Source organism: Paraburkholderia sp. CI2 (genome assembly GCF_014201055.1).
Lineage (GTDB): Bacteria > Pseudomonadota > Gammaproteobacteria > Burkholderiales > Burkholderiaceae > Paraburkholderia > Paraburkholderia tuberum.
On sequence record NZ_JACHDL010000028.1, the window covers coordinates 1 to 103,598 of the forward strand.

A 103,598-nucleotide genomic window follows, 5' to 3' on the forward strand; every position below is an offset into this window, starting at 1 on the left:
TCGACCCATGCCTTTAAACTGATGGCTTCAATCAACGATCAACTATCAGGAATATCCGCTTCCAGTTCCCGCTCTCCAGGCTCATTTCGGTATTGAGCATTGTCCAACGGCAAATGAACCTGAGGCCCACAGGGTTCGTATCGACGATTCTCCGATAGGCGGCGAGTCCGTCACAGGAGGCGATTATCGACGGATGATCGTCGATTTGAACGAAACCACGATCCGCACCCGACTTGGAAAATTCTGATTGCCATGGCCGAAAAAAAGGCCGCCTTGCTGGGCGGGCTCGCATATTCCTATTGCACCGAGAGTTACCGAAAGCTAATGCGCGGCTTCGCCGCCATAATGCCGATCCGGAATCCTTCCTTGCCCTTGCTGACCACCGCATACGGAATCGCGCCGCGCGCGCGGCATAGCTGGATGATGGCCGAGCCGACACCGCCGGACGCGCCGGTAATCAGCACCGTTTCGCCGTGCTTGACGGCCGCGCGTTCGATCATCTGCTCGCCGGTGTGATAAGCGCACCAGAACGTGGCGAGTTCGGCGTCGGAATAGGTGCAGTCGACCCGATGCGCGTTTTCCGCGGGCACGGCCGTGTATTCGGCGTAGCCGCCGTCGCGGCCGTGGCCGATGTAGTCGATATCGGCGAGGCTGTCGTCGTCGCGGTTGTAAATCGACGCGTCGACGATCACGCGCTCGCCGATACGCGCGTCGCTGACGCCGCGACTCACCGCGACCACGCGTCCGACGATATCCGCGCCCTGAATGTGCGGAAACGTCAGCGTCGAGCGGCCGCGTCGCCACGTCGACACCGCTTGCGGATCGTCGTCGGTGCCGTAGGCGCCCTGGCGTACCCACACGTCGGTATTGTTGAGACCGCATGCGGTGACGTCGATCAGTACCTCGCCAGCCGCGCACGAGGGCACCGGCACGTCGTCGCGATAGACGAGTTTGTCGAGGCCGCCGTGCGCGGTCAGCACGACGGCCTTCATCGTTTTCGGAAGCATGTTTCCCCTTTCGTTGAAACGGGCGGTCGTGCTTCGCGAGTTCACGCGGGCACGACGCCCGCGCGATCACGGTTTGACGAACAGCTTGCGTGGCGTCCTGCAAAAGGTCTCGACGCCGGTCCGCGTAATCAGAATGCTCTCGGTGATTTCGAGGCTCCAGTCGTCGAGCCACAGGCCCGGCATGAAGTGAAACGTCATGCCGGGTTCGAGGACGGTCTTGTCCCCAGGGCGCAGGCTCATCGTGCGCTCGCCCCAGTCCGGCGGATAGCTCGCGCCGATCGGATAGCCGCAGCGGCTGTTCTTCTCGATGCCGTATTTATGCAGCACCGCGAAAAATGCATTGGCGATGTCCTCGCAGGTATTGCCCGGTTTCGCCGCGGCGAGCCCGGCTTCGATCCCTTCGACCACCGCGCGTTCGCCTTCGATGAAATGCTTCGGCGGCTTGCCGAGGTAGACGGTGCGCGACTGCGGGCAGTGATAACGCTTGAAGCAGCCGGCAATTTCGAAGAACGTGCCGGCGTCCTTCGCGAACGGCGTGTCGTCCCAGGTCAGATGCGGGGCGGCCGCGTCGGCGCCGGTCGGCAGCAGCGGCACGATCGCCGGATAGTCGCCGCCATAACCGTCGATGCCGGTAATGCCTGCCGAGTAGATCTCCGCGACGAGGTCATTCTTGCGCATGCCCGGCTCGATTCGCTCGACGATGTGCGCGTGCATCTTCTCGACGATGCGCGCGGCCACGCGCATGTACTCGATCTCGCGCGGCGATTTGACCGCGCGTTGCCAGTTGACGAGGCCGGTTGCGTCCTGCCACTTCGCATCGGCCAAATGCGCGACGAGCGAGCGATAAGCGGCGGCGCTGAAATAGTAGTTGTCCATTTCGACGCCGATCTTCGCGTTGGCCCAGCCGCGTGCGGCGATCACGTCGCGCGCGAGGTAGTCCATCGGATGACGCGCGGTGGATTGCACGTAATGATCCGGATAGCCGACGATCTGATCGTGCTGCATAAAGACGGTGCGCTTGGCACCGTTCGCGTCCTGACCGCGGCCGAACCAGACCGGCTCGCCATCCAGCGCGAGCAGCACGCACTGATGCACGTAAAACGACCAGCCGTCATAGCCGGTGAGCCAGGCCATATTGGTCGGGTCCGACACGATCAATAGTTCGATGCCGGCCGCTTGCATGGCCTTGCGCGTCTTGGCAAGACGCGCGGCGTACTCGTCGCGTTCGAACGGCAGGCGCACGACGGGCGCCTCAATTCGCGATTCGTGTAGCGTCGTATCTGACATCTTCCCCTCTCTCTGAGCGTGACGTCGTTGCGGAAAGTGGCGCCCGGTGCAAGTGAACGGGGCGTCCACGTGTATCTCTCGCCGCAGTCTAATGCCGCGAAAAAACGCCGCTGAATGTGCTAGTTCAATGTTCGTGACGTTATCGACAGACGGTGGATGTTTGTTGCAGTGCACGCTGCGCCGCCCTTGTCCGCGCGTAAAAAGAATTGTTCTAGAGCAATCTGGATCGCAAATATGGCTGCGTATTCTGGTTCGCACTACATGTACGACGAACGGGATCGAATCGATATGAACACCGCGCGAGTCACCGATTTGCTGAGCGCTTCAGGCATCGCCCCGGCGAGTCATTCATCCGGGCGCACGGCCGCGCCCGCGAACATGCCGGTGCACCGACACGAAAGCCCGGCGAGCAAGCCATTGATCCGGCTCGACCGGATCACGAAACGATATGGCGCGCTGACCGTGCTCGACGAACTGTCGCTCGGCGTGATGCCCGGCGAGAAGCTCGCGCTAATCGGTCCGTCGGGATCAGGCAAGACGACGATCCTGCGCATCCTGATGACGCTGGAGACGATCGATGGCGGCCATATCGAAGTGGACGGCGAACAGCTGTTCCATATGCCGCGCGGCGGCCAGATGGTGCCTGCGAACGAACGGCATCTGCAGAAGATGCGCGAGAAGATCGGCATGGTGTTTCAGCACTTCAATCTGTTTCCGCACAAGAGCGTGCTCGACAACGTGACGCTCGCGCCGATGCTGACGAAGGGCGAGAGCCGTGAATCGGCGGAGAGGCGCGCGCTCGACCTTTGCGGCGAGAACGAGGCGAGGCCACAGCAGGGTCATTTGATGACGCTGCCGTCGCTGATGCGCTGAGAACGCTGCGCGACGCCAATCATGTTGTTTTTCCCGAACGCGCGCGACGCGTCGCCGACGCACGCGTACGGATTACCGCATCCGTTGCAGGCTTTATGGAAAACCCCGATGCCTGCATCGTCCTAGAACATCGTTGCAGGCGCGGGTCGCCGGTATCGTGGATTCGGGCGACATTGCCTGTGTCGCATAGAGACACCCCAGGAGAAGACATGCACTACGTACATTCATGGAACGCGCAGAGCGCGCAACCGCAGGCGCGCAGCTTGCTGCGACGCGCAATCGCGGCGTCGGCACTCGGAAACGCGACCGAGTGGTTCGACTACGGTATTTACGCCTACGGCCTGAGCTATATTTCGGCCGCGTTGTTTCCCGGCAGCACCGCGCAGGCCACGTTGTTCGCGCTCGCGACGTTCGCCATTTCGTTTCTCGTGCGTCCGCTAGGAGGATTGTTCTGGGGGCCGCTCGGCGATCGCCTCGGCCGCAAGCACGTACTCGCGTTGACGATCATCCTGATGTCGGTCGCAACGCTGCTGGTCGGACTCGTGCCGACTTACGCGAGCATCGGCTGGTGGGCACCGGTTATCCTCGTCGTTCTGCGGATGATCCAGGGCTTTTCGACGGGCGGCGAATATGGCGGCGCGGCGACTTTCATGGCCGAATACGCGCCGGACAATAAGCGCGGCTTTTGTGGCAGCTTCCTCGAATTCGCGACGCTGTCGGGCTTCTCGCTCGGTGCGTTTCTGATGCTCGGTTGCTCCGTCGTGCTCGGCAACACGGCAATGCATGCGTGGGGATGGCGTCTGCCGTTTCTGATTGCAGCGCCGCTCGGCCTGATCGGTTTCTATCTGCGCTCCAGGCTCGAAGACACGCCGGTCTTTCGCGAGCTCGAACAAACGATGCACAAGGAGCAGCATAGCTGCGTCACGCTGAAGGCATTGCTGCGCGACTATTGGAAACCGCTGATCCAACTCGGTGGACTCGTGGTTGCTTTGAATGTCGTCAACTACGTGCTGCTCGCCTATATGCCGACTTTCATGCAGAAGCAGCTCGGCATGAGCGACAACATGTCCCTGCTCGTGCCGCTGATCGGCATGCTCGCGATGATGGTGTTTCTGCCGTTCGCGGGCACGTTCTCGGATCGCGTGGGACGCAAGAACGTCTGGTGGTTTTCGCTGATTGGCCTGTTCGTCGCGGCGATTCCGATGTTCCTGCTGATGAAGCTCGGCGTGGCGGGCGCGTTCATCGGCTTTGCGGTGCTCGGGCTGTTGTACGTGCCGCAACTGGCCAGCATCTCGGCGATGTTCCCCGCGATGTTTCCGACCCAGGTCCGTTACGCGGGGATGGCGATTGCGTATAACGTGTCGACGTCGATTTTCGGCGGCACGGCGCCGATGGCGAACGAATGGCTGGTCGCGCATACGGGCAATGCGCTGGTGCCCGCTTATTACATGATGGCCGCGTGCGTCGTGGGGGCGATTGCGTTGATCTACGTGCCTGAAACGCGCGGGTGTTCGTTGCGCGGGCAAGGCATTCCGGGGAAGCAGGAAGTGATTGGTTGAAGTGACATGGCGTGGCCAACCGCGTATCGATGCAGTTCGGCCACGCGTGTTTGATTGAGCGTTTATTTCAGCTGGCTTTGCGCGAGCCTCGACTTCAGCAGTTCGTATTTCTCCCGCGACGTATCAGCGAACGCCGCCTCACGACTCGAACGCGTATCGTCGAATGGAATCGGCTCGGCAAACTGGCTGACCGTCAGATCCCATCTGCTGCCGTCGATCAGATTGTAGAAGTGCGTGCCCCCCGACGTACGCGTCGTCAGAATCTCGCCACCGAAATAGTCCTGCATGATCAGAGACGTCACGCTGCAATGATTCTGCGCGGGATTCGTCGACGACCACGCGTGCGCGGGGCTCGACGTATCGCCGGCCCATACGCGTGCAAGCACGCGGTATAGATCGATGGGCGTCGCAAAGGGCTTCGATACGGCAGGCGGCTGTGCTTCCTGTGTCATGGCGGCAATCCTTCGTTCGATGAGCGGATAAGGTCGTGGAAAACAAAAAGCCCCGTCGTTGCCGGCGGGGCTTTCTGGCGCATGTCGTTGCGAATGATGTCTAGCGGCGTATGCGTATGCGAGTCCCCACAGGCAGTCCCACGCGGGCATGCGCATGATGATGCTTTGCAGTCGGGCGGTACTTGAGGGCTTGCATGGTGAGCGAGTGTGCCTTCGATTGCGCGACGCGTCAACGAATCATCGATGACTGCGTCGCGCTGACCGTGCTTACGACTTCGCGCCGCTCAGGATCGCGAGGCTCGGGCAGTAGTGCGTCGCGCTCAGATACGCGGCCTGCTGCGAGCGCACGCCTGCGCTGCTCGACGTCGGCGGATCGATGAATACCTGCGCGTTGTTCGATCCCGCCGGTGCCGTCAGCGTCATCGTCACTTTCCACCAGTTGCCGGATTTCACCGCGCTCAGCGCCGTCGCTTGCCCCGCGCCCCACGTGCCGCGCACGATCGCGCCGGTGTTGGTGTTCAGCACCCAGCCGAACTCGGTGCCGCTCGGGTCGTCGGTCTGGATCGAGCCGCCGGGGAACACCGTCGCGTTGGTGGTGGCGAGCACGTAGTCGGTGAACGTGTACGACTGGCCGCCCTGCACACGGATCACTTCGTGAATGTTCGACACGGCCGAACCGTTCGTGCTCGTGACCGTCGCGGCGCCGCGATCGACGCCGGAGATGTCGGTGGCGGGCACGGCGGTGCCGCCGCTCGACTGGAACCACGCATCCGGCGTCGCGAGATTGAGCGGCGAGTTGATCAGGTTGTTCGCGTAACAGGCCGACGCGGCCGCGTTGGTCGGCGGCCCGTAGAAGCTCGCGATGCTCGCCTGGATCGCGTTGTCGGTCGTATCGGACGTCGCCTTCGTGATGATCGCGCCTTCGAAGAACTGGATCGGCGCGGCGCTACCGTCGCCGCCTTCGCCGAGCGACAGACCGCCTTGCCATTGGCCGTTGAATGCGTGACCGGCGTCGTTGCCGAAGTTTAGCGCTTCAGGCGGCGTCTGATCGTACAGCGACGTCAACACGCTTTGGGAAGCGGAGCCGCCTTTGACCGCGAACAGATTCGACGCGGTGACCGGCGAATACTTCGACAGCACCGTCACGAACTTCTCCTTCGCCGGCTGCTGCGGACCATACAGATAGACGCCGGCTTCGGCATCGACGCCCGGCCAGTTGGTATCGAGCGCATTGCACACCGGATCCTTCACGTTGGACGGCTGGATCGAGTCGCCGTCGCAATAGCCGAACACGGCCGCGTTGCCGTTCGAGAACGCGAGTGCGAACATTTCGCCTTCCACTTCGCCGTGAGAATAGGTGCTCGGATTCGCGCTGTTCTCCATGTTGCCGTAGGTGCCGCAGCAGGTCGACGACTGGCTGTAGTGCGCGCCGGCCACCATGTACTCGGCGATTTCGCTATCGCCGATCGACTGGTTCACCGTGCCGAAACGTTTGCGATAGGCCTGGCCGGCCAAGGTGCCGAGAGCAGGAATCTGCACGCCGTTCGTCGTAACGAGAGCGAGTTTGGCCGGCGTGCCGGTAAGCGCGGGCAAGTCGTTGCCGATCGTCAGTTGCTGCGTCGGCGCCTGCGCTGTCAAGGCGGTCGGCGGTTGCGCCAACTGCACGGTCAAGGCGCCGGAGGTGCCGGGCAGCGTGATCGTCGCGAAGCCGTTGAGGACCGGCACGGTGGTCGTTGTGCTGCCGTTCTGTACGGTGAGCGATTCCGTGCCGTCCTGGTTCAGCGTCAGCGTCGCGGGGACATTACCGAACGCGCCGTTTTTCAGCGGCGCAACGAGATCGATCTGATCGTAGATGTAGGTGACCGAGCAGGTGGTGTTGTTACAGAAGGATTGCGTGCTCTGCACATTCGCCGAGCCGACCAGCGAACGGTCACCGCCTTTCAGCGTGCTGTTGGTGTACGGATAGACATCGAGCGTCGTGTTGTCGGACGCGCGTTGAATCTGGAACAGCGGGCCCGTGTAGTTCTTCGTCAGCAGTCGGGTCACGCTGTGCGCGGCGGAGCAGGGCGTGTTGGCCGTGGCGGCAACGTCGCAGGGCAGTGGAATAGCCGTCGTCGCGTTGTTGTCCGCCGATGCATTCGAATTCGATTGCGATGCATTGCTGATCGGCGCCGCGTTCGAGGTGGCCGCGTTCGCCACCGGCGATGTCGACGCGCCGCTATTGTCGCCATTGCATGCGGCGAGTCCGACGGCCATCGCCAGCCAGACCGCCACTAATCCCATTCTTCTGGACATCATGACCCCTCCTGTTGAACCGCTGATCGGTTGAAAACACTTAGTTGATCTGGATAAAGAATCGAGACAGCCCGTAGGCCGGCGCCGAACGTCCGGCAGGTAATAATATTAATCAATAATATTGATTTGACGGCATGGGGTAATCCCCATGCGAACTGAATGAAAATGAAAGAATCCGAACTGCTCGCGGCATGCGCATTCCGCATAAACTAGAGTCTTTATTGGATTATTACTAATATTTTGTGCGGCGCGGCATGCTGCATGCCGGTCTGCGCGAGGGTGTGAAGCGAAGTGGATAGAAAGGATCGTGACGCGCGTCGAATCAGGCGTTCGACCGCGGATGGCTTGCGCCAATGTGCTTCAACGCAATTCAATCGCCGGACAGAACCGTGTCCTCGACTTCGTAGCGCTCATTGCCAACTGAAATCAGATTGATGCCGGCATGCTTGCGCGTCAGCGTGTCGCCGGGCATCGGCCGATCGCTCGCGGACGCGGCCGTGCCGACTACCCGGCCGTCGACGCCGAAGAAAATCGCCCGTGTGGCGCCATCGGGCCAGTAGACCACGACCGTAGTCGATCGATCGCTGTGATGCACGACGCCGAACTTGCACATCGTTTTGGTCTGTCCGTTGCCACGCTCGCACGGCAAAGTGCCGCTCGCGCTGATAGGCGATTCCTTCACGGGCCCGTGGCCGTTATGCGAGCCGGCCTGAGCGCTTTCAGTCGAAATCGAAATCAGCGTTACGCCATCCGCTTCGCCGACCACGCGCGCGTGCCGCTGATGCCTGGCGATCGCGCGCACGGCGGCGCCGTCGCGCGAGCCCGGACAGCCGACCAGCATCGCCATATGGTCGAGATAGTTCACGGTCGCGGCCGACTCGCCGAGCCGCCGGCATGTATCGCCCGAGTGCGGATAGCCATCGCCGAGCACGACGAACGACGCGGGCCATTCGAACGGTTTCTCGATGCCAGCGGCCTGCGCGGAAGTCGAAGCGCCGGCGGCACCGAAAGCCATCGCCGCAATCGCCGCGTACGGCGCCGAAGCAAAAGACCGGGTCGTGCGTCGCATCGAAGTTCTCCTCGGCTTGCTCACGTTCGAGCCGCGCCGGCCGCCAACGCCGCCTGCGCCCGTTGCAGCCACTCGCGATTATGCTCGCGCGCGTGGCGCGGCCAATGTTTGGCGTCCTGCACGATTTCCGCATAGAGCGCGCCGGCGCGGCGGCGGTCCGCATCTTCCGGTTGCGCGGCGAGCCAGTCGGCGAACAGGCAGCGCGGCGCGACGTCGGTCGCGCAGGTCAGCGCCTGTTCGAATGCCGCGCGTGCGCCCGGCGCATGCCGCGCGGCCAGCGTGCGCGCGTTCAGCAGCGCCGGCTCGCCCTGGTTGCGTGCCCGCGGATTGACCGAGAACAGGTTCGCCAACGTCGCATCCGCGGCCGTGTAGTCGCCGAGCGCGAACTGCGAGCGCGCGAGACCGAGCAGCAGCGCAGGATCGTTTGCAAATGGGCCGTTCGCCGCGGTCTGGAAATGTTCGAGCGCTTCGCGCGGATTGCCGGCCGCGAGCAAGGCCTCGCCGAGCCGCATCCGATGCTGCACGGTCGGCGCGCGGTCGAAAGCGGCGCGCGCTTCACGCAGCGCGCGATTCGGATCGACGAATTGCGTGATCGCCTGCGTGGCCACCCGCGCGCCGCGCGAGTGGCGCAGATCCGGCAGATAGATCGCGAAGAAGTACACGACACTGCCGAGCAGCGGAAAAGCAAACAGAATGAATAGCCAGTAGATGCCCTGGTTATTGCGCATCGCGTGGACGGCGAAAAAGATCGCGATGAAAACGTGAAGACCAATTCCAAAAAAGTAGGGCATATCGATTCAACCTTCGAGCATGAGGAAAAGCGCGCCGCGAGCCCGTCTTTGGCGTAACCGGGCCCTAATGCAGCGAACCGACCCGCAGATACGCGAATAGAAGCGACAACGCCACGACGATCACGCCGGTGGCAACGACGAGACGGTTGGCCAACAGTCGGCGCATCGCAAGTCTCCTAGACGAAACTGTAGCGTTCGGAATGGTAGCGGATGCGCGGCACTTTCATTTCGCCGAGCGCCGTTTCGATCGCATCCATCATGGAGTCCGGGCCGCAGATGAAATACTCGTGATCGGCGAACTCGGGCGGTAGATGTCGCCGGAACATCGCGGCGTCGATGCGCCCGACTTCCCCGCTCCAGCCTTCGGGCGGGTCCGACAGCACATAGACGATGCGCAGATCGAGCCGCGCTTTCAGCGCATCGAGCTCCTCGCGGAAAGTCAGCGAGTCCCAAGTCTTGCCGCTGTACAGTAGCACGAGCGGACGTTGGTCGCCGCGATCGGCGAGCGTGCGGATCATGCTCATCATCGGCGTGATGCCGATACCGCCCGCGATCAGCACGTGCATGTCGGTCGGATGCCCGATCGTGAACGCGCCATACGGTCCGTCCAGATACACACGCCGACCTGTTTCGATCGTCTTCACCTGGCTCGTGAAATCGCCGAGATTGCGGATCGTCATTTCGACACGGCCGTTCGCGGCCTCGGCACTCGACGAGAACGAAAAAGGATGTCCGGTGATCCTGAACGGGCTGCCCCACACGTTGAGCCAGCCGAACTGGCCGGGCTTGAAGCGAAAGCCAGCGTGGCCGTCGGGCTGCATCACGAGCGTCGTCGTGTCGCCGCGTTCGGCGCGCACTTCCGCGATCCGGTACGGACGTCTGATCATGAAGAGCGGCTTGAACAGACGCACGTACAGCAGCAGCGCTACCCAGAATGCTGTCATGCAGATCCACAGCGTGCGCTTGAACGGATCGGTCAGGTAGAAGCCCCAGCCGATCATATGCAGCACGCCGCCGAAGATCGCGACGAGCGCGAGCCCGATATGCGACAGATGCCACAGCTCGTAACGAATCTTCAATTGCTTGCGCCATAACGCGGTGATCACCAGCACGATCACCGAGCCGATCGACAGGAACGCGAACCACGCACCCCACGGTACCTCGAGCAGCGAGTCGGGCATCGCGACCTTGTCCGAGCGGATCGCGAACAGGATCAGCGGATGCACGACGACCAGGCTGACCGCGAGCAGCGACACGCGTCGATGGAAATGATAGATAACGTCCTCGCCCCACGGCTCGGTCACGTGACGAAAGCGCGCGGTGAGGCCGAATTGCAGGCCCATCATCGCGAGTCCGGAATAGCCGAGCGCTACCGAGAATTCGGTGCCGAAGTTGCGCGCGGGCGGGAGCGTGCCTGTCAGCAGCGCAAACAGCGGCGCGAGAATGAACAGTAGATAGATGACCGACCAGACGGCCTTGTGCACGAGATCTCGAAACTGCATCGGTGCTTCTCCATGCCGGGTGCGGCGGTCCCGCTCGCGCTCAGTCCGCGTTCAGACGCAGGTGGTGAGCAGCAGCGCGGGCCCGAACGTGATCACGGTCGCGACCAGCGCCGCGATCAGGGTCCAGACGACGACGGTATGCATGAACGAGCTGATGCGTTCGGGACCAGGGTCGCGGGTCGCGGCGCGATAGCGCCATAGCCAGCCGATCGCGGTCAGATGCAGCAGCAGAATGATCGCGAGACTCGCGCGCAGCGGGCCGGTGGGCCACGCGAACGCGCAGCCGATCGCGTGCAGCGCATACAGGATCACGAACGCGAGACACCAGATCGTGAAGCCGACGGCGAGCCACCACAACCGCCGCGGCGAAAGCGGACGCGCATTCATGGTCTGGCTCCCAGCACGGCGACGAGGCTCGGCAGCGCGAGCACGAGTCCAAGCGCGATGATGCCCGTCGCCAGCGTGTAATCGACCCACAGGCGGGTAAGACGCAGATCGGTCAGGCGTCGCGCGGAAACGAAGCCAGCGCCGACGCGCAGCACGTTGCTGATGAGGAACAACAACCCGACGCCCGCGTGAATTGCGATGTACGTGAGCAGCGCCGCGGCCGTCGCGCCGAGCGCATGCTCGCGCGGATTCGGTGTCACACCGTTGATCAGCATTACGCAGGCGATGAGCGCGACGATCAGCGCGATCGCGCTCAGCCCGATCGTGCCGTGCGGTTTGCGCTCGGCGGCGGCCGCGCGCAACGAGCCACGCGTGGCGGCCGCGGCCACCGCGAGCGCGACGGCCGCGACCAGCGCGAGCCCGCGGTTCGGATGCGGCGTCACGGCTGCCGGCCAGTTCGGCGCGGCAATCCACAGGTAGAACGTGCCGAAGATCAGCGAGGTGAACAGCGTGCTGTTCGCGATCAGCGCGCAGATCATCGAAAGCCATGACGGCGAACCGGCGACCTCGGTATGCGGCGGCACGCTGACGCCTCGGCCGACCGGCAGCGCGCCGTAATCGCGCGCGTGCCCCGCGCTCTGGCCCGCGTAGATGAAGAGGCCAAACGTCACGAATGCGAATGCGACCGACAGCAGATAGAACTTGAACAGCATAGCGAGCACCGCCGCGGCGGTCATGAGCGCGGTGACGAGCGGCAGATACGTCGAGTTCGGCAGCACGATCAGCTGTTCGGGCTCGCCCGATGTCATATGCACGCCTAGCGTCTCCTGCCAGCCGTTGCGCGTGAAACCGAGGTAACCCTCGCCGCGCGCCAGAGAGGTCGCTAGCTGGCCCGGGGGCACCTGTTCGGTTTCGGCGTCCATGTGCGGGATCGACGCGAATGCGTACGGCGCGGGCGGAATCGGCATCGCCCATTCGAGCGTGGTCGATTGCCACGGGTTACGTCGCACGCGTTGGCCGAAACGCAATTGCACGACGATGTCGATCACGACGAGCGCGAAGCCGATCGTCATCACGAAGCTGCCCACCGACGACAGCAGATTGAGCCAGTTCCAGCCTTCGTCGCCGCTATAGGTGAAGACGCGCCGCGGCATGCCTAGCAGGCCGGTCAGGTGCATCAGGAAGAACGTCATGTTGAAGCCGATGAACACGAGCCAGAACGCCGGCACCGAAAGGTTATGCACGGCGGTGCGCCCGGTCAGCAGCGGCAACCAGTAATAGAACGCCGCGAGCATCGGAAACGCGAGCGCGCCGGCCACCACGTAGTGCATGTGCGCGACGACGAAGTAGGTGTCGTGCGCCTGCCAGTCGAACGGCACGATCGCGAGCATCACGCCGGTCAGCCCGCCGCACGTGAACACGAAGAAGAAGCCGAAGATGTACAGCATCGGCACGTCCCAGCGCGGGCGGCCGTGCGACAGCGTGGCGAGCCACGCGAAGAACTGGATCGCGGTGGGCACCGCGACGATCGCCGAGCCCGCCGAGAAGAACGCGAGGGCCAGATGCGGAATGCCCACCGTAAACATGTGGTGCACCCAGATGCCGAAGCTCAGGAACGCGAGCGCGATGATCGCGACGACGATCGTGCGATAGCCGACGAGCTTGCGGCGCGCGAACACGGGGATCATCGTCGACAGCACGCCGGCCATCGGCAGGAAGATGATGTACACGTCCGGGTGGCCGAACAGCCAGAACAGATGCTGCCACAGCAGCGGATCGCCGCCGCGCGTCGGATCGAAGAACGGCAGGTTGAACGCGCGCTCCACCTCGAGCAGCATCGAGGCGAGAATCAGCGGCGGAAACGCGACGATCATCATCATCGCGGTGACGAGGATGTACCACGCGAAGATCGGCATGCGATCGATCGACATGCCCGGCGCGCGTATCTTGAGGATCGAGACGGTGAGTTCCACCGCGAGCGAAAGCGCTGAAATCTCCACGAACGTGATGCCAAGCAGCCACACGTCGGCGTTCAGTCCGGGCGTGTACACGTTCGAGCTGAGCGGCGTGTACATGAACCAGCCGCCGTCCGGCGCGGAGTGCAGGATCAGCGACACGGTCAGGATCGTGCCGCCGAACAGATAGCACCAGTACCCGTACGCGGTCAGCCGTGGAAACGCGAGGTCGCGCGCGCCGATCAACTTCGGCACCAGGTAGACCGCGAAGCTTTCCACCATCGGGATCGCAAACAGGAACAGCATCATCGACCCATGCATCGTGAAGACCTGGTTGTAGGTTTCCACGTCCATGAAGGCCGCATGCGGCGTCGCAAGCTGCACGCGCGTGAGCATGCCGAGAATCCCCGCGATCGCGAAGAACACGAAAGACGTGATCATGATGCGCAAGCCGAGGACGGTATGGTTGACCGAGGTAAGTCTCTGCACGCCTGGCCCGGTGGCCCAGATCGCGGCAAGCTGGCGATGCAGCCGCAGCGCGGTGATGCCCTGTGATGGCGGCTCGACGGGCACACTCATTTCTTCACCTCCCCGTTGGCGGCGGCGTTTTTGACAGCAGCCGGAAAATCTTCCGGACGATCGACGATCACGGTGAAGTGCATCCCCGCATGACCGATGCCGCAAAACTGGTTGCATTGTCCGGCGTACTCGCCGGGCTGATCGGCCTGGATACGCAGCAGGTTGTGGTGGCCAGGGACCGCGTCGATCTTGCCCGCGAAGCGTGGAATCCAGAACGCGTGCACGACGTCCATGCTGGTCACGACGATATCGACCGGCGTACCCGCTGGCAGATGCAGCACGTTCCCGGTTTCGACGTTGCCGAGTTCCGGATAGCGGAAGGTCCAGCGCCATTGCTGCGCGATCGCCTCGATGCGCGCGGGCGCATGCGCGCGCAGCGGCAGCAGCAATTCGCCCGCGTACAGCGCGTAGCAGATCAACGGGATCAGGATCACTGCCGGCAGCACGAGACCGCCGAGCACGATCCAGCGCGCGGGCGACACGTGCGAGCCCCAGCCGGGCCGGAAGACCGTCATCAGAAACAGTACGAGCACCATCGCGAACAGGATCGCGGCGCCCGCCAGCATCACCCACCACAGCCCGGCGATCGATGCGGCGGCCGGACCCGATGGCTCGAGCGTCGAGAGCGGCCCGGTGCAGCCGGACAACGCGGCGAGCGATCCGGCTTGGACGGCCAGGCGCAAGCAGCTATGATGGTTTGCACCACCAGGCATCCGATGCGAGGACACACCATCATGGCAAACAAAGGCAATGCTGGAAACGAGACGCGAAGCGAAGTGATGCTCGAGCTGTTGCGGCTCGACAAGGGGTCGGTGGTGGCGCTCGTCGGTCATCCGATTCACGTGATGATGGTGCATTTCCCGATCGCGTTCGTCGTCGCGACGTTGGGCGTCGACGTAATCTACTGGTGGACGGGCGACCCGTTCTGGATTCGCGCCGGCTTGTGGGCCGCCGGCTTCGCGTTCTGGAGCGGCGTGGCTGCGAGCGTGGTCGGTACCGCCGAGCTGCTGCTGGTGCGCGGTATCCGCCTGAAGGAAGCGAGCTGGTCGCATGCCGTCGCCGCGATGACGCTCGTCGCGCTCGCGGGTGCGAACTGGGGCGTGCGCCTTTATTACCCCGATGAGATCCTGCCGCATGGGCTCGTGCTGTCGGTGCTCAGCTCGGTGATGACGGGCTTCGCCGGCTGGCATGGGGGCAAGCTCGTGTTCGATCATGGCGTCGGAATTCTCGTTTCGCCGAAGGAGTGATGCAGCCAGCGGCCAAGTCCGCCGGGCTCGAACAGATGCGGTGCCAGCAGGTTCGAGTCGATGTGAGGCTTGGCCAGCACGATCCAGATGATCGCGACGATCACGATCAGATAAGCGATGGTCAGCGCGATCGCCGAGGCACGGCTGAAGCTGCCGTCGGGCAGATACAGATCGTGCAGTACGAGGCCGGCCAGCACATGCAGCATCGCCATGATGCCGACGAACACCATCTTCGCGGTGAACCATTCGACGAAGGTGGCCTGCAGAAAAATCAGCGCGCTGCCGCTCGCAATCGCGACGAAAGCGGCGGGCGAGGTCAACTCCACGAACACGAGACGCGTGATGCGGTGCAGCCGGTCGAGTTCGGTGCCCGCCGCGAGCCCGCGGCGCTGCCAGAACAGATACGGCAGCACGATCAAACCGCCCGACCAGACGGCGATCGCGGCCAGATGAATGAACTTCAGCAGGGTCGTCACAGCGCGGGCTCTCTGACGCGCAGGCTTGACCAGACGAGCGAAAGTCCTGCCGCGAGATAAGGGATCATCGCCAGTACCCACATCAACAGTCCGGCGAGTTGCTGGTCGGCGAGCGGGGTGAGCCCCCACGCGGCGGTGGTCGCGAAGTGCGCGACGTAGAGCGGCACCGGCGCGAACACGATCAACGCGCCGAGCAATCCCATATGGCCGATCGTCGCGACGAGCGCCATCAGCGCGGGGCCGGTCGGCAGCGACGGCGAGAAGATGCTGCGCCACATGAGCCATGCACTGCCAAGCAAAGTGATCTGCATCAGCCAGTAGCCGGGTACGGTCGACAGTCCCCATGCATACGGCCCCGGCGCATGCCACAGCCAGATGATCACCGCATGCGCGGCGACTACCGGCACGAGCGGCGGATGCGCGAGGCGCGGCAGCGGAAACGCGAGTGCGAGCAGCGGCGCGACGGCGGCGATCAGAATGATGTGATGGGTGACGCGTGCGGAGAACAATGCCGAGGATAACGCGCAGAGCGGCGACACGAACACGAGGGCCATCAATGCGACGGCGCCCCATCCCGCCCGTGCATTCGCCGAGCGGTTGCTGGCCACGAACCATGCGAGCGCCGCGAGCGCGACGAGCAATGGCGGATCCGTATTCCAGCGCAGCCACAAGCTTTCAGGGACAGCCGCGGGACCACAGTAGGCGACAGGAAAATATGGCATGGGCGATGTCTTCAACGAGTCCAGGTGCTTCTTTAATCCACGCAAGCAAACGCGTGACAGATAACGCCTTCGAATTGTCGGGACGGCTCACGATCCAACTGATCGCCCATGTACTCTAGCGCAAATAAACTGCTTAGGGACAGCTATCTGAATCCTGTAAGTTTTTGCGTGACAGAATGTTTTCAATTTGTCACTCGAGGCGTTTGCCGGCGGAATAAAAGCCGGTGTAATGGCGGCGGTAAGATTGCAATGGTGCGGCGCAATACTTCAGGCTGACCTGCCCGGCGTACTATGATGAAATCATGTGACGGAGGCCCGCCATGTTTCATGATCCCATCCGAATTCCCGCAATGATCGAATTGACATTGCTTGCGATCGTGCTGATCGTTGTCAGCATCGTACGCGCGAGGCGGCAAAGGGAGCGGGCGCGGAATCGGGCCATGGCGGAGCAGCGAAGCTCTGATAAAACGCGAATGTAATATTCGCGTTTACTGCATCTTTTAAGACTTTCGTATTCAGCTATTTTGCTGGTCTTTGTTACTTCTATCGATGGCTTTTCGGCGTGGCGACAGCCGCGCCGGTCGACTTTATAGCGGTGGACGCTCCAGTTGGACCCACTGCTGCACGCTGGCGCGTTGCCATTGTTGCGTGGCGTACTCCATGAGCTTGTGCGGAACGGAATCGCCATTCAGCACGAGGCGATTGAGCATCAATGCGAGGTCCGTATCGGCGATGCACCACTTGCCGAACAGATTTGGCGAATTGGCCGGAAGCAATGCATCGGCGGCGGCGAAGAGTTTTTGTGCCGCTTCTTGTGCGCTGGCGGAAAGCGGGCCGCCGCGCGATCCGTAGAAAATGACTTCGGTGGAGCGCTCCTCGCGAACCGGCAGCAGATCGCTGCGCAGCCAGGCCTGCAGCTGGCGCGCTCGCGCGCGCAGACGCCGATCTTGAGGATAGACCGGGGTGTCCGGAAAAGTCTCTTCGAGGTACTCGGTGATCGCCGACGACTCGGATAACGCAAAGTCTTCGTGTATCAGGGTCGGCACGCGCCGCGTCAATGAGCGGGCCGCATAGTCGGTGGCGTGATTCGCCTTGTTCGCGAGATCGACGGTCGAAAGGTCGAACGGCAAGCGCTTCTCGCGAAGCGTCACGAAGACGGACATCGCGTAGGGGCTGGCGAATTGGGCGTCGGTGTAGAGGTGGAAGGGCGGGTGTGCCACAGGGGCTCCGTTTTCGTTAGTCATCGATGTCGAGCTTCGAATACCAGCTGCTCGTCGCGCGCCGTGCAGCCTTTCACCAGTGCGGATTGGCCATCTCGCAGGCGAGCAGGCAGCCTAACGCCGACACGGTGCCGACCGCGCCGAGACCAAATCCTACGGCAAGGTTCTCCGCCGTCGTTGCGCAACCCTGCAGCAGCGTTATCGACGTCAGCAGCGACGCGAGAAAAAGACGATACCGAACTCGCGAAGAAGATGTGCGTCGTGGTGACATGATATGTTCGCCGTGAAGGGCGCTCTTTCAGCGCATCAGCGTACGAGCATAGCGGCCCATCATTCGTCGCATTCACCCGAGTAGCGGGCGACGAGCGTCAGACCTTACGAGCTCTTGCGAGGCGCCGGGCCGCGCTCGAATCGGTCGCCGGGCAGCGATACGGGGAGAACGCCTCGTCGGTTTTTCGACCGGTATTGCAACTGCAGAACAAAATCACGCGAGGGGCTTCAAAAAAATAATCAGGCTGATACAATGGCGCCCCTCTGCCCAGGTGGCGAAATTGGTAGACGCACTATCTTGAGGGGGTAGCGCCGAAAGGCGTGTGGGTTCAAATCCCGCCCTGGGCACCATTTCGAGTCGTCGATTCGAATCTTCAAGCGCTTCGCGCTTTCTTCAGGCAACGGCGGCCGTATCAGACCATCGCGTTGTCTCCGCTTCTGCGCTCAGAACTCGTTCCGATAGGCAAATAGCCCCGGAAGCCCGCCGCTCATCACGAATAGAATTTTCTGTCCGGCACTGTACTTCCCGTTGCTCACGTTTTCCACAAGACCCGCAAATGCTTTGCCGCTATACACGGGATCGAGCAACAGACCTTCCGTCGATGCCATCAGCCGAACAGCCGCGCGCATGTTATCGGTTGGAATGCCATAGCCGGGTCCGAGCTGCGCTTCGTCGATCGAGATGGCGTCATCACTCACGCTTAGGCCCGGATCGATCAGCCTGACCGTCTGATTCGCCTTATCCAAAGTAACCGTGCGCGCGTGGCCAGCATTCCCATACACCGTGAATGCGGCAACACGCGACGGATCCAGGCCCAGCGCAACAAAACCCGCGACCAGCCCCGCATGCATGCCGCCGCTTCCATTCGGCACCACGACGCGATCGAAGGCCACGTTTTGCGCTTGCGATTGCGCGACGATTTCAGCTGCGCAGTCCGCGTAGCCGAGACAACCGACCGGGCTCGAACCGCCCAACGGACACACATAGACGTTACGGCCCTGCGCTCGCAACTCGTTCGCGCGTTCCTCGGCGAATTGCAATGCGTTGGCCGTGCCGGGAAGATCATGCACGCGTGCATCGAATAGCGCATCGAGCAGCACGTTGCCGTTCTCCATGTAGTCGTGGTCGAAACGTGGCACGGTTCTCGTCAGCACCAGCTCGCATCGAAGTCCGACGCGAGCCGCCGCGGCCGCCGTGAGGCGCGCATGATTCGATTGCCGCGCGCCGACGGTAACGATGGTGTCCGCGCCGCGCGCGAGCGCTTCGCCAATCAGGAATTCGAGCTTGCGCAGCTTGTTGCCGCCGCCACCTAGTCCCGTCAGATCTTCTCTTTTGACGTAGATGTCCGCCCCGCCGAGGCGAGCGCTCAGACGCGCAAGGTGCTGAATTGGCGTCGGGCCTTCGAGAAGCGCATGGCGCGGAAACTTTGATAAATCGAGGCGGTGCGATGAGGCGGAGTTCATGGTCGTGTGCGCGCGATTGAGTTGAAAGAGCCGTTTCCATTCATTTGACTGACGCAAAGTTCTCTTTGACTCGAGTGCTCAATGCGTCAACGTCCGTATCCCAGCCAGTAATTTATCAACTTCGGCGTCGGTGGTCAGATAGCTGACCGATGCGCGCGCGATCTGTGTCAGCCCTCTGCTGTTCATATCGAACGGCGTGTACGCGACGCCATTCGAGCCGATCGTGATGCCCTGTGCCGCCAACGCGCCTCGCACCGACAAGGCATCGAGTCCGGCGACGTTGAACGACACCAGACCGGATCGCTCGACACCCTGGTCGAGCACCCACACGCCCTCCATCGCGGCCAACCGCTCGCGCAATGTCTGCGCGGTCCGATCGATCTGCGCGCGGATGTTGTCGATGCCGATTTCCAGCGCTTCGTCCAATGCATTCGCCAATCCGCAATGCAGTGCAAGCGACGCTTCCGACGATTCGAAACGCACGGCATCGTCGCGCAGTACAGGGTCGCCGTTGGCGTCGAGCGGCGCGGAATACGTGTCGACGAAGGCCGGCGTCAAGCGGGGCAGAAAATCCCGCCGGACGTATAGCAGCCCGGTGCCGCGCGGTCCACGCAGTGCCTTGCGGCCCGCGCCGGCCAGCACATCGCAGCCGACTTCGACGACGTCGATCGGAAGCTGTCCGACTGCTTGCGCCGCATCGATGAAATACGGAATGCCGTGACGGCGTGCTATCTGCCCAATCGCGGCGGCCGGATTGATCAGTCCGCCATTGGCCGGCAGCCACGTCAGCGCAATCAGTCGGACCCGGTCGTCGAGCAGCGCTTCGAGCGCGCGAGGATCGACCCTGCCGCTCTCATCGGAAGGAATCGTCTCTATCGATGCGCCCGCGCGCTGCGCCAGAAGACGCATCGTCGCGAGATTGCCGCCCCATTCGTGCCGCGCAACGAGGATGCGTTGCCCCTCGCGCCACGGACCCAATGCCGCGAAAGCAGCGCCCCAGCCCGGCGAGTTGCCCGTCGTCAACGCGATCTCGGCGGGCTGAGCGTTCAGCAGTCGCGCGGCGAGCGTGCGCGCCCGTTCGGTCTGTTCGCGGGCAGCCGCGCCCGCTTCCATGGGTCCCATCGAGGCTTCGCGCAACAGATGCGCGTGAATCGCTTCGAGCGTGGCGGCCGACGGCAGCGACGCGCCCGCATGATTGAAGTGCGTGGTACTGCGCACACCGGGTGTGCGGGCACGTATTGCGTCGATGACAGCGGGCGACAGCGGAGAAGACATGGCGGCTCCGAGTGTATGAGTTGAATTCAGACGTTCTTCAAGGCGACAACCGCTTCGACTTCGACGGCGACCCCTGCCGGCAGCGACGCAACACCCACCGCGCTGCGCGCGTGACGGCCGGCGTCACCGAAGATCTGCACGATCACGTCCGACGCGCCATTGGCAACCGTGCTTTGAGCACTGAATGCCGGCGTGCTCGCGATGAACACGTTCAGGCGCACGATGCGTGCCACGCGCTCGAGCCGGTCGCCCGTCGCCGCGACGATCTGCGCGACGACACCAACCCTTACCCTCCAGCATCATTCCTGCCACGCTTCTCCTTCCGGATACCAGTACCTGTCCAGCGTCCCTTCCAGCATCTCGATGCTATACCCGGCCCTTTGCGGCGGCATATAGTGCCCGTTGCGGATCGCGACGGGATCCACGAAATGCTCGTGCAAATGATCGACGTATTCGAGCACGCGATTCTCGAGCGACGCCGACACGCAGATATAGTCGAACAGCGAAATATGCTGCACGTACTCGCACAAGCCGACACCACCCGCATGCGGGCACACCGGCACACCGAACTTCGCGGCCATCAGCAGTACGACGATCACTTCGTTGAGTCCGCCGAGCCGGCAACTGTCGATCTGGCAGAAGTCGATGGCTTGCGCCTGCAGCAGTTGCTTGAACATCACGCGATTGTGGCAATGCTCGCCGGTTGCGACGCCAATCGAACCGAGCCGCCGGCGAATCGCCGCATGACCGAGGATGTCGTCGGGACTCGTGGGCTCCTCGATCCACCACGGGTCGAACTCGGCGAGACGGCGCATGTTCGCGATCGCCTCATCGACGTCCCACACCTGGTTCGCGTCCATCATCAGCTTCCGGTTCTCGCCGATCTCTTCGCGCAGAATGCGCGCGCGCCGTACGTCTTCCTCCAGATCGCCGCCGACCTTCTGCTTGAAATGCGTCCATCCCTGCGCGACGCCTTCGCGCGCGAGACGGCGAATCTTGTCGTCGTCGTAACCGAGCCAGCCCGCCGATGTCGTATAGGCCGGATAGCCGTGCGCGAGCATTTCCTTTTCACGCTCGCCCTTGGTCTTCGCATGACGATGCAGCATCGCGAGTGCTTCGTGCGGCGTGATTGCATCAGTCACGTAGCGAAAGTCGAGGCAGCGCACGAGTTCTTCCGGGCTCATGTCGACCAGCAGCTTCCAGACCGGCTTGCCGACGGATTTCGCCCACAGGTCCCACACCGCGTTGACGACCGCCGCGGTGGCAAGATGAATCGCACCTTTGTCCGGGCCGATCCAGCGCAGTTGGCTATCCGAAGTAAATGCGCGCCAGAAAGGGCCCATATTCGCGGCGATATCTTCGAGCTTCTTGCCGACGATCAACGGCGTGAGTGCATTCACGGCGGTCACGCAGATTTCATTGCCGCGGCCAATCGTGAACGTGAGGCCGTGGCCGGTGAGATTCGGCGTGTCGGTTTCGAGCGTGACGTAAGTGGCGGAGTAGTCCGGCGCGGCATTCATCGCGTCGGAGCCGTCCAGCGAACGTGAGGTGGGGAACCGGATGTCCCGAACGGACAGCCTTGTGATCGTTGTCATCTGCGCACCCTCCGGGGCTGTGGCTATCGGTTGTCGTCTGCGGACGCAGACGGATCGGTTTCGTGCGCACGTTCTCTGTGTGCGCGTTCCTGCTGCGCATACGGGTAAGCCCGGAGTTGCCAGATACCAGGCATCCCCAGGTATTTCCAGGCATTTGTACGCGTTGACAACACGGCATTCACTTTCTAGCATGCTAGCATGTCTTCTCGAAATCAAGGCCTTCGTGAATTCCTCGACCGAACTTGAGAATGCCGCCGGGGACCCGTATGTCGCACTGCAAAAAGTCGGCGGCGGCGAGCGCGGCAGCTTGACCGACGCGGTCGAGGCGGCGTTGCGAGAAGCGATCGTTACGTTGGCGTTGGAACCCGGCATGATGATCGACAAGATGGCCGTGTGCAAACGGATGGGCGTGTCGCGCTTTCCGGTGTCATCCGCATTGGCGAGGCTTGCGCATGCGGGTCTCGTCGAGGTTTTGCCGCAACGCGGCACGCGCGTCAAACCGATCGCGCTTGACGACATCCGCCAGCATCTGTTCATCCGCAGCGCACTGGAAGTCGAGACGGTGCGTGGGGTCGCGCTGATGCACGACACGGCGACGCTCGACGCATTGGCAAGCAATCTCGATCAGCAGCGCAGTCTGGCTGGAAGTGGCGAACGTCTGGCGTTTCACGCGCTCGATCTGGCTTTCCATGAAATCCTGCTCGACGCGGTGAAGCTGCCGCGCGTGAAGGAGATCGTCGCGGTGTCGCGCAATGCGCTGGACCGCGCGAGACAATTGCTCGCGAGTCCAGAACGGCTCACGCATACGCTGGAAGAGCACGAGAGCATCTTCAAGGCCCTTTGCGCCGGCGACGGCGATGCGGCCGCGAAAGCGATGCACGATCATCTCGACCAGGTCGTCGCCGAATTGCACCGGTCCGCAAAAGAGCGGCCCGACCTGTTCGCGCCTTGAATGAAAGCTGGAATGAAAGCCGTTGTTCAAGCCGTAAAAAGCTCCACGGTAAAAACGTTGGTGATATAGGCAGCCGTCAACAGATCAGCACATGAACCCACTCATTTCCGTCAGCAATCTTTGCAAGAGCTTTCCGGGCGTAAGAGCGCTTCATGACGTCCGGTTCGAACTCATGGCCGGCGAGGTCCATGCGCTGATGGGCGAGAACGGCGCGGGCAAGTCGACGCTGATGAAAATTCTCGCCGGCGTCTACACGCGCGATTCCGGCGAAATTCTCTTCGACGGCAAGCCCGTCGATTTTCAAGGTCCGCGCGACGCGCAAGCTGTCGGCATCGGCATCATTCATCAGGAACTGCAACTGATGAATCATCTGAGCATCGCGCAGAACATCTTTATCGGCCGTGAGCCGCGCAAGGGTCTGGGTCTCTTTCTCGATGAAGACAAACTGAATGCACAGGCAAGCGAGATCCTCGCCCGCATGCACGTGAAACTCGATCCGCGCACGATGGTCGGCACGTTGACCGTCGCGAGTCAGCAGATGGTCGAGATCGCGAAAGCACTGTCTTTCGATTCGCGCGTGCTGATCATGGACGAACCCACGTCCGCGCTCAACGATGCCGAGATCGCCGAGCTGTTCCGGATCATCCGTCAATTGAGAGAGCGCGGCGTCGGCATCGTCTATATCTCGCACAAGATGGACGAGTTGAAGCAGATCACCGATCGCGTGACCGTGATGCGCGACGGTGAGTATGTGGCCACCGTACCGACCGAGGGCACCGGCGTCGAGACGATCATCGGCATGATGGTCGGACGCACGCTGGGCGACGTGACGCCGGTCGAGAGCGCGCCGGTGAAAGGCGAACTCGCGCTCGAAGTGAGAAATCTCGTCGCGGGTCCGCTCGTGCGCGACGTCAGTTTCGAATTGCGCAAGGGCGAAATACTCGGTTTCGCAGGCTTGATGGGCGCGGGCCGCACGGAGGTCGCGCGCGCGGTGTTCGGCGCCGATCCGGTCGAATCGGGCGAGATACTCGTGAAAGGCGTGAAGGCGTCGATCAAGAGGCCCAGTGATGCGGTCAAGCGCGGCATCGGCTACCTGTCCGAAGATCGCAAGCGCTTCGGTCTCGCTACGGGAATGGATGTCGAATCGAACATCGTGATGGCCGATCTCGGCAAGTTCCTGTCAATCAATATGTTTTTGCGCCGCGGGCAGATTCGCAAAAGAGCGCAGCACTTCATCAAGCTGCTTGCGATTCGCACGCCTTCGGCGACGCAGCAGGTGCGGCTCCTGTCGGGCGGCAATCAACAGAAGATCGTGATCGCGAAATGGCTCGAGCGCGATTGCGACGTACTGTTCTTCGATGAACCGACGCGCGGCATCGACGTCGGCGCGAAAAGCGAAATCTACAAGCTGCTGCGCTCGCTGGCGGCGCAAGGCAAGGCGATCGTGATGATCTCCTCCGAGCTGCCGGAAGTTCTGCGCATGAGCGACCGCATCGTCGTGATGTGCGAAGGCCGCATTACCGGCGAGCTGTCCGCCAGCGAAGCGACGCAGGAGCGCATCATGCATCTCGCGACGCTGCGCGAAACCCTGAAAACGGTACAAGCCTGAAGAGGTCTACGACATGACATTGCGAACGGATACGGCGGCGCTGGACGACGAAAGGCGCACTTCCGGGCTGAAAGCGCGAATTTTCGCGCCGACCGCCGTGCAAAAGATGCTCGCGTTCGCGAGCCTCATCCTGCTGCTGGTGTTCTTCAGTTTCGCGTCGCCGTCCTTCATGCAGATGGACAACATCCTCGGCATTTTTCAGGCGACAGCTGTGAACGGCGTGCTGGCGATTGCCGCCACGTTCGTGATCATTACGGGCGGCATCGATCTGTCGGTCGGTACGTTGATGACATTTACCGCCGTGATTTGCGGAGTGTTTCTCACGTACTGGCATCTGCCGATGTGGATGGGCGTGCTCGCGGCACTCGCGACGGGCGCGGTATGCGGCACGGTATCGGGCACGCTGACCGCCAAAATGAAGATCCCGCCATTCATCGCGACGCTCGGCATGATGATGCTGCTCAAAGGTCTTTCACTCGTCGTGTCGGCGGACAAGCCGATCTATTTCACCGATACCGAGAACTTCTACCGTATTTCCCAGGATTCGCTGATCGGCTATTTCCTGCCGAGCGTGCCGATTCCGAATGCGGTACTGATCCTGTTCGTTCTCGCGATCGTCAGTTCTATTACGCTCAATCGCACCGCGCTCGGCCGCTATACGTTCGCACTCGGCAGCAATGAAGAAGCGGTGCGGCTCTCGGGCGTCAATGTCGATCGCTGGAAGATCGCGATTTACGGCGTGGGCGGCGCTATCTGCGGCATCGCGGGTCTGCTGATCGCGTCGCGGCTCAATTCGGCGCAGCCGGCGCTCGGTCAAGGCTACGAGCTCGATGCGATCGCGGCGGTCGTGATCGGCGGCACGTCGTTGAGCGGCGGTTCGGGAACGATACTCGGCACCATCATCGGCGCTTTCATCATGAGCGTGCTGACCAACGGACTGCGCATCATGTCGGTCGCGCAGGAGTGGCAGATCGTCGTGACCGGTTTGATCATCATTCTGGCGGTGTATGCGGACATCCTGCGGCGCAGCCGGAGAAGTTGACGCAGGAGCAAGGCAGCAGCAAATAAGCAGGGAACGCAGGAGCACGAGAGAGAGGGCACGTGAAGGCTTTCTCGAAAGCTCGATAGCGGCTTGATAGCCCAACCATTGGAGGAGGCCCCATGTTGAAGAGAAGACTGATCGGTATTGTGGTCGGTGTCGGTGCGCTCGTCGGCGGAAGTAGTCTCGCGTATGCGGACGAGCCGTATATTCCGCTTATTTCGAAAGGCTTCCAGCATCAGTTCTGGCAAGCCGTCAAATCGGGCGCCGAGCAGTCCGCGAAAGCGAACAACGTCAGGATCACGTTCGAGGGACCGGAAACGGAAGCGATGGTCGATAAGCAGATCGACATGCTGTCGGCCGCGCTCGCGAAGAAGCCGCAGGCGCTCGGCATCGCGGCGCTCGACAGTAAGGCGGCCATCCCCTTGCTCAAGCGCGCCCAGAACGACAAGATTCCGGTGATTGCATTCGACTCGGGCGTCGACAGCGATATTCCGTTGACGACCTGCTCGACGGACAACGTCGCCGCCGCCGCGCTCGCCGCCGACAAGATGGCCGCGCTGATCGGCAATTCCGGCGAAGTCGGCGTGATCGTGCACGACCAGACGAGCCGCACCGGTGTCGATCGCCGCGACGGTTTCGTCAATCAGATCAAGTCGAAGCATCCGAACATCAAGATCGTGTCCGTGCAATACGGCGCCGGCGATCACCTGAAGTCCGCGGAAATCGCCAAGACCATGATCCAGGCGAATCCGAACCTGAAAGGTATCTTCGGTGCAAACGAAGGTTCCGCGGAAGGCGCGGCGATCGGCGTCAAGGAATCGGGCAAGAAACTCGTGCTGATCGGCTTCGACTCCGGCAAGGAGCAGAAGGAGAACATCATGTCGGGCTTGATGGCCGGCGCGATTACGCAGAATCCGGTCGGTATCGGCAAATGCACGGTCGACTCAGCGGTCAAGGCGCTGCACGGCGAGAAGCTGCCGAAGAAGATCGACACCGGTTTTTACTGGTACGACAAGACCAACATGAACGATCCGAAGATCGCAGCCGTGCTGTACGACTAAGCGAGGCCGGCGATCGCGACTCGGGAAGCCGAGGCTGCGACAATCATCAAAGAGGGAGAGCCACGATCTTCCTCTTTTTTATTGCCGTTCCGCAACTTCTGAATCGCGCTATACCGAGCGGTCCGTTGCGCCGCAACAACATGTAATCCGAACGCTCGTACTCCGTCGAGCAAGTCGTGATTCGCGCTCATGCAGTGCTTTTGATCCACGGCTGCCGGTCATTTCACGCCATTGCATGCATTAATCTGATACTTTATGTTTATATAATCGCTGCACGAGCCGTCCATTCGCATGCCGATTCGGACCCACCCACCGTCGAATGCGCAGGTCATGGCTTTTACCGAACCAAGGTCTCCATTTTTCAAGTGGGTCGTGTCCTCGGCCCAGAAACTGAGTCCGGACAACCGGCAGATCCTGCTTGCCAACCTGTTCACGCGAACCGCATCGATCGTCTTCGCGTCGATTTGCGAAATCAGCGTTTGCGCAACCGCGTATTATCTTTATCCGATTCCTCTATATGCCGCGTGGGGTATTGCGGTCGTCGCATTGCTGATCGCGCGGCTCACGCTGATCTGGTTATGCCGCACGCGGGCAGCCCTTGGGCTGCCCACGCCGACTTCCGCGTTTATTTTCGCGAGTCTGTTGTGGAGCGCGTTATTCGGGTTTGGCACATTCCTGTGCAATATCAGCGGAAGTCCCACGCTTTTTCTGCTTGGAAACGTCTGTGCGGTCGGTGTGATCGGCGGATTGTCCGGACGCAATGCGGGCACGCCGCGGCTTGCCTTATTGCAGATCGTTTTTATTCTCGGCTTTCTGAGTGTCGGCGCGGCGATGTCGCCGGGCAATGGCAAGCTCGTGCTGCTATTTCAGGCTCCGTTTTGCGCGGCCGGCTTCTTCACGGTCGCGCTGCGCAGTAATCGCGACACCGTTGCGTTGCTGCTCGCGCGGGAAAACAGTCATCGCCTCGCGCGCCAGGATAGCCTCACCGGTTTGCCGAATCGCGCGCGTATCAACGAGCTGCTGATCGAACGCACCGGCGAGAGTTCGACCCGGCAGGGCGAGGCGTTCGCGGTGCTGCTGATCGACCTCGACGGCTTCAAGGCGATCAACGACAGTCTCGGTCATGCCGCCGGCGACCAGATTCTGCAGGAAGCGGCCTCCCGTTTGCGCGATCTGCTGCCGAGCGGCGACCACGTTGGCCGCCTGGCGGGCGACGAGTTCGTCGCGATTTCGGACGACGCCGGGCAGCTTCGCGACGTGCGCGTGCTGGCCGATCGCATCGTCAGAACGCTGGCGCGGCCGTTCGTGTTGAGCGAAGCGCTCGTGCATATCGGCGCGAGCGTCGGCATCGCGCTCTATCCCGAACATGCGAAAACGGGTCCGCAATTGCTGATCTGCGCGGACCGCGCGTTGTACGGCGTCAAGCGCAGCGGCAAGAGCGCGTTCGCGATTTTCGATGCCGAGAAGCACGTATCCGACGAAAGCCTGAGCCTGCTGCGCAGCGACCTCGAAGGCGCGCTGAAGTCGTTCAATGGTTTGCGCATGGAGTATCAGCCGATCATCGATCTGCATACCGGCGCGGTAGCGGGCCGCGAGGCGCTGATTCGCTGGGCCCATCCGACGCGCGGCGAGTTGTCGCCGTCCGCGTTCATTCCGACCGCGGAGCGCACCGGCCTGATCCTCGCATTGGGTGAATGGGTGCTGCTGCAATCGTGCATGGCGGCGTCGGCGTGGCGCGACAAGGTGATCGTCGCGGTCAATGTATCGCCGGTGCAGTTGCGCGAGGAATCGTTCGCATCGACGGTGACGGCAATACTTCGGAAAACGAGGCTGCCGCCGACGCGGCTCAATCTCGAGGTCACGGAAACGGCACTGCTGAACGACGACGAAGTGACTCGCCGCAATATCACCAGATTGCGCGCATTGGGTATCGGGCTGGCGCTCGACGACTTCGGCACCGGCTTTTCGACGATGTCCACGCTCGTGCGCTTCTCGTTCGACAAGCTGAAGATCGACAGTTCGTTCGTCCGCGAGTCCGTGCATCGGCGCGAATCGGCGGCCGTGGTGCGCGGCATCGTCGCGCTGGCGCGCGAGATCGGCATGCCGACCACGGCCGAGGGCATCGAAACCCAGGAGCAGCTCAATTTCGTGCGCGTATGCGGTTGCACGCATGCGCAGGGTTATCTGCTCGGTAAGCCGATGTGCAACGAAGAAATCGAGCAGTGCGAAGCGGTGCTCGACGCGCGTGTCGCCGACAAGGCCGCGCCTGCGGACTTTTGATATCCGTTACCGATGCGATCGAGGTCGTGATGTCGTCTCCCTTGCAATTTCAACTGCGATTCACCGCGTCGATGGAACTCGCCAACTCGCTGCGCGCGGACCCTTCGTGCGCAGCGCATCCAGCGCTTCGTGCCATTTTGCAAACGCATCACGCAACGCTCAAATGCCAGTTCGATGCATTCGCCGACTACGTGAGCGAAGCGGAGAGAATGGGCATCGAGAACTACCCGCTTTATCAATGGACACGGCAAACCATCGAGAACCCGGAGAAGAAAGCGAAGTACCTGCAGTCGTTCACGCTCCATGTGAATGGCGACGAAGTGTATGACAAGGACGTCGCCGATTCTCTCGAGGCCGGCTTGTCGAAGCTGATCGACGCGAACGGTATTGTTCGCGTGTCACGGTACGACACGAATCCCGGGAACAATCCGCAGCCGCCCGCGCGCGTGTGAGGCAGCAGTTTAAATTTCACTCCGAAAGCTTCGTCGTTAAGCGATGTAACATTTGACGACATGCCATAAAGTTCGTGAGACGATGCAGCTTCACTTATTTTTGTGGGAGTGCGACATGGGACTTCTGGACGAAGTGGGCAAGATTGCCGGTGCGGTTGCCGCCGTTGAAGCCGCGGAGAAAGTCGATCCCGAAGCGGGTCTGCTGACCAAAGGCGTGGCCGCTATCGCCGGTTTCGAAGGCGCTGGAAAGCTGGAATCGCTGGTGGAAAAGAAAGAAGAAGAGAAGCAGGACGACGCCGACAACGCTCAAGCCGCGGACGATACAAGCTCCCAGACCTGAACGGACGTCAAGCGGATTGCCGGTTGCATGCGCGCGATCGAATCACGCGCTGCACCGGCAATCTGTTTTTATAAACCTTTCGATATCGAACCCTCCTTCCGCTATTCGCCCGATGTTTCATCGGGCTGTCATCGCCGTCCGGCTACGATCGTCCGTCACTTTCCGTCCGCGCTCGCCCCGCGGGGCGTTGTTTTGCGCTGGCATTCTTCCACCTGAACAACCATACCGGACATGTCGAACAGAAAAATCGTCAAGACAACGCCTGCCGATGAGCACGGCGCATCGATCGTCTCGCGTCGCGGCTTTCTGAAGTTCGCCGGCGCATCGAGTCTCGCGACGGCGGCGGGCGCGCTCGCATCGACCGCGCGCGGCGCCAATAGCGGCACACCCGATGGCACACCCGAACAGATCCATCTGACCTGGGGCAGCGACCCGACGAGCGAAATTACCGTGTCGTGGTCGTCGCTCGCGCCCGCGGTCAATCCGCAGGTGCGCATAAGCGGCGCCAATAACGGGGACCACGCGAAACATACGGTGCACGCGGTGCAAAGCACGTACACCGACGGCATCAACGGCGAGGTCGTATTCAACTATCACGCGCGCGTGCGCGAGTTGAAGGCCGACACGAGCTATCAGTACGAAGTGACGGCCGATAACGACGGCAATGCAGCGCAACCCTTCACCGCGAGTTTTCGTACCGCACCGCGCGGCCGCGCGCCGTTTCGCTGGACGAGCTACGGCGATCTCGCGACGCCGAATACGAACTGGGTGCTGTCGTCGCCGCAAAGCCGCTTCGCGGTGGCGGCCGTCGAGCGCTTTCGGCCGCTCTTCCATCTGCTCAACGGTGACCTCTGCTATGCGAATCTGAATCCGACGCAGCAGCCCGAGGTGTGGCGCGACTTCGGCAACAACGCGCAGACGTCGGCGTCGAACCGGCCGTGGATGCCGTGTCCCGGCAATCACGAACTCGAATTCAACAACGGCGAGCAGGGCCTTGCGTCGTATCTGTCGCGCTACGCGCTGCCCGATAATCACACGCGTTTCCCGGGCCGTTGGTACAGCTTCCGCGTCGGCTCGGTGCTGTTCATTTCGCTCGATGCGGACGACGTCGTCTATCAGGATGCCGCCGCTTTCGTCGCCGGGCCCGCGCCGCTGACGCCGGTCGCGAGTACCGGCAATCCGCCGATTCCGGCGGGCACGTCGCTGTACGTGCGCGGCTATAGCAATGGCGAGCAGACACGCTGGCTCGAAAAAGTGCTGCAGCATGCGTCGCACGATAACGACGTGGACTGGATCATCGTGCAGATGCATCAGGACGCACTCAGCTCGTCGAAGACCGGCAACGGTTCCGACAAGGGCATTCGCGAAGCGTGGCTGCCGCTGTTCGATCGCTATGGCGTGGACCTCGTGCTGTGCGGTCACGATCACGACTACGAGCGCAGCTATCCGGTGCGCGGTTGCAATCACAACAAGGGCGCCGACATCGCGACGGGGCGCCCGGTCGATACGTTGCAGCCCAAGCCGATCATGTCGGCGGTATCGGCGGGTGCATCGACGTTCGATACGAGCCACGGCACGATCCACCTGATTCTCGGCGGAGGCGGCACGAGCGCGCCGCTCGACGTGTATGGCGTCGATGCTGGCACAGGCCTGCCGCAGGCGCGCATCTTCACGAAGCCGAATCGCCCGGTGCCGTCGACGACCGCGGGCACGTTCGTGCGCGCGAGCGCCGACGCGGTCGAAGACGCAATCTGGTCCGCCCAACGCGACACCGGCACCGGCTACGGCATCGCGGTGTTCGACTACGATCCGGGGCAGCCCGGCGGCGACACCACGATCACGATGAACTACTACCACGCGCCGGGCGCGGATCAGATGCCGACACCGGAATACGATCTGTTCGAGACGATCGAATTGAAGAAGAAGCGGCGCGGGTAGAAGGATAGATTTGATTCACTGATCGGCATTCAATTTTCAGGGGCCGCTCATCACGAGCGGCCCTTGTTTTTTCACGGTCACCGCAAAAACAACGCCCCATTCATTTTGTTACACGTCTTACCGCCACGGACTGTCGAGGTTACAAAGCCCTTTCCGAAGCCCCGCTATACTCGGCGCCGTCTCACTAAAACAAAGACCCGATATGTCGAAGAAAATCATCCAGATGGTTGCCGTGGCTGCATTGAGCGCCGCGGCGTCGTTGCCGGCACTCGCCGGTGATATGAACAACATGCTCGGTGGCGCGCTCGGCGGCGTCGCTGGCGCGGCAGTCGGCGGCGCGGTGGGCGGCAGCACCGGCGCGGTGATCGGCGGCGCGGTGGGCGGCGGGGCGGGCGGCGCGGTCACGTCGAATCGTCGCGAACGTACCGGCGCGATCATTGGCGGCGCGCTCGGTGGCGGGGCGGGCACCGCGGCCGGCAACGCGATGGGCGGCCGCACCGGCGGCCTGGTCGGCGCCGCGCTCGGCGGCGGCGCGGGTTCGGCGCTCGGCGGCAACATCTCGCGCTCGAACTCGTATGCCAACGACTACTCCCGCGGCCACCAATCGGGCAAGCACCATCACAAGCATCGTCGTTACGACTGAGACGGCTTGACATCGACAGGGCCGGTCCGCGTCCGCATCACGGACGAACGCGGCAGCCCTCGTCCATCACGCATGCAGAACCAGTTTCTGAATACGCCAGTTCAGCAACTCGGCAACGAATAATACGTTTTCCGAAGGACACGCCATCTCGTGAATCCAGCCGAACTGCTTCGGCTGTTTGCCCGCTTTGCCTAGTACGCCGAGCACTTTGCCGTCGAGCGTCATCTTGTAGATGCGGCCCGGAAACGCGTCGGCGCTATAGAGCACCTGATTCGGTCCCGGCGAGATGCAGATCGCCCAGGGCGAGCCCGGCGCGAACGTGCCCGCGGCGAGGTCCGCTTCGCTCGGCATGTTGCCGATCGCGGGGCGCGCGTCCGGCGGCACCGGTACGTCGATCGTGAACTGGCGCAGGAACGTGCCCTCGGTATCGAACACCTGGATGCGCCGGTTGCTGCGATCGGCCACATAAACGTGGTCGTGCGCATCGACCGCGATGCTATGCGGCGTATGGAACTGCCCCGGTCCCGTGCCGCGATCGCCCCATGACTTCAGCCAGTTGCCGTCGCGATCGACCTTCGCGACGCGCGAGTTGATGTATCCGTCGCTGATATAGGTGTAGCCCGCCTTGTCCCACGCGACGTCGGTCACCTGGCGAAAGCGTCCGGGTTCGGAGGGCAGCGGCGGATTCGGATGCTTGAGCGGCGCGGTCTCCTCGTCCGATGCTTCCTGCTTGCGGCCGAACACCATCGCGACGCGTCCTTCCGGCGTGAACTTGATTACCATGTCCGAGCCCTTGTCGGTGACCCAGATGTTGTCGTGCCGGTCCACCTTCACCGTGTGCGCGAACGACCACGCATACAGGTTGTGGCCGATCTCGCGCACGAAGCGTCCATCGGGCGCGAACTCGAGCAATTGCGCGGCGGCCGCGCCATAGGCGGGGCCGCTGGTGTTGCCGCGCGACAGCACGAAGATATGGCCATGCGAATTGAGCGCGACGCCCGAGCATTCGCCGAAGTACCTGTCGTTCGGCAAACGTACGGGGTTGGCAATCGAGTCGTAAGCAATCGTGGGCACGGCGGGTGTGTCCGCGGCGAACGCGGACGGCATGGCGAGTCCGGCGGCGCTACCCGCAAGCAGGCTCATGAAAGTCCGTCGGCTCATCGCCCGGTGGTCGGGACCGCCGCAGCATGCACAAAACGACTCGTATCGCTCGCTCATTCGTTGTCTCCTTTGGTCCATCGCTTGAAGTGTGCAAAGGCAAGCCTAGTGCACAAAACGTTTAATGGCTAAATCGTTTTGGCGATGCTGAAAGAGACACTTCCCGTTATGCGCGATCATGTGCTAGTGGTGGCAGATGCTGTCCAGGTCGCGGCGCGCGGCGGCGCGGTACCGCTCGGCATCGCGAGCCAGCCCGCTTTGCTACTATGTAAGACCGCGACTGCTTAGGTCCGCTTTAGTCCCGCGTTGGTCCATCACACAAGGAGATTCGAATGAGCAAAGGTTATTGGGTGTCGTCGTACCGCAAGACGAACGATCCGCAGAAACTGGCCGCATACGCGCAACTGGCCCCGGCCGCGGTGGCGGCGGCGGGCGGCAAGTTCCTCGTGCGAGGCGTGGCGGACGAGGCGCGCGAGCAGGGCCTCAAGGAGCGCACGGTCGTGATCGAGTTCCCGACGTACGAGGCGGCCGTCGCCGCTTACGAAAGCGAGGAGTACAAGAAGGCGCTGGCCGCATTGGGCGATGGCGTCGAACGCGATCTGCGCATCGTGCGCGGCACCGACTGACGCACGACCCGCAAGCGAACACTGCGCGGCACGCGCCGCGCAGTCACTCACTTCACCGCGCCGAGCGCGAGCCCCTTCACCATATAACGCTGCAACCACGCAAACACGATCGAAACCGGCAACGTCGCGCACAAGGTCGCGGCCATCACCAGATGCCATTCGACCACGTACTTGCCCGCGACCATATCGGTCACCTGCACGGTCAGCGTCTTGTTTTCCGGCGAGCGGATCAGCGTATAGACGATCGCGAACTCGTTCCACGCATTGATGAACGTGAAGATGGCGGTCACGACGATCGCCGGCACCGCGAGCGGCAGAAACACCTTGAACACCGCGCGCGCGCGGCTGCAGCCTTCGAGCCACGCGGATTCCTCGAGATCCTGCGGCACGGTCTGAAAGTACGACGACAGCATCCACACCGCGAACGCGATATTGAACGCCGCGTACGACACGATCACGCCGATCCTCGAATCGACCAGGTTGCCGTCGCCCCACGGAATCATCGCCGCGAGCCGGAACAGGCCGACCACCAGCAGGATCGGCGACAGCATCTGCGTGACGAGCAGGAACTGCCGATACAGGCCGCGTCCGCGAAACGGGAAGCGCGCGAGCGCGTAAGCGGCGGGCAGGCTCACCGCGAGTGCGAGCGCGGTGGACAGGAAACTGATGATCGTGCTGTTGCGCAGCGCGACGCCGAAGTTGGCCGCGTCCCACATGTCGATGAAATTGCGCCACTGCCACTGCACCGGCAGCCAGCGCGCCGGATAGACGAAGATCTCCGAGGCCGGTTTGACCGCGGTGAAGAACATCACCGCGAACGGAAACAGGATGACGATCACGAGCGGCGTCAGCGCGATCCAGCACCACAGCGAGCGTTTCGTCTTCGCGCTCAGACTCATGACGGCACTCCTTCTTTCGCGCGTTGCAAACGCAGATAAGCGATCGAGAACACGAACAGCATCACGAGCATGATCAGCGAAACGGCGGCCGCTTCGCCGGGCCGTCCGAGCCGGAAGCCGAGTTCGTACAGGTAGGTGACGAGGATGTGCGTGCTGTTGTCGGGGCCGCCTTGCGTCATCACCCAGATGATCGGAAACGAGTTGAACACGTAGATCACGTTCAGCAGGATCGCCATGTTGATGAACGGGCGCAGCAGCGGCATCGTCAATTGACGGAACTGCTGCCAGGCGCTCGCGCCGTCGATACGCGCGGCTTCGTAGATATCGCTTGGCACCGAAGACAGGCCGCCAAGAAAAATCGTCACCGTGAACGGAATCGACACCAGAATGCCGACCGCGATTTCGACGGGGAACGCGAGCTCGGGCGTCGCGAGCCAGTGAATCGGCCCGCCGATCAGGCCGAGCCGCTGCAGCGTGACATTGACCATGCCGTAGTCGTCGTTGAAGGCCCAGCGCCAGACGACGGCGGTCATCGTCAAAGAGACGGACCACGGCAGCATCACGATCGTGCGCGCCACGCCGCGACCGTGAAAATCCTGGTTCAGAATCAGTGCGACAGGTACCGAGATCAGCACCGTGCCGCCCACCACGCACACGGTCCAGATGATCGTGCGGCGTACCGAAGCGAGAAACACCGGGTCCTCAAACACGTTGATGAAGTTCTGCGCGCCGGTGAAGTCGCGGATCGCGCCGAAGCGCGATACCTCATGCAGCGATTGCCACACGATGTTGAAAATCGGATAGCTGATGATGAACAGCGCGAGCACGAGGCTCGGCGCAATCAGCAACCAGGGCGCCTGCGCGCGCGAAGAAACGGAACGGCTCATGCGTGCTCGATCGTAAGACGCGCCCGCTCTCTGGCGGCGGGCACGACGGAATGGGCCGGAGGGTGCATCGTGCTGCATAGGCTCGAATGTGGGAGTGGCGCGGCGCAACGCGCGGCGCTTGAGCTACGGCGCCGCGCGTCCCCTGTTCGTCTCGTTACTGTCAAAAGCCGCGTATCAGTGACCGAGCGACTTGTTCGCCTGCGCAGCGGCCGCATTCAACGCTTCTGCCGGTTGCGCCTTGTTCAGGTAGATCGCCTGCATCGCGTCGGTCACGGCCTTCGCGGTGTCTTCCCAGCCGGTCACGGTCGGCGCGAAGTGAGCGGTGGGCAGCAACGCGATGAATGCCTTGACGTCCGGATCGTTGAACGCCGGGTCGGTCGCTTCTGCCTTCGTGGTCGGCAGGAAGCCTTCGGTCGTCGTGAACTCGACGCGCGGTTCCTTCGTGAACAGATAGTCGAGGAACTTCCATGCGGTCTTCTTCACCTTCGAGTTCTTGAACATCACGATCGAGTCGGTGACCGCGTAGGTGGCGTGCGTCGTGCCCATCGGCAGCGGATCGATGCCGTACTTCAGGTTCGGCGCTTCCTTCTTGATCTGCTTGGCGAGGAACGGCGCGGAGATCACCATCGCGACGCGGCCCTGCTTGAACAGGTTCTGCACGTCCTCGCGGCTATAGCCGGTGACGCCCGGTTGCGTGAGGCCCTGGTCGATCATCTGCTTGTACATCGTCGCGGCCTTCACGCCCGCCGGCGAATTGAACGCGGCCTTGCCGTCCTTGCCGACCACGTCGCCGCCCATCGTCCACAGCGCGTAGTAAAAGTAGACGTCGGTTTCGATTTCCTTGCCTTGCAGACCGAAGCCGGCGATGCCTTGCGCCTTCAACTTCTTCGATGCATCGATCACTTCATTCCAGGTCTTCGGGCCGTCGGGGTAGCCGACCTTCGCGAGCAGATCCTTGTTGTAGTACAGCGCGCGCGCGGAAGCGGCGATCGGCAGGCCGTAGGTCTTGCCGTTGATCTGGCCAGGCGCGAGGAACGGACCGATGAAGCGGGCCTTGAAGTTCGCGTCCATATAACCGTCGAGCGGCTCGGCGACGTCGTCCTTCACGAAGTCGAGCAGCCAGCGCGTGCCGACGATCGCGAGGTCCGCGTTGGCGCCGCCGGAGATGTCCGTTTGCAGCTTCTGTTGCAGCGTGTCCCAGTTCACGTCTTCGATCTTGATGGTCGTGCCGGGGTTGGCCTTCTCGAAGTTGCGGGCCATTTTCTCGAAGTACGGCGCGGTCGCGTCGCTGTAGTGAGCGACCGTCACGCGGACCGTCTCGGCATGGGCCGAGACGGCGATACCTGCAAACGCGAGCGCCACGGCGACTTTGCCTAGCGCGAGGGAAGCACGGGCATGCAACGACATTTTTCTCTCTCCTGTGGGTGGTTTGCTGCCGTCGCCGGCCGCCTTGGGTAAATTGTTTGAAAAAATCCTACATGACGCAAAATAGCTTGTCACGTAGGGTCTGCGATATTTTTTCTCGGGCTGTTTTGTGCCTAAGATACTGTAAAGCATGGGGTATTCTGCACTGCGCGACGGGATTGGAAACCCACTCTTCGGGATGACAGCAGTCGTCGCGAGCCGGATATGTAGGAAATTTACAGCGTTGCGCGTAGCGCGAGCCGGGTGGCGGACGGCGCCGGCAAGACGGCCGAAACGGCCAGGCCAACGAGCGAGGAACACATGGATCGTGTCGTATTGGTAACGGGCGCATGCGGCGGTATCGGCAGCGTGTTATGCGAGCGCTTCGTCGAGGCGGGTGACACCGTGCTCGCGCTCGACATCGACGCGACCGCGCTGCAATCGTTGAGCGCGCGACTCGGCGCGCAACGGGGCGCGCAACAGGGCGCGCAACAGGGCGCAGACAAGGTCGTGCCGGTCGCGGTCGATCTCGGCGACGCCGCTGCGGTGCAGCACGCGGTGGCCGCGGCGGTCGCGCAGCGTGGACCGGTCGACGTGCTGGTCGCGAACGCGGGCGCGGCGCTCGGCGCGTCGCTCGCGACCACCGACGCCGCAAGCTGGCAGCGCGACATCCATCTGAATCTGAACGGCACGTATCACACGGTGGAGGCGGTGCGCGCGTCGATGATCGAACGGCAGCGCGGCGCGCTCGTGCTGATCGGCTCGGTGAACGGTCTCGCCGCGCTCGGTCATCCGGCATATAGCGCCGCGAAGGCCGGCCTGATCAGCTACACGAAGGCGCTCGCGATCGAGCTGGGCCGCTTTGGCATTCGCGCGAACATCGTGTGTCCGGGCACTGTGAAGACGCAGGCGTGGCAGGCGCGTGTCGAGAAGAATCCGCAGGTGTTCGAGGAACTGAAGAAGTGGTACCCGTTGCGCGACTTCGCGACGCCCGACGACATCGCCGATGCGGTGCTGTTCCTCGCATCGCCGCAAGCGCGCGTGATCACCGGCGTCGCGTTGCCGGTCGACGGCGGCTTGATGGCGGGCAACCGCCTGATGGCGCAGGAGCTGACGCTCGAGTCGTTCTGAGCCGCGCGCGGCGCGTGCACTACGGCACCGGCAATACAACATCGGCAATACAACATCGGCAATACAACATCGGCAATACAACACACAGCAAGACAATGAGGACAGCATGGCAGCAGTGCAACTGAGCGGCATCTTCAAACGCTATGGCGACACCCAGGTCGTGCACGGCATCGATCTCGACATCGACGACGGCGAGTTCGTCGTGCTGGTCGGTCCGTCGGGCTGCGGCAAGAGCACGCTGATGCGGATGGTGGCCGGGCTCGAGGAAATCAGCGGCGGCGATCTGATGATCGGCGGCACCCGCGCGAATACGCTCGCGCCGCAGCAGCGCAACATCTCGATGGTGTTCCAGAGCTACGCGCTGTATCCGCATCTGTCGGTGTATGAAAACATCGCGTTCGGTCCGAGAATCCGCAAGGAATCCTCGGAGAAATTCAAGCCGCGCATCGATGCGGCCGCGAAGATGCTGAACCTCAGTGACTATCTGGACCGCTTGCCGCGCGCATTGTCGGGCGGTCAGCGGCAACGCGTGGCGATGGGCCGCGCGGTGGTGCGCGAGCCGTCGCTGTTCCTGTTCGACGAACCGCTGTCGAATCTCGACGCAAAGCTGCGCGTGCAGATGCGCACCGAAATCAAGGCCCTGCATCAGCGCTTGAAGAACACGGTGATCTACGTCACCCACGACCAGATCGAAGCGATGACGATGGCCGATCGCATCGTCGTGATGAACGCGGGACGTATCGAGCAGATCGGCCGTCCGCTCGAACTCTATGACCGGCCGGCGAATCTGTTCGTCGCGAGCTTCCTCGGCTCGCCGTCGATGAATTTCGCCGAGGGCGTGATCGTCAATCGCACGCAGGGTGCGGGCCTCGCATTGAAGCTCGCGGACGGCAGCGAGGTCGCGCTCGAACGCACGCCTGCGTCGGCCGTGGTCGGTGCGAAGGCCACGCTCGGCGTGCGGCCCGAGCACGTCGAGATCACGACGCAGATACCGGATGCCGCGCTCGACGTCGAAGTGATCGAGCCAACTGGCGCCGAAACGCACTTGTACGGGAAAATAGGCGGCGCTTCGTGGTGCGTGACCACGCGCGAGCGCTCGAAGATCGAGCCCGGTCAGCGTGTCGCGCTGCGTCTGCCGGCCGAACACATCCATCTGTTCGATACGGAGAGTGGGCGCAGGCTGGTCTGAACCGCGTGTGGCTTGAACTTTGATCAGGCCGGTTGAAGCCGAACAAGCTGCGAGCGACGCGGATCCATATGAAACAGCCCCTAAGGAACACCGGGTGTCCGCACCGAACTTGATTCCCCACATCCGCAGCGCACTCGCGAGTCTGCGGCCCGCCGAGCGCAAGGTCGCCGACATGGTGCTCGCCGACGTCGACTTCGCGATGCGCGCGAGCATCACCGAACTCGCGCAGCGCGCCGACGTGTCCGAGCCTTCCGTCACGCGTTTTTGCCGCGCGATCGGTGCGCACGGTCTGCGCGACTTCAAGATGCAGCTCGCGCAGAGCGTCGCGGGCGGGCTGCCGTATGCATCGACCGCGGTCGCGCGCGACGACGACGTGCAGACCTTGATGGACAAGGTCGGCGAAGCGGCGATCGACGGCATCACGCATGCGCGCGGCGCGCTCGATCCTGCCGTGGTCGAAAGCGCGATCGCGGCGCTTTCGAGCGCCCGGCGGGTGTTTTTCTTCGGCGTGGGCTCAGGCTCGGGGCTCGTCGCGCAGGACGCGGCGCTGCGTTTTTTGCGGATCGACATCGCGGCGGCCGCGTTTACCGATGGTCATTTGCAGCGCCTATATGCGGGTCTGATGGAGCCGGGCGACGTCGCGTTTGCGATCTCGCATTCGGGGCGCAGCGTCGAAGTGAATGAAAGCATCCAGATCGCGAAGGAGCGCGGCGCGACGACGATCGCGCTGACCAACGTCGGCTCGCGACTCGCATGGCTCGTCGATATTCCGCTGCTGCTGCGCGTGGCGAGCCCGATCGATCCGAACACGCCGGGCGTGTCGCGGCTCGTGCATCTGTGCATCATGGATGCGCTCGCGATCGGCGTCGCGCTGAAGGCCGGGCCCGAGACGCTGGAAAAGATGCGCCACGCAAAGGCGCGGCTCGCGCCGCATGAGCCGGAAGGGGCGGGCGGGTAAGGCGCGCACATTCCGCGACTTTCGTCGTCGCTCCAGGTAGAATCGGCTCGCAGCGTTCCCGTTTACGTCCGTCCGCCCATGTCCTCCCGTTCTGCCGACACCGCATCGCACGCCCCATCAACGACCACCGCCGAACGTGTGCCGACCCTGCTGCTGGCCGCCGCGCTATCGCTCGGCAGCGCGACAGCGCTCGGCTTCGCGCGCTTCGCGTACGCGCTGCTGTTGCCGTCGATGAAACTCGACCTCGGCTGGAGCTTCGCGCAGGCCGGCGCGATGAACACCGCCAACGCGCTCGGCTATCTGCTCGGCGCGCTCGTGTTTCCGCGCCTCGCGCGCCGCTGGTCGGCCGGCGCGCTGTTCGCGGCCGGTTGCGTGCTGACCGCGCTGCTGATGGCCGGCAGCGGCCTCACCGCCAGCACGCATGCGCTGCTGACGCTGCGCGTGATCACCGGTGCGAGCAGCGCGGCGATCTTCATCGGCGGCGGCGTGCTTGCGGCGCGGCTCGCGTCGGCGCGACCGCGCGACGCGGGACTCGTGCTCGGTCTGTATTACGGCGGTACCGGCTGGGGGATCGTCGCGTCGTCGGTGCTGGTGCCGGTGACGATCCTTGATGCCGCCCACGGCTGGCAATTCGCGTGGTTCGCGCTCGCGGCGGCCTGCGCGGTGTTCGCCGCGGTCGCGATCGGCGCGTCGCGCAGAATCGAGCGCGCGTACTCGAGCGCGGCGGCTGCGGCGCATGCGGCCGGCGCCACCCCTGCCCCGGGCTGGCCGCACTTCGCGGCCGCGCTCGCGGCCTACGGGCTGTTCGGCGTCGGCTATATCGGCTACATGACGTTCATCGTCGCGCTGCTGCGCAACGCCGGCATGAGCGCGGCGGTCGTCACCGGTTTCTATCTACTGCTCGGCGCGGCGACCGTGGTGTCGGCGCGGATCTGGTCGACGCTGCTCGATCGCATGCGCGGGGGCCAGGCGCTCGCCCTGCTCAACGCGCTGCTGGCGATCGCGACGCTGCTGCCCGCGCTCTTCACGCAGCCGTGGGTCGCGTTCGTTTCGGGCGCGCTGTTCGGTGCGACGTTCCTGTCGGCGGTCGCGTCGACAACCGCGTTTGTGCGCCACAATCTGCCCGCGAGCCACTGGGCGAAGGGCATCAGCGCCTTCACGATCGTGTTCGCGTTCGGGCAGATCGTCGGGCCGGTCGTGATCGGCTGGGTGTCGGATGGCGCCGGGCTCGCGCGCGGGCTCGTGTATTCGGCGCTGCTGCTGGCGGCCGGCGCGGTACTCGCGGCGTGTCAGAAGGCGTTGCGCGCGCCGTGAGTCGCTTTATGCGTGCTTCGTATTCAGCGATAGGTCCAGCACCGATGCGCGACGAACGTGAGCGGCGGCACCACGCACACGACTAGCGCGATGCCGAGCGCGGGCGGCCCGCCCGCAAGCTGTGTCAGGTGCGATACGAGCGCGGTCGACGTCAGGCCGCCCAGCGACACGACCACGAACCGCCCAGCGTTCAGCAACGCAGGCAGCGCAGAAAAACTCCAGAACGTGTTCAACAGATAAGAGGCCGCCGTCGCCCAGGTGAACGCGATCGCGTTGGCCCACGGCGGCGACATGCCGGCGTCCGCGATCAGCGTCAGCGCAGTGCATACATGCAGGCCGGTCGTAATGACGCCGCTCGCGCCAAAGCGCATCAGCCTGACCCGTTCGACCGGCGTCATCGCGACGCTCCCTTGCGCTTGCGCAGGATCGCGAACAGCGATACGCCATAAGGCAGCGGCGCATGCGCGAGCCAGTGGCGCTCGGCGCTGAAGATGCGGTACAGCGCCGCGTTGAGCAGCCACGGCGGAATCGCGTCGCCGCTCGAATGTTTGCGACGCAGCAGCCGGTCGGCCCAGCGCGCGGCCACCGCGACCGGATACAGCAGCGTGTTGAAATAGCTGATGCGTTCGACTTCGTAGCCGGCCACGGCCGCGCAGCGCGTCAGCGAGCCGCGGCTATAGCGGCGGTAGTGGTGCAGGAAAACATCGTGAGCACTCCAGAGACTTTGTCCGGCCGGCACCGTCACGATGATGCGGCCTCCCGGCGTCAGCAGGTCGCGCATGCGCGCGAGCGAGCCGGCGTCGTCGGCGATATGTTCGAGGCAGTCGAAGAAACAGATCAGGTCGAAGCGTTCGCCGTTGAACGGCACGTCGTCGGGGCAGTGGCCCGCGCGGATGTCGAACTGGTTGCCGGTCTTGCGCGCGCTCAGCGCCCGAGCGGTCGGGTCCATCTCGAGGCCGCTGACGGCGCCGAAGCCGGCCAGCATGTCGAGGTTGCCGCCGGTGCCGGAGCCCACTTCGAGCACGCGTGCGCGACGCGGTAACGCGAGCCGTTCGAGCAGCGTGCGCAGCACGTCGCGCCGCGCGCGAAACCACCAGTGCCCGGCTTCGGTCTCGGCCATTTCGAGGTAGGCATCGGGAGACATGGTGGACTCCTCCGCTTTCAGTGGCCGACTACGCGAAACCGCGGCGCGGCACGCCTGCGTGTCAGTTCGACGCGCGCCACGTGCGCCGCGCGCGCATCCTGACGCACGCCCGGCAACATGCTGACCTTGCTCTTCGCCTGATAGCGACGCCGCACCAGATAAACGGGCCGTTCCTTCGACTCGTAGTAAATGCGGCCGACGTATTCGCCGATCACGCCGATGCCGATCAGCTCGATGCCGCCCATGAACAGCATCACCGAGATCGTGGACGCGTAACCGGGCACCGGATTGCCCGACCACAGCGTGCGGCCGATCACGAACCCGCCGTAGACGAACGCGAGTGTCGCGATCGACAGTCCGATATAAGTCCAGCTGCGCAACGGTACCGTGCTGAAGCTCGTGATGCCTTCGAGGGCGAAGTTCCACAGCCGCCAGCCGGAGAACTTCGAGTGACCGGCACTGCGCGGCTCGCGTTCGTATTCGACGATCACGGTGCGGTAGCCGACCCACGCGAACAGGCCTTTCATGAAGCGACGGCGCTCCGGCAGGCTGCGCAGCGCGTTGACCACCTGCCGATCGATCAGCCTGAAGTCGCCGACATTCTCCGGCAGCTTCACTTCGGACAGCGCATTGTGCACGCGATAGTAGAGCGCGGCCGCCGTGCGTTTGGCGAACGTATCGCACAGGCGGTTCGTGCGTTTGGCCGCAACCACTTCGGCGCCCGCGCGCCAATGCTCGACCATCACCGGGATCAGGCTCGGCGGGTCCTGCAGGTCCGCGTCGATCGGAATCACCGCATCGCCGAACGCTTCGTCGATGCCGGCCGTCAGCGCCGCTTCCTTGCCGAAGTTGCGCGTCAGGTCGATCACGCGGATGCGCCGGTCGCGGCCGCTCTGCGCGATCAGCCGAGCGAGCGTCGCGTCGCTGCTGCCATCGTTGATGCAGACGATCTCGAAGCGCGTGCCGTCGATCGATTCCAGCACCGGCACGACCGCCGCGAAGAAGCGTTCCACCGCGTCCTGCTCGTTGTAGAACGGCACGACGAGTGAGATCAGTGGCGTGGTTGTATGAGTTGGCATGACGCTTCCCCGTTTATCGAATGATTCGAACCGCGTGCGAATAGGCGAGGGTGGTGCGCTCGCCGCGTTCTTCGTCCATCACGCGCACGCGGCGCACGACCATCAGCAGCACCAGCAGCAGAACGATCGGGCCGATCTGCGGCAACTCGGCCGTGCGGTTGAAGAGTTCATAGACCGGCAGCAGCCACGCGAGCGCAATCACACTCTGCTCGCCGCGCAGCCAGCCTTCGCCGATGCCGAGCGCGGTCAGGCAGGCCGTCGCAATGCCGAGCCACGCCAGTTCGTAGTGCCACACGTAGGGGTTCGTCAGCAGCGTGGCGACGACGAGGCTTGCCGCGCGCAGCCGCGTGTCGCGCGTGTTTCGCCACACCTGCCATGCGGCTGCCGCGGCGACGAGTCCGACGCAGGCCTGGGCCGCAAAGGCCGCGGCGATCGGCGCACCGCCCTCGCGCAGCACCGCGAACGCGGTCGGCGACGCGAGCCAGTAGCCGCGGCATTGCTCGAGCAGCGTCTCACGCGCAATGCCGGTGTTGACGAAGAAGAGCCGCACCGATTGCACGCCGCATATCAGCACGCTGAACGCGCCGAACAGCGCCGCGCTGAACGCGGCGGCCGCCAGCGTGCGCCATGCGCGTGCGGCAATCAGCACGAGCGGAAACAGCACGGCCATCTGCGGCTTGATCGCGAGCAGACCGAGGCACAGCCCCGCGCGTACCGGATGCCGCCGGAGCCAATGCAGCGTGAGCGCGGCGATGCCGGCGGTCAGCAGCGAGTTCTGGCCGAAGATGGCTGGCACGAACACGCACGGCGAGGCCGCGACGACCAACCATGCGAAGCGCGAGCCCCTGAAGCTGTCGGCAAGGCCCGACACGCGCAGCGTGCCCGCGCTGAGCAGCACGATGCCGCCGCCGACGAACACGAAGTACATGACGAGCTGCGGTAACAGCGCGAGCGGCGCGATCAGCACGAGGAACGTCGGCGGATAAAGCCAGGGCATCACGCTGTCGTGGCTCACGTTCGTGAATAGCGCGCGCTGTAGCTTGTCGAACGACGCATGGTCATAGATCTGCATGGCCGAACCGTGCAGCAGTCCATACGAGGCCGACCAGAAAATCGAAAAATCCTCACCGGGACGCGTGAGCCGCGGGTCGGTGAAGCCGTGGCTCGCATAGGCCCACAACGCGATGATCCCCACGTACAGCACGCACATCCCACAGCAGTAGAAGACGATGCGCTCGGGCGTAAGCCAGCCGTGAATCTCGCTGTCGCCGCTGCGCATGCGTAGTTGTGATGCGTACATGATCCCCGCCCCCCGCGTGATCCGGATCGGGTCTATCGACCCGCCGTTCGTTCTGTTTATAGGTTCCGTCTTGTATGTGTCGGCGCGTGACATCGAATTAAAAACCGTGTCGTTGCGCTGAACCGGTCAGCTCATTGTTGGCGGAAATTGATGCGACTTTCAAGCTCGCGTTTTCCTGGCCGCGCGCCGTGCACTGCCGACTCCGCCAAATAGCGGGCCAAACGGCCAGTCTTATGTGCGCCAACGCACCAAGCCGTCTCGCCGATGAGACGCTTTGGACCGGCGCGCCCTTCGGGAACGGCGATTTTTCGATGGAATTTCATTTTTACCGGACTAGGGAAAGTCCTGGGAAAAAAATGCCGAGCCTTGCCCGGCGGGGCATTACGCGATCCGCGAAGTGTTCGGCGGGTCAGGCAAAACGTTGCGCATTCGGACATTTCGGACGCGAATACGGCGGGAGGCTGGAGGCCAGTCGGCTCGAACCCGCGTCATTACGCTGTTTTCGCAAAGCTGGTCCCGTCCTTGCGATAGGGAGTGCGCGGAAGTCGACGGCACGATGCTGCGGACCTGAACAGGCAGCACACCATGGCGAGAGAGAGGGAGCCAACGTCGACTGACTAGCGGGTGCCGGCCTCGAGCCGACGCCAAGAAAAAAATCACGAAAGACGGGGGATGTATGCACAACAAGATCACGCGACTGCGCGGCGATACCAGGCCCGTGTGCCGCGCACATCGTGCGGCCATGCTGCGCCAGCGGCACGCGGCCGCGATGCTGCGGCTCGCCCGGCAGCTGCCGCTTCACTTTCCCCGTTTCCTCCAGTTCGTGTCGCCCAGCGTTGCGACCATGCGGATCAAACACCGCGCGACGCTGATCGGGCGGCGAAACTAGCCAGCAGCTTCCCGCATTTCCCTGCAGTACCCGCAGTCCCATCGCCCACGCCAATCTTGGTAACGGGTTCCATTAGTTAGTCTTCCAGAGGAGTCGAATCATGAAGAACATCATCGCTGCCGCAGCCCGTTTCGTTCGTGACGAAGACGGCGTGACCGCCATCGAATATGGGCTGCTCGCCGGCCTGATCGCGCTGTTGATCATCACCGGCGTGACCACGCTCGGCCAGCATCTGCAGACGATTTTCAACAACCTCGCTGACTCGGTCTGAGTCAGCGAGTCGACGGACGAACCTCGCGATTCGTCCGTCCCCTTCCCACTGGAAAAAGGAGGTCTGTCATGAAGAACCTGATTGCTCGCGCAGCACGTTTCATTCACGACGAGGACGGTGTGACCGCCATCGAATACGGCCTGCTCGCCGGCCTGATTGCACTGCTGATCATCGGCGGCGTGACCACGCTCGGCACCAACCTCAGCGCGATCTTCAACAATCTCGCTGACTCGGTCTGACGCGGCTCAATCATCCTTGACGAGGTCATCATGACGCTGCCACCTCTGCCGCCACATCCTGTACCGCTGTGCGTGATCGTGCTGGCGATCGTGGCCGCGAGCACGGACATAAGCGCGCGGCGCATTCCGAATCGCCTGATCTCACTCGGACTCGCCGTCGCGCTTGCCGTGCAGATGTCGATTCAGGGGCCGCTCGCCGGCGCGCTCGACTGGTTGATCGGGGCGGCGTGCGGCCTCGCTTTGCTGTTGCCGTTCTATCTGCTGGGCGGCATGGCCGCCGGCGACGTGAAGCTGCTGATGATGATCGGCGCGTGGGTCGGACCCGCGCTGACCTGGCGGATCGCGGTTGCCACTTTTCTGCTCGGCGGGCTCTGGTCTCTGCTGATCGTGCTGCGCCGCGGCCGCTTCGCGCGCGTGCTCGCGAATCTGCGGCAACTGCTCGGCGGCCTCGTCGTCGCGCCGCTCGGACAGCCAAACCTGATCGATGCGCGGTCCGGATCGGTCGGGTCGATTCCCTACGGCGTCGCGATCGCGGCCGGAACCCTCGGAATGCTGTTCGCGGCCGCGCTATAGCCGGACGTTTCCACTGAACGATGCGGGAGTGTTGCCATGAAAAACAGTCGGGCTTTAGTGATGCTGACGATCGCCGTGCTGGCGGGCCTCGCGGCCGTGAGTTTCGCGTCGCGCTGGCTGCTGCAGACCTCGTCGGGCGCGGTGACGTCGGTTGCGGTGGCGTCGTCGGAAATCAGCCTCGGCCAGCCGCTGAACCAGAACCTGATCCACCTGGTCAGTTGGCCGACTTCGAGCGTGCCGCCCGGTGCGTTCGCCGACGGCAAGGCGCTCGACGGGCGCGTGCTGCTGACGAGTCTCGCGCCCGGCGAGCCGGTGCTCGAATCGAAGCTCGCGCCGCAGGGCACGAAGGGTGGCTTGTCAGCGGTGATTGGTGAAGGCAATCGCGCGATCACCGTGCGCGTGAACGACGTGGTCGGCGTCGCGGGCTTCGCGCTGCCGGGCAACTACGTCGACGTGATCGTCAATACGCAGCAGACGAACAAGACCGACACGCCGCAAAGCATCTCGAAGATCGTGCTCGAAAAGATCCTCGTGCTAGCGGTCGCGCAGCAGGTCAGCCGCGATGACACCGCGCCGAAAGTGGTCAACGCGGTGACGCTCGAGGTGACGCCCGAGCAGGCCGAGAAGCTCGACCTCGCGCGCAGCGTCGGCACGCTGTCGCTGGTGCTGCGCAATCAGGTGGACAAGCAGACCCCGAGCACCGGCGGCGCGACCAAGCTGACCTTGCTCGACGTGCCGGCTTCGGCGCCGGCGGCGCCCGAGGTGCATCCGGTGCGCACCCACTATGCGGCGCGTCCGGCGCCCAGGCGCGATTGCGTCGGCGTGCTGTCGGGGGTGACGGGCAGCGTCGAATGTTTCTAGCGCGGTCGCGGCGCGCGGGTTCGCGCGAGTTCACGTCAGGCGCCACGACCTGAATCAGAAGGCCATCAAAAGACGTCTCGGTTCACACCTATCGAGCGACGGGGGCAGCAACATGAAAACACAACAACGGTTCTCATCCGGTGGCGGCAAGCATTGCCGCTCGCTCGGCGGCACGGTGCTCGCCGCCGCGCTATGCGCCGGATTGACGGCCGCACACGACAGCGCGGCACAAACGATGGCCGCCGCGCAAATGCCGCCGGGCTGGGGTGCGCAGACAGCGCCGCTGCCGGTCGGCCGGGGCGCCGTGCCGATGCTGGTCAGCAACACGCCGATGCCGACCGGCGCGACGAGCGGCAGGGTGGTCGCCCCCGCGCAGCTGACCGGGCCGAACTGCACCGGCGAGATTCGCGACGAATCGAGCGTGTCGGTGGCAGTCGGCAAGTCGATTCTGGTGCCGCTCGTCGAGGCCGCGCGCAACCGCACGCTCGGCAATCCGGTCGTCGCGCAGGCGACGCTCGTGTCGCAGCGCACGCTGTACGTGGTCGGCATGAGCGTCGGCACCACGAACATGATCGTGCAGGGCCGCAGCGGCGCATGCCAGATCATCGACGTGAGCGTCGGCGTCGATGCCGAAGGGCTGCAACGCACACTCGCGCAATTGCTGCCGAACGAGCGCGGCATTCGCGTGTCGAGCGCGGCCGGCAATCTCGTGCTCGCGGGCCGCGTGTCGAGCGGGCAGGCTGCGCAGCAGGCGATGACCATCGCCGGCGCTTACGCAGGCGCGCAGCCCACCCAGCAAGACCAGGCGAGCACCGCGAGCTTTGGTAACGGCGGCACGATCTCGCAGCAAAGCTCGAGTGTTAGCAAGGGTTCCGAAGTCATCAACATGATGACGGTCGATTCGCCGCAGCAAGTGATGCTCGAAGTAAAGGTCGCCGAGGTGTCGAAGACGTTGCTCAATCAGTTGGGCGCGGCGGTCAACATCCAGGGCGGCTTCGGTTCGTGGACCGGTGCGCTCGTGAGCAGCCTGCTCGCCGGTGTCAGCAGTGGTATCGCGGTGAGCAAGGCGAACAACAGGCCGTTCAATATCGCCGTCGACGCGCAGAAGAGCGACAGCCTCAGCAAGATTCTCGCGGAGCCGAACCTCGTCACGCTGAGCGGCCAGGAAGCGTCGTTCCTCGCGGGCGGCCGGGTCTTCATTCCGGTGTCGCAAAGCAACGGCTCGGGCGGCTCGACGATCACGCTGCAGGAAGAAGAGTTCGGCGTCGGCCTCAAATTCACGCCGACCGTGCTCGCGGGTAGTCGCGTGAATCTGAAGGTCGCGCCGGAAGTATCGGAACTGTCGCCGACCGGCGTCACCGTGTCGGCGAGCGGCACGAGCAACACCTCGGTGCTGCCGCTGATCACGACGCGGCGCGCGTCGACGACGGTGCAGATGAACGACGGCGAGAGCTTCGCGATCGGCGGGTTGATCCAGAACAACATCACCGGCTCGCTGAAGGCGCTGCCCGGCATCGGCGAAGTGCCGGTGCTCGGTGCGCTGTTTCGCAGCACGTCGTTCCAGCAGGATCGCACGGAGCTGATCTTCATCGTCACCGTGCATCTGGTGAAGCCGCTGCCGGCGGGCGACTATCCGCTGCCGACCGATAGCTTCACCGGTGTATCCGACGGCACGGTCTACGCGACCGGCAACATGGAAGGCCGCCGGCCCGCAGCGCAGGCAGCGGGCGCCGCGAACCCGAATGCGCCGCAGATGCCCGCGCAACCGCAAACGCAACCCGCGTTGCCCGCACCGGTTCCGACGCCGGCACCGACCGAAGGCTCGACCGCGCCCGCCGCGCTGCTGCCGCGTGACACCCAGGCGGACCGGCCGGCACCGTCGGCGGCGGTGCCGCCACCGGACAAGACGACAGCAACGGCAGCGTCGGCAGCGCAAGCGCACACCAACGCCGAACCCGCACTCGCCAAAGCCGACGCCGTGAGCCCGGGCTATTCGACGATCAAGGCCGCCCAGCCCAACCCATAACGCGCCGCGAAGGAGACTCTCATGAAACCCGAACATCTTCTGATCCCGCGCCGCGCGGCGTTGCTGCTGATGCTGGGCGGCTCGTTGAGCGGCTGCATGTCGAGCTCGCCGATCTGGGACGCACACGTCGGCGACGCCGTGCGCACCGTGACGCAGATGCAGATCATCGATCCGCATGCGGGCGAGCACACGCCATCCACACCGGGCGTCGACGGCAAGGCCGCGGTCGCCGCCCAGCAGCAGTACGACAAGTCGTTCCAGACGCCGGTCACGACGTTCAATCCGTTCGTGATGGGTATCGGCAGCAGCGGCGGCAGTCAGTGATGGCGAACGCGGCGCATGGGGCGGACGCGCCGTCCGCCGGTTAATTCGACAGCTCGGTTGGGAACATCATGATCAACATCCTGGCTCTCTCTGAAGACGGCGCACGGCTCGCGCAGATCGCGCATCTGAGCGGCGAAGCCGGCGACTACCGGATCACGCGCGCGATGGGCACGCCGTCGCTGCTCGGCGAACGCGGCGACACGCTCGACGCGTTCGACGTGCTGATCGTCGACGCCGCGTCGCTAAAGGATGCGGAGCTCGGGGTGGTGGAGCGCCTGCATCGCGAGCATGGGCGGCTCACCTGCATCCTGCTGATTCCCGACGCATCGCCGCAGACGCTGATCGCCGCGATGCGCGCGGGCTTTCGCGACGTGCTGAACTGGCCGCTCGATTCGCGCCAGTTCGGCGACGCGCTGCAGCGCGCGCAGGCGCAGAGCCTGCAAGGCGGCACGCGCGATACGCGGATTCTGTCGTTCATGTCGTGCAAGGGCGGCGCCGGCACCAGCTTCATCGCCGCGAACGTCGCGCATGCGATCGCGACTCTGCCGCAGAAAAAGCGCGTTTTGCTGATCGATCTGAACCAGCAGTTCGCCGATGCCGCGTTTCTGGTCTCCGACCAGACGCCGCCGTCGACACTGCCGCAAATCTGCGCGCAGATCGAACGCATGGATGCCGCGTTCTTCGACACGAGCCTCGTGCACGTGAGCGACAGCTTCCATATTCTCGCCGGCGCGGGCGACCCGGTGAAGGCGGCCGAGATCAAGGAAGACCGTCTCGAGTGGTTGCTCGGCGTCGCCGCGCCGCATTACGACTTCGTGCTGTTCGATCTCGGCCAGACGCTGAACCAGCTGTCGATGCTCGCGCTCGATCGCAGCGACCAGATTCATCTCGTGCTGCAGGCGAGCATGCCGCACGTGCGGGCCGGCCGCCGGCTGCAGGAGATTCTCTGCTCGCTCGGCTACGCGCAGGAGCAGATGCGGCTGATCCTGAACCGCTATACACGGCACGGCGAGCGGCCGCGCGCGGCGCTCGAATCCGTGCTCGGAATGAGCGCGTATCAGGTGATCCCCGAGGATGCCGAAACGGTGACCGATGCGATGAACCAGGGACTGCCGGTGTCGAAGACGGCGCGCGGCAGCGGGGTTGCGCGCAGCCTGCAGGCGCTCGCCGAAAACATCGCGGCACGCGCGACCCAACCGGGGCGTTCGCGCGCGAAGGGCGAGTCGCTGTTCGGGCGGCTGCTGGGCCGCCAGCCGTCGCCGAAACTCGAAACGCTTTAACCGTGCTGCAACGCTACACGATCAGAACAGGGGAACGTCATGTCGCTTCGTGAGCAGATTTCCGCGCAACGCGTGCAGCCGCTGGGCGAACGCCAGGACCCGGCGGGCGCCGGCATGTTGCGCGGCGCCTACCAGAAACTGAAACGCGAGATTCATCAGGCGGTGCTCGAACGCGTCGAGCTCGAACGGCTGTCGCGCCTGCCGCCCGAGCAGGTCCGCCAGGAGATCGCGACGCTGATCGGGCGCATTCTCGAAGATCAGAAGGCGCCCGCCAACGATCTCGAACGCCGGCAACTCGTCGGCGACGTGCACGACGAAATGTTCGGCTTCGGTCCGCTCGAAGTGCTGCTGCGCGACCCGACCGTGTCCGACATTCTGGTGAATACGCATCGTCATACGTACGTCGAGCGCCGTGGCCGTCTCGAAGCGACCGATGTGACCTTCTACGACGACGCGCATCTGATGAAGGTCATCGAGAAGATCGTCTCCGGCGTCGGCCGCCATATCGACGAATCGAGCCCGATGGTCGACGCGCGCTTGCCGGACGGCTCGCGCGTGAACGCGATCATCCGGCCCTGTGCGATCGATGGTCCGTTGCTGTCGATCCGCCGTTTCGCCACCAATCCGTTGCAGGTTGCCGACCTGATCGAATTGCAGAGCCTGACGCCGCCGATGGCCGAAGTGCTCGATGCGCTCGCGCGCGCGAAGGTGAACATCCTCGTGTCGGGCGGCACGGGCAGCGGCAAGACCACGCTGCTGAACGTGCTGTCGGGCTTCATTCCGGGCGACGAGCGCATCGTCACGATCGAGGACGCGGCCGAACTGCAACTGCGCCAGCAACACGTGCTGCGGCTGGAGACGCGTTCGCCGAACATCGAGGGACGCGGCGAGATCACGCAGCGCACGCTGGTGCGCAACGCGCTGCGGATGCGGCCCGACCGCATCATTCTCGGCGAGGTGCGCGGCGCCGAAGCGCTCGACATGCTGAACGCGATGAACACCGGCCACGAAGGCTCGCTGTCGACGATCCACGCGAACACACCGCGCGATGCGCTGACGCGCCTTGAAAACATGATGACGCTCGGCGGCCTGGCGCTGCCGACGCGCACGATGCGCCAGCAGATTTCGTCGGCGATTTCGGTGGTCGTGCAAGCCACGCGTCTGACCGATGGCCGCCGCAAGATCGTCAGCATTTCGGAGCTGACCGGCATGGAGGGCGACATGATCAACATGCAGGAGATCTTCGTGTTCCGCCGCTCCGGCGTCGATACGAAGGGCAACGTGCGCGGCCATTATTGCGCGACCGGCGTGCGGCCCAAATTCGCCGAGCGCTTGCAGGCATTCGGCGTGGCGCCCTCGGAGCAGGTCTACGATCCGGCGCGTCGCTTCGAAACGACATGACGAGTATGGGCAACGCGCACCGACCGCTCGCCCGGTGTTTCAGGAGACTTGCATGAGCCCGATTTTCTACGCGTCGATCATTCTGCTGTTCGCGGCCGTGGTGCTCGCGACGAGCGGCGTCTACGAGTATTGGAACAGCCGGCACGGCCCGGTCGCGCGCCGCGTCGATTCGCGGATTCGCGCGGTATCCGCCGGCGGCGCGTTGAGCAGGCAGCGTCTTTCGATTCTGAAGACGCGCACGATGGCCGACTCGGCAGTGCTCACGCGGCTGCTGCTGCGCATGCCGCGCGTGCACGCGCTCGATCTGTTTCTGCAGCAGTCGGGGCTATCGTGGTCGGTCGGGCGACTCGTCGGCATCTGCGCGGTGTGGCCGCCGTTCGTGCTGATGGCGGGCGCGAGCCTCGCGATGCCGTGGGTCTTCATCGCGGGCGCCGCGGCGCTGTCCGCATTGCTGCCGCTCGCCTACGTGCAGCGGCGGCGCAACCGGCGCATCCGTCAACTCGAACGGCAACTGCCGGACGTTTGCGACATGCTGTCGCGCGCGTTGCGTTCGGGCCATGCGTTCACCGGCGCGATCGATATGGTCGGCACCGAGTTCGCCGAGCCGATGAGCGGCGAGTTCCGCATCGTGTTCGACGAGATCAACTACGGCGTGTCGATCAGCGAGGCGCTGACGAATCTCGCGACGCGCGTGCCGATTCGCGATCTGCGTTACTTCGTGATCGCCGTCGTGATCCAGCGCGAGACGGGCGGCAATCTCGCCGAAGTGCTCGACGGCATCACCGCGCTGATCCGCGACCGCTTCAAGCTATTCGACAAGGTTCGCGTGCTCGCCGCCGAAGGCAAGATGTCCGCGTGGGTGCTCGGCCTGCTGCCGTTCGGCGTCGGCGCCGCGATGATGGCGATCAACCCCGGGTTCCTGAACGTTCTGTGGCAGGACCCGGCGGGCGTCAAGATGATCGCGGTGGCGAGCGTGGCCATGCTGTTCGGCATTCTGTGGATGCGGCACATCGTGAAGATTCGCGTCTGAGCGGGCGAGAGGTCATCGGAGAAGGACCATGCAAACACTGAACATCACGCAGATTCTGTTGCTTGCCGGCGTATTCGCGATCGTTTTCGCGGCCGCGTTCGGCGCGATGCATCTAAGCACGCCGCGCGACATGAGCCGCCGTATCGAGCAGGCGGGCGGCGCGAATGCCGTCCCGGCGCCGGAGCAACTCGCCGCCGCCGCGCAGACGCCGTGGTACGAAAAACTCGTCGAGATTTCGCAGCCGATCTCGAAGCTGTCGGTGCCGAAGGACGGCTGGGAGCAATCCGCACTGCGCCTGCAATTGATGACCGCCGGCTGGCGCTCGGCCAACGCCGCGCCGATCTATCTGGCGGCGAAGACCGCGCTCGCGCTGACGTTGCCGCTCGTGGCGATGCTCGCGCTGTACGGCTCGTCGTTCGCGAATTCGCTGCTCGAACGCGCGATCGTGCTGGTCGTGCTGGCCGCGCTCGGCTACTACCTGCCGAACGTCGTGCTGTCGCGCCGCATCGCAGCGCGCAAGCGCGGCATCGTCGAGGACTTTCCCGATGCGCTCGATCTGCTGACCGTGTGTGTCGAAGCGGGTCTGGGCCTCGATGCGTCGCTGATGAAAGTCGGCGAGGAAATCCGCCTTCGCAGCGCGGTGGTCGCGAGCGAGCTCGAACTGATGCTGCTCGAAATGCGTTCAGGTTTCTCGAAGGAAAAGGCGCTGCGCAATTTTTCGCTGCGCACCGGTGTGGAAGACATCGACTCGTTCAGCGCGATGCTGATCCAGGCCGAGCGCTTCGGCACCAGCATCGGCGCGTCGCTGCGTGTGCTGTCCGATACGCTGCGCACGCGGCGCCGGATGCGCGCCGAGGAGCGGGCCGCGAAGATCGCGCTGAAGTTGCTGTTTCCGTTGATGTTCTGCATTTTTCCGGCGCTGCTCGTCGTGCTGATGGGGCCCGCGATGATTCATATCTATCGCGATCTGCTGCCGAGCATGGCGGGTGGTGCATGACCATGCACTTCGTCGCGGGTGGATCGACATGTGGAATGAACGGAGGGAGCCGGTGAAATGCACGAGACAACGTGGCGCGGCAGCGGTGCTGATTGCGCAAACCGCGAGCTGAAGCGCGCAGGACCTGTTATGGATTGTCGCGCGTCTCGGCCGTGCGTCTGCCCTGGAAGACCGGCAGCCGCCAGCCGTAGCGCAGCGACGCGAGCCGCACCAACACGCAAGCCAACGTCGCGAACCACGGCGTCCACCAGTCCGTCCAGCCCGCGTACGAAAAACCGACCTGCACCGCCGCACCGAACAGCGCGGCCGACGCATAGATCTCGCGCTCGAGAATCGCGGGCACGCGCGAGAGCACGACGTCGCGCATCACGCCGCCGCCCACCGCGCTGACGACGCCGAGCAGAATCGCGAGTTCGGCATTGTGGCCGTACGTGAGCGCTTTCTGCGCGCCCGACACCGCGAACAGACCGAGCCCGATCGCGTCGAAGAACAGCACCGGCTGACGCAGCCGGCGCACCTGCGGATACGCGAGAATCGTCACCGCCGACGCGGCGAGCGCGGTGGCCAGATAGCGCCAGTTCGACAGCCCCGCAGGCGGGATCGCGCCGATGCACAGGTCGCGCACGATGCCGCCGCCGCACGCGACCATGAAGGCGATCACGACGATGCCGAACAGGTCGAGCCGTCGTTGACGCGCGGCGACCGCGCCGCTGATCGCGAACACGAAGGTGCCGATCAGATCGAGAATGGTATAGACGGCGTTTGAATTCACTGAGTCGTTTCGTGTTGGTCGAGCCACGCACCGGCCGCGCACAACATGGCTTCGAGACCCGTGCGCAGGGTCGGGTCGAGCACCGGTGCGAACTTCGGAGAGTGATTGCTCGGAATCTCGTTGAGTTTTTTCGCGGCGAGCGCTTTGCGGAACACCTCGGGGTCTGTGCCGCCGACGAACCAGAACGAGTACGGCACGTTCCATTCGCGGCCGAACACGCTGAAGTCTTCGCTCGCGGCGGCCGGCGGCGATTCGTACGCGCGCTCGCCGAACTGCGCCTCGAACGCGTTGCGCACACGCTCGGTGGTCGCGGCGTCGTTGATCGTCAGCGGATAGCTCGATAGCGTCGTGAATTCGGGTTCGCGCGGCGCGTTCGACGCCGCGCACTCGGCGCAGCAGATGCGGCGGATCGCGCCGAGCATGTACTCGCGCACGTCTTCGTCGTAGGTGCGCATGTTGAGCTTCAGCGTCGCGTCGTCGGGGATGATGTTCTCTTTCGTGCCGGCTTGCAGCGAACCGATGGTCAGCACGGCGCTGTCGCTCGGCGCGATTTCGCGCGACACGATGGTTTGCAGACGCAAGGTCGTCGACGCTGCCATGATCACGGGATCAATCGACGTCTGCGGCTGCGAGCCGTGCGCGCCGCGGCCGAACAGCTTCACCTTGATGCTGTCACCGGCCGACAGGATCGTGCCGCTGCGATAGCCGACCGTGCCCGCCGCGCCGACCATCACGTGCTGGCCGAGAATCACGTCGGGCTTCGGGAAGCGCATGGTCATGCCGTCGTCGAGCATGCTGCGTGCGCCGCGGCCGACTTCCTCGCCGGGCTGGAACACGGCCATCAGCGTGCCGCGCCATGCGTCGCGATGCCCTGCCATCAGACGCGCGACGCCGAGCAGCCACGTGACGTGCATGTCGTGGCCGCACGAATGCGCGACGCCGACTTCGAGCCCGTCTTCGTCTTTCGCCCTCACCGTGCTCGCATAGGGCAGGCCGGTCGCTTCGGCCATCGGCAGCGCGTCCATGTCGGCGCGCAGCATCACGGTGGGACCGTCGCCGTTGCGCAGCAGCGCGACGACGCCTGTCACGCCGACGTTGCGAGTCACGTCGTAACCCAGCTTTTCCACGTAGTCGGCGACGATGCCCGCTGTGCGCACCTCCTGCATCGACAGCTCGGGGTGCGCGTGCAGATCTTTGTAGATCACTTCGAGTTCAGGCAGCAACGCGTCGATCGCGGTCGCCATCGTTTCGATCAGCTTCGACATGGAGGGCTCCTTGTTAGCGTGAGCGCAAGGGAAAGCGGCGCAATGCGGATCGTCCGTCAGGATCTCGCAGGCGGCGCGCTTGCGGACTCGCTTTCGAGCAGGCTGTGCGAAAGCTTGCGGAGCAGACGCTCGAGCGTCTTGCGCTCGTTCTCGCTGAGCGCCTTCGCGAGCTCGACCTCGAGTTCGGTGCCGACCGTTTCGGATGCCTGCGCAACTTCGAGGCCTTGCGCCGTGGCGCGCAACGCGATGCTACGGCGGTCAGACGCATGCATGCCGCGCGCGATCAGTCCGCGCGTTTCAAGCTCGGCGAGGACCTTGGAAAGCAGCGTCTTTTCGATCAGCGCGCGTTGCGAAACGGACTTGGGGGTGATGTCGGGCTCCGCGCAGACGAGGCGCAGCACGCGCAGCGCACGCACGTCGAGATCCCAGCGCTCGCGGTAGACCAGGTTCGCGCGGTTGATCAGCAACGCGCTGGTCAGGTCGAGCCTGAAAGTGAGGAAGTCCGAGTACAAGAAATTGCTCCGCTGTCGACCGTCATACGCAGTGCAGGCATTATAGGCAAGTAGTTGAAATTTTCAAATACTTGCACGGCGCGGACGGCCTGCGCAGTCAAAGCTGTTTGCAATAGAACGTCGTGGCGCACAACGCCCCGTCGGGCATCAGCGCGTAATTCGGCACGCTGCCGACGCGTTGCCATCCGGCGCGCTGATAAAGCCGTTCGGCATCGCCGCCGGTCACGGTGTCGAGCACGAGAACCGATTTCTTCTCTTCCCGCGCGATGCGATCGAGTTCGCGCATCAGAGCGTGCGCGACGCCGCGCCGGCGTGCTTTTCTGTGCACGAGCATCTTCGCTACGTCGGCGCGATGTGGCTGATTTTCGGGTTGCGCGGTAATCAGCTGCACGGTGCCCACGATATCGCCGCTGTGATCTTCGGCGATCAGCAATACGCGCTCGCCACGCGCGACGCTCTCCACGACGTTGCGCCAGAACGCGAGCGCCGTGTTACGCGAGATCGGCAGCATGAAGCTGACCGATGCTCCGCCTTCCACGCAGTCGATCAGCACGTCGGCGAGCGCTTCGACGCAGGCCGAAGCTTCGTTCGCGCCCACGCGCCGTATGGTCACGTTATCGCTCATCCGTTTCTCCGTTCGTTGACTGGCGATGTGGTCAGCGCGACGAGATAGCGCGCGCGTTTGCGAGTGGGGTTACGGAACACGATCGGGCTGTCGAGCCGCATCGCCAGGCAGTCGCCGGTCTTGAGCCGCCAGCTGGTGTCGCCGACCATGATTTCCATCGACCCGTCGAGCATCCACACCTGTTGATGAATGTCCGCGTCGCGCGCGCCGGTTTCGTAACTGACGCGCTGACCGGCGGGAAAGTTGACCTCGACCAACTGGATCGCCGAGCGCGCGGTCGGCGACAGATGACGTCGCACATACCCCGAGCTCGGATCAATCCACACCGCCTGCTCGGTTGCGCGACTGACCGGCGATGGCTCGGCAGCCGGCGCGCCATCCTGCTCGAATAGCGACGCGAGCGGCACGTTCAACGCGGTCGCGAGTTTGTCGAGCACGGTCGCGGTAGGGCTGCTCTGAGCGCGCTCGATCAGCGAGATATTCGAGCGGCTGACTTTGCTGCGCTCGGCCAGCGCATCGAGCGACCAATTTTGAGCGTCGCGCAGTTCTTTGATCCGGCGCGCGATCTGGGCGTTGATGTCCATGTAATCCAGTTTAAGGGATGCAGTTTCCAGTAAACTAGACGGCGGCTTTTTTGTTGTCAATGCGCAAATGCCCACTCACCAATTTGAATAAAAACCCGCACAAAATTGCCGACTCTTTATTCGCTTTGATTCGCTAACTTTCAATTAGCCTGTGTCGGAAAAGCCTTACGCCCCATTACGCATAAAATTACACGTATTGGTATAAATACCGATGCTGTAGTCAGACTACATTCCTACATTACTCACCACGAAGAGTCGCTACAGCCCATCCAGTTGCGCCGATTCTTCTTCCCACAGGCAAACGTTTGCAGTCATCGCTGCATGCCTGTTTTCGCGTCCGTTTTCCATCCCCCGACGCGCTCCGTTGCCCCAGAAAAGCACAATTTCGGAGAGACACCTATGCAGAAGAAACTATGGCCGGCCGTCGCGATAGCGGCGGCCGTGAGCGCCGCTGCGCCCGCCGCTGCGCACGCGGACATCCCCACTCCTGGTCTCGACTTCGCGCCCATGTCGACGGTGCTGAACGCGTTCGCGTCGGCCGCGGCGCATCGGCGCGCGGAAACGCTCGTCAACAAGATGACGATCGACGAAAAGCTGCAGTTCATTCACTCGCAGTACGCGATGTCCGCCGTGCCGGGCGGCGGCGCGGGCTACATTCAGGGCGTGCCGCGTCTCGGCATTCCCGACCTGAACATGGTCGACTCGGCCACGGGTTCGGGCAGCACCAACCAGCCATCGACGACCTTCCCGGCGACGCTCGCGGTAGCGGCGAGCTGGGACCGCGCGCTGTCGTGGAACTTCGGCAAGCAGATCGCGATCCAGTTGCGTCAGCAGGGCTTCGGCATGGGGCTCGGCGGTGGCACCAACCTCGCGCGTGAGCCACGCGGTGGCCGGCTCTTCGAGTATCTCGGCGAAGATCCGGTGCTTGCCGGCGAGATGCTCGCCGAGCGCACCGACGGCACGCAAAGCCAGAAGGTCATCGCGACGATCAAGCACTACATGGGCAACGAGCAGGAACATAACCGCGGCGGCGGCAATAGCCAGATCGACGAGCGCACGATGCGCGAACTCTATCTGCTGCCGTTCGAAATCGCCGCGCGCCGCGCCCAGCCCGGCAGCGTGATGTGCAGCTACAACGAGGTCAACGGCATCCAGGCCTGCGAGAACCCGCACATTCTCAACGACGTGCTGAAGAACGACTGGCACTTCGAAGGTCAGGTGCAGTCGGACTGGGGCGCGACGCATAGCACGGCACCGGCGATCAATGCCGGTCTCGACGAGGAGGAAGACGTCGGTTCGACCGTCTATCTGACGCCCACGCTGGTCAAACAGGCGATCGCGAACGGCTCGGTGTCGACCGCGCGCCTCGACGACATGGTCGAGCGCAAGCTGTATGTGATGATCCGCACGGGCGTGATGGACGATCCGCCGAAGGGTGGCGCGACCATCGACTTCTCGGCCGCGAGAGCCTTCACGCAGTCGGTCGAAGAGCAGTCGATGGTACTGCTGAAGAACGCCAGCAATCAGTTGCCGCTCGCCGCTGGTTCGCTGTCGCGTATCGCGGTGATCGGCGGCCATGCCGACGCGGCGGTGCTGACGGGCGGCGGTTCAGGCAACACGCGCGATCCGGTGACGGGCGCGTTCGCCGGTTGCGGCGGCTTGACGTTCGGCACGGAGACGGGCTGCAGCTGGTGGACCAACCCGTGGCTGAAGCTGAACACGCCGATCGTGTCGGCGATCAAGGCGCTCGCGCCGCAGGCCACCGTGACCTTCGCCGGCAACAGCGATCAGCAGTCGCCGTTTGCCGCCTACACGCAGCAGCAGATCACCCAGGCGGCCACGCTGGCGGCCAACTCCGACGTCGCGATCGTCGTGGTCGCGCAGCCGGCCGGTGAGGATATCGGCGATCTGCCGAGCCTCGGCCTCGCGAATCCGACCAACCAGGATGCACTCGTCGAAGCGGTTGCGGCGGCCAATCCGCACACGATCGTCGTCGTCGAAAGCGGCAACCCGGTGCTGATGCCGTGGAAGGATAGCGTGTCGGCGATCATCGAAGCATGGTATCCGGGCGAAGGCGGCGGCAATGCGATTGCGAACGTGCTGTTCGGCAAGGTCAATCCTTCCGGCAAGCTGCCCGTCACGTTCCCGGTGCGCGACCAGGATACGCCGACGTGGGGCACGAATGGCGCGTTTGCGGCGAACCCGGTGTACGCCGAGAAGCTCGATATGGGCTATCGCTGGTACGACTCGCAGAACATCACGCCGATGTTCGAGTTTGGCTATGGCCTGTCGTACACGCACTTCGCATACTCGGGTCTGTCGGTTCAGCATCTGCCGGGCGGCCTGATCGACGTGTCGTTCAACGTGCGTAACGATGGTCGCGTCGCCGGTGCGGAAGTGCCGCAGGTGTACCTCGGCGTGCCGTATCAGGGTGAACCGCCGCGGCGTCTCGTCGGCTGGGACAAGGTGGGTCTGAACCCGGGCGAATCGCGTCGTGTGCACGTCGTCGTGACGCAGCGCATGCAGAGCGTGTGGGATACGACGAGCAACCGTTGGCTCTATGTGCCGGGCAGCTCGGTGTACGTCGGCGCATCGTCGCGCGACATCCGTCTGCAGGGGCAGGGCTAAATAGTGTGACGGTGTAGCGAATGCGGGCGCGCCAGGTTGCGCGCCCGCCTGTATTGTTGTTTACGCTTTCAGCGTGTTCTTGTAGAACTTTCCATCCTTCATCACGATGCGCAGGTTCTGCTCCGGCTTCGCGATCAGGTCGAGATTCTCGAGCGGATTGCCGTCGACGAGCAGCAGATCGGCGTACGCACCTTCCTCGAGTACACCGAGCTTGCGCGGGTACGGATTGCGGTGCCCGGACAGCGCGAGTAGCTGGCCATTGGTGCCCGTTGCGATGCCCAATGCTTCGGCTGCGCTATACCACGCCTTCATATGCGTGAGCATCGTGCCTTGCCGTGCGGCCACGGCCTGCGAAAAGATCAGGTCCGTGCCGAACGCGACCTTGATGCCATGCTTGCGCGCGAGCTTGAAAACCCTGTCGGTGCCCGCGATCACCTGAAGAAATTTTTCGCGGATCGGTGGGGCGAGCGGACCCGCGTCGTCTTCGTTGACGAACGGCTGCGTGCTCAACCACGTGCCGTTCTTCGCCATCAACGCCGCAGTCCTGTCGTCCATCAGATGACCGTGCTCGATGCACTGCACGCCTGCCGCAACGGAGCGCTGAACCGCTTCGGACGTGTACGCATGCGAGAGGATATAGGTGCCCCAGTCGGCCGCTGTTTCGACGGCCGCGCGCAACTGCTTTTCGGTAAACGTGAGCATGTCGAGCGGGCTGCGCGGCGTCGATACCCCGCCGGCTCCGACCAGCTTGATCTGCGTCGCGCCCTGAATGAACTGCTCGCGCACCCGCAAGCGGACTTCGTCTTCGCTGTCGGCGATCGCGAAGCCACCGTCCCGTTCCAGTTGGGTGACCTGGTTGCCGGCGCGCGGCAGATCGCTCAGCGCACGAAAATCGCCGTGACCCCCGGTGGTCGTGATCATCGCGCCGGACGGATAGATTCGCGGCCCGGAAATCAAGCCGCTATCGATTGCCTGCTTCAGCGCGAATGACGGGCCGCCCGCGTCGCGTATCGTTGTGAAGCCGCGCAGTAGCGTACGTTCGGCTTCAGCGCTTGCCGCAAGATGGACGAAAGCAATGTCGGATTGAAGGATGACCTGAATCGGCACTGCCGCGAGCAGCGCGTGCCAGTGCATGTCGATCATGCCGGGCATCATCACCTTGCCACCGCAATCGACGAGCGTTTTGCCGTCGATCGAAGCCGGTTGACCCCGACCCAACTGGCTGATGCTGTCACCCTCGACAACCATATAGAGGCCGTCACGCAACGTCGACGATTTGCCGTCGAACAAGCGGAAGTTCGTGAACAGCACCGGCTTGTCCGGCGGTGCTGGCGGTTGGGTGGTTTGAGCATTGCCAAGTCCGGGCAGAACCAGGCTCAGCATCGAAGCGGCGAGACCGGTGACGAAGCCGCGCCGCGACAGATCGGCACTGATACGGCGGTTGGCATACTGCGCTTGAGACTTGTCACAAAGACATGAAAACGACGGACCGACTGTTTTATCGCCGATGTACTTTCCTGAAGGCATAGCTCACCCGTAACGTAGATCACCGCGCATCGAAAGCCGCCATCTGACTACATTTCACACCTGGCGACGCGAAAGTCAAGCCCGCACAGATTATCGCCTACGAACGAGGATGGCAAATTCCGCGTCGCTTGATACAAGCATTGAAATTGCATCTATTTCTCGATTACGCGGTTGCAGCATGTAATTGGAAAAATATGCTTGCGACGGGTGAAAAGAACGGGCTATGCTCACGCCACGTATTCTGTATGTGAATCCCCCGAAATAAGGCACGATTCCCTACCCTGCTTGGGGGAGAGATGTGCCAAACAAACGTCCCAATAAAGCGGATGCATCGGCTATTACAAACGTATTTTCTATCATCGCGATTATCGAGCGAGGCGATCGGTCATTCTTTTAACGCCGCTGCAATTAGAAACTCAACTATTTCACAATTTCGCCGCCACTCCATGAATGCCGGGATCGGAAAAATCGCATTCAGTCTTTTTTAATCTTTTTCACGGAGAAACAGAAATGATCGATGTGTCAAAGCCGCGTATGCTCAAGGTGCTGGCGGGGGCTGGCTTGTCGCTGTTTGCGGTCACGGCGATGGCCGACGATACGCTCGGTTTGTCGGAAAGCCTGTTCTCCATCGGCGCGCCGGAAGTGACGCAGGCGCCTGGCGCGAGCGCGAGCCCGTGGCGCTTTGCGGTTGGCGCAGGGGTCGTGAACATGCCGAAATTTCCGGGCGCGAGTGGCACGAAATGGGAGGTGGTGCCGTCGGTGAGCGTGAATTACGACCGCTTCTTTATCGGCGCGAATCCAGACGCGGGCTCGGTGCTATCGCTGGGCGCATATCTGTATCGTGATAGTAACTGGCGCGTCGGCGCGGCGTTGACCTACGATTTCATCGAACCGCGCAGCGAGTCCGACGACTCGCGGCTGCACGGACTCGGCGACGTCAAACGCACCGCGCACGCGGAGCTGTTCGGTGTTTATACGTGGGAGTTCGTCACGGCACGCGCGAGCGTTTTGACCGATGTTGCCGGCAACGATCGCGGCACCGTCGCGACTTTCGATCTGTTGGGACGCTATCAACCCATTGCGCAACTGACGCTCAGCGCAGGCCCGGGCCTGACGTGGGGAAGCGACAAGTACAACGAAACCTATTTTGGCGTGAATTCCGAGCAGAGCGCGCGCTCGGGATTGCCGACCTACTCGGCCAGTTCCGGTTTGAACCAGTTGCGCTTCTCAGTCAACGGGGTTTACCGGATCGCGACGCGTTGGAACGTTGGCGCGAGCGTGTCGTTCGCGTGGCTGCGCGGCGACGCGACCGACAGCCCCATCACCGAAAAGACGAGTCAGATTACGTACGGCCTTTTCGCCAATTACCTCTTTTAGTCGTCCGCCAAAAACGAAGGCCCGCTGCACCCGATCGCGTGGGTGCAGCGGGCTTTCCCGTTCTACGAGTCAGCAAGCGCTTCGTCAATTCTTCTGCGCGAGCAGCGCCTGAATCCTGGCTTCGGTCTGCGCATAGGCGCCTTCTCCAAAGTGCGTGTAGACGATATGACCTTGCTTGTCGATCAGATAGAACGCGGGCCAGTACTGGTTGTTATAGGCATTCCAGGTCGCGTACTGGTTGTCCTGCGCAACCGGATAGCTGATACCGAACCGTTTCAGCGCGGTCTTCACGTTGCCGGTGTCGCGTTCGAACGGATATTCCGGCGTATGCACGCCGATCACCGTGAGCCCCTGATCCTTGTACTTCTGGTTCCAGCTTTTTACGTAAGGCAGCGTGTTGGCGCAATTGATGCAGCTATAGGTCCAGAAGTCGACGAGTACCACTTTGCCGCGCAATTGCTGCAATTTGAGCGGCTCGCTATTGAGCCATTGCGTGATGCCTGTGAGCTCGGGTGCGGGCGAGCCGCTTTCCTGTGGCGCGGCGATGGCGACCGTACTCGTCGCGATCAACGCGCAGGCGGCAAACGCGGTGGACAGTGCGAAGGTTTTCAAGCGGGTAGTCATGTCAAAGTCCTTTGAGTGAGGGGAAAAGACCGGCGAGCCGCGCGTACAGCAGCACGTCGTACTGCAAATAGATGGCGAGGGCGGTCAGCATCACCAGTACGCCGAATACCTGTTGCAGGCGCTCCGCGTGACGTGAGATCACACGTACATGACGCGTCACGTAATGGCCGCCGTAGATGATCGCGAGCATCGGAACCGCCGCGCCGATCGCATACAGCGTGAGCAGCAGAGCCGACCAACCGAGATCCTGAGCCTTCACGACGAGCACCAGAATCGACGCGAGCACGGGGCCGGCGCAGGGCGTCCATACCGCGCCGAGCGACATGCCGAGCACGAAGCCGCCCGCGTTGCCGCTGCCGGGTTGCGTACCTGGCGCAATGGCCGCGCCGATGCGCTCGAGCGGCCCTTGCAGTTGCGCGACGAGCCAGTCGTAAGGTCGCGGCCAGATACGCAGAAGCCCGGACAGTGCGAGCAACGCAATGCCGGTATTGCGCAGTACCTGTTGCGCGACGTGCACGGTGCTCGACACCGCGCCCAATAGCAGCGCGAAAGACGCGAAAGTCAGAATGAAGCCGGCGACGATGAACAGTGGCCGCGTGCGGCTCGGTCGTTCGACGGAAGTGCCGAGCAGGATCGGCATCACCGGCAGCACGCAGGGAGAGGCAATCGTCAGCAGCCCGGCGAGCAGGGCGAGCGGAGTTTCGAGAGTACTGTGCATGATGGGCGTTCCGTTGGCTGGGATGGCCGTATTGGAACGCCCGCACGTATCTGGTTTATGTCGGGGTCAGGCGCGCTTGCAATGTAGTGTGTCTGCGTATGGCGCGGATACATTGCGACACAAATCGGTTGAGGAACCGATGCGCGCGGGGGGCGAGGCGGCGGTAGCCGAACGCTGGCTCAGCGCGCCCTGCGCTTACGCACCGCGGTTCCGGTCGTGGCTGCGACGCTATTTGCGCTGGACGTGGAGAACATCGGCATACGCTCCTCGATCCAGCGCAGCAATTCGAGAGGTCCCGGTGCGAGCGGCCGGCCGGTCTTGACGAGCACACGCGCCTGCGCGCCGGAAAACAGCGGATGCGCGATCGGTATCGTCGTCAATTCGCCGCTTGCGATTTCGCGGTAGGCAGCGAATTCGCCGATCAGCGTCATGAAGTTGTCGACCGTGACGAAGCGCTTCAATGCGCTCAGTGAGTTGGTGGTCAGCGTCGCGGGAATCGACACGTTTTCGGCGAGTTCCGTCATCTTGACGACATGACCGATCCCAAAGGTGGGTGGCATCAACGCGAGCGGCCACGCGCGCAGGTCGTCGAGCGTCGCGGGTCGCTTGCGCTTCGCGAGCGGATGGTCGCTTCTTAGCAACAACACGACCGGCTGCGGCGAACTCGCGCGATGCTCGAGGCGCGCATGAGGCGGCGGATTGTACGCAAGCCCAATATGCGCACGACTTTCGGCGACTTCTTCCTGGATCGCGTCGACCGCGAGCATATCGAGGCCGATTTCGAGTTCTGGATATTGGACGCAGAATGGCGCGAGCACATCGTCGACCAGCGAATCGACGAAGCCTTCGCTGACCGCGAGCCGGATCTGCCCTCGCTGCAGGCCTTTCAACGCATGCAATTGATCTTCGAGCTTCTCCTGCTGCGAACGGTAGCCGCGCCAGAATTCGAGCAGATGCGTGGCCGCTTCGGTCGGCCTGACTCCGCGCGGCTGCCGCTCGAACAGCACCGCGCCGAGTTCGTCCTCGAGCAGCTTGATCTGCCGCGTGATCACGGAGGGTGACGTATTGATGCTTTCGGCGGCGCCGCGGATGGTGCCGTGCGTGAGCACCTCGTTGAAGTAGCGAAGGCGTTGCTGGTTGATCTCGCGCATGTGATTTGTCGATTGCAATTAATGTGTTGCCTACAAGGCAACGATATGTGAACTTAGTTGCTCTTGCTGATGAAGGCTTGCGCTGTCACTATCTATCTCAAGCGTTGCGACAGCGGTAAGCCAGTGGTTCAGTCGTCAAGGCATCTCGTCTCGTTCGATTCGTTTCAGATTGCCATTGAAGTCCGCTCTGCCTGCACGGCGCTCGCATGCGGCTGTGCGATATCGCGCGCGAGCGGACCCGATCAATTCCGTATCAAAGCCTTTGCTTGAAGGAGAACAACCATGTCGGATCAGATCAATAGCCGCCGCCGCTTTCTCGGAACGGCGGTTGCCGGTATCAGCCTGCTCGAATTGGGACTGGGCGGACTCGCGCATGCGCAATCGGCCGACGCGGCCGGCAATGCGAAAGCGGGCGCGCGCGTGGCGTCGTTCGAGAACATTCGCTCGATCAATGCGGGCACGCTGAACGTCAGCTACGCGGAAGCGGGCCCGCAGAACGGACCGGTGGTCATTCTGCTGCATGGCTGGCCTTACGACATCTACAGCTTCGCCGAAGTGACGCCGTTGCTGACGGCGGCCGGGTATCGCGTGATCGTGCCTTACCTGCGCGGCTACGGCGGCACGCGTTTTCTGTCGGCGGATACGCCGCGCAACGGTCAACAGGCGGTGGTCGCAGTCGACATCATCAACCTGATGGACGCGCTGAAAATCGACAAGGCCGTGCTCGGCGGCTTCGACTGGGGCGCGCGCACGGTGAACATCGTCGCCGCGCTGTGGCCGCAACGCGTGAAGGCGATGGTGTCGGTGAGCGGCTATCTGATCGGCAGCCAGGACGCGAACCGCGCGCCGTTGCCGCCGAAGGCCGAGCTCGCGTGGTGGTATCAGTTCTATTTCGCCACGGAGCGCGGCCGCGCGGGCTATGAAGCGAACCGTCATGACTTCAACAAGCTGATCTGGCATACCGCCTCGCCGAAATGGAACTTCGACGACGCCACGTTCGAGCGCTCCGCCGAATCGTTCAATAACCCGGACCATGTTGCCGTGGTGATTCACAACTATCGCTGGCGTCTGGGACTCGCGCAGGGCGAGCCGCAATACGACGAACTCGAAAAGCGCCTCGCCTCCGGACCGACGATCGCGGTGCCGACCATCACACTCGAAGGCGATGCGAACGGCGCCGCGCATCCCGAGCCCGCAGCATACGCGAAGAAGTTTACCGGCAAGTATCAGCACCGCAATATCAGCGGCGGCATCGGCCATAACCTGCCGCAGGAAGCGCCGAAAGCCTTTGCGGATGCGATTCTCGACGTCACCCGCCTTTGATGGAGCCGGCGCGCGCCGGCTTCTTCTGAACGGAACCCCAGCAGTCGAACGTACGGCTGCTGGGGTTTTTTCATGAGCGGGCCATTTGCAACCCACCTGCGACCCGCACGACGCATGCGACGCCGGCCCTGCACGGCAGGTTCGGAAGTGGGTCTTTGTATCGCAATGTATCAACGGCATACGCGGACAAACACGCTTGCAGAAATGGGGGGTGACGAAAACATTGCAGATACGTTGGAGCGTTCTAATGTCTTCACGCAAGGTTGATTCACAACGTTGCGTGTGAATCAGGCGGGACGTCACAGTGTATCTGCGTTGATGGCTTCGCGTCCCGCTCAATCCTTATCCCTGATGGTTCGATACCCGGAGAAGACTCATGAAACTCGTTCAATCGCTGATCGTCGCCGCACTCGTCGCCGTTCCCGTCGTTTCGTTCGCGCAATCGCAGCCGCAACAGGCACTCACACGTGCCGAAGTCCGCGCGCAACTGGTCCAGTTGGAAAAGGCCGGCTACAACCCGGCCAGCGACAACACGCAATACCCGCGGAACATCGAAGCGGCAGAAGCGCGCGTCAGCGCCGGCAACGGCGCTACCGCCTACGGCGGTGTCGCAAATGGCAGCTCGGCTTCCAGCTCGCATGTGCCGATGAAGCATGCGGCCGCGAATGGCGCCAACGACGGCTCGAACGTCGTCGGCCTCGGCGCGATCTACGCGCACTCCTGATTCGTCGATCCCTGAATGTTTTGATACCCGGAGAAGACTCATGAAACTCGTTCAATCGCTGATCGTCGCCGCACTCGTCGCCGTTCCCGTCGTTTCGTTCGCGCAATCGCAGCCGCAACAGGGGCTCACACGTGCCGAAGTCCGCGCGGAACTGGTCCAGTTGGAAAAGGCCGGCTACAACCCGGCCAGCGACAACACGCAATACCCGCAGAACATCGGAGCGGCCGAGGCGCGCATCAGTGCGGGCCATGACGCGGCCGCCTACGGTGGCGTCGCGAACGGCAGTTCCGCTTCGGGCTCGCACGTGCCGATGAAGCATGCGGCGGCGGATCGCGCGTACGACGGCTCCCACATCGTCGGCCTCGGTTCCATCTACGCGCATTCGTGACCGATGCAAATGAGCAGGCCGTCCGCGTGCATCGGCTCACGTCGACGCGCGGACTCCTTGTTTAACTCAACCTGTCGAGACAAAAACGATGACCACGCTGCTGAAAAAAATTCTGGGTTCCGTTCTGTTGCTGGGCGGACTGTTCGCGTTGCAGGCCACGGAGTCCGCTCAGGCGGCGCCGTCCGATGACCTGAAGGGCAAGAACGTCGTTCTCGTACACGGCGCTTTCGCTGACGGGTCCAGCTGGGACAAAGTGATCCCATTGCTCGAAGCGCGCGGCCTGCACGTGGTGGCCGTGCAGAATCCGCTGAGCTCGCTCGCCGACGACGTGGCGGCAACCCGGCGCGTGATCGCGCAGCAGAACGGGCCTGTGATTCTGGTCGGCCATTCATGGGGCGGCGTGGTGGTCAGCGAGGCCGGCAACGACGACAAGGTGAAGAGCCTCGTGTACGTCGCGGCATTTGCGCCGGACAACAGTCAGTCCATTGCCGACATCACGAAGGACCAACCCGCGCCAGTCTGGGCGAGCGAATTGCGCAAGGACTCGGCGGGTTATCTGACGCTATCGACCCAGGCGGTGCTGGACGACTTCGCGCAGGATCTGCCGCTGTCGCAGAAGCGCCTGATCGCGGCGACCCAGCAGCCTTGGGCCGCCGGCTGTATCGACGACAAGGTGACGAACGCCGCGTGGCATGGCAAGCCGTCGTACTTCGTGGTGTCGGGCCGCGACCGCATGATCGATCCGTCCTTGCAACTGGAGATGGCGAAACACATCGACGCGAAGATCACGCGCGTCGCCACGAGCCATGTCGCGATGCTGAGCCAGCCGCAGGCCGTGGCCGACGCGATCATCGCCGCCTCGCGGGCCGCGCATTGAAGCGCGCGCAGTCTTGTCAATCAGATTGCGATTGACGGAATGCTCTTCATGCAGCGCAGCGCGAACATCGAGCGGCTATGGCGAATGCCTGCGATCTTGTTTTTGCTGATCGAGCAATGCGACATAGCCGCGGATATACCCTTCGTTTTCGAGGCTTCAGACAATGGAGATACGGCACGTTTGCGGCTTCACCGGTTCTGTCCCATCAGTACCTCGTCGAATGAAGCGCCTTGGTCGGCCAATCATCAGCACTTTTTGCTGGGCAGTACTTTTGCGCTGATATTCGCGTTGGGCGTGGCATCGGCGGCAATCTTCCCGCACCGTCTGCGTACGGTTCTACAGCGGCCGACGCGGCTGCGCATCGCGAACCGTCTGATGGGGAGCTTGCTGGTAGGGAAGGGCACGCTGATGGCGGCGGTACGCTGACCATGAAACGATCCGCATACCGCCGCCGCGGGAACAACGTCATCCTTATCGTCTGTACCGCGCGATATCAATGGAAAATGAGGTACAGGATGATCAGTACGATCACTGGAACGCCGAGCAGCCAGCCAAGTAGGTAAGGCATGATGTCATCTCCTTTCGTATTGAAGTTCGAATACGCAGGAGTTTCAGCAGGTAGCGTGCCTGGCTCGAAGATGTCGATCTATTCGAGCAATCGAACGACGGCAACCCCGATGGTCCGCGTATCGCGGCTTTAGCCATTGTTCGAAAAGCCGAGCGTCATGTCGGCGAATTTGCCGTCCTTCTGTTCGCGAGCACGATATCGATGCCATAGCCGATTCCCGAACTTGCGCCGGTAACCAGCGTGACCTGATTGGCCAGTAACTTTTCCATCGAGTGCTCCGGCAACGACGAAAAAGCGAAGCCGCCACCTACCGGCACGCGACATCGCGCGGATAGACGGCGGCCCGCCTCATGTTCCAGTCCACTACGCGTGGTCTATATCACACCGGCAACCAGCAGAACGATCACCACGATCAGTACGATGCCGAGTCCACCGGTCGGACCATAGCCCCACGATCGGCTGTGTGGCCACGCTGGAAATGCGCCGATCAGCAGCAGAATCAGCACGATCAGAAGAATGGTTCCTAGCATGTTATGACCTCCGCCTGGTTGAGAGACCTGCTTTATCTACGTTGGCCACAAGGCCGCAGGGTAATCCCTAGGGAGCAAACCTTGTGCCCAAGGTCGATCCTCTAATCAGATCACCGGGACGGCGCGCGGCGCGTGCGGAGATTCTCGAGCCAATTGAAACGGCACCCGTCGCGCTCAAAACCTGAGCCGGGTGCCGTTTTTCCAATTGCGGACACGTCGCGCGTCCTATAGATAGGTTCCGCTGATGCGGCCTTCGAAGATCGCGGTGTTGATGTCCCAATCGTCGACGGTACCCGTGCCGCCACCGTCCACCTTGACGACTACCGAGCGGCCGCCGCGCAGCGTCTTCATCTGTTCGGCGCTCAGCGTTTTCTCGTCGGATGGCTCGCCCGCGCCGGGCGGCAGGTCTTTGATGATCACAGTGGCTTTCATGGCATTTCTCCTTGACGTGGAAAGGCGAGCACAGTGCGGCGCCCGCATCGATTTCTGCAAGGCCTATGCCAATGTGAGGGAACGTGCGCCGCAACATGGAGCGGGGGCCGCGATGCGAAGCCTGGCAAGGTTCCGCGCGATAGCCGCGTTGAATCGCACTGAACACGATCGCGATTGCGCGTCGATGTGTTTGCGCGCGTCCCACGAGTCACGAGCGAATGGTTGGGGCGCAGCGCAGCGTCGCGCGTGGCGAACTCAGGCGTCCAACACTCAATCGCAAGCGCAAACAGAAACGGCACGCGCCATATGCGCGTGCCGTGATGGTGAAACGCCCCGGCGAGGAATGCTAGCGGCGCTGGCGTCTACGCGGCGAGGCTGCTTCCGCGATACGCAGATGCGCGGCCGGAAAGCCCGGCGGGTACTCGACGACTCGCATCGCGGCCGGCACCAGCGGCGCGGCGAGACTCGAGCGCGCGCCGACACGGGCGCCGCCGACGATCGCGGCCATCGCCTCGCGGTCCAGTTCGACGCTTTCGGTCAGATCCTTGATGCTCAGCTTGGCCATGATGGCTCCAGAAAGACGCTCCGGCGGCCAGACCCGTTCGGGTGCCGGCCGCCGTGCTCGGAATGTGTTCGGCGTGTCATTCGTTGTATTGAGGTCTCAACGCACTATCAGTATAGGAAATCCATTCGCGGCGCGCATGGCCGTGGTGTTGCCGCGGCAGTGAAGGAACCCCCAGTCCCCCGCTGCTGCCCCGGCTTACACGGCGGAGTAATTGGCGCCCGACAGGATAGGGTCGACTTTCAGCTTCAGCGGCAGCACGACGCCTGGGCCGATCGAACCGATGTCATTGAGCGCTGCGACGTTGACGATTTGCTGCTGATCCAGTTTCTGAGTGACGTTGACGTTGACGTTGACGTTGGCGATGCCGGCAAGGCTGCCGAGACCACCAAGGCCCGAGGGCATGGGCACGTTGCTGCCGGTGCCGCCGGCGATCCCGGACATGGCCCGGCGGTCGAGTTCGCGCGTGCCGGACAGATCGCGAATCATGAGGGATGACATGGCGTTTCTCCAAAGACGTACGGAAAGCGGACATGAATGGCTCGCGGCGAAGCGGCCCGCGGCTGCGGGCGCCTCGCCGCACCACGCACTATTAGCGGTTGCTGTTGCTCGAATCGATATACGGCGAGAAGTCCGACGTGATGCCGCTGGCGAGCGCAACATCGTTGCCGTTGGCGTTCTGGAAGTTCAGTTCGTTACTGATCAGTTGCGTGGTGGTGCTGTTCTTGACGCTGGTCGGCGCATAGACCGGGGCGAAGCTGTAGTACTTGCTCGGGCCGAAGCCGCCGCGTACGGCTTGCATGGCTTTGCTGTCGAGTTGTTCGGTGACGGACAGGTCTTTGATCATCAGCGTTTTCATGGTGAGTCTCCTGAAAGAAGTTTTCGCAGTGTTGCGAGTGGTTTCGAGCAATTCGTTTGCTCGGACATCACTAACGCACAGGCTGTGCCAGTATTAATCAAGGATCCTGAGGAAATCGGCGAAGCCTTGTCGGATAAGGGTTTTGCGCGTGGATGGACCACCGTGCCGGTCAGCTCGAAGCACGCTGACGCGCTCGGAGCGGTGGCCGCCGTCCGACATCGCGGCGGACCCTGTTGGATGGCGCACGACATTGCGCGAGCCAGCACGCGGCGCGGCGCGCGGCTCATGCCTGGTTTGCGAAAGCGCGGACCGGGAGCTAGTATCGAAACGGCACATGTAACTGGATACGACAGGTTTTCTATCGACCCGCGTGGCGTCGGTCGCATGCGACACGGTCCAGCGGCAACGGTGGTGCTTCGCACAAATGGCTAGCCTTGCGCGTGTGATTCTCGACTTCCAGAGCGGCGAGCTGTCGCGTGACGAGTTCGTCGCGCAGCTCGACAGCGCGTTGGCGACCGAGCAACTCGGTCCGACGCGGCTGCTGGAGATGCTGTACGCCGCGCATCATCGGTCGCCGTTGCCCGACGATCTCTACCTGGAAGTGCGGCGGCGCATCGAGCTGCTGCGCGTGTCGAACGTCGCGGCGGGTGGCGAGGAAACCGGCATCCAGACCACGGTCGATCTACCGTCGCTGCGTTCGTCGAGCGCTGGCAGTGCGGGCGCCGCGAGTACTGCCGGCAGCGCCGCGCACGAGACCATCAAAGGCATCGGCGATACGCTGAACAACCGCTTCGTGCTCGAGGAGTGCCTCGGCGTGGGCGGCATGGGCACCGTGTACAAGGCGCTCGATCTGCGCAAGCTCGAAGCGTCGGATCGCAAGCCCTATCTCGCGATCAAGGTGCTGAACGTCCAGTTTCGCGGCAATCCGAATTCGCTGGTCGCGCTGCAGCGCGAGGCGCGCAAGGCGCAGGTACTCGCGCATCGCAACATCATCACCGTCTACGACTTCGACCGCGACGGGCCGATCGTCTATCTGACGATGGAGTACCTGAGCGGCAAACCCTTGAGCCAGCTGCTGCGCACGCCGGGCTATCAGGGCATGCCGGTGCGGGCCGCGCTGCCGATCGTGCGCGGCATGTGCGCGGCGCTCGCGTACGCGCACGAGCGCGGCTTCGTCCATTGCGATTTCAAACCCGCGAACGTGTTTTTGACCACGAATGCCGAAGTGAAAGTGATCGACTTCGGCATCGCGCGCGTATTCCAGCGGCCTGAAGAGGAGAGCGACGCGACGGTGTTCGATCCCGGCAGTCTGGGCGCGTTGACGCCGGCCTATGCGAGCCCGGAGATGATCGAGCATCGCGAGCCGGACCCGCGCGACGATATCTACGCGCTTGGCTGCATCACGTACGAGCTGTTGACGGGACATCATCCGTTCGATCGCCTGTCGGCCACGCAGGCGCGCAATGCCGATTTCAAGCCGCAGCGTCCGGCGAATCTCGATGCGCGACAGTGGCGCGCGTTGCGTGCCGCGTTGTCGTTCGATCGCAATACGCGGATACCGAGCGTCGTGCGCTTTATCGCCGAGTTCGACAATGAAGCGCGCGCGGAGAAGTCCGGGACGCTCGCGTGGGTCGGGCTCGCTGGCCTCGCCATCGTGTGCGCGGTCACCGTGGGCGTGTTCGCTTTTCGCTCGGGGTCCAGCCGGCAGCACGCCGCACAAACCGAGGCGGCGCGATCGCAGGGCGATCAGGTCGATCGGGCGGCTGGGGCGTCCGCTGTCGCGCCTGCAACGAATGTCGCGCAGACAACGCCTCCTCCGGCGCCCGCGCCGAAGCCCGCGTTGACGCTCGCCGCGATCACGCCCACGCTTGCCCAGGTGCCGTGTTCGGCTTTATCGGGCGCGGTGCAGGACCACGCACTGACGGTACGCGGTTTCCTGTCGCAGCGATACGGTGCCGCGCATCTGAAGGAGACGTTGGCGGCGCTGCCTGGCGTCGATACGGTTTCGCTAGACGTGCGGCCGCTCGCCGACGATAAATGCGACTTCGTCAAAACGCTCGCGCCGTTTCTGGTGCGCAACTGGCAGGCGGGGCGCGTGGCGTCGCTGCAGATGCGTCCGCCAAGCGGTTTTCTCACCGAGAACGACTCGCTGGTGGTCGACCTGAAAGCCCCGCCGTTCGATTCCTTTGCGACCGTCGACTACTACCAGCTAGATGGCCACGTCGTGCACATGGTGCCCAGTCGTCTGTGGCCGGACAATCAGATGCAGGCGAACGGCGGTCCGTACACGATCGGCAGCAATGCGGGCGATTGGACCGTATCGAAGCCGTTCGGCTCGGAAATGGTGGTGCTGGTGGTGACGCCGGTGCCGCTGTTCGACAAGCTGCGCCCGGAAAGCGAAGCGCGCGCCGATTATCTGCGCGCGCTCGAGACCCGGCTCAAGCAGATTGGCGGTCAATACGGGCAGGATCGCCTGTTGGCGGACTTCGCCCCGATTACGACCAGACCCGCGACGCGATGATCCGTCAGGGAGCCAATCGACACGGCTTTTAGTGCAGATCCTTGACGACGCGAAAACCGTTCTGCGATTGGCGCACGCCCGCGCTGTATTTGAAGCGCGTCGCGCTGAGCATGTAGTCGCCGCCTTCGCGCCATGAGCCGCCGCGAATCGCGCGCATCTCGCAGCCGGGCGAGTCCCACGCGTGGCCATCGACGGGCGCGCCCTGATAGGTGTTGTGCCAGCAGTCGGCGGTCCATTCCCAGACGCCGCCGTTCATGTCGTACAGACCCAGCGGATTCGCGGCGAACGAGCCGACGTTTTCCGGGCCTTCCTTGTGCCACGGGTCGCCGCAGTCCTTGCAATTGGCGTTGCCCTTGCGCATCTGCTCGCCCCACCAGTACGCGGTCGTGGTGCCGGCGCGGTCCGCGTATTCCCATTCGGCTTCGGTCGGCAGACGGTACGGTTTGCCGGTCGTTTTGGCGAGCCACTTGACGTACTGCTGCGCGTCGTCCCAACTGAGATCACGCGCGGGTGCGGTCTTGATGCTATTGCTCTGCGGCGTCAGCTTCTGGCAGGCGCCGGCGGCGACGCACGCATTCCATTGCTCGACCGTCACGGGGAATTTACCGATCGCGAAGGGCGCGCCAATGCTCACGTGATGCACGGGCTTTTCCGACGGATCGTCGGTATTGCTGCCCATTGCGAACGAGCCGGCGGGTACCGCGACCATGACCGGACAAGCCGCGCAGTCGCGGATTTCACCGGCCGTCGGGGGATGGGCGACGGTCTTTTCGGCGAATGGCGCCGCGGCGGCCGTGGCGGGCGGCGTTGGCGATGGCGCGGCGGCGGGGCGCGGTGGCGGCGCGGCTGCGCTGGCTTGCGTCGCGGGATGCATGACGTGGGCAGGCGGCGTGGGTGGCGCGACGTGACCGCTCTGCGTCGCGGGCGCGGCTGGCGGTGCAGCCGGCGCGGCGCTCACCGCGGGAGCCGATGCCGCCGCGCGCAATCGATCGATACGCGCATGCGCGAGTGTGGCGAAGCGGCCATTCGGATAGGCCTTCAGATAAGCCTCGTAATCGGCTGGGTAGTTGCTGTCCTTGATCGAATCCCAGAACGTGATTTCGTATTGTTCGCCGCTTTCCTTGGGCATGATGCCGCGACTGCGCGGCGTGATGGCGCGACGCTCTGACGTATTCGACGACTCGATAGCGCCTTCGCCACTTGTGGGAATGGATGAACGCGCGACAGAGAGCCACGGTTGCTGCGTTCCGCGTGTAGCGGCGCGTACTTCGGCGCCGACCTGTCGGAACAGCGCGGCGAGCGATCGGGACGATGCGTCGGCGTCGTTGAGCGCTTGCAGCAAGGCATCGGTATAGACGCCATGGCGCGGACCGTCCGCCGCGAAACCGCCCGGTGCGGTTGCATAGGCAATCACGGTGTTGGCAGCGATCCTCGGTTTATCGATCGCAACCGCGGCGGGGGCAAATGGATTGTCGAGGCACGTATCGAGAATCACGAGATTGAGCCGGCCGGCACGGGCGGATTGCATCGCATGCAAAACGGTATTCAGATCGACGCCGTTATTCAGTAGCGACACCGGCGCGCGGATGTCGGCTCGCGCATCGAGTCCCGCCGGCAAAAGCAGCGTTTGTGCGCCTACCTGCATGCCGTGTCCGGCGAAATAGAACACTCCGATATCGCCTGTTTGCAATCGTCGTTGAAATTCGTCGATGGCCGCGCGCATTTGCGGCGGCGTAGCATTCGTGCGCGTGATGACTTCGAAGCCACGCGCACGGAGCGCAGCGCCGATCGATTCGGCGTCGCGCGGCGCGTTGGCGCGGATCGGGTTAGTGGCGTCACCGTACTCGCCATTTCCGATCACGAGCGCGACACGCCGCGAATGCGTGTCGTCGCGTGACGAAGCAAAGGGTGAAGGGAGCAAAGCGGTGTCCGCCGGCCGCGCCGGATGACTCGCTACCCAAGCCGGGCTCGGCTCGATGCTTTCACGTTGCGTCGCGGCATCGGCACTGTCCCACTGCGCCTGGATTGCCCCAACCATGCACACCAGCAGGAATTGTCGCCACATCTTTATATCCTGTTTGTACCGGACAGAGTTCAGGCATTCGTGCACCACGCTCGCGCTGCCTGCGCTCTTGATTAACGATAGCACGCGCTTTGCGTCACAACTGTCCGGGAGTCCTTAACGCGTCATACGGTTAACGAGCATTGCGTATCTTTTTGGCAAGATACGTCCTAAGCTGATTCACAAAGTCACGTCACACGGTCGTTTTAACTAGGTGGCTGCCTGCCGGATTCAACCCGCGACGTGCCGCTCGAACACCCGGAAGGTCATCGATAGCCGGGCCCAAGCCATGACTCCTGTTCGGGAGAGTGCGCTATGCGAAGAACCCGTGTTTCCTTTCTTTTCGGCAGTCGTGATCCGGCGCAAGCGCGTCGCGGCGGATTACGCGCGGCGGTGTGCGCGACGCTCGTCGCGGTCTGCCTCGGTATCGGCACTGGCGGCGTTGCGCGCGCCGAGCGGACACCGTCTCCGCCGGGGGCCGAGGAGTACATCATCTGGCCGTCGGATGGCGCGGTGATTCACGGCGGCAAGCTGTGGGTGCGCATGGGGCTGCGCAATATGGGCGTGTGTCCGAAGGGCGTCGCGTTTCCGAATACCGGCCACCATCATCTTCTGATCGACACGGATTTGCCCGCGCTCGATCAGGAGATTCCATCGGATCGCCAGCACCTGCATTTCGGCGCGGGCGAAACCGACGCGCGCATCGAGTTGCCGCCCGGCAAGCACACGCTGCAGCTGATTCTCGGCGACCATAATCACGTGCCGCACGTGCCGCCCGTGTATTCGAAGAAGATCACCATCACCGTGCTAAAGAACTAACGCGGTCCGTTCGTTCGAACTGGTCAAGCCGGAACGGAGAGTCCTGATGAAGAAGATCATTGCGGCCGCGGCATTCGTCGCAGCGGCGCTGACGGTATCGACCGCGCCGCAGGGCGCGTGGGCAGCGACGCCGTCGCCGCCCGGCGCCTACGCGTATATCGGCTATCCGAACGATGGCCAGGTGGTGCCCGCCAATAAACCGTTTCGCGTGTGGTTCGGTCTGCGTTTCATGGGGGTCGCGCCGAAAGGCGTGAAGTACCCGAACACCGGCCACCATCATCTTCTGATCGATACCGATCTGCCGCCGATGGATCAGGAGATACCCTCAGATCGCCATCATCTGCATTTCGGCGCCGGCGAAACGGAAACGATGATTTCATTGCCGCCAGGCAAGCATACGCTGCAGCTGTTGATGGGCGACGACATGCATATGCCGCACAACCCGCCGGTGTATTCGAAGAAGATCACGGTGATCGCGCGCTGACTGTCATCGAGCAGCCAACAATGGCGCGCTCGCTGTTGGCTGCGATCCACCATTCACCGGTCTCGCTCTGCCGCTCGTCAGCGTCGGGACAGCGGGTGCGATCTTCCTGGCCTTTGCTACAAGGCGTTCAGGACGCGAATGACGAAAGCAAGGCACTCCTGGCATAGCCCATGCATCAGTAGCGCCCGAGCAGACAAGTTGCTCGAACCCGACGCTCGATGATGCGCTTTCCCATTCCCAGGAGATTTGCCATGAACACGCTGATGATCAAGGACCTGTCCAACACCGAACAACTCGACAGCAAGGCGATGAGCGCCGTGCGCGGCGGCAACGGCTACTATTCGATGCCGTCGTACCTCAGCTACGCGCCCGTCTATGCGCCGAGCAGCATCAAGAACGTCTCCACGACGCAGATGATCAACACGGAAATGAACATCCAGAGCGCGAACGGCAACGACTCGGCGCTGGTCAGCGGTACGACCACCTACATCCAGCCGACCATTTACTCGAGCAACGTCAACAACGGGTAGTGAGCGGCGCACGCGCGGCCCGGGCGGCCGCGTGTGCGTGCCCCAACAGGCGCATCGCTCAAAAAGACCGCTAATCCAATCGTCCTTTCCACGCATCCTTCGCGTATCCGCCGCTCCCCGCATCGACTTTTCCGCCGCTTCATTGCCGAAGCCGCGCGGAAGCGGCTCGGGCTGAAAAACCGGGCATCTCGCGCGAAACAGGCGGGTGCAACTGGAGACCACCGTGTCAGCATTGCCGGAGTCATCGTTCGATTCGTCGTGTGATTCGCTGGACCTTCAGCGGGTTCCTGCTGAAGCCAGGACGCCTCGCCGCATAGCCCGTGTACTGCGCGGGATCTGCGCGGCAACGATGTGCGCTTTGGCAGTGAGCGCGTGCGTCGACGTCAGCATGCCGGCTTATCAACGCCCGGACACGCCGGCCAAGACATCGTGGTCGGATCGCAATGGCGCGCCGGTATCGGCCGCGGAGACGATCGAGCGCGATTGGTGGAAGGGCTTCCAGGACCCGTACCTCGATACGCTGATCGACAAGGCGATCGACGGCAACTTCGATATCCGGGTGCTGGCCGCGCGTATCGAAGTCGCGCACACGCAGATCAGCGAGACAGGCGCGGCCGCATTGCCGACGGTGGACCTCGGTGCCGGCGCCGACTATACGAAGACGACTGGCCAGCCTTTGACGAAGACGTACAACCTCGCGCTGCAGGTGAACTGGGACATCGACATCTGGGGCAAGGTCGAAAAAGGCGTGCAGGCGCAAAAGGCCGAATTCCACGCGAGCGAGGCGGATTGGCGCGCGGGGTATCTCGAACTCGTCGCGAATGTGGCCAGTACCTATTTCCAGATCCTGCAATTCGACGACCAGATCGCACAGCAGCAAAAGACCATCGCCACGAACAAGCAAATCCTGACGATCTACGAAGGCCAGGCGCGCAATGGGCTCGTGCCGCAAACGCAGGTGTTGCGCCAGCAGGCGGAGATCAACCGGCTCACCAACGATCTCTATGATCTGCGCCGATCGCGGGCGGTCTCCGACAACGCGCTATGCACGTTGCTCGGCGTGCCGGCCGGCGAATTCCATGTGCCGCAGGGCCATTTACAGGAGCGCGTGAAATTGCCGGGCGTGCCCGATGGTTTGCCCGCGCAATTGCTGTCGCGCCGCCCCGACGTGGTGGCGGCCGAATTCAGGGTGCTCGAGGCCTATGACCTCGTCGGTCAGTCGAAGCTCGCGCAATTGCCGAGCATCGGCCTCACCGCGCAAGGCGGCACGGCAAGTTACGCGCTTAATCAGCTGCTGAAGTCGTTCACGTTCGGCCTGATGCCGAGCATCAATTTTCCGCTGTTCGATCCGGGCGTGCGCGCACATGTGAAGGTGACCGAGGCGCAATCGAAAGTCGCCGAGCAGCAATATCGCGTGGCCGTGATGGGCGCATTCGAGGAAGTGGAGAACGCGCTCGTCAATCTGAGTGCCCATAAGGCGCAGCACGCGGAATTGCTGCAGCAGGTGTCGCGCCTGCAGATCGTCGCTGATCAGATCCAGTCGCAACTGCGCCTTGGCGTCGTGTCGCAACTCGAAGTATTCGAAGACGAGCGGACCTTGCTGGAGGCGCAACAGGCGTTGCTGGAAAACCACCAATTGATTCTGTCCGACACGGTAACGCTTTATAAGGCGCTCGGCGGCGGATGGCCAGGTGTCGACGTGCAAGCGCAGGTCAAAGAGAAGTAACGAAACATTGAGCTAATCCACGAGTTGGCGTACCGCGCGGGTATTTCGTCGGCTGACGGCTTATCCGCGGTCTTCTCATCCGGCGATATCCAAATTGACACTCTCGATGCGTGACTTACAATCCTTTAGGGGTCAGCGTTTGCGTGGCTCTTCACGACAATATCGTTGCGCCGTTGTTCTTCGTCCAGTTCGCCCCGCGTTCCCGCCGCGGCAGGTAAACGCTTAGCGATCCAGATAAAATGGCCACCGGCGAAGCTCCGATTGCTGAAATGCGCGTGACAGTGGACGCTGCCTTCGACGTGGTGTTGTCACCGGTTGCCTGCGCACAGCGCCCCGCGCTCGACGCCATTCGCATCGTCGACAACCTGTTCGCCATCGGCCGCAGCGAAGCGCCGTTCAGCGACTATCCCGCACCATGGACCGCCGCTCTCTCGCGCCGACATGCGCGCGTTTTCATCGAGCATGGCGCGATTTATGTTGCCGATCTCGGCAGCAAGAACGGCACGACGGTCAACGGCATCGCGGTGCGACAAACCCCCGCGCGTGTACGCGCCGGCGATGAACTCTGCTTTGGCGGTGAACTGCGCTATCGCGTCGGCATCGAGCCGCGCGCGCGCGTCGTCACCGGTGGAAGCGCTTCTCCCCTCATTCATCTATTGCTGGTGCCGCAGCGCGATGACCTGGGTCTGCAGCCGGTCGACGTACTGGCTTTTCCATTTCTGATCAGTAAAACGGACGAGGTTTTCTCGCGCTACAAAGACCGTTATCCGCACCAGGTCAATTACATTTCCCGGCGCCATGCGCACCTGTTTCTGAAGGGCGGCGAGTTGTATGTCGAGGATCTCGGCAGCACCAACGGCACGTTCGTGAATGGACAGCGGATCGGCGAATCGGCGCTTGCACTAGCGGAGGGCGACGTCGTTGCATTTGGCGGCGACCACTTCGTCTACAGGGTGTCGCTACAGAACTCCGCCGACGTCGAACCCACCGTGACCCAGCTCTCTCTTCAGCCCGCTGTCGACAGTGCCGCCGATGCCGACAAGACGACCTTCGTCGGCGCTGCGCATTCGTTTCTCGACATCTTTTGCGTCGATCCGGCGCTGCAACGCGAAGACGAAGTGAATGAAGCTGCGCAGCCGGGCTCCGCGCGCGCGAAGCGTGACGGAGTAGGGACGGCAAATGGCGCGCAGGGCGCCAAAGGTGCGCAGGCGGGGCATCCCGCCGATACGAGAGACGGCGCGAACGAAAGAAGCGGCAAAGCTAAAAGCGCGGCAAGAGGTAAGCCGCGTCGCTGGAAGATGGTCGCCGGCGAACTCCACAAGGCGTTAGCGGACGGCGAGCGCACCAATGTGCGGCGCGCGGCGGCATGGGGCGCAGCGGGTATCGCGATCGTGGTTGCGCTTGGCGTGGGCCTTTATCTGCACGGTTCATCGGAACGGGAGTTGAAAAGCCTGCTCGCGAGCGGTGATTACTCGAGCGCCCTCACGATGGCGCGCGGCTATCTGGCCACGCATCCGGCGGACACGAAAATCAGCTCGCTCGCGAGCGAGGCGTTGTTGAAAGCGAACTTGCCGGGCTGGATCGAAGCCGTGCAAAAAGCGCAGTTCGACCAGGCCGACACGCTGCTGAAGAACATGAGGGCGTTGAGCGGAAATGACGCCGATGCCGCGTCGCTGGTCGGCGAATTGCAATGGGTCGGCGATCTCGAACGCTTCGTCGCGGCGCGTGGCGGCGTCGACGCGCCAATCCGCATGTATACGGACGAAGCGACGATCAACGGTCTGCTGCACCGCTGGGACGATGACGCGGCGAGTCACCAGCGCGCGCTCGATCGGATTGCGAGTTACGTGCCGGTCTTCGCGGAGCCCTACGCACACACGCTCAGCCATCTGCGCAAGCTCGAAAGCGACGATTCGGTGTACGTCGCCGCGATCGATCGGCTCAATGGCGTAATTCATACCGAACTTTCGCGCGACAAACCCGAGGCGCTGCCGCCGGTACTCGACGATTACGCGCAGCGTTATCCTCGGCTCGCGGGGCTCGATAGAGTGCGCGACGATTTGCGCCAATACACCGGGTTGCTGAATGCCGCGTTGAGCCGTCAATTGACGTCATTGTTGGCGATGATGAAAACGGTGCGCTTCAGCACGCCGCCTTTTCAGGCGCAATTCCAGCAGCTTGCGGCGACGCGCTTGCCGTCGCCGGACATCGTTCAACGGCAGGACGCGGTCGATGCCGCGTGGCAGCGCGGCGACGCGCAGCAGGCGCTGAACGATTTGCAGTCGATGCCGGCGAGCCCGTGGTCCGATGTGCTCGCGGCCGAAGCGACGCACAAGAAGGCGTTGTCCGATCAATACAACGATCTGCGGAAAACGCGTGACGGGAAAGATTACGACCAGCGTCTGCTGTCGTTCTACGCGAGCCTCGATCCGCGGACCGACGCATGGTTCGTGCAGGCGCTCCAGAAAGACGTGGCCGCATTGCATGACAAGGCACTCGCGCATGCGCAAGATCTGCTGGTGCGCGCGCAAAGCCTGTGGAAAGAGTACCGCGCGAACGGCCCGATCGGCGGCACGCAGCGGCTCGAAGCCGGCATCTCGCCGGGCTTTCGCAACGAGGCGCGTCTGCTGAGCGAGGCGCAGACGGCGGCACGCCAGGGCATGCGCATCTATACGCAGTTGAAGGCCGATCATCCCGCCGACTTCGATCGCCTGCTCGCGGATATCGAAGCCGAAGCGAGTTTGCAGCGCCGCTCGTTGACCGAGTTGCGCATGGTGCTGGACCCTGGGCTGCTGAAAGCGAAGCTCGCGTTGATTGGAGGCGATCAGAGTGAAACGCGATCCTCACCCTAGACCGTTGTCGGAGGCGCTCGAAGATCATAGCGTCGAAGGCATTGCGATTCTGACGTCCGAGCCGGTGCGGCTTGCGCGCGCGCTGATCTGGGCGATGGTCGCGCTCGTCGTGTCGGGTTTGCTGTGGTCGTTCGTCGGCCGCGCGGATGTGATCGTCAGCGCGCCCGGCACGTTGTCGCCGGAATCGGAGGTGCGGCGCATCTATACGCCGATCGACGGCGAACTCGCGGATCTGTATATCGCCGAGGGGCAGCCGGTGTCGAAAGGCGACGTGCTCGCGCGGCTCAATGCGCGCGGCGCGATCGAGGCAGCGAGCAACGCGTTACAGGCACAAGTGAAGCTCGAAGACGCCGAACGCGAATGGAAGCAGTTCCCGGAGAAGAAGGCGTTGATGGAACGCAAGGCCGCGTGGTTGAAGGCGCAACTCGAAGTCGAGGAGCGCTTGCACGAGAATCGCGTTTCAGAAGGCACGACGAAGCTTGCCGAAGGGCAGAAGGCCGAACTCGACGAAGCGCGCAGCTCGCTCGACAACGCGCGCCGCACGCGCGAAGCGGCGAATCAGGAACTCGATCGCTATTCGCGGCTGTTCGCGCAGCCGGGCGGCGGTGGCATTGCCGAATTACAGGTCGAGCAGAAACGCACGGCCGCGCTCGAAGCGGATAACGCTTACCGTGTCGCGCAGTCGAAGCTGGCCGAGCTCGACTTTCGTCTGAGCCATGAATACGCGCAGGCCAATGCGCAACTCGCGACGAGCGGCCAGCAAAGCACCGATCTGCAGCTGCAATACGATCAGGCGGTGCGCGACATCACCGATGCGGAAGACAAACTGCGCGTGCAACTGCAAAGCGCGCGCCTCGAAGCCGATGCCGCCGCGCGGGTGCGTTTCGAGAACATCGATAAAGACAATTTTCTGCTGATTCTCGCGCCGGTTTCAGGCGTGATCACCGACGTCACGTCGACGCAGCGCGGCGACAAGATTCAGGCGAATGCACCGCTCGGCGGCATTGCGCCAAAAGACGCGCGGCCCGTGCTGAAGATCGAAATCTCCGAACACGACCGCGCCTTTCTGCACGTGGGCCTGCCTGTCAAATTGAAGTTCAATGCGTTTCCTTACCAGCGCTACGGGTTGATCAGCGGCACGCTCGCATATATCTCGCCGGCCACGAAGCCATCCGCGCAGGACAAGCAACCGGTCTACGAAGGCCGTGTCACGCTGGACAAGGACTACTACCAGGTGGCCGGCACGCGTTATCCGCTGCGTTACGGCATGACCGCCAATGCGGAAATCGTCGTGCGCGAGCGGCGCCTGATCGACCTCGGTCTCGATCCGTTCAGAGAGGTGGCGGGTTGAGCGCGCGAATCAAACATCCACGAAAGGAGCCGAGCAAATGACCGCGATAGTGCGTATCGATGACGAAGTCGTGGACGTGGACGAGTTCATTCGTCTTCTGAAACTGACCGGCCAGTTCGAGAGCCTGGTCGAGCAGATCGTGCGCGACAAGCTTACCGTCCATGCGGCGAAGAAGCAGGGCGTCGCCGTCAGCGCCGACGAAATCCAGCAGCGCGCGGACCAGTTTCGCCGCGTGCGCGGGCTGCATCGCGCGGCGGACATGAATCATTATCTCGACGCGCTGCACGTGAGCCTCGACGAATTCGAGGCGTTCATTACCGACGGGCTTTATCAGGAGAAGATGCTCGACGACATCGGTAACGACGCGGCGATCCATGATTACTTCGCGCTGAATTCACCGAAGTTCGACGCGATCGAAGTCAGCCATATCGTGCTCGATAGCGAAGGCAAGGCGAAGGAAATGATCTCGTACCTGCACGACGACCCCGACGCCTTCGGCGAGATGGCGCGCGAGCATTCGATTGCCGATACGCGCGAGTCGGGCGGCGTGATCGGCAAGGTACTGCGCGGTTCGCTGAAGCCCGATATCGAGGCGAAGATCTTCAATGCGGCGGTCGGCGATCTGCTTGGGCCGTTTCCGTCGGCCGACCGTTCGTGTTTCGAGATCTTCGCGGTCACGGCCAAATATCCGGCCACGCTCGATGCCGACGTGGCCACCGAAATCCGTCGTTTGCTGCGCGAGAGCTGGCTCATCGCCCGCGCCCAGGAACACGTGATCGAAGCGCGCTAGTGCCCGAATAGCGCCCGATAAAGCGAGGCTCACCGATACATGGACGCCCTCCAGACCGCGCCATCCGCGCCTTCCACCGCCGAATTTCTCGCTTCGGTGGAGATCCTGTCGCCGTTCTCGCGCGACGAAATCGAGCGGCTTGCCGAGTACGCGCAGGCAAAGTTCTATTCGTTCGGCGAAACGGTGTGCTCGGCCGGCGAAGTGGCCGAAGGTCTCTACGTGATCCGCTCGGGCACGGTACGAATCTTCACCGAGGAGCACGGCAAGGAATCCAGCATGGGCGTGCGCAAGTCGGGCGAGATCTTTGCCGACATTGCGATGTTGCGCTCGTACGTTCACGAAGCGTCGGTACGCTCGTCGGGCAAGACCGAAGTGCTGTTCATTCCGCGCAGCGCGATCGAACCGGTGATGGCGGGCAACGCCGCCGCGTTGGCGTTCGTCGCCAGCTATGTGGCAATCAATTCGGCCGGGGGCTTCGTCGCGCAATTGTTCGATCTGCGCGGCAAGCTGAACAAGGCGGAACTCGAAGAGTACGTGCGCAGCGTCGGCGCAAAACGGGTCGCTGCCGGCAAGGAGATTCTGAAACAGGAGGGCCGCGACGACAGGCGGCTTTATGTGGTGCGGCAAGGCCAGGTGCGCATCGTGCGGCAGGAGGAGGGCCACGACTATACGCTCGCGACGCTCGGCAAAGGGGAGATATTCGGCGAGAAGGCGTGCCTGATGCGCCAGGAACAGATGGCATCGGTCGTTGCAACCACCGACACGCGGCTGCTGGTCATCCCCGAGCGCACCGTTCATTTCATTCTCGAGCGCAATCCGAAACTGCGAGAAGTGCTCGACGAGCGCATCCGCTATGGCGACCGCGAATTACAGCGGCAAAAGCGGCTCGAGCAGCGGCGCAAGCTGCCGTTGATGCTCGACCTGCAGAGCAAACCGGAACTCGGCGAGAAGATCATCCGGCGTTTCGCGCTCGTCGAGCAGGCCGAGGAGATGGATTGCGGCGCCGCGTGTCTCGCGATGATCTGCCGCCATTACGGCATTCCGATGACGCTCGGCAAATTGCGCGAACTCGCGAACGTGACGACGCAGGGTGCGACGCTCGACAGCCTCGCGCGCGCGGGCGAGTCGCTCGGCTTCACGACGCGCGGCGTGCAATGCACGTTCGATTCGCTGCGCGGCTTCGATCTGCCGTTCATCGTGCATTGGGAGGGCTATCACTATGTGGTCGTGTACGGGCTGTCGAAAGACCATGTCTGGGTGGCGGACCCGGCACTCGGTTTCAGAAAGCTGAGCGTCGAAGATTTCGAACGTGGGTGGAGCGGCACCTGCCTATTGTTTACCGGCGGATCGCAGCTGCTGCAGATGTCGGCCGAGCGCTCGCCGTGGATTCGCTTTGTCGGCTATCTGAAGCCGTACCGCAAGATACTCGGCTATCTGTTTCTGGCGACCTTCGTGATTCAGGTGCTCGGCGTGATTCCACCGCTGATCATTCAGAACATTCTGGACGGCGTGATCGTGCATCAGAACGTCAGTCTGCTGCATATGCTGATCGGCGGGCTCATCATCTCCAATGTCTTCACGCAGCTGATGTCGACGATTCGCGCGTATCTGGCGAACTTCATGGTTCGCAACATGGACTTCGCGATGATGTCGCAGTTCTTCAAGCATACGTTGTCGCTGCCGTTCTCGTTCTTCGCGAAGCGCAAGACCGGCGATATCTTCGCGCGCTTTCAGGAAAACCAGACGATCCGCGCGTTCCTGACCGAATCCACCGTGACGACCGCGCTGAATCTGCTGATGATCTTCATCTACTTCACGATCATGTTCGTGTACAACGTGAAGATGACGCTGGTGTTGATCGCGTTCGTCATTCCGATCATGGGGCTCACGGTGATCGCGACGCCGAAGATCAAGGGCTACGCACGCGAGGTGTTCACGGCGTCGACCGAGGCGAAGTCGTTCCTGATGGAAGCTCTGGCCGGCGTCGAGACCGTCAAGGGCATGGGCATCGAGCGGCCGGTACGGTTGCGCTGGGAGAAGAAATACGCAAAGGCGCTCGAATTGCAGTATCGCGCTCACGCATTCAATATTCTGGTCGGCTTCGGCAGTCAATTGCTGAATGCGGCAACGACGATTGCGATTCTTTGGGTCGGCGCGAATCTGGTACTCGCGCGTGAATTGACGATCGGTCAGCTGATCGCGTTCAATGCATTCATGGGCAGCGTATTGAGTCCGCTGATGGGTCTCGTCGGCTTGTGGAGCATGCTCAACGATGCGGGTGTCGCGATGGAACGGCTCGGCGATGTGCTCGATATCGAGCCCGAACAGAAGCCGCAGGATTTGCCCTCGCGCGTGATGCTGCCGGAGCTGCAAGGCGAAATCAGCCTGCAAGGCGTGTACTTCCGCTATGGCGAGGAGGATTCCGCTTATGTGCTGGAGAACATCAGCTTCGATATCAAGCCGGGTGAACTGGTCGCGATCGTCGGGCGCAGCGGGTCGGGAAAAACCACGCTCGCGAAGCTGCTGGTTGGCTTCTATCAGCCGAGCGAAGGGAAAATGATGATCGACGGCTATGACTCCGGCGTGATCGACAAGACTTATTTCCGCGCGCAAATCGGCTACGTGATGCAAAGCAATCTGCTGTTCTCGGGCACGATCGCCGAGAACATCGCAAGCGGGGACGACGCGCCGGAGCGCCGCCGCATCGAGGAAGTCGCGAAAATGGCCGACGCGCATGGCTTCATCAGCAAGATGCCGCTCGGTTATGAGCAGATCGTCGGCGAGCGCGGCATCGGTTTGTCGGGCGGTCAAATCCAGCGGCTTTGCATTGCGCGTGCGTTGTATCACGATCCGCGTCTGCTCGTGTTCGACGAGGCGACGTCGGCGCTCGACTCGCAATCGGAAAGCAATATTCTCGGCAACATGCACGACATCCTGAAGGGCCGCACGGCGGTGATCATCGCGCATCGGCTCAGCACGATCATGCGCGCGGACAAGATTCTCGTGCTGTATGAAGGGGCGATCGTCGAACAGGGCCGTCACGAGGAGCTGATCCAGCGCGGCGGCATGTACTATCAGCTCGTGCAGAAACAGTTGAGCGCATCATGATGAAGATACTCGACCAGATTGAAGAGGCGAGTCCCGCGATATCGTATGCGGGACTGATCGAGCGGATCGAGATCCTGCGCTCCACGTTGCGCTGGTCGTCGCGGCTCGAACGCGCCGATATCGACAAGCTGCTGAGGCAGGCCACGTCGTTGCGCGACGAAGTGATGCAGCTTTCGCACAAGGAGCGCTTCGTGCAGGCGGCCACCGCGGGCGAGCCGCAGACGAGCGCGGAGCAATCGCGCGGTGCGCGCCGCAAGGCACTGCTCGAACGCAGCTTCATTTTCGAGGGCACGTTCGGCGACAACCCGCGTTTGCTCGAATCGCTCGAAATCGCGGAAAAAGCGGCGCCAACCGATTTGCCGGTGTTGATCGATGGAGAAAGCGGCACCGGCAAGGAGCTGATGGCGAAAGTGATTCACGCGAACGGCTCGCGTGCGGACAAGCCGTTCATTTCGGTGAACTGCGGCGCGATTCCGGACAATCTGCTCGAATCCGAACTATTCGGGCATCGCAAGGGCGCATTCACCGGCGCGTCGAACGACCGCAAGGGCAAATTCGAAAGCGCGCATACGGGTACGATCTTTCTCGACGAAATCGGCGAGTTGCCGCTCGCGGGCCAGGTCAAGCTGCTGCGTGTGCTCGAGGCGCACGAGATTCAACGCGTCGGCTCCGACGAAACGATCGCGGTCGATACGCGCATCGTCGCGGCGACCAATCGCAATCTGCGCAAGCTCAGCGAGGAAGGCCGGTTTCGCGAGGATCTGTTCTACCGGCTCAGCGTGATTCACGTGACGTTGCCGCCGCTGCGCGAACGGCGCGACGAAATTCCGTTGCTGATTGCGTGGTTCGGCGACGAAGCGGCGGGCACGCTGAAACGCCGGCCAGTCAGGTTGACGCCGCGTTTGCGGGACTTTCTATTGAGCTACGCGTATCCGGGCAACATTCGCGAATTGCGCAACGTGATGTACCGCATCTCGTGTCTGGCTGCAGACATGGCCGACGTCGAGCATTTGCCGCTCGATATGCGACCCGCCGCACCCGGTTCGGCGGCGGCGCAGGCGGAGGGCGGACAGGCGAGCGGCGAGCAGCCGATCAGCGTCGCGAATCTGATGTCGTTGAGCGACGCGAAGCGGGCGGCCAGCGACGACGCCGAAAAAGCGTTCCTCGAACGCGGACTGCGTGAAGTCAGCGGGACCGTCGCCGAACTGGCGCGGCGCATCGATATGAATCGCTCGCACTTGCAGATGCTGCTGAAAAAGCACGGCCTGCACTCGAAGGATTTCCGCAATCGCAATGCGCCGCCCACGAAGAACGGCGCGAACGAGCGCGACGAGGAAGACGACGAAGGCTGAGTGAACGACCACTGAACGCTCGGTGAAACGCGCGCCTGAAGATCATCAAGGGGCCGGGTTCAGCAAGGTCTTGTCCGCCGCATTCGGGTCCCGCGCTTCGACGACCACTGCGGTGATGTTGTCGCGCCCGCCGCGCGCGAGCGCGAGGTCGACGAGTTCGCAACATGCGTTTTCGCGCTCCGCCGTGGTCAGCACGTCGACGATCTCGTCGTCGCTCAGTTCGTTGCTGAGACCGTCGCTGCACAACAGGAACACGTCGCCGTCGGCGACTTCGATCGCGTCGTCGTCGAGTTCGAGCGAATCCGTTGCCCCGACCGCGCGCGTGATCATGTGTTGCGCGGGATGATGGCGCGCCTCTTCGTCGGTGATGACGCCGAGCGAGCGCAGCTCCTCGACCTGGCTGTGATCGCGCGTCAGTTGCCGCAATTGCCCCGCGCGGTACAGGTAGATGCGGCTGTCGCCGGCCCACACGTAGCCGCAGAAGCGATCGCATGCAAGCAGCACGACCACGGTGCTGCCGATGCGCTGCACCTGGCGGCGCGCGGCTTCGTCGCGCAATTGACGGTTCGCGGTTTGCAGACGCGCGCGCACATCGGCGATCAGCATTCTGAGGCCGTGCGGCGCGGCCAGTTGAGTCAACGCGTCGATCACGGTGCGGCTGGCAACGTCGCCGACCGCGTGACCGCCCATCCCATCGGCGACAGCCCAGCGTCCCGCTTCGGGCTCGTCGAGGCAGGCATCTTCGTTGATTTCGCGGACCCGTCCCGGGTCGGAACGCGCGGACGACGTCCAGCGAAATTGGCTCTCGCATGTCACAACGGCTACACCATATCGTTTCGGTTGCGTGCGTCCGGAGACACGGTGAGGTTTGCGTTCGCGCCGGTGTTGCGTACGTCGACCGACTGGAACTGGTTGATCATCTGGTTAGCATAGAAGTTGTTGGAGACCTCGTACAGATTGACCACCGGCCCAATGCTCGGCGTTTGCGGCACGTACGGCTGAATCCAGCCATAGATCCACGGCGCGCCGCCGCCACCGCGAATCGCCGCCATCGCTTTGCGATCGAGCGCGAGGTTCAGCGAGAGGTCGTTCAATTTGATGCAGGACATGTCGTTCTCCGGTTGGTCGCGTGCGCAATGCGCGCGGCTGAATGGACTCTGCACCAGATGGTGCAAAGGCCATGCCAATCGGGGGCGGATTCGACGCGAAGCCCGCGGCGCATTGACTGGCGCGGCTTGCGCGGCCTTACCACGAACGCGGTCGACGCGATCGGTCGGCTCGCGGCCAACAAGCCCACATTCGAACAGGTGTGAGACCCAACACATTCGGCGGGGTCCCACGGGTTCTCCATGCAGTTGAAATCAACCCGCGACACGGCTCGCAAATGAGCGTCGCACACCAACAGAGCAGCGCGATTTCTGTTGGTCCCGTCCTGACATCTACCTCTTCAGAAAACCGCTCGATCGGCCGTCAACCCTGTAAACAGGGGTTTTCCGGCGCCTGGCCCGGATGATGCAAAAGCTGTCGCAACAGTGTTGGAATGCGAACGAGGCCAGCCATGAACACCCAAACGCTCGATACACGCGACGACGACCCGCAATCCGCAGCCGCTTGCGACACCGCATCATCGACGATCGATCTGCCGATCGGCGCGCACCTGGTCACGCAACGCAACGGCTACGAACATCACGGCATCTATGTCGGCAACGGCCGCGTCGTGCACTACTCGGGCTTTGCGGCCTCCGCGCATCCCGGACCGGTCGAGGAAGTCGAACTCGCGCGCTTCGCCGCCGGCCATTCGCTGTCGGTTCGCGCGACGCCGAGCGCGATCTACGTCGGCGCCGATGCGGTGCGCCGCGCGCGCTCCCGCCTCGGCGAAAACCGCTATCGCCTGCTGACCAACAACTGCGAACACTTCTGCGCGTGGTGTCTGCTCGGCGAAAGCCGCAGCGAACAGGTGCATTGCTGCTTGCGCCATCCGGGCACGGGCATGCGCGCACTGCTGTGCCTCGTGAAGGCGTTTGTGGAGAGCGGGGCGAGGAACGAACACCGCGTGGCGCAACTCGCGCAACTCGCGTGAACGCAGCGCGTCAGGAACGGGACGATTCGAGGAGAACATCATGGTAGCCGCAGAAAAAAGCTTGCACTGGGCCGTCGACAAATGGCTCGCACCCACGCCGTCGATGCCCGCGCGCGTGGTGCGGTTCTGCCATCGCGCGTCGCAACAGCAACGCTATGTATGTGTGCAGGCGTCGAAGCCGGAAGGATTGCTGTCGATTTTCTTCTTCCGCCACGGCGACGGTTCGTGGAACGTGTTCCCGCCGCAAGCCGAGCGGCCCGCGATGAACGGGTATTGCCGCACGGCCGCGTAGGAACTCATGCGTGACCCGCCGTGGCCGCTTCCTTGGCGAGCCACTGACTGAACAGCAACATCGCCGGCGTCATCGGCTTGCCCTTCAGGCAGGTCAGCCAGTAACTGCCCGCCTTGACCTCGACGTCGAACGGGCGCACCAGACGCCCGGTATTGATCTCCCGTTCGAACATCAACGCAGGCACGAGCGCGATGCCCGCGCCCTGTATCGCCGCTTCCACCATCAACCGCGACGAATCGAACACCGGTCCGCGCACCGGCCGCGGCGCGATGCCCGCGGCCGCGAACCAGTTCATCCAGTCGTCCATGCGGTACGAGCGCAGCAGCGTTTCGTTGGCGAGATCGTCGGGCCGTGCGAGGCGCGCGGCGATCGCGGGCGTGCAGAGCAGCGCGAGCGGCGCGTCGAGCAGTTTGGTGGCGAGCGAGCCGGGCCACGTGCCGTCGCCGAAACGGATCGCGAAATCGAGGCCCTCGGTCGCGAGGTCGACGAGGTTGTTATTGGTCAGCAGCCGCAGCTCGACGAACGGATGCGCGTCGCGAAACGACTTCAGGCGCGGCATCAGCCAGCCGACCGCGAACGTGCCGACCACACCGACCGTCAGCACCTCGTGAAAATGCCCGCCGTCGAACTGCTTGAGCACCGCCTCGATACGATCGAACGCGTCGGACAGCACCGGGCGCAGCGCGAGCCCTTCGTCGGTCATCGCGAGGCCGCGCGGCAAACGCTTGAATAGCGCGGTGCCGAGCCGCTCCTCCAGCGAGCGGACCTGCTGGCTGACCGCGGCTTGGGTCACGTTCAGCTCTTGCGCCGCGCGCGTGAAGCTCAGATGCCGCGCGGACGATTCGAACGCGCGCAGCGCGTTGAGCGGAAGATACGGTCTCATGGTGCAGATACAAGATTTTCTTGTGAGTGGGCTAACTTATCACCATCGGCCCACTTCGCCGACTCCCTGTCTGTTATTCGCCAGTCGAATTGTGCGACACTAGGGCCACATCGACGGGGGCCATCGCATGCGCGGCGCCGCGCCAGACGCGCGGTGGCGAGTCGGCAATGAAGAGCCGGCAATTGTGAGCAACGGTGAACGGCCGCCACGGATTGCCTCGATGTAGGTGGTGAGAAGTTGACTGTCCAGATGGAATGCTCGACATGTTCTGCCGACGTTCGTCCAGGTAAGCCGTCGGCTCGTGCAACCTTGCATCATTGCCCTCGATCGGGAGTCCGCTATGTCCGTGTATGTTCTGGCCTTGCTGATTGGCGTCGTCGCCGGCCTTCGCTCGATGATCGCCCCCACCGCCGTCAGCTGGGCCGCGCGTCTGGGATGGCTACCGCTGCAAGGCACGTCGCTTGCCTTCCTCGGCTTCGCGGCCACGCCGTATATCTTCACCGTGCTGGCGGTCATCGAACTGATCACGGATCAATTGCCCGAAACGCCGAGCCGCAAGGTGCCGCTGCAGTTCGGCGCGCGAATCGTGCTCGGTGCGCTGAGCGGCGCGGCGATCAGCGGCGCGCATGGCGGCCTGGCGGGCGGCATGATCGTCGGGGTGGTGGGCGCGGTGGTCGGCGCGGTAGGCGCGGTGATCGGCACGCTCGGCGGCGCGAAGGTGCGCAGTTCGCTCGCCAGCATGTTCGGGCGCGATGCGCCCGCGGCGTTGATCGAGGACGTGGTCGCGATCGTCGCGGCTGCGTTGATCGTCGTGTCGTTGCACGGGTTCTGACACAAACGCAAAAACGCGGCGGGACGCTTTGCGCGTCGCCGCCGCGTTCGGTCGCTGCCCGCAGCTTATCGAACCTGGGCGATCCGCGCGGCCGTCGTGACTTGCGTGACCGGCGCCGCCGCCGTCGAACTCGCCGCCACGGGCGGCATCAGCTTGCCTTGCACGAGCAGCTGAAGCGTCTTCACGACCAGAATCGCGATGATCGCGTTCGCCACCACGAACAGAACCGGTGCCGCGAATTCGATCGGACCCGTCGCGCCGCGTTCGACGAGACGCAGGGCCATCGTCGGCAACGCCGCTACGCCGAAGCTGAACGCCCAGTAGCCGGGCACGAATGCCTGTTGGCGGATCCACGGCAGCAAACGCAGCAGCATCAGCGCCTGATAGAGACCGTAGCCGAGCAACGCGTAGGCGAACAGATCGGGCGTGCCGCTGGTGAGGCTCAAATACGCGACACCACCAACGACTGGCGGCGCGAGTTGCACGCCGAGGGTCGGGCGCAGCGCTTCGGGCAGCGGTTCATGCACGGCGGCGCGATGCAGGATCATCGATTCGAGCGCGAGCCACGCCAGCATGCCGCCGCCGAAAAACAGCTCGCCCAGTTGATGGAAGCCGAATGCGGCCGAGCTCGCCGCCGCGACGAAGCCCGCTCCGACCGTCGGCAGATAGATCGCCGGCGTGGTCAGTTCGGGCTTGCGGCCGCCTTGCCACAGCTTGCCCTGTAGATAGACGCCGAGCCCAAGTTGCGCGATCGCCGCGATGCCGTACAGCGTCAGCGCGAGGGTATGCGCGTACGGCTGCAGCAGTTGCGCGGCAAGCAGCGTCGAGATCGGCGCGAGCGCGACGAACGAAGACTGCACCGGATGGTCCAGTTCGGCGCGTGCGTCGGCGGTCTGTGCGAACCACTTGTGCGCGTAGGCGGACAGAATGATGACCCAGACGGCGAGCGCCGCGATCGTCACCACGCTGCCGGCGACGGCCGGCAAATGCCATAGGCGGATTGCGACGCGCCACAGGTTGGCCAGCGCCAACGAGCCCACCGCGATGCCCAGGAAGCTAGCGGGAACCGCACCACGATTGCTGTTCATGACGACCTCCGAAAGTTGCGTCGCGCTGCGGGTTGCTGGCCATGCGCGATCGATGGCCTACTGTAAAAGGCCAAGGAGAATCGCAGAACGCTGCAAACGCTCGACAAATGGCGCGAGCGTCTCAAGCTGTGTTTTAGCGGGGGAAAGGGGCAGAGAAGACGGGGGAAGGAAGGGCGGCCGTCAACCACCCATGCGCACCAGCATCGCCAGCAGCCGGTCGAACGAAAGCGGCTTGCGCGCGTAGGCAATATGTGGATTCGGCTGCACCGGAATGTCCGATGCGGCACTGCACAGGATGATCGGAATGTCGCGCAGCTCTGGGTCCTCATACAGCGCCGCGCACAACTGGAGGCCCGACATGACCGGCATCATGCAATCGGACACGACGATACCGGGCCGGCTCGAGCGGACCAGTTCGAGCGCGACGGCGCCGTTCGACGCCGTCCGTACCGCATAGCCGTGTCGTTCCAGCAGCAGCCGCCACACCGTGAGGATGTCGAACTCGTCGTCCACCACCAGAATGGTTTTCATGAGCGGCTAGGTTTTTCGCCGCGATTGCAGCGTAACCGACAGGCCCGGCGTCGATTGGATGCCCGCGGCGCCGGGCGAGCCGTCGATCACGTCGAGTCCTTGCGACGAAATCGACAGTTCGCGCAGTGACGTGTCGTGCGCGCTTTCGCGTTGCTTCACCACCGAAATCACGCGCCGCAGTCCGCCTTCGGTCTCGGCGTAGCGCAGCAGCACGAGGTTTTCGGTCAGCGCCGACACGCGCACGGCCTTCGCGTGACCCGGCTCGCTGTACAGCGGCAGCTCCTCGGTGACGAGCGTCGTGATGGCCGCTTCGCGCAACTGATGCAGCAGTGCGTTCAGGAACAGGCCGAAGCGCTCGGTACGCAACGCCGAATCGCGAAAGCCCTCGACGCCGTCGATCACGATGCGCGTCGCGCCGGTCTGCTTGACGGTGGCGAGCGCTTTCGACGCGATTTCATCGACCGCGAGTTCGATCGCCGGCTGCCAAAGCACCATCAGACGACCGTCCTGCCACGCATCGGCAAGCGCGATCGACACCGCTTCGGCCTTGCCGATGAGTCTCTGCGGACCCTCGTAGAAGCCGAGATACACGCAACGCTCGCCGCGTGCGAGACCGGCGGCGAGGAACTGCAGGCACAGCAGCGTCTTGCCGACGCCCGACGGGCCGATCAGCGTGGTCGTCGAGCCTTGCGCGAAGCCGCCGCCGAGCAGGTTGTCCAGATGCGGCAAGCCGAAGCCGAGCCGGGCTTTCAGATCGACGGGGCCCGCTTGCTTCGCGCATTGCGCTTCGAGGCGCGGGAACATCAGCAGGCCGCTGCCGGCGATGCGGAAGAAGTGCTTGCCCATCAGATGATCGCGTGCGCGCATCTTGTGCACTTCGATTTCGCGCGCGCGCCGCATGCCGTCGTGATAGCGGTTCAGCTCGATCAGACCGTCCACCAGCGTGTGCTCGGGATGCGACTCGTTGCCCGACAGCGGCGCGAGCAGCAGTGTCGTGCAGTCCATCGCGGCGACCAGCGCGTTCAGCTCGTGGATGAACTTCGACAGCGACAGCTCGGTTTCGCTGAATTCGCGCGCACTGCGAAAGCCGTCGATGATCATCAGGCTCGGCCGGTAGTCGTAGATGCTCGACGCGATCAGCTTCAGGAAACCGTCGAGTCCGTCCTGCATCAGTTCGTGATAGCCGGACACGAACAGCATCTGCTGCGCGACCGCGGCTTCGTCGAAAAAGCTCAGGCCTTTCAGGTGAGCGAGCAGCTTGTCGTGCGATTCGGCGATCAGCGTCATGTACAGCACTTTCTCGCCTTGCCGCACCCGATGAAAACCAATCTGGCTCGACAGGATCGTCTTGCCGGCGCCGGCCATCCCCTCCAGTAGATAGACGCCACCGCTCACCAGACCGCCGCCGAGGATCTCGTCGAAACCGGGCACGCCGGTTTCGACATTGCGTCGCGCCGCGTCAGGCCGGGCCGCGTTAGGTCGCGCCGCGTCGGACGGGCGAGACGTGTTGGATGCGTCGGTAGTCATTGTCGATGTGTCGTTCAAAGTGCAAGCGACGGCCTGGTCGTAACCGTCCTGTGCTCAACCCCGTGGTGGCAGCAATCCCCATTCCCGATCGCGAGCGACAGTGTCCCGCGGCGTGAAATGCGGGGAGTCTATCCGGCAACGCGTGCCCGGCGAACGGCGTGTGCTCGACGGGGCGGCGTGAGAGGGCGAAAAAGGCCGGCGGCGAGGAGCCCGGTGCATGCGGTATGAGTGGGGAGTGAAGTGCGGTGGCCGGTCGAATTTGCAAACCGATGCAATGAAACGGAAAGGCGAGCGCTTCGCTCATACGGCGCCGCAGGCTGCGCTCGAGGCTGCCGATCACATAGGTCAGGTGCAGGTTCGAACGGCGGCTGCGAGCGGCGCCGGCTTCGGCGGACGGCTTCTGATGCTGGTTCATGGTGTACCGGGTGACGCGCCTCGCCGTATACAATTCGGCAGCGCCTGATCCCAGCGGGCTTTCACCCGCCTATTTGCCAACCGATCCAACCCATGCCGAATCCGACCCGGGCCTTTCTTCTCGGCCCGCTCCTGAAAGGCGTTTCACGCTCCTTCTATCTGACGCTGCGCGTGCTGCCCATCGGCATGCGCGATCCGATCGGCCTTGCATATCTGCTCGCGCGCGCGGCCGATACGATTGCGGACACCTCGCTGATCGCGCCGGGCCAACGCCTCGAATTGCTGCTCGCGTTGCGCGATCAGGTCAATGGCGTGGCCGTCGACAGCGCGCCGTTCCAGCGCATCGCCGCGGAAGTCGCGGGTCAGCAGGCGCAGTCGGATGAAAAGCTGCTGCTCGAATCGTTGAGCCCCGCGCTCGACGTGCTCGCGCAACTGAGCGAGTCCGACCGCCACGCGGTGCGCGCGATCGTCACGACGCTGACCGAGGGCATGGAATTCGATCTGCGCACGTTCCCCGACGAACGCTCCGGCCAGATCGCGGCGCTGCGCGAATACGACGAACTCGATCGCTATACGTATCTGGTCGCGGGCTGCGTCGGCGAGTTCTGGACCACGATGACTTACGCGCACATGCCGGCCACGCTGAAAGAACAGCCCGACACGATGAAGCAGCGTGGCGTGCGTTTCGGCAAGGCATTGCAGATGACCAACGTGCTGCGCGATTGCGGAAAGGACTTGCGCATCGGCCGCTGCTATCTGCCGCAGAGCATGCTCGAGCGCCACGGTCTGAGCGCGCGCGATCTGCTGCAACCGGCCAATTCGATGCGCGCGCGGCCGCTGCTCGTCGAACTGCTGCGCAAGACGCTCGATCATTTCCGCGCGGCGCTCGACTATACGCTCGCGATTCCGGTGAGCGCGGTGCGCTTGCGGCTCGCCTGCCTGTGGCCGATCCTCATCGGCCTCGACACCTTACTGCTGCTCGCGGATAACGACGCGTGGCTGGATCCGGCGAAAGTGTCGAAGGTGACGCGCCATGACGTGTATCGGATCATCGCGTCATCGCTGCTGCTGGTGCCGTCGAATGCGCTGGTGCGCCATGCGATCAATAGCCGCATCGCGCGGATCGAAACTCGGCTGTAGGCGTAAACGCCTACGGTTGCGCGCACAGTCACGCGCATCGAATAAAACTGAATCGCTTCAATGCACTACGAATCGCCCGCAGCAGCCGCGATTTATTCTGGATCATTGAATCTTCAACAATCGGGAAAGCCCCAGGCCACTGCATTCGCGCTTCACGTTAGTCTCTTCGAAAAGGAGACGACCCATGCGACAAGCGTTCAATATTGCGTTGGTGCTTTTGCTTGGCTATCTGATGGCGGATCGGGCGTTGATGCGTGCGCAGGCGGGCGAGGTCGGCACGATTACGTGTCACCAGGGCGCGGCGCTCGTCAAATCGGACGCGTTGAAAAAGGGCTTTGGTGACGCTGGCGCGAGCGCGCAGAGCGAGAGCTTCCTGTCGAGTTGCCTAGTGACCGGGCGCGGCCAGGTCGGCAATCTGATCGCACGCGACTGAGCGCGGGCAGCTGAGAATTCATCGCGGCGCACGCAGAGCGTCGCGAAAAAGCGCCCAGACCGTGAAGGCCTGGGCGAAGTCATCGGGAGCCCGATGACGGAGGTAACCACATACGAACTGGCCCGCGCTCGGAGATACCCGAGTCGCGGGCCAGTTCATTTGAATCGGGGGGCGCGTCGCAAGGACGCGCTATCTGGAAGTGCTCGCGGTTCGTTTCGCCGTACGGCTTCGTGGCCACACAGCTGCGCTTGACGAACCGCCTGCCACCTACCGCTTACTGACCGAAGTAGACCGACTTCGGGCCACTCGTCGGAGCCGCATGGCTCGTTTGCGACGTACCGCTTACCACACCACCGAAGCCGGTAGCGGCTTGACCGACGCCGTTTTGCGCGTCGACGCGGGCTTGCGCAGCCTGGATGTCAGCCGGGTAGTGCGGGTCGGCGTGACCAGGTTGATAGCCTGCCTTTTCCAGTTGGATCAGCTCGGCGCGCACTTGAGCGCGGGTCACGGGCTGGTTGGCTTGCGCGAACGCGGCGACCGGAGCGGCGACAGCGACGGCGATGACAACGGCTTGAATCAGCGATTTCATGATACTTACCTCCAGTTCAGGGTTTTATCTTGCTGCGAACTTGCTTGTTCGTAGTCAGTGATTGCATTGTAATTTGTCAAACTTGACAGAGTAAGTCGTGAGATAGGTAATGTTTGTTGCGAAAATTGATATAAAGCGACGGAACTTTTAGGGTTAACGCGTAGACGTGTGTCCGGTGTCACAGGAAATGAAAACTATGCGAGGTCGGTGACGTCTGAGCCGCTCCCCTCGTATCGGCGACTTCCCGTCATGCCGGCGAGATTCGGGCTCCCTTTAGTTAAAGTATCTGCGTCTGTTGCCGATATGCCGTGTGAGTGCCGACCCGTCAAGAGCTCCAGGCAGCCCTGTTTTATAAACATTCAGGTGCCGATCGATAGGCGTCGTCGATGAGAAAAGATCGGCCGGCAGCGAGAAGGATTTGTGATGAAATGCGCAGCGGCATGCCGGGCTTCGTCACAACTTACCGCTGCAGGGACGCCGCCATGGTTATGCAAGTGATTCGACCGCGATGAAAGTTTCACCGGTTTGCCATCGAATGCGCCCATAGCCTCTGCCGAGGGCCGCCCAATCCATGCCGAACCTGAAAAAGTGAACCCCACGTGCGACAAACTGAGTTTGGCTCCTTGCTGTCGGTCTTGGCCTGTTTCATTCTTTTCTCGTTGTGCGGTTGCCATCAGCGAGACCACGATTCTTCGAGCACGAGCGGGCCGGCCAGTACCACCATCACCGCCTTGGTCTGGGCTCCTGACTGGCCGGAAGAAATGCTTCAGATTGCTGCCGAATTCAGCAAGCTGAATCCGGACATACACGTGGATGTGCAGTTCATGATTGGCAATTCGGTGGAAGAAAATATCAAGCCGCGGATCGCCTCCGGCAACTTGCCCGATCTGGTGAGCATCAATCCGAATGCCTACGCGGCCGACCTGGCCGATCAAGGGCTCCTCGCCGACGTTAGCAAGACATCCGCCTGGAACAACATGCTCGATCCTCTCAAAAAAGACTGGACCAGTCGCCAATCCAGGCACTTTGGAATAGCGGGGGGAATGGCTACGACTTTGATCTATTACAACCAGGACATGTTTGCGAAGGCGGGGATCAGGGATCTGCCGACCAATTTCAACGAATTCCTGGCGGTTTGCGAACAGCTCAAACGTGCGGGCTATACGCCAATAATGTGGAACGGCGGCTTCCCAAATATGCTCGGCAACGGCCCCTTCAGTTCAGGCTTTGCTAACAATGTGGTTGCGCGCGAGCCAGACTGGAAGGACAAAATCAGCGATGGCACGCTGGATTTGAACACCCCCCAGGTAGCGGATATTTTCGCCAGGATCAGGCTGATGCCGGAACGGGGTTTCGTACAGGAATCGTTCATGACAACTGGCTACGATGATGGCATACGGCTATTCAAGGAGGGCAAAGTCGCGATGGCTTTTCACGGTAGCTGGGCAGCCGGTCTGTTGCTGCACGGCAATCCCTTTGAAGTTGGCGTGCTCATCCCGCCCTGGAACGCGCAAGGCGAGCAGGTGGTGCCCGTGATCGGCAGCGAAACCGGGTTTGCGGTGTCGGAAACGCCCAACAAGGCCGCGGCAATGCGTTTTCTCGAGTTCGTCGCTGGGCAGGGGTTTTCCATCCTCCAGATCAAGCGCCAGAACATTTCTCCATTCAAGCAGTTCCCGGGGACGGTGGTGAGCGATCAGAAGATTGTCGACTACACAAACATGGTCAGTCGCTATGCTGTGACCGGCAGCCCGTACTATTCGTTTCTACCCTCCAATTCCATCGAGCGCTTGCATCGATTGATACAGGATGTGCTGTTCAGGAAAATCACGCCAATGCAGGCTGCAAAACTCCTGGACGAGTCTGTTAAGAATGAAGCGAAGATGCACTACAAATGAGCCCACTGATCGCCTGGCTGCGAAGCGCATTCGCCTACTTCTCGTTGGATCTGCTGCGCCGGGTCGAAATTCGCTACCGGCTGATAACCGCGTTTATCCTGCTTTCGCTGATACCGATACTTGTCTCCAGCTACATATCGTATGTGGAGTCAACAGCAGAGTTCAAGCACAAAGCGGAGATATTTTCCAAAGAGGTAGTCAAACAGGTATCCAAAAACATCTCGTTACGGATGGAGCAGATCGAGACGGAGAGCAGCCTTCTGGTGCTCTCCGATCAGGTTCAAGACGCGCTGACCCGCATCGCACACGGCAATGAAAAGGAGCAGAGCGAAGCTCGCCAGGATCTGACCCGACTGCTCCTGGAGCACTACGGCGCGGTTGATTTCATCAACCAGAAATATTTTCTCGACAAGGACAACCGGATCACGGACACCCAGGCGTTCGCGCAATTGACGCGGAGTGTGGTGCATCTGGTCCAGCAGGCTCCCGATCGAAATGGCCGGCCTTACTGGGGCAGCTATGACAACGGGGCCGGTCAGCAAGATCTCGGGATGGTGCGCGCCATCATCGGCAAGAGCGACAATCGGCAGATCGGTAATCTGGTTCTAGTGATTCGCCCCGAGTATTTCTCAGCGATTTTCAATGACGTCGCCGTGGGCAGTGGAACGGAGATCTATGTACTTGACGCCAGCAGCGACAAGCTGATTGTTCGTGCCGACGGTTCTTCAATGAGCACCGATGGAAAGGCTGAACCGGGTCTGCTCGAAAGAATCACAAACGCCGATCCGCACGGCGAGCCAAATGGCTTCGTCGACTTCCATGGCAAGAATGGCGACCGCGTTCTCAAATCTGAAGTGCAACACCCTGACTCGTATAAGGTGTTGCCATGGAAAAACAATATCAACAGCTACAACCTGAGGAGCGGCTGACG

General features: G+C 63.0%; 99 protein-coding genes, 1 tRNA gene and 4 pseudogenes. 53 read left to right on the forward strand and 51 right to left on the reverse strand.

Annotated features, from left to right (window positions below; genetic code table 11):
* Positions 1-311 precede the first annotated feature (311 nt).
* Both HDG32_RS29540 and doeA read right to left on the reverse strand, forming a co-directional pair.
* Positions 312-1,007: an alcohol dehydrogenase catalytic domain-containing protein gene (locus HDG32_RS29540; RefSeq protein WP_260336638.1), complete on the reverse strand. Its 696-nt coding sequence runs from the start codon at positions 1,005-1,007 to the stop codon at positions 312-314.
* A 66-nt stretch (positions 1,008-1,073) separates the two neighbouring features.
* Positions 1,074-2,294, reverse strand: a complete 1,221-nt coding sequence (gene doeA / locus HDG32_RS29545; RefSeq protein ID WP_184072724.1) for an ectoine hydrolase DoeA — start codon at positions 2,292-2,294, stop codon at positions 1,074-1,076.
* 234 nt (positions 2,295-2,528) lie between these two features.
* Here doeA and HDG32_RS29550 point away from each other — a divergent pair, with 234 nt between their 5' ends.
* Both HDG32_RS29550 and HDG32_RS29555 read left to right on the forward strand, forming a co-directional pair.
* Positions 2,529-3,167, forward strand: coding sequence for an ATP-binding cassette domain-containing protein (locus HDG32_RS29550; protein ID WP_260336639.1), 639 nt, complete (start codon positions 2,529-2,531; stop codon positions 3,165-3,167).
* A gap of 209 nt (positions 3,168-3,376) precedes the next feature.
* Positions 3,377-4,726 (forward strand): MFS transporter, encoded by a 1,350-nt coding sequence (locus tag HDG32_RS29555; protein WP_184072726.1) that lies wholly within the window; start codon positions 3,377-3,379, stop codon positions 4,724-4,726.
* Between the two features lie 62 nt (positions 4,727-4,788).
* Here the strand turns inward: HDG32_RS29555 and HDG32_RS29560 are convergent, their stop codons facing one another.
* The gene (locus HDG32_RS29560) at positions 4,789-5,178 is read right to left on the reverse strand and encodes a hypothetical protein (RefSeq protein WP_184072728.1); all 390 of its coding nucleotides are present in this window, start codon (positions 5,176-5,178) and stop codon (positions 4,789-4,791) included.
* A 267-nt stretch (positions 5,179-5,445) separates the two neighbouring features.
* Positions 5,446-7,224 (reverse strand): arabinofuranosidase catalytic domain-containing protein, encoded by a 1,779-nt coding sequence (locus HDG32_RS29565; protein WP_311540515.1) that lies wholly within the window; start codon positions 7,222-7,224, stop codon positions 5,446-5,448.
* Between the two features lie 22 nt (positions 7,225-7,246).
* Here HDG32_RS29565 and HDG32_RS36780 point away from each other — a divergent pair, with 22 nt between their 5' ends.
* Positions 7,247-7,507, forward strand: a complete 261-nt coding sequence (locus tag HDG32_RS36780; RefSeq protein ID WP_260336640.1) for a hypothetical protein — start codon at positions 7,247-7,249, stop codon at positions 7,505-7,507.
* A gap of 336 nt (positions 7,508-7,843) precedes the next feature.
* On the opposite strand, the gene HDG32_RS29570 is transcribed toward HDG32_RS36780, so the two are convergent.
* The 6 genes from HDG32_RS29570 to coxB all read right to left on the reverse strand — a co-directional run bounded on the left by HDG32_RS29570 (position 7,844) and on the right by coxB (position 14,439).
* Positions 7,844-8,542: a hypothetical protein gene (locus tag HDG32_RS29570; RefSeq protein ID WP_184072732.1), complete on the reverse strand. Its 699-nt coding sequence runs from the start codon at positions 8,540-8,542 to the stop codon at positions 7,844-7,846.
* A gap of 20 nt (positions 8,543-8,562) precedes the next feature.
* Positions 8,563-9,333 carry a tetratricopeptide repeat protein gene (locus HDG32_RS29575; RefSeq protein ID WP_184072734.1) on the reverse strand — a complete coding sequence of 257 codons (771 nt, stop codon included), beginning with the start codon at positions 9,331-9,333 and terminating at the stop codon, positions 8,563-8,565.
* A gap of 176 nt (positions 9,334-9,509) precedes the next feature.
* The gene (locus tag HDG32_RS29580; protein ID WP_184072736.1) at positions 9,510-10,835 is read right to left on the reverse strand and encodes a ferric reductase-like transmembrane domain-containing protein; all 1,326 of its coding nucleotides are present in this window, start codon (positions 10,833-10,835) and stop codon (positions 9,510-9,512) included.
* 51 nt (positions 10,836-10,886) lie between these two features.
* Positions 10,887-11,222, reverse strand: coding sequence for a hypothetical protein (locus HDG32_RS29585; RefSeq protein WP_184072738.1), 336 nt, complete (start codon positions 11,220-11,222; stop codon positions 10,887-10,889).
* Positions 11,219-13,756, reverse strand: a complete 2,538-nt coding sequence (gene ctaD, locus HDG32_RS29590) for a cytochrome c oxidase subunit I (protein ID WP_184072740.1) — start codon at positions 13,754-13,756, stop codon at positions 11,219-11,221. The genes HDG32_RS29585 and ctaD overlap by 4 nt, the downstream gene beginning before the upstream one ends.
* Positions 13,753-14,439, reverse strand: a complete 687-nt coding sequence (coxB, locus tag HDG32_RS29595; RefSeq protein WP_184072742.1) for a cytochrome c oxidase subunit II — start codon at positions 14,437-14,439, stop codon at positions 13,753-13,755. Before coxB ends, ctaD begins: the two co-directional genes overlap by 4 nt.
* 51 nt (positions 14,440-14,490) lie before the next feature.
* On the opposite strand from coxB, the gene HDG32_RS29600 reads away from it, so the two are divergent.
* A complete protein-coding gene (locus tag HDG32_RS29600) occupies positions 14,491-15,003 on the forward strand; it encodes a DUF2231 domain-containing protein (protein WP_184040085.1) in 513 nt (170 codons plus the stop codon).
* Here HDG32_RS29600 and HDG32_RS29605 read toward each other — a convergent pair.
* The 4 genes from HDG32_RS29605 to HDG32_RS29620 form a co-directional block, all read right to left on the reverse strand.
* Positions 14,967-15,479 (reverse strand): CopD family protein, encoded by a 513-nt coding sequence (locus HDG32_RS29605; RefSeq protein WP_184072744.1) that lies wholly within the window; start codon positions 15,477-15,479, stop codon positions 14,967-14,969. The genes HDG32_RS29600 and HDG32_RS29605 overlap by 37 nt on opposite strands.
* Entirely contained in the window at positions 15,476-16,201 is a 726-nt protein-coding gene (locus tag HDG32_RS29610; RefSeq protein ID WP_260330684.1) for a cytochrome c oxidase assembly protein, read from the reverse strand. Before HDG32_RS29610 ends, HDG32_RS29605 begins: the two co-directional genes overlap by 4 nt.
* A gap of 587 nt (positions 16,202-16,788) precedes the next feature.
* Positions 16,789-17,445: a glutathione transferase gene (gene yfcF, locus HDG32_RS29615; RefSeq protein WP_184072746.1), complete on the reverse strand. Its 657-nt coding sequence runs from the start codon at positions 17,443-17,445 to the stop codon at positions 16,789-16,791.
* Between the two features lie 49 nt (positions 17,446-17,494).
* Positions 17,495-17,692 carry a hypothetical protein gene (locus tag HDG32_RS29620; protein ID WP_184072748.1) on the reverse strand — a complete coding sequence of 66 codons (198 nt, stop codon included), beginning with the start codon at positions 17,690-17,692 and terminating at the stop codon, positions 17,495-17,497.
* A gap of 265 nt (positions 17,693-17,957) precedes the next feature.
* Here HDG32_RS29620 and HDG32_RS29625 point away from each other — a divergent pair.
* A tRNA-Leu gene (locus tag HDG32_RS29625) sits at positions 17,958-18,042 on the forward strand.
* A gap of 93 nt (positions 18,043-18,135) precedes the next feature.
* On the opposite strand, the gene HDG32_RS29630 is transcribed toward HDG32_RS29625, so the two are convergent.
* The 4 genes and pseudogenes from HDG32_RS29630 to HDG32_RS29645 form a co-directional block, all read right to left on the reverse strand.
* A complete protein-coding gene (locus tag HDG32_RS29630) occupies positions 18,136-19,155 on the reverse strand; it encodes a D-cysteine desulfhydrase family protein (protein WP_184072750.1) in 1,020 nt (339 codons plus the stop codon).
* 78 nt (positions 19,156-19,233) lie between these two features.
* On the reverse strand, positions 19,234-20,430 hold the full coding sequence (locus HDG32_RS29635) for an aminotransferase class V-fold PLP-dependent enzyme (RefSeq protein WP_184072752.1): 1,197 nt from the start codon (positions 20,428-20,430) through the stop codon (positions 19,234-19,236).
* 26 nt (positions 20,431-20,456) lie between these two features.
* Positions 20,457-20,714: pseudogene (locus tag HDG32_RS29640) on the reverse strand (RidA family protein); the annotation flags it as partial.
* Between the two features lie 15 nt (positions 20,715-20,729).
* On the reverse strand, positions 20,730-22,025 hold the full coding sequence (locus tag HDG32_RS29645) for an L-fuconate dehydratase (protein WP_184072754.1): 1,296 nt from the start codon (positions 22,023-22,025) through the stop codon (positions 20,730-20,732).
* 190 nt (positions 22,026-22,215) lie between these two features.
* Between HDG32_RS29645 and HDG32_RS29650 the strand changes: the two genes are divergently transcribed.
* The 9 genes from HDG32_RS29650 to HDG32_RS29690 all read left to right on the forward strand — a co-directional run bounded on the left by HDG32_RS29650 (position 22,216) and on the right by HDG32_RS29690 (position 32,342).
* Positions 22,216-22,977, forward strand: a complete 762-nt coding sequence (locus HDG32_RS29650; protein ID WP_184072756.1) for a GntR family transcriptional regulator — start codon at positions 22,216-22,218, stop codon at positions 22,975-22,977.
* A 91-nt stretch (positions 22,978-23,068) separates the two neighbouring features.
* Positions 23,069-24,586 (forward strand): sugar ABC transporter ATP-binding protein, encoded by a 1,518-nt coding sequence (locus HDG32_RS29655; protein ID WP_184072758.1) that lies wholly within the window; start codon positions 23,069-23,071, stop codon positions 24,584-24,586.
* 13 nt (positions 24,587-24,599) lie between these two features.
* A complete protein-coding gene (locus tag HDG32_RS29660) occupies positions 24,600-25,628 on the forward strand; it encodes an ABC transporter permease (RefSeq protein WP_184072760.1) in 1,029 nt (342 codons plus the stop codon).
* A 119-nt stretch (positions 25,629-25,747) separates the two neighbouring features.
* Positions 25,748-26,689: an ABC transporter substrate-binding protein gene (locus HDG32_RS29665; RefSeq protein WP_184072762.1), complete on the forward strand. Its 942-nt coding sequence runs from the start codon at positions 25,748-25,750 to the stop codon at positions 26,687-26,689.
* Positions 26,690-27,019: 330 nt separating this feature from the next.
* The gene (locus tag HDG32_RS29670) at positions 27,020-28,969 is read left to right on the forward strand and encodes a bifunctional diguanylate cyclase/phosphodiesterase (RefSeq protein ID WP_184072764.1); all 1,950 of its coding nucleotides are present in this window, start codon (positions 27,020-27,022) and stop codon (positions 28,967-28,969) included.
* A 29-nt stretch (positions 28,970-28,998) separates the two neighbouring features.
* Positions 28,999-29,421 (forward strand): hypothetical protein, encoded by a 423-nt coding sequence (locus HDG32_RS29675; RefSeq protein ID WP_184072766.1) that lies wholly within the window; start codon positions 28,999-29,001, stop codon positions 29,419-29,421.
* A 115-nt stretch (positions 29,422-29,536) separates the two neighbouring features.
* Positions 29,537-29,761: a hypothetical protein gene (locus tag HDG32_RS29680; RefSeq protein ID WP_184072767.1), complete on the forward strand. Its 225-nt coding sequence runs from the start codon at positions 29,537-29,539 to the stop codon at positions 29,759-29,761.
* Positions 29,762-29,992: 231 nt separating this feature from the next.
* Complete coding sequence (locus HDG32_RS29685; RefSeq protein ID WP_184072769.1) at positions 29,993-31,699, forward strand: fibronectin type III domain-containing protein; 1,707 nt, start codon at positions 29,993-29,995, stop codon at positions 31,697-31,699.
* A 202-nt stretch (positions 31,700-31,901) separates the two neighbouring features.
* Positions 31,902-32,342 (forward strand): hypothetical protein, encoded by a 441-nt coding sequence (locus HDG32_RS29690; RefSeq protein WP_090807646.1) that lies wholly within the window; start codon positions 31,902-31,904, stop codon positions 32,340-32,342.
* A 66-nt stretch (positions 32,343-32,408) separates the two neighbouring features.
* Here HDG32_RS29690 and HDG32_RS29695 read toward each other — a convergent pair whose 3' ends face one another.
* Positions 32,409-33,560: a peptidyl-alpha-hydroxyglycine alpha-amidating lyase family protein gene (locus tag HDG32_RS29695; protein ID WP_184072771.1), complete on the reverse strand. Its 1,152-nt coding sequence runs from the start codon at positions 33,558-33,560 to the stop codon at positions 32,409-32,411.
* A gap of 272 nt (positions 33,561-33,832) precedes the next feature.
* Here HDG32_RS29695 and HDG32_RS29700 point away from each other — a divergent pair, with 272 nt between their 5' ends.
* Positions 33,833-34,126, forward strand: a complete 294-nt coding sequence (locus HDG32_RS29700) for a DUF1330 domain-containing protein (RefSeq protein WP_018423759.1) — start codon at positions 33,833-33,835, stop codon at positions 34,124-34,126.
* Positions 34,127-34,173: 47 nt separating this feature from the next.
* Here the strand turns inward: HDG32_RS29700 and HDG32_RS29705 are convergent, their stop codons facing one another.
* The 3 genes from HDG32_RS29705 to HDG32_RS29715 all read right to left on the reverse strand — a co-directional run bounded on the left by HDG32_RS29705 (position 34,174) and on the right by HDG32_RS29715 (position 37,319).
* The gene (locus tag HDG32_RS29705) at positions 34,174-35,025 is read right to left on the reverse strand and encodes a carbohydrate ABC transporter permease (protein WP_184072773.1); all 852 of its coding nucleotides are present in this window, start codon (positions 35,023-35,025) and stop codon (positions 34,174-34,176) included.
* Entirely contained in the window at positions 35,022-35,912 is an 891-nt protein-coding gene (locus HDG32_RS29710) for a carbohydrate ABC transporter permease (RefSeq protein WP_184072775.1), read from the reverse strand. The genes HDG32_RS29705 and HDG32_RS29710 overlap by 4 nt, the downstream gene beginning before the upstream one ends.
* A gap of 174 nt (positions 35,913-36,086) precedes the next feature.
* On the reverse strand, positions 36,087-37,319 hold the full coding sequence (locus tag HDG32_RS29715) for an ABC transporter substrate-binding protein (RefSeq protein WP_184024371.1): 1,233 nt from the start codon (positions 37,317-37,319) through the stop codon (positions 36,087-36,089).
* Between the two features lie 318 nt (positions 37,320-37,637).
* Here HDG32_RS29715 and HDG32_RS29720 point away from each other — a divergent pair, with 318 nt between their 5' ends.
* From HDG32_RS29720 to HDG32_RS29735, 4 genes are all read left to right on the forward strand, one after another.
* Positions 37,638-38,447, forward strand: coding sequence for an SDR family oxidoreductase (locus HDG32_RS29720; protein WP_184072777.1), 810 nt, complete (start codon positions 37,638-37,640; stop codon positions 38,445-38,447).
* Between the two features lie 106 nt (positions 38,448-38,553).
* Positions 38,554-39,636 (forward strand): ABC transporter ATP-binding protein, encoded by a 1,083-nt coding sequence (locus HDG32_RS29725; RefSeq protein ID WP_184072779.1) that lies wholly within the window; start codon positions 38,554-38,556, stop codon positions 39,634-39,636.
* Positions 39,637-39,730: 94 nt separating this feature from the next.
* On the forward strand, positions 39,731-40,594 hold the full coding sequence (locus tag HDG32_RS29730) for a MurR/RpiR family transcriptional regulator (RefSeq protein WP_184024380.1): 864 nt from the start codon (positions 39,731-39,733) through the stop codon (positions 40,592-40,594).
* Between the two features lie 78 nt (positions 40,595-40,672).
* Entirely contained in the window at positions 40,673-41,908 is a 1,236-nt protein-coding gene (locus HDG32_RS29735; protein ID WP_184072781.1) for a YbfB/YjiJ family MFS transporter, read from the forward strand.
* A 23-nt stretch (positions 41,909-41,931) separates the two neighbouring features.
* On the opposite strand, the gene HDG32_RS29740 is transcribed toward HDG32_RS29735, so the two are convergent.
* From HDG32_RS29740 to HDG32_RS29755, 4 genes are read right to left on the reverse strand one after another with little or no spacing between them, the layout of a single operon-like run.
* Positions 41,932-42,306, reverse strand: coding sequence for a GtrA family protein (locus HDG32_RS29740; RefSeq protein ID WP_184072783.1), 375 nt, complete (start codon positions 42,304-42,306; stop codon positions 41,932-41,934).
* On the reverse strand, positions 42,303-43,052 hold the full coding sequence (locus HDG32_RS29745; protein WP_184072785.1) for a bifunctional 2-polyprenyl-6-hydroxyphenol methylase/3-demethylubiquinol 3-O-methyltransferase UbiG: 750 nt from the start codon (positions 43,050-43,052) through the stop codon (positions 42,303-42,305). The genes HDG32_RS29740 and HDG32_RS29745 overlap by 4 nt, the downstream gene beginning before the upstream one ends.
* 17 nt (positions 43,053-43,069) lie before the next feature.
* Entirely contained in the window at positions 43,070-44,131 is a 1,062-nt protein-coding gene (locus tag HDG32_RS29750; protein ID WP_184072787.1) for a glycosyltransferase family 2 protein, read from the reverse strand.
* 13 nt (positions 44,132-44,144) lie between these two features.
* A complete protein-coding gene (locus HDG32_RS29755) occupies positions 44,145-45,431 on the reverse strand; it encodes a glycosyltransferase family 87 protein (RefSeq protein WP_260336642.1) in 1,287 nt (428 codons plus the stop codon).
* Between the two features lie 676 nt (positions 45,432-46,107).
* Here HDG32_RS29755 and HDG32_RS29760 point away from each other — a divergent pair.
* The 11 genes from HDG32_RS29760 (at position 46,108) to HDG32_RS29810 (ending at position 55,322) form a co-directional block, all read left to right on the forward strand.
* Positions 46,108-46,320 carry a hypothetical protein gene (locus HDG32_RS29760; RefSeq protein WP_184072789.1) on the forward strand — a complete coding sequence of 71 codons (213 nt, stop codon included), beginning with the start codon at positions 46,108-46,110 and terminating at the stop codon, positions 46,318-46,320.
* A gap of 100 nt (positions 46,321-46,420) precedes the next feature.
* Entirely contained in the window at positions 46,421-46,591 is a 171-nt protein-coding gene (locus tag HDG32_RS29765) for a Flp family type IVb pilin (protein ID WP_184024396.1), read from the forward strand.
* A 68-nt stretch (positions 46,592-46,659) separates the two neighbouring features.
* Complete coding sequence (locus HDG32_RS29770) at positions 46,660-46,830, forward strand: Flp family type IVb pilin (protein WP_184024399.1); 171 nt, start codon at positions 46,660-46,662, stop codon at positions 46,828-46,830.
* 30 nt (positions 46,831-46,860) lie between these two features.
* The gene (locus tag HDG32_RS29775; protein ID WP_184072791.1) at positions 46,861-47,403 is read left to right on the forward strand and encodes a prepilin peptidase; all 543 of its coding nucleotides are present in this window, start codon (positions 46,861-46,863) and stop codon (positions 47,401-47,403) included.
* A gap of 36 nt (positions 47,404-47,439) precedes the next feature.
* Positions 47,440-48,264, forward strand: coding sequence for a Flp pilus assembly protein CpaB (gene cpaB, locus HDG32_RS29780; RefSeq protein WP_184072793.1), 825 nt, complete (start codon positions 47,440-47,442; stop codon positions 48,262-48,264).
* Between the two features lie 112 nt (positions 48,265-48,376).
* Positions 48,377-50,290, forward strand: coding sequence for a type II and III secretion system protein family protein (locus HDG32_RS29785; protein WP_184072795.1), 1,914 nt, complete (start codon positions 48,377-48,379; stop codon positions 50,288-50,290).
* Between the two features lie 21 nt (positions 50,291-50,311).
* Positions 50,312-50,614: a hypothetical protein gene (locus HDG32_RS29790; protein ID WP_184072797.1), complete on the forward strand. Its 303-nt coding sequence runs from the start codon at positions 50,312-50,314 to the stop codon at positions 50,612-50,614.
* Between the two features lie 68 nt (positions 50,615-50,682).
* A complete protein-coding gene (locus HDG32_RS29795; protein WP_184072799.1) occupies positions 50,683-51,894 on the forward strand; it encodes an AAA family ATPase in 1,212 nt (403 codons plus the stop codon).
* A gap of 39 nt (positions 51,895-51,933) precedes the next feature.
* Complete coding sequence (locus HDG32_RS29800) at positions 51,934-53,295, forward strand: CpaF family protein (protein WP_184072800.1); 1,362 nt, start codon at positions 51,934-51,936, stop codon at positions 53,293-53,295.
* Between the two features lie 52 nt (positions 53,296-53,347).
* Entirely contained in the window at positions 53,348-54,325 is a 978-nt protein-coding gene (locus tag HDG32_RS29805; RefSeq protein ID WP_184072802.1) for a type II secretion system F family protein, read from the forward strand.
* A 28-nt stretch (positions 54,326-54,353) separates the two neighbouring features.
* Positions 54,354-55,322 (forward strand): type II secretion system F family protein, encoded by a 969-nt coding sequence (locus HDG32_RS29810; protein WP_184072804.1) that lies wholly within the window; start codon positions 54,354-54,356, stop codon positions 55,320-55,322.
* A gap of 127 nt (positions 55,323-55,449) precedes the next feature.
* Here HDG32_RS29810 and HDG32_RS29815 read toward each other — a convergent pair whose 3' ends face one another.
* The 5 genes from HDG32_RS29815 to HDG32_RS29835 form a co-directional block, all read right to left on the reverse strand.
* Positions 55,450-56,094: a trimeric intracellular cation channel family protein gene (locus tag HDG32_RS29815; protein ID WP_184072806.1), complete on the reverse strand. Its 645-nt coding sequence runs from the start codon at positions 56,092-56,094 to the stop codon at positions 55,450-55,452.
* A complete protein-coding gene (locus HDG32_RS29820; protein WP_184072808.1) occupies positions 56,091-57,359 on the reverse strand; it encodes a M20 family metallopeptidase in 1,269 nt (422 codons plus the stop codon). The genes HDG32_RS29815 and HDG32_RS29820 overlap by 4 nt, the downstream gene beginning before the upstream one ends.
* A gap of 56 nt (positions 57,360-57,415) precedes the next feature.
* Positions 57,416-57,871 carry a MarR family winged helix-turn-helix transcriptional regulator gene (locus HDG32_RS29825; protein WP_184072810.1) on the reverse strand — a complete coding sequence of 152 codons (456 nt, stop codon included), beginning with the start codon at positions 57,869-57,871 and terminating at the stop codon, positions 57,416-57,418.
* Positions 57,872-57,968: 97 nt separating this feature from the next.
* Positions 57,969-58,496, reverse strand: a complete 528-nt coding sequence (locus HDG32_RS29830; protein WP_184072812.1) for a GNAT family N-acetyltransferase — start codon at positions 58,494-58,496, stop codon at positions 57,969-57,971.
* Positions 58,493-59,080, reverse strand: coding sequence for a helix-turn-helix domain-containing protein (locus tag HDG32_RS29835; RefSeq protein WP_184072814.1), 588 nt, complete (start codon positions 59,078-59,080; stop codon positions 58,493-58,495). The genes HDG32_RS29830 and HDG32_RS29835 overlap by 4 nt, the downstream gene beginning before the upstream one ends.
* A 399-nt stretch (positions 59,081-59,479) precedes the next feature.
* Between HDG32_RS29835 and HDG32_RS29840 the strand changes: the two genes are divergently transcribed.
* Complete coding sequence (locus tag HDG32_RS29840) at positions 59,480-61,708, forward strand: beta-glucosidase (protein WP_184072816.1); 2,229 nt, start codon at positions 59,480-59,482, stop codon at positions 61,706-61,708.
* A 60-nt stretch (positions 61,709-61,768) separates the two neighbouring features.
* Here the strand turns inward: HDG32_RS29840 and HDG32_RS29845 are convergent, their stop codons facing one another.
* Positions 61,769-63,235 (reverse strand): amidohydrolase family protein, encoded by a 1,467-nt coding sequence (locus HDG32_RS29845; protein WP_260336643.1) that lies wholly within the window; start codon positions 63,233-63,235, stop codon positions 61,769-61,771.
* A gap of 510 nt (positions 63,236-63,745) precedes the next feature.
* Between HDG32_RS29845 and HDG32_RS29850 the strand changes: the two genes are divergently transcribed.
* A complete protein-coding gene (locus HDG32_RS29850; RefSeq protein ID WP_184072818.1) occupies positions 63,746-64,612 on the forward strand; it encodes a MipA/OmpV family protein in 867 nt (288 codons plus the stop codon).
* 84 nt (positions 64,613-64,696) lie between these two features.
* Here the strand turns inward: HDG32_RS29850 and HDG32_RS29855 are convergent, their stop codons facing one another.
* From HDG32_RS29855 to HDG32_RS29865, 3 genes are all read right to left on the reverse strand, one after another.
* Positions 64,697-65,236, reverse strand: a complete 540-nt coding sequence (locus HDG32_RS29855) for a thioredoxin family protein (protein WP_184024470.1) — start codon at positions 65,234-65,236, stop codon at positions 64,697-64,699.
* A gap of 1 nt (position 65,237) precedes the next feature.
* Complete coding sequence (locus HDG32_RS29860) at positions 65,238-65,954, reverse strand: cytochrome c biogenesis CcdA family protein (protein WP_184072820.1); 717 nt, start codon at positions 65,952-65,954, stop codon at positions 65,238-65,240.
* 179 nt (positions 65,955-66,133) lie between these two features.
* A complete protein-coding gene (locus HDG32_RS29865) occupies positions 66,134-67,105 on the reverse strand; it encodes a LysR family transcriptional regulator (protein WP_184072822.1) in 972 nt (323 codons plus the stop codon).
* Positions 67,106-67,387: 282 nt separating this feature from the next.
* Here HDG32_RS29865 and HDG32_RS29870 point away from each other — a divergent pair, with 282 nt between their 5' ends.
* The 4 genes from HDG32_RS29870 (at position 67,388) to HDG32_RS29885 (ending at position 70,417) form a co-directional block, all read left to right on the forward strand.
* Positions 67,388-68,428 (forward strand): alpha/beta fold hydrolase, encoded by a 1,041-nt coding sequence (locus HDG32_RS29870; protein WP_184072823.1) that lies wholly within the window; start codon positions 67,388-67,390, stop codon positions 68,426-68,428.
* 376 nt (positions 68,429-68,804) lie between these two features.
* Positions 68,805-69,152 (forward strand): DUF4148 domain-containing protein, encoded by a 348-nt coding sequence (locus HDG32_RS29875; protein ID WP_184072826.1) that lies wholly within the window; start codon positions 68,805-68,807, stop codon positions 69,150-69,152.
* Positions 69,153-69,192: 40 nt separating this feature from the next.
* Positions 69,193-69,540, forward strand: a complete 348-nt coding sequence (locus HDG32_RS29880; protein WP_184072828.1) for a DUF4148 domain-containing protein — start codon at positions 69,193-69,195, stop codon at positions 69,538-69,540.
* 88 nt (positions 69,541-69,628) lie between these two features.
* Complete coding sequence (locus HDG32_RS29885; protein WP_184072831.1) at positions 69,629-70,417, forward strand: alpha/beta fold hydrolase; 789 nt, start codon at positions 69,629-69,631, stop codon at positions 70,415-70,417.
* A gap of 20 nt (positions 70,418-70,437) precedes the next feature.
* On the opposite strand, the pseudogene HDG32_RS37320 reads toward HDG32_RS29885, so the two are convergent.
* From HDG32_RS37320 to HDG32_RS29920, 7 genes and pseudogenes are all read right to left on the reverse strand, one after another.
* Positions 70,438-70,515, reverse strand: a pseudogene (locus HDG32_RS37320) (AsnC family transcriptional regulator); the annotation flags it as partial.
* A gap of 652 nt (positions 70,516-71,167) precedes the next feature.
* Positions 71,168-71,254, reverse strand: a pseudogene (locus HDG32_RS29895) (sugar dehydrogenase); the annotation flags it as partial.
* A 105-nt stretch (positions 71,255-71,359) separates the two neighbouring features.
* Positions 71,360-71,515, reverse strand: a complete 156-nt coding sequence (locus HDG32_RS29900; RefSeq protein WP_018423731.1) for a DUF3309 family protein — start codon at positions 71,513-71,515, stop codon at positions 71,360-71,362.
* 225 nt (positions 71,516-71,740) lie between these two features.
* Positions 71,741-71,947, reverse strand: coding sequence for a hypothetical protein (locus HDG32_RS29905; RefSeq protein WP_184072833.1), 207 nt, complete (start codon positions 71,945-71,947; stop codon positions 71,741-71,743).
* Between the two features lie 346 nt (positions 71,948-72,293).
* Positions 72,294-72,512 carry a hypothetical protein gene (locus HDG32_RS29910; RefSeq protein WP_184005151.1) on the reverse strand — a complete coding sequence of 73 codons (219 nt, stop codon included), beginning with the start codon at positions 72,510-72,512 and terminating at the stop codon, positions 72,294-72,296.
* Between the two features lie 195 nt (positions 72,513-72,707).
* Positions 72,708-73,010: a hypothetical protein gene (locus HDG32_RS29915; RefSeq protein WP_184072834.1), complete on the reverse strand. Its 303-nt coding sequence runs from the start codon at positions 73,008-73,010 to the stop codon at positions 72,708-72,710.
* A gap of 91 nt (positions 73,011-73,101) precedes the next feature.
* Positions 73,102-73,368, reverse strand: a complete 267-nt coding sequence (locus HDG32_RS29920; protein WP_184072836.1) for a hypothetical protein — start codon at positions 73,366-73,368, stop codon at positions 73,102-73,104.
* A gap of 424 nt (positions 73,369-73,792) precedes the next feature.
* Here HDG32_RS29920 and HDG32_RS29925 point away from each other — a divergent pair, with 424 nt between their 5' ends.
* Positions 73,793-75,889, forward strand: a complete 2,097-nt coding sequence (locus tag HDG32_RS29925; protein WP_184072838.1) for a serine/threonine protein kinase — start codon at positions 73,793-73,795, stop codon at positions 75,887-75,889.
* 28 nt (positions 75,890-75,917) lie between these two features.
* Here HDG32_RS29925 and HDG32_RS37325 read toward each other — a convergent pair whose 3' ends face one another.
* Together HDG32_RS37325 and HDG32_RS37330 are read right to left on the reverse strand one after the other, a co-directional pair.
* Positions 75,918-77,018: a formylglycine-generating enzyme family protein gene (locus HDG32_RS37325; RefSeq protein ID WP_409340059.1), complete on the reverse strand. Its 1,101-nt coding sequence runs from the start codon at positions 77,016-77,018 to the stop codon at positions 75,918-75,920.
* A 105-nt stretch (positions 77,019-77,123) separates the two neighbouring features.
* Positions 77,124-77,954 (reverse strand): annotated as a pseudogene (locus tag HDG32_RS37330) (caspase domain-containing protein); the annotation flags it as partial.
* Positions 77,955-78,266: 312 nt separating this feature from the next.
* Here HDG32_RS37330 and HDG32_RS29935 point away from each other — a divergent pair.
* From HDG32_RS29935 to HDG32_RS29975, 9 genes are all read left to right on the forward strand, one after another.
* On the forward strand, positions 78,267-78,770 hold the full coding sequence (locus tag HDG32_RS29935) for a DUF4399 domain-containing protein (protein ID WP_184024527.1): 504 nt from the start codon (positions 78,267-78,269) through the stop codon (positions 78,768-78,770).
* 46 nt (positions 78,771-78,816) lie between these two features.
* The gene (locus HDG32_RS29940; protein WP_090807583.1) at positions 78,817-79,254 is read left to right on the forward strand and encodes a DUF4399 domain-containing protein; all 438 of its coding nucleotides are present in this window, start codon (positions 78,817-78,819) and stop codon (positions 79,252-79,254) included.
* A gap of 251 nt (positions 79,255-79,505) precedes the next feature.
* Positions 79,506-79,784, forward strand: coding sequence for a hypothetical protein (locus HDG32_RS29945; protein ID WP_184072849.1), 279 nt, complete (start codon positions 79,506-79,508; stop codon positions 79,782-79,784).
* A gap of 349 nt (positions 79,785-80,133) precedes the next feature.
* Positions 80,134-81,510 carry an efflux transporter outer membrane subunit gene (locus HDG32_RS29950; protein WP_221307908.1) on the forward strand — a complete coding sequence of 459 codons (1,377 nt, stop codon included), beginning with the start codon at positions 80,134-80,136 and terminating at the stop codon, positions 81,508-81,510.
* A gap of 239 nt (positions 81,511-81,749) precedes the next feature.
* Entirely contained in the window at positions 81,750-84,362 is a 2,613-nt protein-coding gene (locus HDG32_RS29955; protein WP_184072851.1) for an FHA domain-containing protein, read from the forward strand.
* Positions 84,340-85,713: an HlyD family efflux transporter periplasmic adaptor subunit gene (locus HDG32_RS29960; RefSeq protein WP_184072853.1), complete on the forward strand. Its 1,374-nt coding sequence runs from the start codon at positions 84,340-84,342 to the stop codon at positions 85,711-85,713. The genes HDG32_RS29955 and HDG32_RS29960 overlap by 23 nt, the downstream gene beginning before the upstream one ends.
* Before the next feature lie 37 nt (positions 85,714-85,750).
* Positions 85,751-86,503, forward strand: coding sequence for a peptidylprolyl isomerase (locus HDG32_RS29965; RefSeq protein ID WP_184024541.1), 753 nt, complete (start codon positions 85,751-85,753; stop codon positions 86,501-86,503).
* A gap of 39 nt (positions 86,504-86,542) precedes the next feature.
* Positions 86,543-89,611 (forward strand): peptidase domain-containing ABC transporter, encoded by a 3,069-nt coding sequence (locus HDG32_RS29970; protein WP_184072855.1) that lies wholly within the window; start codon positions 86,543-86,545, stop codon positions 89,609-89,611.
* Entirely contained in the window at positions 89,608-90,963 is a 1,356-nt protein-coding gene (locus tag HDG32_RS29975) for a sigma-54-dependent Fis family transcriptional regulator (protein ID WP_184072857.1), read from the forward strand. Before HDG32_RS29970 ends, HDG32_RS29975 begins: the two co-directional genes overlap by 4 nt.
* A 45-nt stretch (positions 90,964-91,008) precedes the next feature.
* Here the strand turns inward: HDG32_RS29975 and HDG32_RS29980 are convergent, their stop codons facing one another.
* Both HDG32_RS29980 and HDG32_RS29985 read right to left on the reverse strand, forming a co-directional pair.
* Entirely contained in the window at positions 91,009-91,779 is a 771-nt protein-coding gene (locus tag HDG32_RS29980) for a protein phosphatase 2C domain-containing protein (RefSeq protein WP_184072859.1), read from the reverse strand.
* A 5-nt stretch (positions 91,780-91,784) separates the two neighbouring features.
* Positions 91,785-92,072 (reverse strand): hypothetical protein, encoded by a 288-nt coding sequence (locus HDG32_RS29985; RefSeq protein ID WP_090807566.1) that lies wholly within the window; start codon positions 92,070-92,072, stop codon positions 91,785-91,787.
* A gap of 449 nt (positions 92,073-92,521) precedes the next feature.
* On the opposite strand from HDG32_RS29985, the gene HDG32_RS29990 reads away from it, so the two are divergent.
* Together HDG32_RS29990 and HDG32_RS29995 are read left to right on the forward strand one after the other, a co-directional pair.
* The gene (locus tag HDG32_RS29990) at positions 92,522-93,043 is read left to right on the forward strand and encodes a lecithin retinol acyltransferase family protein (protein WP_184072861.1); all 522 of its coding nucleotides are present in this window, start codon (positions 92,522-92,524) and stop codon (positions 93,041-93,043) included.
* Positions 93,044-93,083: 40 nt separating this feature from the next.
* Entirely contained in the window at positions 93,084-93,335 is a 252-nt protein-coding gene (locus tag HDG32_RS29995; protein WP_184072863.1) for a hypothetical protein, read from the forward strand.
* A 4-nt stretch (positions 93,336-93,339) separates the two neighbouring features.
* On the opposite strand, the gene HDG32_RS30000 is transcribed toward HDG32_RS29995, so the two are convergent.
* Entirely contained in the window at positions 93,340-94,218 is an 879-nt protein-coding gene (locus HDG32_RS30000; protein ID WP_184072865.1) for a LysR family transcriptional regulator, read from the reverse strand.
* 340 nt (positions 94,219-94,558) lie between these two features.
* Here HDG32_RS30000 and HDG32_RS30005 point away from each other — a divergent pair, with 340 nt between their 5' ends.
* Complete coding sequence (locus HDG32_RS30005) at positions 94,559-95,050, forward strand: DUF4126 domain-containing protein (protein WP_090807556.1); 492 nt, start codon at positions 94,559-94,561, stop codon at positions 95,048-95,050.
* A gap of 65 nt (positions 95,051-95,115) precedes the next feature.
* Here HDG32_RS30005 and tehA read toward each other — a convergent pair whose 3' ends face one another.
* The 3 genes from tehA to HDG32_RS30020 form a co-directional block, all read right to left on the reverse strand.
* Positions 95,116-96,138 (reverse strand): dicarboxylate transporter/tellurite-resistance protein TehA, encoded by a 1,023-nt coding sequence (tehA, locus tag HDG32_RS30010; protein WP_184072867.1) that lies wholly within the window; start codon positions 96,136-96,138, stop codon positions 95,116-95,118.
* A 180-nt stretch (positions 96,139-96,318) separates the two neighbouring features.
* Positions 96,319-96,669 (reverse strand): response regulator, encoded by a 351-nt coding sequence (locus HDG32_RS30015; protein ID WP_184072869.1) that lies wholly within the window; start codon positions 96,667-96,669, stop codon positions 96,319-96,321.
* Positions 96,670-96,675: 6 nt separating this feature from the next.
* The gene (locus HDG32_RS30020; protein ID WP_221307909.1) at positions 96,676-98,196 is read right to left on the reverse strand and encodes an ATPase domain-containing protein; all 1,521 of its coding nucleotides are present in this window, start codon (positions 98,194-98,196) and stop codon (positions 96,676-96,678) included.
* A gap of 507 nt (positions 98,197-98,703) precedes the next feature.
* On the opposite strand from HDG32_RS30020, the gene HDG32_RS30025 reads away from it, so the two are divergent.
* Together HDG32_RS30025 and HDG32_RS30030 are read left to right on the forward strand one after the other, a co-directional pair.
* On the forward strand, positions 98,704-99,750 hold the full coding sequence (locus HDG32_RS30025; RefSeq protein ID WP_184072871.1) for a phytoene/squalene synthase family protein: 1,047 nt from the start codon (positions 98,704-98,706) through the stop codon (positions 99,748-99,750).
* Between the two features lie 184 nt (positions 99,751-99,934).
* Positions 99,935-100,183 (forward strand): hypothetical protein, encoded by a 249-nt coding sequence (locus HDG32_RS30030; protein WP_129961873.1) that lies wholly within the window; start codon positions 99,935-99,937, stop codon positions 100,181-100,183.
* Positions 100,184-100,457: 274 nt separating this feature from the next.
* Here HDG32_RS30030 and HDG32_RS30035 read toward each other — a convergent pair whose 3' ends face one another.
* The gene (locus HDG32_RS30035) at positions 100,458-100,772 is read right to left on the reverse strand and encodes a DUF4148 domain-containing protein (protein WP_184024579.1); all 315 of its coding nucleotides are present in this window, start codon (positions 100,770-100,772) and stop codon (positions 100,458-100,460) included.
* 659 nt (positions 100,773-101,431) lie between these two features.
* Here HDG32_RS30035 and HDG32_RS30040 point away from each other — a divergent pair.
* Both HDG32_RS30040 and HDG32_RS30045 read left to right on the forward strand, forming a co-directional pair.
* Positions 101,432-102,667, forward strand: a complete 1,236-nt coding sequence (locus HDG32_RS30040) for an ABC transporter substrate-binding protein (RefSeq protein WP_260336647.1) — start codon at positions 101,432-101,434, stop codon at positions 102,665-102,667.
* Positions 102,664-103,596 (forward strand): cache domain-containing protein, encoded by a 933-nt coding sequence (locus tag HDG32_RS30045; RefSeq protein ID WP_260336644.1) that lies wholly within the window; start codon positions 102,664-102,666, stop codon positions 103,594-103,596. The genes HDG32_RS30040 and HDG32_RS30045 overlap by 4 nt, the downstream gene beginning before the upstream one ends.
* Positions 103,597-103,598: the final 2 nt, after the last annotated feature.

Coding starts and splice junctions, on each gene's coding strand:
- HDG32_RS29760 (WP_184072789.1), top strand. CDS start 46,108: ATGCACAACAAGATCACGCGACTGCGCGGCGATACCAGGCCCGTGTGC.
- tehA (WP_184072867.1), bottom strand. CDS start 96,138: ATGAACAGCAATCGTGGTGCGGTTCCCGCTAGCTTCCTGGGCATCGCG.
- HDG32_RS29630 (WP_184072750.1), bottom strand. CDS start 19,155: ATGAACTCCGCCTCATCGCACCGCCTCGATTTATCAAAGTTTCCGCGC.
- HDG32_RS29885 (WP_184072831.1), top strand. CDS start 69,629: ATGACCACGCTGCTGAAAAAAATTCTGGGTTCCGTTCTGTTGCTGGGC.
- HDG32_RS29840 (WP_184072816.1), top strand. CDS start 59,480: ATGCAGAAGAAACTATGGCCGGCCGTCGCGATAGCGGCGGCCGTGAGC.
- HDG32_RS30005 (WP_090807556.1), top strand. CDS start 94,559: ATGTCCGTGTATGTTCTGGCCTTGCTGATTGGCGTCGTCGCCGGCCTT.
- HDG32_RS29660 (WP_184072760.1), top strand. CDS start 24,600: ATGACATTGCGAACGGATACGGCGGCGCTGGACGACGAAAGGCGCACT.
- HDG32_RS29835 (WP_184072814.1), bottom strand. CDS start 59,080: ATGGACATCAACGCCCAGATCGCGCGCCGGATCAAAGAACTGCGCGAC.
- HDG32_RS29865 (WP_184072822.1), bottom strand. CDS start 67,105: ATGCGCGAGATCAACCAGCAACGCCTTCGCTACTTCAACGAGGTGCTC.
- HDG32_RS29745 (WP_184072785.1), bottom strand. CDS start 43,052: ATGTCTCCCGATGCCTACCTCGAAATGGCCGAGACCGAAGCCGGGCAC.
- HDG32_RS29770 (WP_184024399.1), top strand. CDS start 46,660: ATGAAGAACCTGATTGCTCGCGCAGCACGTTTCATTCACGACGAGGAC.
- HDG32_RS29785 (WP_184072795.1), top strand. CDS start 48,377: ATGAAAACACAACAACGGTTCTCATCCGGTGGCGGCAAGCATTGCCGC.
- HDG32_RS29985 (WP_090807566.1), bottom strand. CDS start 92,072: ATGTCCTGCATCAAATTGAACGACCTCTCGCTGAACCTCGCGCTCGAT.
- HDG32_RS30015 (WP_184072869.1), bottom strand. CDS start 96,669: ATGAAAACCATTCTGGTGGTGGACGACGAGTTCGACATCCTCACGGTG.
- HDG32_RS29550 (WP_260336639.1), top strand. CDS start 2,529: ATGGCTGCGTATTCTGGTTCGCACTACATGTACGACGAACGGGATCGA.
- doeA (WP_184072724.1), bottom strand. CDS start 2,294: ATGTCAGATACGACGCTACACGAATCGCGAATTGAGGCGCCCGTCGTG.
- HDG32_RS29870 (WP_184072823.1), top strand. CDS start 67,388: ATGTCGGATCAGATCAATAGCCGCCGCCGCTTTCTCGGAACGGCGGTT.
- HDG32_RS29855 (WP_184024470.1), bottom strand. CDS start 65,236: ATGACTACCCGCTTGAAAACCTTCGCACTGTCCACCGCGTTTGCCGCC.
- HDG32_RS29620 (WP_184072748.1), bottom strand. CDS start 17,692: ATGTCACCACGACGCACATCTTCTTCGCGAGTTCGGTATCGTCTTTTT.
- HDG32_RS29970 (WP_184072855.1), top strand. CDS start 86,543: ATGGACGCCCTCCAGACCGCGCCATCCGCGCCTTCCACCGCCGAATTT.
- HDG32_RS29800 (WP_184072800.1), top strand. CDS start 51,934: ATGTCGCTTCGTGAGCAGATTTCCGCGCAACGCGTGCAGCCGCTGGGC.
- HDG32_RS29750 (WP_184072787.1), bottom strand. CDS start 44,131: ATGCCAACTCATACAACCACGCCACTGATCTCACTCGTCGTGCCGTTC.
- HDG32_RS29945 (WP_184072849.1), top strand. CDS start 79,506: ATGAACACGCTGATGATCAAGGACCTGTCCAACACCGAACAACTCGAC.
- HDG32_RS29850 (WP_184072818.1), top strand. CDS start 63,746: ATGATCGATGTGTCAAAGCCGCGTATGCTCAAGGTGCTGGCGGGGGCT.
- HDG32_RS29955 (WP_184072851.1), top strand. CDS start 81,750: ATGGCCACCGGCGAAGCTCCGATTGCTGAAATGCGCGTGACAGTGGAC.
- HDG32_RS29635 (WP_184072752.1), bottom strand. CDS start 20,430: ATGTCTTCTCCGCTGTCGCCCGCTGTCATCGACGCAATACGTGCCCGC.
- HDG32_RS29585 (WP_184072738.1), bottom strand. CDS start 11,222: ATGAATGCGCGTCCGCTTTCGCCGCGGCGGTTGTGGTGGCTCGCCGTC.
- HDG32_RS29715 (WP_184024371.1), bottom strand. CDS start 37,319: ATGTCGTTGCATGCCCGTGCTTCCCTCGCGCTAGGCAAAGTCGCCGTG.
- HDG32_RS29725 (WP_184072779.1), top strand. CDS start 38,554: ATGGCAGCAGTGCAACTGAGCGGCATCTTCAAACGCTATGGCGACACC.
- HDG32_RS29645 (WP_184072754.1), bottom strand. CDS start 22,025: ATGACAACGATCACAAGGCTGTCCGTTCGGGACATCCGGTTCCCCACC.
- HDG32_RS29560 (WP_184072728.1), bottom strand. CDS start 5,178: ATGACACAGGAAGCACAGCCGCCTGCCGTATCGAAGCCCTTTGCGACG.
- HDG32_RS29775 (WP_184072791.1), top strand. CDS start 46,861: ATGACGCTGCCACCTCTGCCGCCACATCCTGTACCGCTGTGCGTGATC.
- HDG32_RS29845 (WP_260336643.1), bottom strand. CDS start 63,235: ATGCCTTCAGGAAAGTACATCGGCGATAAAACAGTCGGTCCGTCGTTT.
- HDG32_RS29680 (WP_184072767.1), top strand. CDS start 29,537: ATGGGACTTCTGGACGAAGTGGGCAAGATTGCCGGTGCGGTTGCCGCC.
- HDG32_RS29765 (WP_184024396.1), top strand. CDS start 46,421: ATGAAGAACATCATCGCTGCCGCAGCCCGTTTCGTTCGTGACGAAGAC.
- HDG32_RS29650 (WP_184072756.1), top strand. CDS start 22,216: ATGCTAGCATGTCTTCTCGAAATCAAGGCCTTCGTGAATTCCTCGACC.
- HDG32_RS29735 (WP_184072781.1), top strand. CDS start 40,673: ATGTCCTCCCGTTCTGCCGACACCGCATCGCACGCCCCATCAACGACC.
- HDG32_RS29790 (WP_184072797.1), top strand. CDS start 50,312: ATGAAACCCGAACATCTTCTGATCCCGCGCCGCGCGGCGTTGCTGCTG.
- HDG32_RS29690 (WP_090807646.1), top strand. CDS start 31,902: ATGTCGAAGAAAATCATCCAGATGGTTGCCGTGGCTGCATTGAGCGCC.
- HDG32_RS29795 (WP_184072799.1), top strand. CDS start 50,683: ATGATCAACATCCTGGCTCTCTCTGAAGACGGCGCACGGCTCGCGCAG.
- HDG32_RS29695 (WP_184072771.1), bottom strand. CDS start 33,560: ATGAGCGAGCGATACGAGTCGTTTTGTGCATGCTGCGGCGGTCCCGAC.
- HDG32_RS29580 (WP_184072736.1), bottom strand. CDS start 10,835: ATGCAGTTTCGAGATCTCGTGCACAAGGCCGTCTGGTCGGTCATCTAT.
- HDG32_RS29905 (WP_184072833.1), bottom strand. CDS start 71,947: ATGAAAGCCACTGTGATCATCAAAGACCTGCCGCCCGGCGCGGGCGAG.
- HDG32_RS30045 (WP_260336644.1), top strand. CDS start 102,664: ATGAGCCCACTGATCGCCTGGCTGCGAAGCGCATTCGCCTACTTCTCG.
- HDG32_RS29975 (WP_184072857.1), top strand. CDS start 89,608: ATGATGAAGATACTCGACCAGATTGAAGAGGCGAGTCCCGCGATATCG.
- HDG32_RS29705 (WP_184072773.1), bottom strand. CDS start 35,025: ATGAGTCTGAGCGCGAAGACGAAACGCTCGCTGTGGTGCTGGATCGCG.
- HDG32_RS29880 (WP_184072828.1), top strand. CDS start 69,193: ATGAAACTCGTTCAATCGCTGATCGTCGCCGCACTCGTCGCCGTTCCC.
- HDG32_RS29570 (WP_184072732.1), bottom strand. CDS start 8,542: ATGCGACGCACGACCCGGTCTTTTGCTTCGGCGCCGTACGCGGCGATT.
- HDG32_RS29740 (WP_184072783.1), bottom strand. CDS start 42,306: ATGACGCCGGTCGAACGGGTCAGGCTGATGCGCTTTGGCGCGAGCGGC.
- HDG32_RS29610 (WP_260330684.1), bottom strand. CDS start 16,201: ATGCCATATTTTCCTGTCGCCTACTGTGGTCCCGCGGCTGTCCCTGAA.
- HDG32_RS29575 (WP_184072734.1), bottom strand. CDS start 9,333: ATGCCCTACTTTTTTGGAATTGGTCTTCACGTTTTCATCGCGATCTTT.
- HDG32_RS29965 (WP_184024541.1), top strand. CDS start 85,751: ATGACCGCGATAGTGCGTATCGATGACGAAGTCGTGGACGTGGACGAG.
- HDG32_RS30025 (WP_184072871.1), top strand. CDS start 98,704: ATGCCGAATCCGACCCGGGCCTTTCTTCTCGGCCCGCTCCTGAAAGGC.
- ctaD (WP_184072740.1), bottom strand. CDS start 13,756: ATGAGTGTGCCCGTCGAGCCGCCATCACAGGGCATCACCGCGCTGCGG.
- HDG32_RS29990 (WP_184072861.1), top strand. CDS start 92,522: ATGAACACCCAAACGCTCGATACACGCGACGACGACCCGCAATCCGCA.
- HDG32_RS29935 (WP_184024527.1), top strand. CDS start 78,267: ATGCGAAGAACCCGTGTTTCCTTTCTTTTCGGCAGTCGTGATCCGGCG.
- HDG32_RS29995 (WP_184072863.1), top strand. CDS start 93,084: ATGGTAGCCGCAGAAAAAAGCTTGCACTGGGCCGTCGACAAATGGCTC.
- HDG32_RS29860 (WP_184072820.1), bottom strand. CDS start 65,954: ATGCACAGTACTCTCGAAACTCCGCTCGCCCTGCTCGCCGGGCTGCTG.
- HDG32_RS30020 (WP_221307909.1), bottom strand. CDS start 98,196: ATGACTACCGACGCATCCAACACGTCTCGCCCGTCCGACGCGGCGCGA.
- HDG32_RS29675 (WP_184072766.1), top strand. CDS start 28,999: ATGTCGTCTCCCTTGCAATTTCAACTGCGATTCACCGCGTCGATGGAA.
- HDG32_RS29900 (WP_018423731.1), bottom strand. CDS start 71,515: ATGCTAGGAACCATTCTTCTGATCGTGCTGATTCTGCTGCTGATCGGC.
- HDG32_RS29685 (WP_184072769.1), top strand. CDS start 29,993: ATGTCGAACAGAAAAATCGTCAAGACAACGCCTGCCGATGAGCACGGC.
- HDG32_RS30000 (WP_184072865.1), bottom strand. CDS start 94,218: ATGAGACCGTATCTTCCGCTCAACGCGCTGCGCGCGTTCGAATCGTCC.
- HDG32_RS29875 (WP_184072826.1), top strand. CDS start 68,805: ATGAAACTCGTTCAATCGCTGATCGTCGCCGCACTCGTCGCCGTTCCC.
- HDG32_RS29910 (WP_184005151.1), bottom strand. CDS start 72,512: ATGGCCAAGCTGAGCATCAAGGATCTGACCGAAAGCGTCGAACTGGAC.
- HDG32_RS29830 (WP_184072812.1), bottom strand. CDS start 58,496: ATGAGCGATAACGTGACCATACGGCGCGTGGGCGCGAACGAAGCTTCG.
- HDG32_RS29950 (WP_221307908.1), top strand. CDS start 80,134: ATGTGCGCTTTGGCAGTGAGCGCGTGCGTCGACGTCAGCATGCCGGCT.
- HDG32_RS29755 (WP_260336642.1), bottom strand. CDS start 45,431: ATGTACGCATCACAACTACGCATGCGCAGCGGCGACAGCGAGATTCAC.
- HDG32_RS29915 (WP_184072834.1), bottom strand. CDS start 73,010: ATGTCATCCCTCATGATTCGCGATCTGTCCGGCACGCGCGAACTCGAC.
- HDG32_RS29940 (WP_090807583.1), top strand. CDS start 78,817: ATGAAGAAGATCATTGCGGCCGCGGCATTCGTCGCAGCGGCGCTGACG.
- HDG32_RS29820 (WP_184072808.1), bottom strand. CDS start 57,359: ATGTCGAAGCTGATCGAAACGATGGCGACCGCGATCGACGCGTTGCTG.
- HDG32_RS29700 (WP_018423759.1), top strand. CDS start 33,833: ATGAGCAAAGGTTATTGGGTGTCGTCGTACCGCAAGACGAACGATCCG.
- HDG32_RS29665 (WP_184072762.1), top strand. CDS start 25,748: ATGTTGAAGAGAAGACTGATCGGTATTGTGGTCGGTGTCGGTGCGCTC.
- cpaB (WP_184072793.1), top strand. CDS start 47,440: ATGAAAAACAGTCGGGCTTTAGTGATGCTGACGATCGCCGTGCTGGCG.
- HDG32_RS29540 (WP_260336638.1), bottom strand. CDS start 1,007: ATGCTTCCGAAAACGATGAAGGCCGTCGTGCTGACCGCGCACGGCGGC.
- yfcF (WP_184072746.1), bottom strand. CDS start 17,445: ATGACTAACGAAAACGGAGCCCCTGTGGCACACCCGCCCTTCCACCTC.
- HDG32_RS37325 (WP_409340059.1), bottom strand. CDS start 77,018: ATGCCCAAGGAAAGCGGCGAACAATACGAAATCACGTTCTGGGATTCG.
- HDG32_RS29600 (WP_184040085.1), top strand. CDS start 14,491: ATGGCAAACAAAGGCAATGCTGGAAACGAGACGCGAAGCGAAGTGATG.
- HDG32_RS29805 (WP_184072802.1), top strand. CDS start 53,348: ATGAGCCCGATTTTCTACGCGTCGATCATTCTGCTGTTCGCGGCCGTG.
- HDG32_RS29920 (WP_184072836.1), bottom strand. CDS start 73,368: ATGAAAACGCTGATGATCAAAGACCTGTCCGTCACCGAACAACTCGAC.
- HDG32_RS29555 (WP_184072726.1), top strand. CDS start 3,377: ATGCACTACGTACATTCATGGAACGCGCAGAGCGCGCAACCGCAGGCG.
- HDG32_RS29810 (WP_184072804.1), top strand. CDS start 54,354: ATGCAAACACTGAACATCACGCAGATTCTGTTGCTTGCCGGCGTATTC.
- HDG32_RS29670 (WP_184072764.1), top strand. CDS start 27,020: ATGGCTTTTACCGAACCAAGGTCTCCATTTTTCAAGTGGGTCGTGTCC.
- HDG32_RS30035 (WP_184024579.1), bottom strand. CDS start 100,772: ATGAAATCGCTGATTCAAGCCGTTGTCATCGCCGTCGCTGTCGCCGCT.
- HDG32_RS29720 (WP_184072777.1), top strand. CDS start 37,638: ATGGATCGTGTCGTATTGGTAACGGGCGCATGCGGCGGTATCGGCAGC.
- HDG32_RS29655 (WP_184072758.1), top strand. CDS start 23,069: ATGAACCCACTCATTTCCGTCAGCAATCTTTGCAAGAGCTTTCCGGGC.
- HDG32_RS29710 (WP_184072775.1), bottom strand. CDS start 35,912: ATGAGCCGTTCCGTTTCTTCGCGCGCGCAGGCGCCCTGGTTGCTGATT.
- HDG32_RS30030 (WP_129961873.1), top strand. CDS start 99,935: ATGCGACAAGCGTTCAATATTGCGTTGGTGCTTTTGCTTGGCTATCTG.
- HDG32_RS29925 (WP_184072838.1), top strand. CDS start 73,793: ATGGCTAGCCTTGCGCGTGTGATTCTCGACTTCCAGAGCGGCGAGCTG.